The sequence below is a fragment of the Faecalicatena faecalis genome (assembly GCF_012524165.2).
Classification (GTDB): Bacteria; Bacillota; Clostridia; order Lachnospirales; family Lachnospiraceae; genus Faecalicatena_A; species Faecalicatena_A faecalis.
This window is the reverse complement of record NZ_JABACJ020000004.1, coordinates 115344-230686: the sequence shown is the minus strand read 5'-3', so window position 1 is coordinate 230686 and position 115343 is coordinate 115344. Positions and strand designations below refer to the sequence as shown.

Sequence of the window (115343 nt, the reverse complement as noted above, 5' to 3'; positions counted from 1 at the left end):
TCCGCTCTTACGGATCACTTGCGAAGGATACCTACAATATCCATATACAGAACACACTGATTTTGCTGCCTTCCGGCTATGTAGAGATTGTGATAGAGGCAGCCAATTACTCCCATTATTACAGTGGATTGATCTATCCGCCTCTTGTCGGTGAAGCGGACGCAATTACAAAGCTGGAGACCGGACGCCTGATTTTTTATGGTCTTCTTTGCTTTTTCTCCCTGGGATGTGCCATCGTCTCATTTTCTGTCTGGTTCCGCAGACGAATCGACCCTCTGTATGCGGCTTATGGACTCTTATGCTTCTTTTTTGCGGTCCATATTTCCTATCCACTGATACACTGGTCAGGAATCAATTGGGGAGAAATGCCTTATGTAATAGAGGATACTGCCTGGTTTGCCATTTTCGCCTGTATGAATGTCCTGACATACCAGTTGCCTGGACAACACAAGCATCGATACGGATATCTCCTCTGCTATGCTTTTTCCATCGGTATGGCCGCACTGCCTCTGCCGGCATTTTATATCTTGTTTCCTCTTTGTCCGAAGTTCATACCTGTATATAGCTTTCTGGCAGCTGTAGCAAAAATCATCATGAGCATCTACCTGATTCTCGTTTCTGTATCTGGTACGCTGCGCAATCCTCAACAGGTATGGCTTTTGAGCGGAAATGCGGTATTCGGTCTCGGAATCCTGATTGATTATCTCACTGCCGGGCGCTTCGAACCGCTGCGATTCGGCTGGCAGACAGAATACTGCGGCTTCATCATGGTCCTTCTATTCACAGTGTTGATTTCAGATTATAACCGCAGGATTCTGATTCAGCGGCAATATCTGATGGACCATCTGCAGGATGAGGTCAATCGTAAGACTGCCTGGCTGACATCTATGCTGGAAGAACGGAAGCAGTTTTTGTCCGCTGTGGCCCATGACCTCAAGGCGCCTGTCGCCGCAATCAATACCTATATTGATTATATCCGCATGAGCGGTATTGGGTCAGATGAAGAGCTTTTGCATTATCTGGATATCATAGACCACAAGTCTTCCCAGATTCAGAACAATGTACAGAGCCTGCAACTTTTCCATACACAGACCTCGCACAAGAGCGCACCGGAAATCTTTGACTGTGTTGAATTTTTAAAATATATTTATCAGGAAACCGTTTCTTACGCAGATGCCAATGGAATCTATTACCAGACAGAACTTCCCGAAGGTCCTGTGTACTTATTCGGACATAAGGAAAGCCTGTTTTGCGCCTTTGAGAATATGATTGTAAACGCAACAGAGCACACTCCCTATGAGGGAACCATACGGCTTGCGGCTGCCTTTATAAATGATACACTAAAGATCACACTGTCGGATAATGGGGAAGGAATTCAACCCGAAGATCTTCCGCAGATTTTCCACTATGAATTCAGCACGAAAAAAGGGGAAGGGCTCTGCGGCCTGGGGCTGTATTTCACAAAAATCAGCATTGAAGAATATGGTGGTTCTATCAATGTAGAATCCCGGCCCGGAATGGGGACTACATTCTACATCACCTTTCCAATTGCTCATATGAATACGCCGGGCTAAAAAGGCGGGTCCTTTATATCAACGATAAAGGATCCGCCTTTCCTATTGAAGCTTTTGAACCAACCTTAGAAACGGCCCTGATTTCTACTGGTCAAATCTCTTTTTCTTCCATGCGCCTGCTGCCCCTGCTCCTGATAGGAGTGTTGCTGCAAGAAGCATTCCTGCATTCGCTGCATCACCAGTCTTAGGAGTCGTATTCTTTACTTCTTCTTTCTTTATTTCTACTTTCTTTTCAGCCTCTGGCTCTAGTTTCGTCTCTGGTTTGCTCTCCGGCTTAGTGTCATCCGTAACACCTTTGTCAACAACCACAAGTTTTGTCTCTACACTTTTTGTCTCGCCGTTTTCGACATACTGGGCATAGACTGTATGAGTTCCTACGCTTAAACCATTCAGAACCTTTGGTTCCAGAGCAAACATTGTCTGTCCGGAAGGACCTGTGTAAATTCTGACCCCGTCTATAAATTTGTCATCAATTTTTACCACTCTATAATCTCTCGCATTTCCCTTCAGGTAGAACCCGAGCAGCTTATCATCTCCCAGATGCCATACCACCTGAGCGCTTTCGAATGCATGATCAGATGGTTTACTTGTGTCTATCACCTCAAAATTTGTTTTGATGCGTCCGTTCGGATAATGAGCTTCAAAGGTATGATCACCAATTTCTAAGCGTTTTAATACCTGATCACTCACCTTTACATTGAAATAGCCTCCTGCTACTGAAGCATCTGTTATATACTGTGTATACTGGTCACTGGTCAGATCCTTTCCATCGATCCGGTAACCCGTATAATCACCAACTTTACCTTTCAGTGAATAGACGAGTTCATACGATCCACCCTTGCCCCATTGCTGACCACTCCCATACAAGATCCTGTATTCTTTTGGAGCATCAGCGGTAACACATACCGGGAATGTATACTGCTCCTGCACATCACCATGTGTCATAAGAAGGACAACATCTATGTCTGTTTCTTCATATATGTCTGGTACCAGTGCTTTTGACGGCGGGGTTACCCAGGAAATGTCAACGTCTGTGACCGAAAGCTCCTCCTTAAGGATCCGCAGAACTTCGCTGTCCAGCTGGTCATTGACCGGGAAGGCATGTACATCAGTATATTGTCTGATTAACTTCTTTGCACGTTCCAGAGCTTCTTTGTCAAGGTTCCTGATCCGGGGAATCGTTAGGTTATCAGTCGCCGGATCAAGCTTCCAGGTCAAGGTTCCGTCATCGGCCTTCAGGATCAGTGTTCCTGTAATCTCTCCCTTGCTGTCTACGGTAGCAGGAGTCAGCTTAAATCCATCGGCTAGATCCCAGGAAACGGTAAGATCCGCGCCCACATCTTTGGCTATTTGTAACACATACTCTGCTGTCGTTGCATTGCTAAATCCAGCCCTCTCGAACTCCTCCCTGATTACGTCTCTTAAGGCTTCAAAGTTGGTAAATTTCCGCTGCACTCCGCCTGTTGTATTAACTCCCTCTACACCTTTCACGGCAAAGTTGACTTGAATATCACGCTTAAACGAAGAAGACTCTGGTATCTTTACTTCTACAACCCGGACTTTACTGTTCGCATCAGCAAGTCTCTGATCAATTTCATTGCCGATATTGTCTATGAACTCCTGCGATGCATCTATAAAATCCTGTGCCTGATATTCCGCTAAAAACTCATCAATCATTCTGTGTGCAGCTTTTATTTGCTCTATGAAATCTTTCGGCAGCTTTCGATAATAAGAAGTGTAATCTACCCATCCCTTATAAGAGAGTGTCACATTTATGTTACAGGATCCCTTTGCATCTTCAGTCGCATTCTTCTTCTCAAGTGTAAGCTCCACTGATATTTCAGGATTATTGATTGCATTATTAACTGCGTCCAGCAGTTCATCAGATGTTGTATTATTATCAACAGGATAATTGTTTAATGCGGCATAAGCTTCAACCACTGCAGCAGTCAGACAATCTTTATCAGCCTGATCTTCTGTTGTTAATTGTGGGAGTATACAACTGGTGTTTAGAGAAGATTCAGCTCCCTCAGTAGAAACCAGCTTTATCTCCACATTAATACTTCCTTGTGTATTGACCGTAGGTGCTACTGCGCCATACAATCTAATACTCCCGACACTAATTTGGGGATTATTGATTGCATCCTCGGCTATCTTTTTAATCTCTGCTTTCATTGCACTAGCATTTCCCGGTTTACTGACAACTGAATAGTTGGTTAATACTTCCGTGACAGCAGCTTTTGCATTTTCCAGCTGTACTTCCGGGCTCAAATCTTCATCTGAACCTGCTAATAATGCCCTGCTCTCGATTGCTTTCTTTAGCGTATCAGCCTTTTCCTCTGTCTCTGCTGCAGACTCCTGTGCCTCTGGCGGCGTAATTGTATTGCCGTCCTGTATTCCCTGAGAATCTGCATTTTCTACAGCTGCATCATTTATTTGTGCTTGTGGATCTGTCACAGTTACTTCTGTCTCTGTCACAGGTGCTTCCGGTTCTGTTGGCACTTCTGTCGCCTTTGTCTGTTCCTCCACTGGTACCGCAGGTTCGGTATTCACCTCCATCTCTGCCGGCTCAGCTACCGTCTCTGTACCCGTATCCACCGCCACAGGCTCTGTGACCTCCTCTGTCTGTGCACTGGCAGGTGCTGTCTCTGATACTTCTGCTACTGCCGCCGGATCTGTATCACTAGCACTTACGTTCATTGTAAGTGTTCCTGAACACAGCGAGGTAGCCATCATTACCGCCAGTGCCATACTGGACAGCCTTTTTCCATTCTTCATTTCCCGTTGTCTCCTTTCCCTCCCCGGCAGTGTGATGTGACTATTTTTTCTGTAAATCCTATACTTTTATGACATGCCGGGATTTTTCGTTACCTTTAGAGACATCATACAATAATTTCTTCAAATATTCTCAATTTTTACACACTGTTGTTTTTTATTGTTAACTACTGGAAATTTATAGTGAGTTTTTATGAAATTACAGAAAGCAGCTATAAAATAGGTGAGCTATATGATGAACGTTCTGCAGAGAAAGGAAAATGCCGATAAAGCCCGTAAATACGGGATATATCGACATTTACCAATTTATGTAAGGATAATCAAATTACTAAATAAGTTTTAAAATAATGATGTATTTATTTTGAAAGACCCTGCCTCCTAAAATGGAGTTCCATACAGATCATAAGGTGTAAGCTGATAAACGTAATAATTAAGCCAGTTCGTATACAGGTTATTAGCATGTGCCCTCCAGATCAGTTCCGGCCTATTATCCGGGTCGTCCTCTGGATAATAATTCACAGGCACCTGGATATCCAGTCCTTTGCCTTTATCCCTCTTATACTCTGTATCCAATGTCACACGGTCATATTCCGGGTGTCCCATCACAAAAATCTGGCGGCCTTCTTTTGCCATACAAAGGAAGACACCCGCCTCTTTAGAATCTGCTAATATGGTGATTCTGTCATCCGCTTCCAAAAGTTCCTGCGGAACCGTCGTATGTCGGCTGTGAGGTGCATAGAACACGTCATCGAATCCTCGCACGAGCGGAATCTTTCTGTTTCTCACATGATGCTTGAAAACTCCGAACATCTTATTGGGCAGTTGAACCTTGTCGATTCCATAATGATAATAAAGGCCCGCCTGCGCTCCCCAGCATAAATGCAGGGTGGATGTGACATTTGTAGTCGTCCAATCCATAATTTCCTTTAACTCTTCCCAATAATCCACCTCTTCGAACGGCATCTGCTCTACAGGTGCTCCTGTAATAATAAATCCGTCGAACTTCTGGTGTTTTACCTCCTCAAATGCCTCATAAAATTTATAAATATGACTCGTCGAGGTATTCTTTGAAACATGGCTGCCCACCCTTACAAATGTCACGTCGACCTGCAGTGGTGTATTGGACAGAGAACGCAGTATCTGCAGCTCCGTATCTTCTTTCAAAGGCATTAAGTTGAGAAGCCCAATGCTGATAGGACGGATATCCTGATGTGCAGCACGGTATTCGTCCATCACAAATATATTTTCCTGCTCTAATATCTCCTTTACTGGCAAATCATTTTGTACTCGTATTGGCATTGTCTATTCCCCTTTTCCGTTCTTAGTTTTATCCGGTTCTGTCCCTTTATTCAGATCTTCCGGTTCTTTTGACTCTTCTTTTTCTTTTGTATTTTTTGATTCTTTCTCTTTTCTCAACTCTCTTGCCTGATTCTCTTCATCTTCATGAGAATAGATGTAAGTCCCATCCGAATCGACATAGCTCTTCTCACCATAGGCCTCTGTCTCGATCGGGAGCTTCTTCTTCTCCAACCTGTGATTAATCAGCATATTCACGATATAGTAAATCACTGCAAATGTCGGCACGCCCAGTATCATTCCTAAAAATCCGAAGAGTCCGCCGCCCAAAAGAATTGCGAATACTACCCAGAACGCAGAAAGCCCTGTGGAATCACCCAAAATCTTCGGTCCAATGACATTCCCATCAAGCTGCTGGAGTACGAGGATAAATATAATAAAGTATACCCCCATCTTCGGATCAGAAAGCATAATCAGTACTGCACTCGGAATCGCCCCAATATATGGTCCGAAAAATGGGATGACATTCGTCACGCCCACGATGACACTGACCAGGAGCGTATATGGCATATTCAGAACCGACAGTCCGATAAAACACAAAACTCCGATGATTGCAGAATCTATGATCTTTCCGATAATAAAGCCGCCGAAAATCTCGTTGCTCTTAATCGTCAGATGCAGAAGCATATTGGCATGTGAAGGCTTAAAGATCGCATACACGCCCTTTTTACACTGGCTTGAGAACTTTTCTTTACTGAAAAGCACATAAATAGATATAATGATTCCAATGACCGCATTAAAAAACTCATTGACTACGCTGATGACGCCCACCGTCAGGTTCGACATCAGGACATTGATCTGCGTCAGAAGATCGCTGCGCATCCATCTCTGGATATAATCGGTCGCTTCCTTCAAGACGTTATTCAGCAACTGATTCAACGTCGTATCCTTGGTATTCATCTCCATGATCTTATCGACAAGCTGGTTCAACTGACTCGGCACTGTCAGGACCATATCTCGTATACTTCCGTACAATTCTGGTATCATCATATTAAATAAAGCCACAATGACCATGATCAGAATCGTAACGGCAGCAAAAATCCCCACGCCCCGGGAAATGGCATGGACGCGCTTCTCACTCGAAATCTTTTTCCGAAGAAGAGGCTTTAAATGCCGCTCCACAAAATCAACGATTGGATTTAGCAGATATGCGATTCCCATTCCATAGAGCACTGGCTTCAATATATGAATGATTTCCTTGAAGACCCCCGATATCGCAGGCAGTCTCAGCAGCGCAAAATAAAAGATAATGCAGGCAGCGATCACTACAAAAAAGGTCATCCCCCTGCTGAACTTCTGCCGCAGCTTTGATGGCCCGTTATTTCCAAAAGAAGGTCTGGACGCATAGTAGCCGCTTGTCTCTTCCTTCCCGCTGTTTTTTAAATTCTCTTTTTCTTTACTCATCTCGTCATTTAGTTCCTTCCTGTATGCACATACAATGATTATAGCGCCTACCATATCATCTAGTCAACCTTATGTCAAAAGCAATTTCAAGGCTGCTGGCTTTGTGTTCCTGTTCACAGCTCACTTCACCTACATGCGAAAAGACAGGAATCCGAGTTTTGCCCGGACACCTGCCTTTTCTATTTCCAAATCACTTGGATATGCCTATTTACACTTAAATGTTGCACACTCTGTGGACTCGCACTGACATGCGTTGCTGCCTTCCACACTGATCTTTCCAGCATGACATTTGCAGTCGCAGTTGTACATACACTCTACTGCCTTACAATCGACATTACTGCGGTCAGATGCGCTTCCTGTTACATCGCTGTAGCCGCTTGAGTAGGTACTGCTGTAGCTGTTACTGCTGCTATTGCTGTAGCTGCTGGAACTACTGTTAGAAGAACCGCTGCCCTTTCTCTCCTGGAAGCTGGCACAGCATGTCTCTCTTGCTGTTCTTGCCTGGTCTCCACCTACCTGGATAGCGTCAAGGTCACATAAAAACTGTTTGTTGTGCACACATGTCTGCACGGTACATTTTAATTCTGGCATGATCATACCTCCTTCTAAATAATGAAATCAGTATCATTATGCCCTGTACCGCTTTGAATTATTCCTGCTTTTTATTCCTGCGTCTTTACTTCACGAACTGTCTTTTTGGCAATCTCATCCTTGATATCACAAAGGAATGCATCCAGACTCTTCTGTCCTTCATCCCCTGCAAATCTGCTTCTGACAGAAACGAGTCCATCCTCTTCTTCTTTTGCTCCGACAACAAGCATGTACGGAATTTTCTGCATCTGTGCCTCACGGATCTTATATCCGATTTTTTCAGCACGTGTATCCAGCTCTGCACGAATTCCTGCATTGTTCAACGCATCCAGCACCTGGTTGCCATATTCCAGATATTTATCAGAAATTGGAAGTACCTTTACCTGCACTGGAGCCAGCCATGTCGGGAATGCTCCTGCAAAATGCTCGATCAGAATACCGATAAAGCGTTCGATTGAACCAAATGCAACACGGTGGATCATGATCGGTCTGTGCTTTTCTCCGTCTGCTCCTGTATATTCCAATTCAAAGCGCAGCGGAAGCTGGAAATCGAGCTGAATCGTTCCGCACTGCCAGGTTCTTCCGATAGAATCCTCCAGATGGAAGTCAATCTTCGGACCATAGAATGCTCCGTCTCCTTCATTTACTACATATGGAAGACCGAGGTCATCCAGTGCACCGCGCAGTGCATCTGTAGCCATCTCCCAATCTTCATCGCTTCCCATGCTGTCCTCTGGACGTGTAGATAATTCTACATGGTACTTAAATCCGAACAGGCTGTAAACTTCATCGATCAGCCTTGCAACGCCCTTGATTTCATCACGAATCTGCTCCGGCATCATGAAGATATGTGCATCATCCTGTGTGAAGCAGCGGACTCTCATCAGACCATGGAGCTGTCCTGATTTCTCATGGCGGTGAACAAGTCCTAATTCTCCCATACGCAGCGGCAGGTCACGGTAAGAACGCGGCTCTGACTGGTATGCCAGGATTCCACCCGGACAGTTCATCGGTTTGATGGCAAAATCTTCCTCATCGATCACCGTAGTATACATATTGTCTTTATAGTGATCCCAATGTCCTGATGTCTCCCACAGATGACGGCTCAACATGATCGGAGTCGCAATCTCTACATAACCATTCTTGCGGTGAATCTCTCTCCAATAGTCCAGAAGCGTATTCTTAAGCTCCATTCCCTTTGGAAGGAAGAATGGGAATCCCGGTCCCTCATCTCTCATCATGAACAGGCCAAGTTCCTTACCAAGCTTTCTATGGTCACGCTTCTTTGCTTCCTCTAACATTGTCAGATACTCGTCCAGCTCTGCCTTCTTTGGAAATGCAGTTCCGTAAATTCTCTGGAGCATCTTGTTCTTTTCACTTCCACGCCAGTAAGCACCTGCAAGACTTGTCAGCTTAAATGCTTTGACTGGCTTCGTAGACATCAGATGAGGTCCTGCACAAAGGTCTGTGAACTCTCCCTGAGAATAGAAACTGATGACTGCATCCTCCGGCAGATCTTCGATAAGCTCTACCTTATATGGTTCGTCTTTTTCTTTAAAATATGCGATTGCTTCTTCTCTCGGCTTTGTATACTGTTCAATCGGAAGATTCTCTTTCACGATCTTCTTCATCTCTGCCTCGATTTTTGTCAGGTCATCTGCAGTCAACGGAACTTCTCTGTCAATATCATAGTAGAAACCGTCTGCTACAGAAGGTCCGATCGCCAGCTTTGTATCTGGATACAATCTCTTGATTGCCTGTGCCATGATATGGGATGCTGTATGTCTGAATGCGCCCTTTCCTTTTTCGTCCTGGAATGTGAGGATACTCAGTTCACAGTCTTTATCTACGACTGTTCTTAAATCAACCACCTCACCGTCAATTTCTCCGGCTGTTGCCACTCTGGCCAGTCCCTCACTGATATCAGCTGCGATTTCAATTACGGATTTGCTCTCTGCATATTCTTTGCAGGAACCATCTTTTAATGTGATCTTCATTCTTTTTACCTCTCTTTTCATAAAATTTTTAATCAATACTGATGCACCACTCATCCGGCAGTGCCGAACTTATCATTTATCAAAATACACTCTTTCCCTGTCTGGATGTTCGCCAGACCAGCCTGTCTGCGGAAGTGTTTCCAGGCGATACATATCTTCCGCCGAAATCTCGAATCCGAACAGCTCCTGGTTCTGCTTCATACGTTCCATGGAGGAAGACTTCGGAAGCGGGATGACCTTTCTCTGAAGTGCATATCTTAAGCAGATCTGTGCTGTCGTCACTTTGTACTTTTCTGCCATCTCAAGCATCAGCGGCTCCTTCGAAACACGCATCCGGCCGAGAGGGCTCCATCCCTGCACCTGAATTCCTCTTTCCTGACAGTACGAAAGTACTGCTTCCTGAGAATATCCAGGGTGAAATTCAATCTGGTCGACCGCCGGGCAGACCTCACAGTTCTGTAAGATATTTTCTATATGATGAGGCAGGAAATTGCTCAGCCCAATGGCGCGCACCCGGCCTTCTTTATAAAATTCTTCCAGTGCCCTCCAGGTCTCTATATCCAGAGCCTTCCAATCCTCATAATCCGGTTCCGGCAAAGGCCAGTGAATCAGATACAGGTCCAGATAGTCAGTCCCGAGCCGCTCAAGTGTCGCCTGAAATGCTTTCTTAGTCTGCTCATATCCCATCTCCGTCTTCCAGACCTTCGAAGTAATAAAAAAATCCTCTCTTGGAATCCCGCTGTCCTTGATGGCCTCACACAGAAACGGCTCCGTACCGTAAAAGGATGCCGTATCGAAATAGCGGTAACCCGCATCAATGGCGGTACGAATCACATCGGCAGTATTCCCCTGGGCCGCCTTATAGGTTCCGAAGCCGACACAAGGAATCTGGACCCCATTGTTCAGTTCAAAACAATCCTGTACACTCTTCATTTTCCTCTCCTTTCTTGCTTTAAAATAAAGAAAGCCCCTTCCTGTAATCACTTACAGAAAGGGACGAGTTCACTAATCACTCGCGGTTCCACCCTAATTGAGCTGGCAATGCCAGAACCACTTCATTATGATTATAACGGAATCACCGGGCTGTTTTCAGCCACTCAGAGGTAGTCTTCAAATGCTTCCGTGATAGAAAAGCTTACAGCCTATGGCTCTTCCTCTCTGGAACCTTCCACATTCTACTCGTCTCGTCATCGTATTACCATATTTGTGCCAATGATAGATTTATTATAACATTACCGCGGTTTTTGTCAACCAATAAATTGCGCTCTTTCCTCTTTACCGTTTGAAAACCAGGAACTTAAGGACTCCAAAAAACTCTCGTACCAGATAATTCACCTGGAACAGAGAATTGGAGCTTGCCGGAATTCCCTGGAGATTCTGATATCCGACCTGTTTTCCGATCTTCATTGCCCTGTACAGATGAAAATCATTGGTCACCACAGCCAGAGGCTTTGACAGATCTTTTATCATTTCTGCACTAAATTTTAGATTTTCCCAGGTCGTTGTAGACGCATCCTCCAGATAAATCCGCGTTTCCTCAATTCCATGCTCCCTAAGATATCCCGCCATAGCTGCTGCTTCTGAGATGTCTTCGCCTCTGCCCTGTCCGCCGGCAACGATCACCCGTGTCTCTGGATTCTCTTCCAGATAACGAAGTGCAGCATCTAATCTCTTCTTCAAGGAGGAGGTGATTCTCGTCCCCCGGACCTGCGCCCCTAGAATGATCAGATATGCAAGATGTCTCTCTGCCTTTTTCTTCATCGCAATACAGATCTGAACCTCAACTCCAAGAAATACAGCCCAGGAACCAATCAGAATCCCGCACAACACTCTGGTAACTATGATCGGCAGGGGACAAAAACTTAAAAGGATTCCCAAAATCAGGTGTGCGCCCCCTAGCGCAGGCCAGAATAAAACAAACGTGGAATTCCATTTTTTAGAATAGAACCACATGGCCAGATAGTAGATCAGACAAAGGCTTCCCGTCAACAAAAAATATGCCCAAAGGGCACGCTGTAATGCATGCCCTGCGGGCAGGTCCGCAGAAAACGGCGGATTCGCTATCATCATGATACTGCACCAAGGGCAGTTATTATGCATTCTTACCGCAGCACTTCTTATACTTCTTGCCGCTTCCACATGGACATGGATCATTTCTTCCGATCTTCTTCTCCTTGCGGATTGTACCGGACTGCTTCTGCTCACGGTACAGACGTTTCTTTGTATCCGCATCAAAGATGCTGTCCCACTGTGGCAGTTCATAAAGCCAATCAGCCTTTGCATCTACCATATTCTTATACAGCTTTTCCTTATCAAAAGCAAGGCTTACCTCTGTAGTCTCTGTCATTGTCTCGATCGGGTTCGGTACCTTTAAGCTGTCATTGATACCATCCAGGAAACCTACCATCGTCAGCACTTCCTGACCATACTTCTTCGCAAGCTCTTCCACAGTTCCCTTCACTTCTACATCCGGTGCATCTAAAAGCTGCTCGTAAATGCTCTTCTCAATATTAAAATATGTGCCCCAGAACTGCTCTAACTGGTCTCTTGAAAGTTCCTTGTTATAGGCGGTATCACGCCACTGATCTAATAAACATTTCTCACTCATCGTATATAACTCCTTTTATCTTAATTTCGCTCGTGTCCCCATTATATAACAAAATTCCAACTTAGTAAATATGAAATTGACATGCAGACGGCCCTCCGATTCTGGAAGGCCGCTTCTTGCATTCAAGTCAGTTCTTAATATGTTTGAAATATATTGCTTTTTTAGTTATAATGTATCTATCTTTGTTATGTACCACTCAGATAGAAAGGATTTGTCATGAAAAAATCAAAACGTATTTTAGCCTTGATCGGCGCAATTCTTCTTGTATGTCTGTACGGCAGTACATTGATTTTCGCTTTTGTTGACCATTCTGCATCTTCCGGTCTGCTGAAGGCTTCCATTGCCGCAACAATTTTACTGCCAGTTCTTATGTATGCTTATACTCTTGTTTATTGGCTGTCTCAAAAGAATCATCATGATGACCCAGGGCAGGATGACTGATTCGTTATACGTACATCTGTGCAAGCTCCAGAGCGGCATTCATCTCTGCTGCTCTGAGACTTAAGAATGGATTCTTTGAGATCTCTGTCTTTCTTTTTTCCTGTCTTCTTACCAGGTATTCTTCCATCGAAATCATCTCTTGAGTTCCTTCATTGTTGTTCTGACGCATGAAAATACCTCCTTTTCTTTTTAAACCTCAGCCTTACTATTATATGAATGACAGGCCTTAAATATGCTAAATTTTTCTATAATGGAATTTCCTTTTCCTTCTCATTTAGCATAGGTTCATTGTACGTTCCAAATGTGTCAGAGTTATGGCAGAAATCTAAAGATTTTATAATCAAATATTACCAATTTCTTACGATTCTTAATGAAATTCTCGGGTACAGATCACCTTTATAAAATGTTTTTCCAGAAAATGTATTCCTAAATGATAAACCTGTGTATAGACCAAAAGAAGGATGAGCTGTGTAATATAATAGTATTGCATTTCTATTCTGCTAAATAATCTCATCGCAGGCAGTACCGTGAAGAAAATGACCGAGATTGCAGCGGCAAAGAGAAGCGGCCACAGAGAATGCATTGCCATTTCGCTGCGTATAATGCGTTCCCTTCCTTTTCTCCCCATCCCAATTGCTTCCAAGAGCCCGTTTCTACGCCGGAGGTCATCAATATCCAGACTGAATTTCAGATAAAAGATAAATAAGCTGCTCAACAGCATAATAAATATAGTTGCTGAAAAGGCAATTTCTTTAAAGAACCTTTCGCCTTCTGCCAGGGGCTTCTGTACCTGCTTTGCATAATAAGGGAGAATTGTAGCATCCCAGGCTGAATCAGAAGCATTTTTCCGCGAAAAGATTGTTAGTTTGTCTGAAATTTCCTGATACTCTTCTTTGGTTGTATGAAGTGTGACAAGCTGCGTCGGAGACGGTTCCTTGTCAAGTCTCCCCTCAACAGATTTAAGAAGATCATCAAAATGCTCATCTGAAAATACGACGATATTTTCCTGGTCACCATTATGGAACATCCCTGTCAAAATTCGTTTTTCCTGACTCTTGATCTGATAAGGCGGATACAGGGTATCACGGGTAAGAAGATCATAATAACAAATTCTGCCTGCGCGCAGATGTGGATCATATCCCAAATGCTCCATCGGAGAAACATACCAGTCCAGAAGCCGGGCCCTCTGAGAAGAATCTTGTTGAAAGACCACATTGATTTCCTTACCCTTTAAATGAAGGATGCTTTTATCCTTTGGGGCAGCTTCTGCTTTTAGCTTTTGATAGGTAGTCTCTGAAATCCCGACCTGCTGTCCCAATGGAAAGAACATTCCCCCGTTTGTCGAACGAATCAACGTGTTAAAGGAGAACGGTTCTGACAGCAGGGTATCGATTCTCACCATAGGATATGTTTCCATCCGGATATCATAATCTTTTTTCATCTCCTGGAAAAACTCTGAATCCTCCTCATGTGCCATACATACAAAATCATAAGGATAAAGTTCTTCCCCATGGGCCGAAATCAAACAAGAACTAAGACGCGGCAGATAGACTGACAATGCCAGTGTCTGGATTGTGAATAAAAGGAACAGGTATTTCGCGTTCGTCTTAAACCGATATTTCCATGGAAGTACCTGGAACATATGCTTAAAGTAACGTTCTTTCTTCTTTCTGAACCATGGAACCAGCTTTCCCCCTCCACAATATAATATAAGAAGGGCTCCAAAAAGCAGAATTGCCACTCTGGACAGTCCTTCCATCCAATGTCCATATATAAACCCACGTATTCCTGCATAAATGCAATATAGTCCGTAAAATAGGCCCAGAAACAGGTGATTCTTGGGCACTCCTTCTTTCTTGGCGGCGTTGACCGCAGAAGAGGTAATATCCACTCCTTCAAACAAATGATAATTAATCAATGTCGCAAGTCCCGTCATTAGCAAAAAGGCAATTGCTGTTACTAACGTCACCACTTGATATGCCGTTGGGACGTCCATTCTTATTCCCTGACTTTGTAGATAAAGATATTTTAAAACTGGGAACCCTAAATTTCCCAGAAGCAATCCAACAGCTAATGAGGACAAAATACATACTAGATATTCCAGGGCAATGACCAGCCACAGTGTCTTTTTGCGGATACCAAGGCCTAGAAAAATCCCATAGTTCTTCATACGCGTTTTTATGTAATTAGAAATAATCAGCACCAGCAGCATGACAGAGAGAAAAACTACTATATTAAGTACCTCACTGAAAATTTTAAAAATCCCACTGGTCATCATCAGATTTAGATCCGGGTTCATCATATAGATCAATGCAAGTGCACCAAATAAGACATAGAATAAAGCCACGGAAACCGAAGCCGCCACGATAAATAGAAGATACCCCCTTAAATTGCTTCGGAAATTAGCAAATACCACCTCGTAAAAATCTTTGGAATACCGTCCTGGGAAATGCATCCGCCGAATTTTATCTAGTTTTGCTTCTCTCTCCCTTTGTTTAAGTTCACGAGCCTGCCTGCTCATCTCTGCCCCTTCCAGAATCAGTCTTGTACCAATATAATCTGCGAGCATCAGAAAAAGAGAAGCAAAGAAGGGCACACTGATACAATACGGTGCCAAAAACACAGTCATCAGATAAAAAAGACCAATCCAATAGGCGAAATTCGTGAGCACACTCACTTTTTTCCCTTTTATAAGAAGTACTGACCTTACAATAAGCACCACTGCAAGCAGAATAGGAAGGAAAAGGAAAAAATATGCCGGAACAATACTCCTTTCCGTAGCTGCCACTGTTTCCACATTTTCGAATACCTTCGAAAAGGAAATGATTCCTCCATACTTATGGACCTTGTAGACAAAACCGAAAATTGTATATCCTGCTCCTTGAAAATGTATCCACCTGCCAAAAAGAATCAGGCACGAAATTATAAAACCAATTGCTGCACCAAAGTAATCCGCCTTTCTCTTCATACACTCCGCCTCCTGATTTTTGGATTATAACATTTATAAGTTAGTTTACACAGCAGAGAGGCCCGCTGTTCTCCTATTGTTTCGTATTTTTGTATTCTTTTGTGAAGAGAAGTAAAAACCAGATACAAGAAATAAGAAGCAAGGCAACCGGATAACGTATATCCGTATAAACAGGCAGGAAACCTCCTAAAATTAGATTCGTTATAAAATGCATATACGCAACCAACCATACATTTTCTGTTTTCATGTATACATATCCTAAGACTACTGAAAGTGCTGGAAGAAATATAAATCTCGCAAACAATATTCTCCCATCCCAAAACTTGTCTGGAAAATAAAATGGTACATGCCATATTTGCCAGAGGATTCCAACTAAAATAACGCCCCAACGCTTTCCAAATTTTTTTTAAAGTAACGGCTGCAGATATCCTCTCCACCCATACTCCTCCCCAAACGTAAGTAAACACTGGGTAGGAAAATATGCAACCGATAAACAAAGTCCCACGAAAAGCCCGTAATCGACTCCTTCTAAATTCATGATCAAAATCACCGCAATATTTATTGCAGCATAAATCAAAAGATACTTCACACCGACTTTTATATTCTTAAAGGGACTTAATTCTGGACAAAATACCCAGGAGTATACGAACGCGATAATACTTATTACGAATACGGGTATATGAAGAGAAGTATTAAACAACTGTTCACTTATAACACCTGTTGCTCTTAATACCAGCCCTAATAATGTAATTCCAAAAACAAGGATTATCATTTTATGTAACCGGCTTATTTCTTTTTTTCACTCCTCGAACACATCTTAGCCAATACAACTCCAGTCGCAGGTGTTAACATCATAAACGTTGACATTTTTTCTGAATTTTCATAAATACCAAGATAGATAAGGCTTCCACAAAATAAGGACATTCCGTATGACACAGAAAAAAATATTAAAATTTCTATTAAGTCAGATTTTTTATTTTTTACCCGCTCCATAAAGTGGTCCCCCTTTTGTTATTTTCTGATAATTCATCTGTTCACCGCGAATATTTCCAACTATTGTATTCATTATACCACTTCTCTTACATCTTGTTAGACTTATTTCCGTAAAAGAAAGAAAAGCAAAAGAGAATGGCAGAAACAAAACCTTTCTGCCATTCTCCTTCTATTCTACTTATTATAAATCTATACTATTTATTGCGGTAAATGATATCGTCTCTTCCCGGTCCATTACTGATCAGCGTGATCGGATAGCCAATCTCCTGCTCTACGAACTCGATGTACTTTCTGCAGTTCTCTGGAAGATCTTCATATTTCTTAATTCCGCGGATATCACATTTCCATCCCGGAAGTGTCTTAAGTACTGGTTTTGCTTTCTCAAGCAGATGTGTTACCGGGAAATCTGTTGTCACTTCCCCATTGATCTCGTATCCTACACATACCGGAATCTCATCCAGGTATCCCAGGACATCTAAAACGGTGAATGCCACATCTGTTGTTCCCTGCATTCTGCATCCATACTTGGAAGCAACACAGTCGAACCATCCCATACGTCTCGGGCGTCCTGTCGTTGCACCGAATTCTCCGCCGTCACCGCCGCGGCGTCTTAACTCGTCTGCCTCTTCACCGAAAATCTCACTTACAAAAGCGCCTGCTCCGACCGCACTGGAGTATGCCTTGCATACTGTGATGATCTGCTTGATCTCGTATGGCGGAATTCCTGCTCCGATCGCACCATAAGCTGCAAGTGTGGAGGAGGAAGTTACCATCGGATAAATTCCATGATCCGGGTCTTTCAGGGAACCGAGCTGTCCTTCCAGAAGGATATTCTTGCCTTCCTTCAATGCATTGTGAAGATACAGAGACACATCACATACATACGGAGCGATCATCTCTTTGTATCCGATAAGTTCCTTATATAAATCGTCAGGATCAATCAGTGGTTTGTGGTATAAATGCTCTAACAGTACATTCTTCTGCTCTGCCACGCGCACAACTTTCTCTTTCAGCAGCTCATCATCGAACAGCTCGCTTACCTGGAAACCAATTTTTGCATACTTGTCTGAATAGAAAGGTGCAATTCCTGACTTCGTAGATCCAAAAGATTTACCTGCCAGACGCTCTTCTTCATATGCATCAAAATTCTTGTGATAGGACATCACGATCTGCGCACGGTCAGATACCAGAATCTTTGGCTGCGGAACCCCCTGATCAACGATGGACTGAATCTCTTTGAATAACACTGGGACATCCAGTGCCACTCCATTGCCTATGATACTTGTTGTATGGTCATAAAACACACCAGATGGCAGTGTATGCAGCGCAAACTTCCCATAATCATTAATGATGGTATGGCCTGCATTCGCTCCCCCCTGGAAACGGACAATGATATCGGCTTCTTTACCAAGCATATCTGTAATCTTGCCTTTTCCCTCATCGCCCCAGTTAGCACCTACTACTGCTTTTACCATTTCAAACCCTCCTGCGTACATTATCGCTTAAAAACCTCTATTAGCAGTTCTTATAAACGAACTACCCTAAAAATTATACTATACTTTCTTCAATCTGTAAAACACTATTTCGATTTTTCTTTAAAACTGCATAAGGGTTCGACCCTTATGCAGTTTTATGTTACAAACGGACTTTTTCAAAGGGGTCTGCCCCTTATGCAAATCTTTCCTACATCAACGGTGCAATCAGCCGCAGCACTCTTCCGCAGATTGCCATGAACGGACTGATTTTCTTTAAATCGCTGACGCTGATACGTTGACACTGTTTCAAGGTCTTCTGGAAATCCGCCTCGATTTCCCGGACCACGGGATTGTTATAGATGAACACACCGCATTCGAAATGCAGATACAAGCTCCGGTAATCCAGGTTGATTGTCCCGACCGTTGCTGTATCGTCATCTGACACGAAAATCTTTGCATGCACAAATCCAGGAGTAAATTCGTAGATCTGTACGCCTGCCTCAATCAAATCCCTGTAGAATGTCTTGGCAACAGCGAATGCATACCACTTATCCGGGATATGCGGCATGATGATACATACCTCGATTCCACTTTTTGCGGCTCTTGTCAGGGTGTCAAGCATTTCATTGTCCAGAATCAGATAGGGAGTCATGATATGGACATATTTTTTCGCATGATTCAAGATGTGGAAATATACCTCTTCCCCCACATCTTCATTATCGTATGGACTGTCCCCATATGGAATCATAAATCCCAGCTCCCTGTGCAGCTCTGTGGACATTGGCGTCAGATAATTCTGATACTGCTCCCCATATTTTAATTCGGTCGCATTCCACATCTGCAGAAACAGCATGGTCAGGCTCTGCACGGCATCGCCTTCCAGCATAATTGCTGTATCCTTCCAGTATCCAAAGCGCACCTTTTTATTAATATATTCATCTGCCAGATTGATTCCTCCGGTAAATCCTACTTTCCCGTCCACAACACAGATTTTTCGGTGGTCCCTGTTATTCTGCGTCGTAGACAGCACCGGACGGATTGGACTGAACATCTTACATTGGATTCCATATTTACGGATGATCTTTGGGTAATTATATGGAAGCAGGGAGATACTGCACATCCCATCGTACATGAACCGAACCTCTACGCCTTCCTGTGCCTTTCGTTTCAAGACCTCAAGAATCGTATCCCACATGTACCCTTCCCCTACAATAAAATATTCCATAAAGATGAACTTTTCTGCCTTTTCCAATTGTTCCAGCAGAGCCGGAAATTTTTCTTCCCCACAAGAAAAGTAGGTGGCTTTTGTATTCCGGTATGTAGGAAAACACAGTTGGTGCTTCATATAATGTGCCAGATTCGCATTGGCCGGCTTGCTCAGGCGTAGATCATCGATGATTCCCGGTCTCTGCTCCATATATGGATATGTATCCAGTTTCAGCTTGCCAAGGCGCTTTCCAATATATTTCGTTCCGAACTCCCCTTTTACATATAGATAGAACAGACAGCCGAACACAGGAAAAATCAGAATCAACAATACCCATGTCATATTGAACGCCGGATTCCCCCTCTGATTAATAATGTAGATCACGATGATGGCCCCGACCACATTCAGTATTCCATATACATAAATAATGTAGTCTTTTAGAAACGTTGCGATTCCTACCATCATCAAAAGCTGTATCAACAGCAGGAGAAAAATCAGCGCAGTACGGCTGAACACAACGCTCAAGATTCCTTTCTTGGCTTGTTTCTTTGCTTTTTTAGCAGTTTTATTTTCCATGTTGCCTTGTCACACACTCCTTTATTCAAATCTCAATCCTAATTTACTTTCCAATATTGTAATTATCCTCAAAAAGTATTACAATAGAAAAGAATACTAGTTATTATCCCATAGAAAGGAGACTTATACATTGAAAAAGTTTTTAAAATGGTTCGTAAGTCTTGCGGCTATCGGTTCTGCAATTGGCCTTATTATAGCATATTTCTGCAAAGGCAGATGCGATGACTGTAACTGCGATGACAGCCAGGACTTTACAGAAGAAGACGATTTTGACTTAGACAGCGATTTACAGCCTGTTGGAGATAGGGGATACGTTCCGCTCAAACGCACGACGGAGGCTGCTGCCGAATCAACGGCAGAGGGTACTTCCGACCAGGAGGAAAAAGCTAACAAGGCTCCTGAACAAGAAGCAAAAGAAGAATAGATTTTGAATTTTCACAGGATTGAAACGGTATCACGTCTCAATCCTGTTTTTATTATACAGGAAAGTTCTTCGTACTTTCCTGTATAATAACCCCCCTCTGGGTAAGATGCGCACTTCGCGCAAGAGGAAGATGGCCGCAGGCGGCCGCGCTTTGGCGCAAGATTTCGGCCCGCCGAAATCTTTATTTCTTTCTCCATGCTTCATCCAGTATCTGCACCGCTTTTTCTATCTTTTCTTCATTCATATTCGCATACCCCAGCAGGATCGTGGCCCGTTCCTTCTCCTGCGGCTCAATGAAATATTCTGAAAGTCCATAGACCTTCACTCCTTTTTCTCCGGCCCGCCGGATCAGCTCCTCCTCTGTCATCCTATTTTGAAAATGAAGGAGAAGATGAACTCCTGCATTTTCCCCGGAAATTTCGCATCTGTCCAAAAGACTTTTCAAACAGCCCAGGAGAATATCGTGCCGGTTCTTATATAGGGCTCTCGTCTTGTTCAGATGACGTTCATAATACCCCTCTTTCAAAAATTTTTCAAGTATCATCTGATCCACCTTGGAAACAGTAGAACTCAGGAAACGGCTCCGCTCCTGATAGCATTTTAAAAGGGGGGGCGGAAGGACCATGTAGCTCATACGGATGGCTGGTGCAATGGACTTGGAAAAGGTTCCCATATAAATGACCTTCCCCCGACTGTCATATCCCTGCAGCGCGGGAATTGGTTTCCCCTTGTAGCGGAACTCACTGTCATAATCGTCTTCGATGATATAGCGTCCTTCCTTTTCATCCGCCCATTTCAGCAAAGACATCCGTCTTTTGATAGGCATAACAATTCCCAGCGGATACTGATGGGACGGCATCACAAATGCGATGTCTGCACCGGAATCCTCTAGTTTCCCGATTTCCATTCCTTTCGAATCCATATCTACTGTACAGACCTCATAGGAAAGACTTTTAAAAAGCCGGTATGCCTGCTTATAGGTCGGGTTCTCAAGGGCAACCTTGTGTTCCCTCCCAATTACGGTAGTCAAAAGCATGAGCAGATAATCATTCCCTGCCCCCACAATAATCTGTCCGGGCTGACAGTTCACACCTCTGGCCTGGTGAAGATAATCACAGATAGCGCACCTTAATCCATATTCCCCCTGGGGTTCTCCCAAACGGAACATCTCTGCCTTGTCATCCAGCAGGCATTCCCGGGAGAGCTTACGCCATGCATTATAAGGAAAGCTGTTCAAATCTACGCCATTGGGGGTAAAATCAAACAAATACTGCGGCTCCTTCCTGCGCGGCATATCATTCATACTGCGCGTCTCCGGCTTAAGCTGGTAGAGCTCATCAATCTGGGCCGCAAAATATCCCCTGCAAGGTTCTGCCTCCACATATCCTTCCGATAAAAGCTGCTCATATGCAAGCTCCACCGTACTGCGGCTCACCTCAAGGTATTTGCTCAATGCGCGGGTGGAAGGAAGCTTTTCGCCGCTTTGAATCCTCTTAGTCTGGATATCCTTTTTAATATAATTGTAAATTTGTTCATATAACGGGACTTCTGATTTTGGCTGAAGATTAATAGTCAACTCATTCATCCTGTCACCCCCATGTCTCTGTCATCATCTCTGCGGTCAAGCATTTTTTCAATCATCAAAGGGACAGGTCCTCTTTCATGTGAGACCTGCCCCTTTCTATTCTTTTACCCGTTCATAGACTATTTCGGCAATTTAAACGAACTCTTTAAGGAAACGATTCTATTAAATACAAGCGCATCTGGCTTGGAATCCTTCGCATCGATGCAGAAATATCCATTTCTCACGAACTGGAAGCTGTCATATGCTTTTGCATCACCGAAGCTCGGCTCTACATAGCAGTCTTTCAATATGGTCAAGGAATTCGGGTTCAGGTTCAGAGAACCATCCTCCTTGTTATATACTCCCTTCTCCTCGTCTACCAGATTCTCATACAATCTGACCTCTGCCTTCTGTGCAAACGGAGCCGGTACCCAATGGATCGTTCCTTTTACTTTTCTTCCCGTAAAGCCGCTGCCGCACTTTGTCTCTGGATCATAAGTACAGTGTACTTCGATCACTTTGCCGTTCTCATCCTTTACAAAGCTTTCACATTTTACAAAGTATGCATGCATCAAGCGGACCTCATTGCCCGGGAAGAGACGGAAATACTTCTTCGGAGGCTCCTCCATGAAGTCTTCCCTCTCAATGTAAAGCTCACGACAGAACGGAACCTTCCGAAAACCAAGCTCTTCATTTTCCAGATTGTTGGCTACATCCAGATACTCCACTTCTCCTTCTGGGTAATTATCGATCACAAGCTTGATCGGATCTAATACTGCCATCATACGAGGCTTCTTCATCTTGAGGTCCTCGCGGATGCAGTACTCCAGCATCGCATAATCCACAGAGCTCTGGCTCTTGGAAACGCCGCACATATCAATGAACATCTTGATAGATTCTGGTGTAAATCCTCTTCTTCTCAAAGCAGCGATGGAAACAAGACGCGGATCGTCCCATCCATCCACAATGCCGTCCTCGACAAGCTTCTTAATATAACGCTTTCCTGTCACAACATTGGTCAGGTACAGCTTTGCGAACTCGATCTGTCTCGGCGGATTCTCGAATTCACATTCCTTTACTACCCAGTCATACAGCGGTCTGTGATCTTCAAACTCCAATGTACAGATCGAATGGGTGATTCCCTCGATTGCATCCTCCAAAGGATGGGCAAAATCATACATCGGATAAACGCACCACTTATCTCCTGTATTATGATGGCTCATGCGGGCAACGCGGTAGATGATCGGGTCTCTCATATTGATATTCGGTGAGGCCATATCGATCTTCGCACGGAGCACCTTCTCCCCATCCTTGTACTTGCCGTCCCTCATATTCTGGAACAGCTCCAGGTTCTCCTCCACAGAACGATTCCTATAAGGACTGTTCTTTCCAGGCTCTGTCAGAGTTCCTCTGTATTCTCGAATCTCTTCCGGGGAAAGATCGCAAACATAGGCCTTCCCTTTCTTGATCAACTTCACCGCATATTCGTACATCTGATCAAAATAATCAGATGCGAAGTAAAGGTGATCCTTCCAGTCAGCCCCCAGCCACTTGATATCTTCCTTAATAGACTCTACGAACTCCACCTTTTCCTTCGTCGGGTTCGTATCATCAAAACGCATATGGAATGTTCCATCATATTCCTGTGCCAGCCCATAATTCAAAAGAATAGACTTGGCATGTCCTATATGCAGGTATCCATTCGGCTCTGGCGGGAATCTTGTACAGACGTGATCATACACGCCCTCCGCCAGATCCTTATCTATCTCCTGCTCAATAAAATTTTTAGAAATTGTATCGTTTGCCATGGTTTCCTCCTCATGTAGTAACATTCTGCCAATTATCTTACCATAAAATGTATGCCCCGACAAGGACTGGAAAACAATATTTTATTTCCTTTTTCTCAATTCTGTGATATACTGTTTTGGTTTAAAGCGGCAGTGGATTAAAAAGGGTCAGTCCCTTTTGCGCTCCGTTTTCTGAAAATTAGGGAGGTTGTTTATGAAAAGAGAAAAATTTGGTTCCCGCCTTGGTTTTATTCTGGTATCAGCGGGCTGTGCGATCGGGCTGGGAAATGTATGGAAATTCCCGTATATGACCGGGAAATTCGGCGGGGCAGCTTTTATCCTGATATACTTGGTCTTTCTGGCGATTCTGGGAATGCCGATTATCGTCTGTGAGTTCAGTGTGGGACGTGCCAGCCAGAAAAGTATCGCCACATCTTATAATGCACTGGAGCCTGAGGGCACACGCTGGCATTTTACGCGCTGGTTCGCCATCGCGGGCAATTACATATTGGTCATGTTCTACTCTATGGTCGGCGGCTGGATGCTGTACTACTGTTTTCGCATGGCAAAAGGGGACTTTACAGATGTCACTTCTAAGCAGGTCACCCAAAGCTATGACCAAATGCTGGCTTCCCCAGGAACTTTGATGATTTGGACCGTAATCGTAATTCTGATTGCATTCGGCATTTGCAGTATTGGACTGCAAAAAGGTGTGGAAAAGATCATGAAGGTAACTATGCTCTGCCTCCTTGCTATCATGGTTGTGCTGGCAGTCCGCTCTATTACTTTATCTGGTTCTGCAGAGGGGCTGCGCTTTTATCTTGTACCTGATTTTCATAAAATGGTAGAAAACGGCATCGGAAACGTCATTTTTGGTGCAATGAGTCAGGCCTTCTTCACCTTAAGTATCGGAATGGGCGGAATGGCGATTTTCGGTAGTTACCTGGATAAATCCCGTTCCCTGACTGGTGAGTCCTTGAGTATTGTAATCCTGGATACATTTGTTGCCCTGGTAGCCGGTCTGATCGTCATTCCGGCCTGCTTCGCATTTCATGTAGAGCCTGCTGCCGGACCGGGACTTGTATTTATCACCCTGCCAAATATCTTCACACAGATGACTGGCGGAAGAATCTGGGGCTCTTTGTTCTTCCTGTTCCTATTCTTCGCAGCGCTCTCTACTATCGTAGGAGTCTTCGAAAATATCGTTTCCTTCGGAATGGACTTATTTCATTTCAGCAGAAAAAAATCTGTGGGCATTAATATTCTGCTGATTGCAGTCCTCAGTATCCCTTGTATTCTGGGATTCAGCGTCTGGTCGGACTTCCAGCCGCTGGGAGCCGGGACAAATATCATGGACCTGGAGGATTTCCTGGTATCCAACAATATCCTGCCGCTCGGGTCAGTGGTATACCTGCTTTTCTGCACCCATAAAAATGGCTGGGGATGGAAAAATTTTATCCAGGAAGCCAACAGTGGGCAGGGCATGAAGTTTCCAGAAAAGGTGCGCGGTTATATGACCTATGTGCTCCCCTGGGTCGTTGTGATCATCTACCTGAAAGGTTATTATGATATGTTCAGCGGACAAAGCACGGCCATCTTCGTAATCTGGATGGTAATCGCATTTTTATTCCTCGGAATGATCCTGATGGTTTCCAGAGCGAAGCCTAAGAAATAAATGTGAGCAAAAGGGCCTGATTCCTTTACAGTCTGCCTCGTAAAACAGTCAATGCCTGTGCTATGATTGCCGCATGGTCGGCGGCAATCATCCCCTTTTTTTCGACCATGAACTTTTCTTCCCTAATCAGACCTTTCCGCAGGATATGGAGGACTTTAGCCGTAGTATCCAATTCCTTCTCTTGATTCACAAAATGCAGAAGATACCTTCTGGTAATATCTGTATCCCGGGAAATCTCCTCCACAGTCTCTATCGATATTTGACACCAAACTGCATCCGCAGCATCATCCCCTGCCTTGACCTGCACATCCCGTTCATCGACCAGCGCCATATAGGCTGTCGTTATGACCCGGGCCCTTGGGTCTCTGTCGTAATCCCCATATGCTCCGATCTGCTCAAGCGCCAGGTCCTCTACTCCTGTCTCCTCCATGAGTTCCCGTCTTGCCGTATCGTCCAGATTTTCTTTCAAATCTATGAAACCTCCCGGAAGAGCCCAAAAACCTATCGTCGGATGGTTGCTTCGTTTTACCAGCAGAATCTTTAATCCTTCCAGAGATGGTCCCAGCTCTCCCATACAGGAAAACACGACCGCGTCTGTGGTACAACTGGGGGTCTTATATCGATACGGATCGTAAGCCTCCAAAAATTCCTCCAACGTCTGTCCTGCAGCATTTCGCTCTCCTGTCCCGTAAAATGGTGTGATATCTTCTAAAAATGACGGCATATTTTACCTCCTGCGTTCCCGCTCTTGTGATTGCTGTCTCCCCGGTCCCGTGTGTCTTATCCTTATCCTTTCAGGATGCCGGGAACAAAAATTGTCCATATTATAAAATAGAGACAAGGAATTTTCCTCGTCCCTATTTTATTATTATATGAAATTAATATGCCCCTGTAAATCATTTCTGTATCATCTTACTTCGTGATCTTCACGTAAGGAGTCGCCACGATTTCCTCTGCGGATGCCACTCCCTGATAAAATTCCAGGTATGCATGATCCAGTTGGTCCTCATCTATGACATAAATGAGCGTATATTCTAATTCTTCTCCTGCCTGAAGGGGTCTTATCAGAGCAGCTTTAATCCGGTCAATCCCTTTTGTATGATATATCTTATCAAAATATACCGGAAAGCTGCTAAAATTCCCAGACTCCCACTGTAATTCATAGCTTTCATTCCCTTTGAGGAAGTAAGAAGACGGATAAGAATAATTTCCATCTTCTCTTGGTTCCAGCGTTGACAGATCTGGTGCCATACTGACTCCATAATCATCCTCTGTGCCGGCTCCTGTTTTCCCGTGATTGACCGCCTTCATCTTCACAACGATATACTTCGATGCAACATCCTTCTCCAAGACTGCATCCGCATCAGTTGATGTCCGTTTTCGATATCTGTCATGTGGTTTTAATGTACCATCCGGGTTCACCCACGGTGCCATCTCATCGGCATAATTCACATAATTTTCTGCCGGATATTCATCCAGAGACAGTGCATCCTTTACCTGGATATCCTCTACCGTATATCTGATATCCTCGTATGCTCTTGATGTTTCGACTGGATTCTTTACTTCCTGACCAATCTTAAAAATCTGATCCTTTGAGACTCCTGCCTCCACCTTCTTATCCTCGGCCTCCTGAAACATCTTATCTGCCTTTTGTTCCTCAGCAACATCTTCGTCAGATGTATATGGAACCACCGTATCCAGAACTGTCACCTTCACACCCTTAGCGACTTTAATCATTTCATCCGCGGACAAATCACTTTTACTCCATACACAGACCATGTACCCATTCTCTTCATTAAACAGATAAATATCTTTTATCGTCTTATCACTGTCCGTATAAAAATCATCACTGACGAAAACATCTGTCTTCATCCCACTGATTTCCAGACTCTTAAGATTTTTATCCTTCTCCAGATTCTGAAAAGGCAGCTCTCCTTTTCGTTCAAGATCATCCAGTTCTGCTGCATTATAAGAGTACACACTGATATCTCCTCCTGTATTCTCATTCTTCCATTTCCCGCCTTCTGGATCATTTACATTCGCAGGTACATAGCCATCTGGTATATATGTGGGCTCCACTTTAACTGCATGTGCTTCTTTTGTCCTGTCTATTTCAAACTGATAACCTACCTTGTTGTCCCCTTCGTCTACGAGATACGCATTCAAAAACTTATTCGCGGCAAACGTCACAATGGACAATCCTGTCACCATTGCCGCAACAATCGCAACCGCTGCCAGAGCTCTATGCTTTTTTGTATACTTCATGGTCACCTTTGTATCTATCCCGATTTCCCTGTAAGCCCTGGAGATTCCTTGATCCACTGCTTTTGGAATCTCGACCTCACTCTTTAGGATTCTTTCTATTTCCTTCTTTGAATACTCCTTTTTCACTTTATTACCTCCTTGAACTCACAGGCTCCAGCTTGTATATTTTCTCGAACTGCCGCCTGCCTCTGACAAGTCTCGTTTTCACGGTATTCTCCTCCAGCTCCAGAATCTGGGCGATTTCCCTGATTTTAAACCCTTCTGCATAATACAAAAGCAATATGATCCGGTATTTCTCATCTAATTCCTTCATAAGGTCCTCAAACTCGCATTCTTGATAAGCCATACACATATCCCCCTGTTCTGGAAACACTTCCTGAAGAGATTCCTTCTTCTCCATACGAAGGATATCATTACACTTATTTATCAGAATCCGAATCAGCCATGTCTTAAAGTATTTTGGCTCTTTTAACCCGTCAATCTTCTCATAACATGTAACAATCGTCTCCTGTATGGCATCTGCAATATCTTCTGGAGAGCGCAGATAACTTCTTGCCACCTTATACATATCCTGCTTTTCGATTTCCATTAACTCTAAAAAAGCTTGGTCATCCCTTTTTTGTGCCCTTTTAATCAGATATTTCAAGCGGATTCCTCCCTTCTTTATCCCTGCTGGTTCCCAAACTGGTACACATAAAAGCATCCGCCGGCGTCCTGCCATCCGTAATACCAGTCCTTATTTTCTTCCACAGCTCTGGCTGCATACCCGCCCAAAGGGCATATACTATTATCTGCCTCCCAGGTATACTAATTAGACGGGATGAAGACTCAAATTGTTTCATGTCGATTATTTTTCCTTCATATCGCTCTATTTTTGTTCTATACTATAAAGAAAAGGCAGTCTGCATGTCCTTTCTCCATGATTGAAAAAGGACTTTGCAGCCTGCCTCTTATATGTACCAACACAATAGCATTGTCCTGCACCTCCAGGACCTGTCTCTATATGTGGTCACCCCACACTCATTTTCTTTTTCTCTTTTTAATAATTCCCTTCAAAACCTATTCCTTAAGCTTCCACAGATAACTTTCTATCCCTGATACAAGCTCCAGAAACCGGCAGTTCAACTCCTCCTTTTCCACCGGATTCTCAACACAGATGTCAAAATCCGGTATTCCTATCAATGTTTGATTTGCCGCTGACCAGTCTCTCTTTAGCAAATGGTTCATCTGTTCCCAATCTTCATAGTGAACAAGACGGCATATTTCCAGATTGTTTTTCATATTTTCTATAAATCTGGAAAAATAGGGGATTTCCTCGATATGAAGCTCTTTTACAAAAACCGAAAGTTCTTCCAAAAGGTTCTTCAAAGGTTCAAGTTCTTCCTTCGTAAGGCCTCTCATAGCGCCCCTCCTCTATCTCAGCCTATACCCGTAAAACACCTTAGATTTTCTATAATTATATCATAGTCTCATAGCCGTCTCATTACTTTCCGACTTTATTTTACAATATTCGACAAATCGTAGCGTTGCCTGGATGTTTATAAACAAAGATTTTTGTCCATACTATTTTAAAAACAGGTCTGATAGAATTCATTTTTTAAAAAATAATACTTATGGAGGTTTACCTCATGAAACGCTTTTATCGGAAACATAAAAAACTATGTATCAGCTCCCTGATTGGAATCCTTTTTGTCGGTACAGTCGGGAGCCTGCTCCACTTTGTCTATGAATGGTCCTCTTACCAATTCCTTGTCGGTCTGGTCACCCCAGTCAATGAGTCCACATGGGAACACATGAAGCTGCTTTATTTTCCTATGCTGATCTATTTTCTGGCAGAATTCTGGTTCCTATACAGGTCCTATCCGCACCTTCTCAGGGCCGATCTGGCAGGTGTCCTGGCAGGTACGCTGCTGATTCCCATCCTCTTTTATACTTATACTGGAATCATCGGAAGCCATAACCTTGTGCTGGATATCCTGACATTTCTCATCAGCGCTGCTATTGGAATTCTAATCCGATGCCGCCTGCTTCTCTCCGCCGGAAGGAAAAGATACACTTTTCTATATTTCATCGGAGTGCTGATACTGGGCGTATGTTTCCTGATCTTCACCTATTATCCACCGGATATCGGCCTGTTCGCCATCCCCTAAAAGATACACCGCACTTTAAGAAGTGACTTGATTGATTCCCTGTCCCACCTTTGGCATCCATTTTCCTTTCCATCCATAGAGCAGGATCAGCACCGCCCCCACCAGCCAGGATGTAGGGTAGACCATCATCAGCAGATCCAGGCTGTGCTTGTATGCCATACTTCCCCAGATCCAGACGATCCGATAGAGACATAATGAAATCAAAAAGACGAACATTGTCTCCATGGTCTTGCCCGCACCGCGGATCGTTCCTGAAAGAATCTGCAGGATGGCAAGCATCCAATAAAATGGACAGAAGAACTTCATAATATACACACCACAGTTCACGACCTCCATGTTCTTCGTAAACACACCAATCACCTGTGGAGCAAATGCCAGCAAAAGAATTCCAGTAGATACCGTATACACGACTCCCATCGCAACGGAAGTCACCATACATTTCTTTACCCTGTCAAGCTTTCCTGCCCCAATATTCTGCCCCGTAAATGTGGTCGCCGCCATACTGATGCTCAGTACTGGAAGCAGATTAAAGCCGTCAATCTTGATATAGGCCGCAAATCCAGCCATCACAACAGCCCCAAAGCTATTGACCGTCGACTGCACGATGACATTCGAAAGTGAGATCACAATATTCTGTACACCCGTAGGCAGTCCAATTCTCAAAATCTTCCCCAACAAATTGTCATAGAACCGGATTTCCCGAATCCTGACCTTATACATCTCATCTGTCCTCGTCAGGAACAAAAGGATGAAAATACAGGAGAGAAGCTGGCTGATATCTGTTGCCAGTGCCGCACCAATAATTCCCATTTTAAACACCACTACGAACAACAGATCCAGGACAATATTCGAACATGCGGCAATCAGCAGATATACGAGTGAACGTTTGGAGTTCCCCACCGCATTCAGAATTCCCGCAGCCATATTATAGATGACCGAAAATACAATTCCGCCGAAATATACCTGCAGATAAATCGATGCCTGCGCAAAGACTTCTGACGGCGTCCCCATAGCTCGCAGAATCAGAGGAGTCAATAGTACCCCGACTACGGTCATCACAATACCTGCGGCAATAGAAAGAGCTACAGTCGTATGTACAGCTTTTCTTAAACCCTCTCTATCCTGTGCCCCAAAAAATTGAGAAATGACGACTCCCGCACCTGCAGATGCTCCAATACAGAATCCGATCAAGAGGCTGACAACCGAACTGCTCGCCCCCACGGCAGCCAGAGCCTCGCTCCCAATATAATTCCCAACAATAATAGAATCCACTGTATTATAAAGTTGTTGGAACAGATTCCCCAAAATCAATGGGATTGCAAAAAATAGCAGTTTTTTCCAGATTGTGCCTTCTGTCATGATTGTTGTCTTCTTCATAAGTAAAATCTCCCTCATTCTCAATTCATACCTGGAAATCCCCGGCAAAGTACTTTTTAGAAAGCAGACTTTTTTAGATTTCCTTATAGACTTTATTCTACCATAAGTATAAAATAAAGTCTGTAGTAAAAGGAGGTATTTACCATATGAAATTTGTAATACAAAGAGTCACACAAGCCTCTGTGACAGTGAATCAGGAGGTTATCGGAGAAATTCAGAAAGGATTTATGGTATTGATCGGGGTTTCTGACAGTGACAATGAGGAGATCGCAGATAAAATGATCCGCAAGATGACCGGCCTTCGTATCTTTGAAGATCAGGACGGGAAGACCAATCTCTCCCTGGCCGATGTAGACGGAAGTCTCCTGCTCATCTCCCAGTTCACCCTTTATGCGAACTGCAAGAAGGGCAACCGTCCAAGTTTCATTGAAGCTGGAAAGCCAGAGAAGGCCAATGCTCTGTATGAGTATATCATCAAAAAATGTAAGGATATCGTGCCGATCGTCGAGACGGGAAGCTTTGGTGCTGATATGAAGGTGAGTCTTGTCAATGACGGGCCATTCACAATTGTACTGGATTCTGAACAGCTTTAGAAATCGTATCCTGATAATATTTTAAGAGTCTTCCTGTTCGGGAGGCTCTTCTTAAATTTCTAAAAAAGAAAAAGACCTCCAGAAAGTCTAACTCTCTGAAAGTCTCTATATAAAGCTGTCGAGCGGAATCGAACCGCCGACCTCCGCCTTACCAAGGCGACGCTCTACCGGCTGAGCCACGACAGCCTGCGCGTATTTCCTACGCAACGGTATTAATATACACTAAAATCACTCTACTTGTCAATAAGATTTTTCAAATATTTTTCCAAATATCCCACATGAAGTGTTCTCCTTGTGTAAGATCACACATAAGCTCGTCCGAGACCAATTAGAAAGCCTGACGAAACCTTTCATCCTTATGATAAAAAGGGTTCCGTCAGGCTCTTACCTGATTTTTCTTCTACATTACCAGCTCTGGAAAAAGACGTTATTCCCTACGTTGACACCGCCCTTATTGGTAGCGCCTGCATAAAGGAAGAAATAACAGTCTGCCACAGCCGCAAGTCTTGCACCATTCAAGGCATCCTTTGCCACCTGCAGGGACAGATCACTTGGTCCCCTCGAAAGTACTGCATCAATGCTTCCTTTGGTAACTGGCTCAAACTGATTCGATGCATACACCACTTCTGTTATTGTGTTCGGGAAACGGGAATCATTGACCCTGTTCATAATCACTGTAGCAACAGCTAAAAGGGAATTATAATCCTGATATGCCTCGCATTCAAGAATTGCTGCTAGTAAAATCGTCTCACTTCCAGATACAGACATTGCACTCTCATGTATAACTCTTCCATCTGTATTCATTATAACAGTCCCAGACGCTTCTACCGCCTCCCGCTGCATCTGCGCTTTGAGTGCATCCAAATCTGTCGATGTCTCATCCGCCTTCTTCTCAAGCTCCTTCTGCTGCTCGCCCAGCTCCTTCTTCAAATCACTTAAGGCCTTCTTCTGTGCCTTTAGGGTCTTCTCTTTCGCCTCAATATCATTGCTGATCTCGGTCAGCTTGTCCAGCATCTCCCGGTCATAATCACTGACGTTCTGGACAAATTCCGCCTTATTGAGGAAGTCTGTCATATTCTCTGCTGAGAAAAGCAACTCTAACAAGGTGGCATCTCCGGTCTCATACATATACTTGATTCGTGCCTTCATGTCCTCATACTGCTTCTCCTCGTCCTTCTTCGCAGCACTTAAGGAATCCTCGGTACGCAGAATCTCCGCGGACATCATCTCTGTCTGCATCTCAATGGAAGCAATCTCTTCACTGATGGAAGCTAGCTCCTTATTAATCCCGTCTAATTCTGACTGCAGATTCGCTGCTTTCTCCTGTGCGGATGAAAACTCCTTTGCCTGTCCTAAAACTGGCGGACATACCAGTGCAATCAGACAGATAAGAGCAATTCCCGCATTAAGCTTTTGTTTCGAAAATCGTTTCATAAAATAGAGATTCCTTTCTGAAAAGTCGTCTGTTCAGATATTATACTACAAGATTGCCCGGGACGCAATTTCTAAAATCAAAAATCCGCGGAGGCACCCTCAAAAGGCTCGCTTTTCCGCGGATTTCCAGGAATTATAAATTTTTACAAAAGCGGATATTTGGCATCTGCTTCTTCCATTCCCTGATATAGTTAAAATTGTTTCTTTACAATGATCTTTAAGGATACGGAGTAGGAAATTACCCACAGTACTGCACAGAACGTAAGGATTGCTCCTAACAGACCTGCAAGGCCCATTGTTGTCAGGTTGCTGATCATCTCTTCCAGAGGGATTCCCAGCGATTTCAACACAAATCCAATGACAAAACCGATGACTACAATCACTCCCATCACTCCAAACATGGCCATCCGGCCCTTATCTGCCCCGAATTTTAACTGAACGGGCAATGTAAGTCCCAGAAAAACAAGTGCAAAACACAGCATGACCGGCGCAGATATCAGGAGCTCTGTCAGGTCCTCCCCTGGATTTTTAATCGTCTGATATATCACGGATATTCCAGTTGAGACTGCCCATGGAATCACGGCTACCAGAATTCCAAAAACATATTTTTCAAGTACATACTGTTTACGGGTGACCGGAAGGGTGAATAAAAACGCATTGCAATTGTCAAATTCATCGTAGCTGATGGTGCTCAGTGTAAACATAGAGAACATCAAAGTACCATAACTGATTGGAATAATAGGACTTCCCTGCATGACCATAAGCAGAATTCCTATGATAAATATAGTAATGAAAAAATTGGTCTGGCTTTTTAATAGCTTAAAATCCTTGATCAATAATCCTTTCATTTTTCTTCCCCCCTTATCATCATTGTGATGACTTCGTCAATATTTCCTTTTTCCACGGTTATTCCGCGATAATTGTCCAGATAATACTGCTTCTCATTCGTCAGGCAGCTATATCCATAATGCTCCTTTTTCCGCTTCAGGATATACCGCTTATCCAGCTTATCATACTCCTGTGCTGTTACCTTGAGTACGCCATAATCGCCGAGAAGCCGGTCGGTCTCCTCATGCATGATGATCTGTCCGTCATGGATCATATAGATATCGTCGCACAGTCCTTCCAGGTCACTGGAAATGTGGGAACTGATCAGAATAGAAGCATCTCCCTGTTCCATATATTCCCTCATCAGGTCTAACAGTTCATCTCTGGCGATCACGTCCAGACCTGCTGTCGGCTCATCCAGAATCAGAAGCTTTGCATTGTGTGACATCGCCACCAGCACCTTGAGCTTCGCCTTCATACCTGTTGAGAATTCCTTTATCTTCCTATCCATAGGAATACTAAAATGTCTGCATTTTTTCAGGAAATCGTTCTGGTCAAATGCAGAATACATACTGGTGAGAATCGGAAGAATATCCTTCACCGTCAGATATCCACTAAAGCCGGAATCTGACAGGACCACACCGATCTCTTCCTTGTCTTTTGCAGAAAGGCTCTTGATTTCTTTTCCAAATACCTCTATCTTCCCGCCATCTGTATTAATAAGGCCCAGAATCGCTTTAAATGTAGTACTCTTCCCGGCCCCATTCTGGCCGATCAACCCAGTTACACAGCCCTTATGTACTTCAAGGGAACATTTTAAGTCAAATTGTTCATAATGTTTTTCAACATTTTCTAATTTCAGTATCATCGTTAGTCCTCCAAAATGATTTGAAACAGGTCTGTAAGTTCCTGATTGCTCATACCACAGCTTCTGCCCTTCCTGATGGCCATCTCAAGGTCAGCTTCCACTTCTTTCTTCTTTTCTTCCAGCATGAATTCCTGGTTGGCACATGAAACAAAACTCCCCTTTCCGTGAACAGTTACAATAAACCCCTCCTGTTCCAGCGCGTCATATGCCTTCTTTATGGTCAGTGCACTGACCCTGAGTTCCTTTGCCAAGCTTCTGACAGACGGCAGCATCGTGTCTTCTGCCAGTTCTCCCTGCATGATCATGGTCCTGATCTGTGTCTGAATCTGTTCATAGATCGGCTGCATGGAAGAATTATTAATGATTAACTTCATGGCAATCCTCCTTTGTTCATAAACAGTATATAACAGTATATAACTGTTGTCAACTGTTATATACTGTTTATTTTATTTTTTGAAAATTAAAGCACAGAAGGTTTTCTGTTCCCCTCTGTGCATTACAACTATTCCAGAAGTTTTCCTGCTTTTCCCCGGATTCTCTGAAGCGCATTATCGATGGCCTTGGGACTCTTTCCCAAAAGCTCTGCAATGGTCCGGTAATCAGTCCCCATCAGGTGAAGATACAGGACATGATTCTCCAGAGGGCTCAAGTTCTGCTTTAATTCATCTACAAAAGCCTCTGTAAACTCCTTTCCGAAATACAGAGTCTCCGGGTTGTTCTCCTTCTCCGGCTCGATCGTATCGATCAGTGGAAGCTTCTTTTCCTCATCCGTGCCCTCTCCTTCTTCATACAATGATATATAGGAGTTGAGCGGAATATGTTTCTTCCTCTTGGAGGCTTCGATTGCCGTGTACATCTGTCTTGACACACACATCTCTGCAAAAGTGGCAAAGGAGGCCTTTTGAGAAGGGTCAAAATCGCGCACTGCTTTAATTAATCCGATCATTCCCTCCTGAATCAGGTCTTCATTCTCCCCGCCGATGAGATACATTGCCCTCGCTTTTTTACGGACCATGGTTTTATACTTTACCATGAGATAATCCATGATTTCTGACTCCCCATTCTTAAAATCCTGGATCAACTGTTCATCTGGTATTACATCGTACTTATTCATCCGCATTACCCTCTCTGTTTCCCTCTTACAAAACACAGTATTTTCGAAATGGACGGCATAGAAACAATGTCCTTGTTTCCAGCCGCCCTGCTCAATCACACCTGCTTTTATTTTATTCTATTTCATCCTCTGGCGCACGATCTCATAAGCCAGTACACCTGCTGCCACAGATGCATTCAGGGAGTCGATTTCCCCCTTCATCGGAATACTTGCCACAAAATCACACTTCTCCTTGACAAGACGACCTACACCCTCGCCTTCATTTCCAATCACAAGCCCTATGGGGCCTGTCAGATTTAAACGGTACATGGACTCTCCTCCCATATCCGCGCATACGAACCAGAGTCCTCTTTCCTTTAATTCTTCCATCGTCTTTGCCAGATTCGTCACTTTTGCTACGGGAGTATAATTCAGCGCACCCGCTGATGTCTTCGCAACCGTAGCAGTCAGTCCCACGGCTCTGCGCTTTGGAATTATCACACCATGTGCACCTGCCAGATTGGCCGTACGAATGATGGCTCCCAGGTTATGTGGATCCTCGATATTGTCCAGAAGAATCAGGAACGGGTCCTCCCCCTTTTCCTCTGCTTTTTTGAACATATCTTCAATCTCTGCATACTCATATGCCGCTGCGTAAGCAATCACGCCCTGATGCTTTCCCGTCTCTGATAGTTGGGAGAGCCTGTCCTTTCCCACAAAATTCAGGATTGTGTCGTGCTTCTTCGCCTCTCTGATAATCGTCCTGATCGGACCATCCTGACAGCCGTCAAGGACAAACACCTTATCGATCGGCTTTCCAGAACGGAAGGCTTCCAATACCGCATTCCTTCCCTCAATCACCAGAGTGTGTTCTTTATTTTCCCATTCATTTTTCTGATTTTCCTGCATCTTATTCTCCATTTTCTTAGACTTTAGTCCGATTTTTCTGTTTTTATGACTTCTTTTTTGCTCATGGCTTTTCTATCGTCCATTTTACATCAGCCTTTTAAATCTGACTTTTCCACTTTTTACTTCTGTTCAAAATATTCCTCATCGAGACTGTCCAGTCCAATCTTCACCAAGTCCATGACTCTCTGATATTCTTTCTTTAAATACAGATATCCAAGCAGCGCCTCGAAACCGGTGGCTCTCCTGTAATCTGTGATAGACTGGTTCTTAGCCGGAGAAACGGACTTCGCATTCCTGCCCCTTCGATATACGGCGTGCTCTTCCTCTGTCAGATGCTCCTGCATCTTCCGCATCATCAGTGATTGGGTCGAGGCCTGTACGAATCTACTCGTCTCTTCATGCAGCTTATGTACCTGCTTATTCCCACGGCTGATGATCATAGTCTTAATGATCAAATCATAGATGCAGTCTCCGATATACGCCAGAACAAGAGGTGAATAGCTTGCGGCATCCACCTCTTGAAGATTTAAAACTTCCTGTATATAATCATGAAACTCAAAATTTACGCTTTTTTCCATTTTACTCCTTCTCGTGTATCTTCCAGAATAATTCCTTTTGCAAGAAGTTCATCACGAATTTCATCGGCTCTCGCAAAATTTTTAGCCTTTCTTGCCGCCTGACGTTCCTCGATCAGGGCCTCGATATCTTCGGCAAGCATTTCTTCTTCCTTCTCCACGATGATTCCCAGGACATCTGTCAGCTTTAAGATCAAATCCAGCAGTCCCTGCAGATATTCTACAGAACTTTCTGCATCCGCCGTTGTATTGCAGTACTTCACAAGGTCGAAGATGGATGCAATGGCATCTGCCGTGTTAAAATCATCGTCCATGGCTCTCTCAAAAGCATCCACGAATTCCTGAGTCTTGGCAAATGCTTCTTTTTCAGCCTCTGTCATCTCTTGAGTCTTTGCTGCTCCAAGAAGGAACTTTAAGTTCTCTGCTGCGGTAACAATACGGTCGAGCCCTGTCTTTGCAGCCGCCATCAGATCCGCGCTGAAATTCAACGGTGTACGGTAGTGTGCACCTAACATGAAGAAACGCAGCACCTGCAGGTCATATTTTTCACTGATTTCTCTGACAGTGAAGAAGTTTCCAAGAGATTTGGACATCTTCTTATTATCGATGTTCAAAAACGCATTGTGCATCCAGTATTTTGCAAATTCCTTGCCGTTGGCCGCCTCGCTCTGTGCAATCTCATTCTCGTGATGAGGAAATACAAGATCCTCTCCGCCCGCGTGGATGTCGATCTGCTCGCCCAAATACTTCTTGGACATCTCAGAGCACTCGATATGCCAGCCCGGACGTCCCTCGCTCCACGGAGACTCCCATGCAGGCTCTCCTTCTTTTTTCGGCTTCCACAGCACGAAGTCCAGGGAATCTTCCTTCTCGTCCTGACCTGTCACTAACAGTGCGCGGCCCCCTGACTGCAAATCATCCAGATTCTTGTGGGAGAGCTTCCCATACTGCTCGAATCTTCTCGTGCGGAAGTATACGGTACCATTCTTCTCATATGCATATCCTTTATCGATCAGCGTCTGAATCATATCCACCATCCCGCAGATTTCTTCGGTCGCCAGTGGATTCTTCGTGGCCGGCTTTACATTCATGCCTTCCATATCCTTTTTGCACTCTGCAATGTAACGCTTGGAAATCTCCTCGGCAGTCACGCCCTCCTCGATTGCTTTCTTGATGATCTTGTCATCCACATCCGTGAAGTTGGACACATAATTTACATCATAGCCCTTATATTCAAAATATCTCCTCACCGTATCGAATACGATCATCGGCCTTGCATTTCCGATATGGATAAAGTTGTAGACGGTCGGTCCGCACACATACATCTTTACCTTACCTTCCTCCAAAGGTACAAATTCTTCTTTTTTCTTAGACATTGTATTATATATTTTCATCGTTCTTCTCCTCTTTCTTTTCGTTTTTTATCTCGCACTCTGGCTGTATCATACATCTCATATGCTTCTCCATCTCCTTGAGCTGCTTATACAGACGGAGATTAGCACTCTGCAGTTCCCGGATGTCATTTAATACCGGGTCAGGCAGGTGAATCTGATCCATATCCACACGCGGCACCTTCTGATCGCCCATCTTCACAATACGTCCAGGCACACCGACGACCGTACAATTCGGCGGAACCTCCTCCAGGACAACGGAACCGGCACCGATCTTGGAATTCTCTCCGATTTTAAAGGAACCCAGAATCTTTGCTCCCGCACTGACCATGACATTATCTCCCAGCGTCGGATGCCTTTTTCCCTGTTCCTTTCCGGTACCGCCAAGCGTCACTCCCTGATACAAGGTCACATTGTCACCGATGATCGTTGTCTCACCGATGATCACACCGCTTCCATGGTCAATAAAAAGCCCCTTCCCGATTGTCGCTCCGGGATGAATCTCGATCCCCGTCTTCCTGGCTGCCCTCTGTGAAATCCATCGGGCCAGGAAATAATGCTTTTTCAGGTAAAGCTTATGGGCCACTCTGTATCTTAGTATAACTTTAAAACTTGGGTAAAGCAAGACTTCCATATTCGATTTGATTGCAGGGTCACGTTCCCTGATGACCTGAATCTCACTCTTTATATAAGATATCATTCCCATAACATATTCCTCCATTCTTAAAGAAATAAAAAAGACCCCATCTCTACATTAGAGACGAAGTCATATCCGCGGTTCCACTCTATTAAAAGAATCTCTTCTTTCACTCAATGCATATAACGTATGCCTTACGTACCCTGCTACTTAGGATTCCCGTTTGCAGGATCAGCTCCCGGACGCACTTCACAGATTCTTCCCTTGAGACTGCTTACAGCCGGTGACAGCCCCTCTCTGAAAGTTCCAAATCAGTTACTCTTCCCGCTCAATGCCTTTACTTTCGTATAGATATAAATATATATTATTCAAACTTTCCCAATTTGTCAATAAATTTCGAAAATGGAGAGCAAAAGGATCAGCCCCCTGTTCAACAAGGAATGACCCTTTTGCTCTCCATGTTCAGAATACTAGACTATTTCATTTAAAAACACACGTTCTAATGTCTGGATTTTCTCCAGTTCCTGTCCCAGCCTATCCGGTATAATGACATCTGTTTCCCCGCGGATCTCTTCTACCGTCTTATATCCGAACAAAAGGCTTGTCAGAGCACTGATCGTGATTACTCCCTCTGAATCCTCTGTCTCCCGCACCTGAATATCACGGTCCTCCTGACCGCCTGTTAGTTCCCACACCCGACTGTTCTTCGTGATGATCGAATCCAGTACGGCGAAGGAGCACTTCAGCTCTTCCCCATCCTTTACCTTCATCGCTGATAACAGCGTCTCCAGATGAAGAATCCGTGCCATGATGACAGGCACTTTTTTCCCAGAACGATTCTGATGATCTGCGTAGATCTTAACCACTGCATCGCTTCCCAACTTTAATGCATAGACCGCTTTCTGGAATTCTTCCTCATACTCTGGAAGATAGAGTGGTTCTCTGATCTCCACTGTATTGTCCTCACAGGCATATGCAAATAACCCGACCAGATTTCCATCTTTTCTAAGCAGCTTTACTCCTCCGTTCTCGCTTTGCTGCTCGAAAATCATGGTCTGATAATACATTTCATCCCGCACAGCGAACACCTGGTATTGCTCTGCAAAATTGGCACGAAAGAACTCTGCCATGGCTGCCGAATCCCGCATGGACGCATCTGTGCATTCCACTGCCAAAGCCCCGCTTTTGCCCTGACTTTCATACTGCTCCTGAGCATAGATGAAACGAAAATCATATGGGGTATAGATTGCTTCTGCCGCAGGCATTAAAAAAGTGAACGGCTCTTTTGCGGCATACATATCCAGCATAGACTTTCTCAGCAGCTCTCCCATATATCCCCGTCTTCTATAATCTTCCTCCGTTGCTACAGCAATGATATAATTGCACGCGAACTGTTCGTCCTCAATTTGAATCAAATAAGGATTCAACTGCAGCATGGAACGGATCTGACCATCTTCCTCGATCACATAGATCTGATTATCTCTGGTTTTGATAAAATAATAGTAATCCAGAAATTCCTTACTGTCCTCTGAAAATACTTTTTCCCACAGGCCTCTTGTCAGGCCGTGCTCATTTACCTCAAGCTTCCGAAGCTGCATATCCTTATCCCTTCCCACATCTTAATTTCTACAGTACTTCCTGATTTTTCTGGCAGCCCGGACAACTACCGCACCCATCTTCATTCGGTGTCACATCATAACTGCTGTAATTTATAATTTTTTCCAACGCACAAATTGCTTGGGAAGAAATTCCTTCTCCCGTCCCCGTAAAACCAAGTCCTTCCTCTGTCGTCGCTTTCACATTGATCTGATCTGCAGAAATCCGAAGGGCCTCTGCCATATTTTCCCGCATCTGATCGATGTATGGGCGCATCTTCGGCCTCTGTGCAATGATCGTCGCATCAATATTCTCTATAATATAATGATGTTCATCCAGAAGTCCTGCCACATGCTCCAGCAGCCTGATGCTCGAGATTCCCTTATACTGCGGATCCGTATCCGGGAAATGCTTTCCGATATCCCCTAAGGCTGCCGCCCCCAACAGTGCATCCATGACCGCATGCAGCAGCACATCTGCATCAGAATGTCCCAAAAGTCCCTTCTCATATGGAATCGTCACGCCTCCCAAAATCAAATCTCTGCCCTCTACTAATTTATGAACATCATATCCCATACCAACACGCATGTCACAGTCCTCCTTCTCCTTGCTCGTCATTCATAATCGCTTGCCTTAATCATCCTCTTTTATATCATTATCTTCTACATTTTCAGACTCACTATACGCAGCCGTCTCATTCTCATCAATAAACTTAGTTTCTTCACTATCATCGGATTCGTCCTCATATGAGTCATCTTCTACGCCATCCAAATCTTCTTCTGATTCTTCATTTTTTAATGCCAATACTTTTTTGATCGCTGAGACCGCGTACAAGACCCCGATCACAATAAAGATTCCCGCCATAAACAGCACGAACACCATATTCCCCGGTCTTTCCGCCATAACTCCTGTAATGAGCTTGATTCCCAGATAGGTAAGATATAAGCCGACTACGATCCGCAGCACATACCAAGATTTTTTATTCATCGCTTCTTCCTCCGCTTTATTTTTCACTCTCTGATTCTATCATAAAATGATGTTGATTACCAGATTAGAGTGTGAAAAGAGCTCTGTGAAACCGGATCCTAGATTCCTACATGATAAAAAAAGAACTCCAGTCTAGTACTGGAGTTCCTAAGTAGCGGAAACTGGATTTGAACCAGCGACACCACGGGTATGAACCGTGTGCTCTAGCCAACTGAGCTATTCCGCCATATACAGTTTTTAGATAATTATGGGACCTATAGGGCTCGAACCTATGACCCTCTGCTTGTAAGGCAGATGCTCTCCCAGCTGAGCTAAGATCCCATATTCTTTTGCTTCCTGCAGTTGATTACTTGTCTCATCCGCAGCTCGCTTTGCTATTATACTATTAACTCTCACCAAATGTCAACATCTTTTTTAAATTTTTTTCAAAATTTTCTTTTAAGAAATGCTGCCATCCGGTTACTGTTCATTCGCAAGCTTGACACTTGCTGTCAAGCTATGCGCCAGAGCTGACAGTAGGATGAATTTCAGCCCCATGCATCGAAGATGCATTTAAAATGGGCTGAAATCGTAACTGTGCACAGGATACCTGTGAACAGTTACGCCATCCGGCAATAGCGGAAACTGGATTTGAACCAGCGACACCACGGGTATGAACCGTGTGCTCTAGCCAACTGAGCTATTCCGCCATATTTTATCTGCTCAACGCGTTCCCGCATCTTACTTTGCCATTATACTATAATCTGCCAGGAATTGTCAATATTTTTTTTATTTTTTTAATTGTTTGAACAATGATGTGTTTATCCAAACAATGCCATACTCTGCACTGTATAGTATCTGAATCCTCTACGTCCAGTAAAATCCACCTGTAAAAGCAACAGGACAGGCGCCTTACGGCGCCCCGTCCTGTCCCTTACACAAGCATTTTGATTACTCAGCTGCCTGAACGATTACACTTTTCTCTTATTTAAAATACTTCACACCTGACTCGAAGATCTTGAGATCCTGCTCACCGTAGATATTGATTGCCACGGAATCGTCTCTTCTCTCGGAATGCGCCATCTTGCCCAGCACACGTCCGTCTGGGCTTGTGATACCTTCGATTGCACGGTAGGAGCCGTTGACATTCCACTCTTCATTCATGCTAATCACGCCGTCCGGGTCGCAGTACTGTGTAGCCACCTGACCGTTTGCAAACAGCTTGTCAAGCCACTCTTCGCTGGCAACAAATCGTCCTTCCCCATGGGAAGCCGGGTTCGTGTAGACACCGCCAAGCTCTGCTCCCTGAAGCCATGGGGACTTGTTGGTCACTACTTTTGTGTAGACCATCTTGGAGATATGGCGTCCGATGGTGTTGTATGTCAATGTCGGAGAATCCTCTGTCTGTCCCACGATTTTACCGTAAGGAACGAGTCCAAGCTTGATCAGTGCCTGGAATCCGTTGCAGACTCCAAGTGCAAGACCGTCTCTTTCATTTAACAGCTTCTCAACTGCCTCTTTGATCTTCGCATTCTGGAATGCAGTTGCAAAGAACTTCGCGGAACCATCCGGCTCGTCACCTGCACTGAATCCACCTGGGAACATGATCATCTGTGCTTGTGCGATTGCTTTTTCAAACTCTTCCACTGAATCACGGATATCAGCGGCATCCAGGTTCTTGAATACCTTTGTGATGACCTTAGCACCTGCACGCTCGAAGGCTCTCTTGCTGTCGTATTCACAGTTCGTTCCCGGGAATACCGGAATAAATACGGTCGGCTGCGCAATCTTATGACTGCAGATATGGATATCCTTTGTATCATACAGCTTCTCTTCCAGCACTTCATCGCTGTCTGCGGAAGAACGGGTCGCAAATACCTTCTCCAGAGTCTCTGTCCATGCTTTCTCTGCCTCAGCCAGTGTGATGACTGTATTGCCATAGGTAAATGTCTGATCCTCTGTCACTTCACCGATTACCGTATAAGTAATTCCAAGCTCCCCTACCTTATCAGCCGGAACCTCTGCAATAATATCACCAAATGCCGGAGCGAACAGTTCCCGTGCATCCATGTTATGTTCCACCTTTACGCCCAATGCGTTACCAAATGCCATCTTGCTGACAGCCGCAATCACACCGTGACGGTCCAGAGCATAGGCAGATACGATTTTTCCGCTGTGGATATCGTCTGCGAACTTGCCGTACTGATCCATCAGCTGGCTGTATACCGGCAGGTCATACTCATCCTTCTCGATTCTCAGCCATACGATCTTATTGCCTGCTTTCTTGAATTCAGGAGTGATGATCTCATCCTCTGTTGCCATATCCACGGCAAAAGAAACCAGTGTCGGCGGTACGTCGATATCCTGGAAGGTTCCTGACATACTGTCCTTTCCGCCGATTGACGGCAGGCCGAAACCAAGCTGTGCACTATAAGCACCAAGCAGTGCAGCAAACGGTTGGCTCCATCTCTTCGGATCTTCTGTCATCCTGCGGAAATATTCCTGGAATGTGAAACGAATCTTACTGTAATCTCCGCCTGATGCCACAATCTTTGCCACAGACTCTGTCACTGCATATACAGCACCGTGATATGGACTCCAGCTTGACAGGTATGGATCGAATCCATAGCTCATCATGGAGACGCTGTCTGTCTTTCCGTTCTGTACCGGAACCTTTGCAACCATAGTCTGTGTCTCAGTCATCTGGTATTTACCGCCGTGAGGCATGAACACAGAACCTGCTCCGATGGAACCGTCGAACATCTCCACGAGTCCCTTCTGTGAGCATACGTTCAGGTCTTTCAATACATCCAGCCATTTTTCTTTCACATCGGCTACGTCTTCTTTGACGAACAGATTTCCTTCTTTTCCTGGAATCTCAACTTCTACCGTGGTCTCCTGATGAGCCCCGTTGGTATCCAAAAATGCACGGGAAATGTTCACGATTTCGTTGCCTCTCCATACGAGCACCAGTCTCGGCGACTCAGTTACTACAGCAACCTCGACCGCTTCCAGATTCTCTTCCTTGGCAAATGCGAGGAACTGAGGTACATCCTTCGGATCAACTACAACAGCCATTCTTTCCTGGGACTCTGAAATCGCGATTTCAGTTCCATCCAGGCCAGCATATTTTTTCGGAACCTTGTCCAGGTCAACTCTCAGTCCATCAGCAAGCTCACCGATTGCCACGGACACACCGCCTGCACCAAAGTCGTTACATTTCTTGATCAGCTTACTTACTTCTTCTCTTCTGAACAGACGCTGAATCTTACGCTCTGTCGGTGGGTTTCCCTTCTGTACTTCTGCGCCACAGGTCTCAATGGACTCTTCTGTATGCACCTTGGAAGAACCTGTTGCACCGCCACAGCCGTCACGTCCTGTACGTCCGCCTAATAAAATGATGATATCTCCAGGATCAGAAGTCTCTCTGATAACTGCGCGGCGCGGAGCTGCACCTAAGACAGCACCAATCTCCATACGCTTTGCCACATAATCTGGATGATAGATTTCCTTTACTGCTCCTGTTGCCAGACCGATCTGGTTACCATATGAGCTGTATCCTTTGGCTGCACCGCGAACCAGCTTCTTCTGTGGCAGCTTTCCTTTTAACGTATCCTGTACGGACACGGTCGGGTCTGCTGCTCCAGTCACACGCATTGCCTGGTATACATAGGTACGTCCTGACAGCGGATCACGAATCGCACCGCCAAGGCAGGTTGCAGCTCCACCGAACGGCTCGATCTCTGTCGGATGGTTGTGAGTCTCATTCTTGAAGTTGATGAGCCACTCCTCTTCCACACCGTCGACCTTGATCGGTACTACGATACTGCATGCATTGATTTCCTCGGACTCTTCCTGGTCTGCAAGCTTACCTTCCTTCTTTAACTTACGCATTGCCATCAGTGCCAGATCCATCAGGCAGACGAACTTATCCTCCCTGCCTGCAAAAATCTCACTGTGGTCCTTCAGATACTGATTATATGTGTTCACGATCGGCTCTTTATAATCGCCCTCTCCGAATACAACATCCTTTAATTCTGTTGAGAATGTAGTGTGGCGGCAGTGATCTGACCAGTAGGTATCCAGTACTCTGATCTCTGTCATCGTCGGATCTCTGTGCTCTTCCCCATTGTAATAATTCTGGATATGCTGGAAATCCCTGAATGTCATAGCCAAACCTAAAGAATCATACAGCTCTTTGAGTTCAACCTCCGGCATTGTCTGGAAACCGTCAAATACCTTCACATCCTCTGGCTCTTCAAAAACAGTCACCAACGTCTCCGGCTTCTCCATACCTGTCTCTCTGGAATCTACCGGGTTGATACAGTGGTTTTTAATTGCTGCGAATTCTTCCTCTGTTACTGTTCCTTCTATTACATATGTGGTTGCAGTCTTAATGACCGGCTTTTCATCCTCTTTGATGAACTGTACACACTGTTCTGCGGAATCCGCTCTCTGGTCAAACTGTCCCGGAAGATATTCTACGGAAAACACATGACTGTTCTCTTCCATCGGGAATGTCTCGTTGTATAAAACATCGACCGGAGGCTCCGCAAAAATACCATTGCATGCTTTCTGAAAGGTCTCCTCTGAAATATTCTCCACATCGTAACGAATCAGGACACGTACTCCTGTCACCGTACTGATTCCCAGGTAATGCTTGATCTCGTGACGCAGTTCCTTCGCCTGCACGGCAAACTCCGGCTTCTTCTCCACATACACACGTTTTACATTGCTCATTATAGAATCTCCTTTGCATTTTATTCTGTCGCAGCTTCCTGCGCTCTTATCTTCTGATACAAAATAATCCGCCTGCATTCCTTCCCCTTGAAGGACTGCATCGCAGTGTCTCCCGCCTTATCTATCATCCTGTTTTACTTAAGATTTGACGAACAGACTCTTAGCTTCTCTCTCATATTATCACACTTTTTCTGATAAGTACAATTAATATAGTTAAACTTATTCATTAGTATTTCTAATTTGAATTCACCTTTTTTTAGATGTACTGGTCCTGTGCCTCCAAATAATGCTCCCGATCAGTAGAATCACAAGCCCGCCAATAAAAAGAATCCCGATTCTTATGACCATATCAAAGAACAGACCTTCCGGCAGCATCCGAATCATATAATCCTCTGCTGGGTCAAAGATCCACAGATCATTAGAAAAGAAAATTTCATGGAACTTCGTGAACACCGCGTCAAAATCTCTGGAAACAAGGAATGCCAGTATAATCGATATCACACCTGCTGCCCCCACTGCAATCTGAAACGCCCTGGGAAGGATACGCTTCCAGTCGGCCTTCATCAGAAGCAGCGCTGCCAGACAGATCAAAAGCACGATCAAGGCCCCCATCCGAAGATGCAATCCGCCGATAAACAGCCCCTGTACATCTGCCATGTGAAGTTTATCCTGCTCATTAAAGAAGTCCTGTACCTTTCCCTCGACTGTTGTAAATACATCCAGATTCTCTCTGTCCCCTTTCAGATAATCCATCATCTCATGGGTCACGTACATCACATCATCCATCTTCATATCCAGTTCCGGCAGGACTTCGTACTTCTCATACTCCTTCTCATAGAAACTAAAATCCGCATACATGGCCACCTGAAAGCTGGACATCAGCAGGATAATGATTACTGCAAAAGACGCAATCACCCCCAATAACCAGTGTAACTTCTTCATTTTCACATCTCCAATCATCATTATGCATTAAGGGCCTATCCAATGCCTGCGGATTGCTCCGCACTTTTTGCCCCTGATATGTTACTGTTCACTTTGTATTATTAATTCTTATATTTTATCATAATTCGGATTGTAATTCATCTCAATTTGACTTATAATAAACGCAATACTTATTAGGAGGTCTAATAATGGATATCAATTATGAATTGTATAAGGTTTTTTACCATGTAGCATCCACCTTAAGTTTCTCTGAGGCTTCAAAGCTGCTTTTTATTTCCCAGTCTGCCGTGAGCCAGTCCATCAAGACACTGGAGCGAAAGCTCGACCAGACACTGTTCATCAGAAGCACAAAAAGAGTGCAGTTGACACCGGAGGGCGAGATTCTTCTCCGCCACATTGAACCCGCCATGCATCTGATCCAACGCGGCGAGGCACAGCTTCTCGACGCGGCCTCGACAGGTGGACAGATTCGTATCGGAGCCAGCGATACTATCTGCCGCTATTTTCTCGTTCCCTACCTGGAGAGATTCCACAAAGCGTTTCCAAGCGCCCACATTAAGGTGATCAATCAGACCTCTATCAAATGTGTGGAACTACTGGAGACAGGTCAGGTGGACCTGGTCGTTGTCAATTACCCGAATAACTACTTAAGCAACGTCTCTTCGATTAAAAAGATCAAGACCTTCCGGGATGTCTTCATTGCGAACAGCGCCTTTGAGGATCTTAGAGGACAGAAGCTGACCTATCAGCAGCTTTCCAAATATCCAATCCTGATGCTGGACCGCCATAGTACTACGAGCGAATTTCTCCACAGACTGTTCCAGCAGCACCAGCTCGATCTGGTGCCGGAGATTGAACTGACAAGCAATGACCTGCTGATCGACCTGGCCCGCATCGGCCTGGGAATCGCATTCATTCCTGATTACTGCCTTGAGAACACACAGGATGACCTGTTCATCGTGGAGACAATGGAAGAACTTCCAAAGAGAGAACTGGTCATTGCCTATAATGAACAGATTCCACTTTCCAAAGCGGCACGCGAATTTCTTGAATACTTTTAGGTCGACCGGATCCTTTTTACGATAAGCCGGATTCCTGTAATACAGGATCCACCGCGCTCATCAGTAGAGAGGGTCCGTTTTACTTTTTAAGACCCAAAATAAGATTTACAGGAAAAATCTTAAAAATGTTAGCACTCGTCTCTTGACAGTGCTAATAATAAGTGCTATATTACATATAGAACAAAGATAACAGTTTGAATTGAGGAGGTATGGATTATGTTATTATCAAACAGAAGTTTTTTAAATGATTTTTTCAAGGACCCATTCTTCGAAAGGCCTTTTGATAACGCTTCTACACAAATCATGAAGACTGACATCCATGAAAAGGATGAGAATTATCTTGTAGAGATGGAACTCCCAGGATATCAAAAGGAAGATATCAAGGCTGATTTAAAGGATGGCTATCTTACCATCACAGCTTCACACGAAGAGACACAGGAGGAGAAGGATCAAAAGGGCAACTGCATCCGCAAGGAACGTTACACAGGTTCCTGTAACCGCAGATTCTATGTCGGTGAACATCTCACACAAGAAGATATCAAGGCTTCCTTTAAAGATGGTATTCTCTACCTGTATATACCAAAAGAGGTTCCGAAGGCAATTGAAGAACAGCCAAAATATATTACAATTGAATAGTCTTCTCTGCACGATTCAGAGATAGACATAGAAAGGAAACAACAGCAGCCACTTCCGGCTGCTGTTGTTTCCTTTCTATATTTCTTTTCCTATCCAGGTCATCTTTCCAGGTCATCTTTTTTCAGGCCGTCTCTTTTCATCCAAATAAAATATCTTTCTAAGTATAATCCCTGCTTTAATGTTGACTGTCCCTAATGGATAAATCTATCTCCGATTCCTCTCGTTCTCTCCTCTTCTGCCTATACATTAGAATATAAAAAATTAATCCTGCGATTCCGGCAAGCAGTGTGCCTGCTATCCCTAACATCCTCATCCAATCTGGCAGACTGTAATGGAGAAGATTCTGAAGATTGGATGAGGTCGGCAGCATGACCAACAACACGTAAAATGTTAAAATCTTTGTTGATCTGTGATATGCCTCTTCATAATTCCTGCTTCTGTCTGTCCTCATAAACGCCGCTCCTTTCTTAAAAGAAAGGCTTTCCCGCGTATCCAAAAGAGTGGGGTCCAATGTCTCATATGTCTGATCAAGCTTTAGAAAAATCTGACACATTTCCTTTAGTTCTCCAAGTCCAGACATTTCATCTTCAATTTCTAAAATTCGTTTTGATATTGCTTCTGTCAACGATTCGCCACCAGCCTGCAGTGCCTTAATTTCCGAAACTGAAATGCCAAGCAGACGGAGCGCTTTAATCTTTTTCAGACACTTGATATCCTCCCCGCAATAATCCCGATAATTATTCTCCGAATTCCTTTGGGGAGTGATCAAACCCTGTTCTTCGTAATAGCGGATGTTAGCCTTTCGGATTCCAACTTCTTTTTCTACCTCTTTGATATTCATGGTATCCTCCTTTGCTAACATTAAAAACCATCAAGCGGCTTGAATGTCAAGATTTTACAGGGATTTTCAATCAATTTTCTCTCTCTTTATCTGCCCAGAAGCTGTCCAGATGCCCTTTCATATTTTCCAGTCTGCATGTCTGTAATCTTTCCCATTCTCTAGGGAAAATTTCTCTGTACTGCCGTCCCATAAAACGCTCATCCAGCAGCACGATCACCCCCTGGTCCTCCTCTGTTCGGATTACCCTTCCAGCCGACTGCAGTACTTTATTCATTCCGGGATACAGATATGCGTAATCAAACCCCCGCATCTCTCGGTCATCAAAATATCGTTTTAGGATTTCCCGGTCATTGCAGACCTGTGGCAGACCTGTACCTATGATAACCGCTCCAATAAGTCTGTCTGCTGTAAGGTCGATTCCTTCCGAGAAGATCCCGCCCATCACGCAGAATCCTGCCAGAGTGTTATCACGCTCCTCTTCGAACGTTTCCAAAAAGATCTCTCTAGCCTCTTCCCCCATAAACTGAGATTGTATGATACATTCAATGTCCTCTCTGCCATGTATCTCAACCTGAAAATATTCATACACCTCCTCCATAAAACGGTAAGACGGGAAGAAAATCATATAATTTCCTTTTTTCGCCTCCACCACCTGAAGGATATATTTTGCAAACTTCTCATACATGCCGGCTCCACGCATGGTATATTTCGTACTGACATCTGTTCCGAGAAGCAAAAGACGATTCTCTTTCGGAAAAGAGGATTCTGCATAGATTGCATAATCGTCCTTTTCCACACTTAACAGCTTTTTATAATAGTGAATCGGCAGGAGCGTCGCAGAAAAGAAGACTGTGCTGTTCCCTTGATCCAGATAATTCTGCAGGTTGACAGCCGGATTCACACAGAGGAGCTTTAACTTGAATCGTCCATCTCTTTCCAGCTCTGTATAGATCACATAATTTTCATCCAGAATATCATGAATATTCAAGAAATCTCTGACCTGAAAATAAAAATCCAGAACCTGCTCCCTCTTTTCCTCACTCTGTATCTCTTCCAAATATTCCTCAAGCCCGGACATGACATTCATCAGCTTTACCGCAATATGCGAGACTCCATCCAGAATCTGATAATTCTCACACTCGCGCTTTAAGGCCAGCAATTGCTTGTTACACTCGTCCAAGCGTCTGGCAAGACCGGGATCTTCTGTCTTCACCAGCCGTTTCATCTCCAGGATATCCTCTTTATATAGAGCTGCACTGTACATTTCTCGTCCCCGCTCTACCAGATTATGTGCCTCATCGATCAAAAAGAGATAGCCGCCTTTATTGCCTTCAGAGAAGAATCGTTTTAAATGGGCAGTGGGGTCAAACACATAATTGTAATCACAGATCACTGCATCCGCCCACACCGAGACATCCAATGCCATCTCAAAAGGACAGACCTGGTACTTTTCCGCCTGTCGCTCAAGAGACTCACGGCTCATATCATCAGAGTTTACGATCATATCAAAAACAGCATCATTAACTCTGTCAAAATGTCCTTTTGCATATGGACAGTTATCAGGATTGCAGATTGCCTCCTCACAAAAACAGATTTTTTCCTTTGCAGTCAAAGTAATGACCTTAAAACTCAGGTCCTGCTTTTTTAAAGTCTGAAATGCCTGTTCCGCCACTGTCCGCGTGATTGTCTTAGCTGTCAGGTAAAAAATACGTTCTCCCAATCCTTCCCCAATTGCTTTCACTGCCGGAAATACAGTCGCCATTGTCTTGCCTACCCCGGTCGGTGCCTGAATAAACAGCTTTTTCTGTCGTAATATGGTCCGATATACAGAAGTCACGAGATTTTTCTGTCCCTCTCTATATTCAAAGGGGAACTCTACACCCTTAATCGATGCATTTCGCTTTGCCTTCCATTCGATTTGGAATTTTGCCCATTTTTCATATTTTCCGACCAGATCCATAAACCAGATCTCCAGCTCTTCGAAAGAAAAGCTCTGCTTAAACTGCTTCAACTCTTCTGTTTCAAGATGACAGTATGTCATCTGTACATTGATGTTCTTAAGTTTTTCCTGCTTCCCATAAATATAGGCGTAACACTTTGCCTGGGCCAAATGTATATTAGAAGGCTCCTCAATGTGAATCAGTTCTCTTAAAACACCTTTGATCTCATCAATCGTAATCTCTGTTTCTTCCTCTATAATTCCATCTGCACGCCCCTCGACCTGCAGCACAAAATTCTCGCATGGCATCTGTATCTTCAAAGGAACTTCCGCACGATAATTAGAACCCATGCGCCGCTGTATCTTGCGATGGATTCTACTTCCCTGCTGCATGGCATCCTTGTCCATACCGCCAGATCTTCTGTTGTCTAAGTCCCCTTCCCGCAGAATAAACTCCACCAGGCTGCGGACTGAAATTTTAATTAACTCTTTCTCATCCATGCTCCCTAGTATATCATAAACCCTAAATTCGTGAAAGACCTCATTCATTATATTACTACAGTGAATTGGATATAGTTTTCTCCTCCGATTTCTTCCTGGCCTACGGTAATCTCACCGCCAGCTTTTTCGGCGATTGCTTTTGCCCGGTAGAGTCCGATGCCCCGTCTGCCTTTCTCTTTGCTCTTAGTAGAATATCCGTCCTCAAAGAAATGCCCGATTTCTTCGAAGGATACCTTTTCATGTTGATTCAGGATTTGGAAGAACAGGTGGTCATACTGGGAATCCAGGATCATCCTGACTTTACCGCCTTCTTTAGGACAGGCCTCATAGGCATTATCCACCAGCACTCCCACGATTTCAATCAGTCTATGTTCTGAAACACCCGATATAATTTCCTTACTGCGGACTTCTATTATAGTCTCAATTTCTTCTCTGGAGCTGACAATCTTACTGTATAAAAAACCTGCCAGAACCTTATCACTAATACGAAGCAGCGGAAGATACTGATTGCCGCCATCCCTGCTGATTTCCTTGACATACTCGGACTGCTGCCTGACAAGATCCTCATAATTATCTACTGTCAGATGCAGATTCAATATTGCATTGAGATGGTTGTCGAACTCATGCTGCTTGGCCCGTATCTCCTTGACCAATTCCTCCATCGGCTGTATATATAGCTGATACATCATCAGTTCCTTCTGCTGCTCTTTAATGATGTCATTGCTCATCTTCCAGTCTATTGTTCCCCAAATGATGACAATCAAAAACAGGATAAATACAATGATCATCTTTAGATCCAGCGTCCGGCTCACCTTAAGATCGATGACCAGATATATCGCAATTGCCAGCGAAAAGAAACAGAAAACACGGTACAGAACCTTTTTTATCTCTTTACTCATTCAACAGCCTCCTGACCTCTGCCTTGTAAGTGACACCGATATCGATCTTATCTGGATACCCTTCCATCTGTATCATCTGATTTACTAAATCATAATACTTGACATATTCCTGATTCACGACAAACATCCTGTGACATTGAATGAATCCATCAGCAGGCAGCTTATCGAGAAGCTGTCGGATGGTAAGATAGGGAATATCCATCTGTTCCTCTTTTAGATAAATACATACCCCACGAGGGATTGCTTTACAAAAAACAATATCCTCACACAGTATCTTATAGTTGATACCATTCTTCTTTACAATGATATATGGCTTTTCATAGGAACGGGTATGAGCAAGCACCTTTCTCACAACACTGCAGACTTCTGCCTCCTCATAGGGTTTTAAAATATACTGGTAGCAATGTATCTTCCTGTAAGCCTCTATTTCTAATGTACTGACCGATGTCAGCATAACGATCGGCGTCAGCTCGTACTTCATGACTGCCCGAATCTTTTCTGCAAACAGAATTCCGGAGGCGTCTTCTCTGTCTTCCCTGTCCAGATTCACATCCAACAGGAACAAATCATAATTTTTCCCGGAATCCAGCAGTTCTTCTGCTTCCTTTAAATCTGCTGCAGCATCTATCCTGACCTCTTCCCCCAGTTTACCGAGCATAGATACCAATGCTCCTCTGCTGACCATATCATCTTCTAATACAAGTATTCCTGCCATTGTATACTCCCTGCCTGTTGATTCAAGTTACGCCCCGGCAGATAAAAGCCGGGGCGTAACCATTCGCGTGGTATCTCCACATTCCTTACTATTTTATCTCTGCTGCATTGGCAATCTGCTCTGTTGCATCGATTCCTGCGACCTCTGTGATCGTCTTCGTCAAGCCTGCGATTCCCTGCAGTTCTGATGGGATAATGATCTTCGTTGCTCTGCCATCTGCTGCCTTAGCAAATGCCTCCAGGCTCTTGATTGTCAGTACTGCATTATCTGCTCCGGCTGCTTTGATAAATTCAATACCTTCTGCCGTTGCCTTCTGCACACTTCTGATTGCCTCTGCCTGACCTTCTGCTTCTTTAATTCTCTTCTGCTTTTCTGCCTCTGCCTTTAAGATTGCTGCCTGCTTAGATGCCTCTGCTTCCAAAATTACAGACTCCTTCTCACCTTCTGCAACAAGGATCGTGGATTTCTTTTCACCTTCTGCTCTCAGGATTGCCTCTCTTCGTTCACGCTCTGCCTTCATCTGCTTCTCCATCGCATCCTGGATTGCCTTCGGAGGCATTATATTCTTTAATTCTACACGGTTCACCTTGATTCCCCAAGGGTCTGTCGCTATATCAAGTGAAGTCCGCATCTTGGAGTTGATCGTCTCTCTGGATGTCAGTGTCTCATCCAATTCCAGATCACCGATGATGTTACGAAGTGTAGTGGCGGTCAGATTCTCAATTGCTGCAATCGGACTTTCTACACCGTATGCATACTGCTTCGGGTCCGTTATCTGGAAGAACACGACTGTATCGATCTGCATTGTTACATTATCCTTTGTGATAACAGCCTGCGGCTCAAAATCTACTACCTGTTCCTTCAAAGATACTCTTTTTGCAACTTTATCAAGGATCGGAATTTTAAAATGCAGACCTACACTCCAGGTCTCCTTATATCCGCCAAGACGTTCCAGGATATATGCGTGTGCCTGCGGCACGATCCTGACATTCGTAACTAAAATCAAAAGCACGATAACTAAAATAGCAATTCCTATCCAAAGTCCCATTCTCTATTCCTCCTCATATTTCTTAACGATTAGTTTCACTCCAGATATACTGACCACCTTTGCCAGTGATCCAGGGCTTATGACTTCTTCATCCTTTTCTGCCCTAGCCGTCCATTCCAGGCCATTGACTACGGCCGTTCCTGTCTGGGCCAGATTATCTACCATCTCCGTAATCCTCACAATTTTACCAATCACGCCCTCATAGTTCGTTTTTTCATGATGGGCGTTTATGTATTTTACCGCAAAAGGACGGGTAAAAAACAAAAGTAAAAATGAGACTACGAAAAACGCACCGACCTGCCATATCAGATTCAGACCTGCAATATTAAGAAGCAGTGCTGCCAGGGCTCCTCCGGCCAGCCAGACCGATGTCAGTCCGACCGTGATGATCTCGATGACCAGAAAAACAATCAACAGTCCAAGCCATACAAAAGCTTCTGTCTCCATACTTCTCCCTTCTCTCAGACTTCATATTTCATCCGGTTCACATTTTTCCTCCCTGATGATAGTTATATGTTAATCCAGCTATTTCTATTATACAATACTTTTTGCGTGAATGCAGTGATTTCTTGCTTTAATGAAATTCTGTCATATCCTGTCTGAAATGAATGGGCAGATGATTCCTCTGACAAGCCAGATTCTCCCTCTCTTTGATGGCAATTGCACTGCAAAAGCCCTTCCACAGATGCTCGAACTCTGACTCTGCTGTTGAGATTTTTCCCGCCGCTTCCTTATCTAATTCTTCTCCCTGTACAAGCACCCAATCCGACTTTGCCTGATGAACCAGGAACACTTTATGCGTCTTGTCATAGACCATCCAGTTTTCCAGTGGAAAACGATTCGTAAAATGATCTGCTATACAGGTCAACACCTGTCCTATTGGTGTGATTTCGGAAAGCAGTACCCCGTTCTCCAATTCGCGGAATCGGATAAATTCAGTAAAGAGGTGTGCCTCATTCGCCACCTTCCTGCTGAGTTCAAACACCTTTGCTACATAGGGATTGCTCAGATGCTCCATAATCTTACTGCTGTCACTTACTCTTCTTGCTTCTAACATCGTCTGATAGACCGCATCTGCCTTATCGGCATCATCGGCCAGAAGTGCATGATAAATATCCCAATAAGCATTATACCCAAGATGAGTCTTTATCAAACGCTCTACGGCAATTGATTTTTGTTCGGATTCCTCTGTCTCTTTATATTCGCAAAATAATTGTGGGGTCACATAACCACGCAGTGCAATTCCTGCCTCCTGATCCCTGCTTTCCTTCCACGCATCATATATCGCTGAAAAGATGCCGGTGATTGTATCATGGCCAATATAGATCTGTTTCATATCCATTTCCTCTCTCAACCTACGATTTCCTGCACCTGCGCTTCCCTGAAATTCATATCATCGAAAAGGGACAGTTGTTTGTATGTCATTCCTGTCACGGAATCTGGCAGCTTTTCTTTTGTATTCAGAAGATTCCTCATGATGTAATCTTCTTCTATCTTTGTGGGATACATCATCCTGCCATTGCAGGTCAGAAAATAGAGCGCCCGCTTCAAGACTACTCCCATTTTCTTTAAATCCTCAAACTGCAGTGTCCCCATCCGCCTTGCCTTGACAATCCGAGAAGCTGACTTATAACCGATTCCCGGAACTCTGAGCAGAGTCTGATAATCGGCCCGGTTCACCTCTACCGGGAAATACTCCAGATGCTTTAGCGCCCAGTCACACTTGGGGTCTAAAAAAATATTAAAATTCGGATTCTCCTCATCCAGCAATTCTTTTGCCTCAAAATGATAATAACGCAAAAGCCAGTCAGCCTGATATAGCCTGTGCTCTCTCAAAAGAGGAGGTCCTTCCCCTGTACAGGCCGGCAGCATGGAATCCTCATTCACTGCAATAAAGGCAGAATAAAATACTCTCTTTAATTCAAACTTCTTGTATAAAGACTCAGCCACATTCAAAATCTGATAATCCGACTCCGGGGTAGCTCCAATAATCATCTGCGTACTCTGTCCCGCGGGAACGAACCGGGGAGCATTCTTGTACACGGTAATCTCCTGCTTATTATCATGCATCTTTTGTTGGACAAGGCGCATAGGAGCCAATATATTCTTCCGGCTCTTATGTGGAGCAAGAAGCTTAAGGCTCTCTGCTGTCGGAAGCTCCAGGTTCACACTCATCCTGTCTGCCAGAAACCCGACTCTTTGAATCAATTCCTGGTCTGCACCTGGAATTGCTTTCACATGGATATATCCCTGGAAGTTGCAGTCATAACGCAGCTTATACAGCGCTGCATAAATCAACTCCATCGTATAATTAGGGCTTTTCAATACCCCGGAGCTCAGAAAAAGACCTTCTATATAATTCCTTCTGTAAAACTCCATCGTTAAGGTACAGATCTCATCTGGGGTAAAGGAAGCCCGTACCACATCATTCGAAGAACGATTGATGCAGTACTTACAATCAAAGATACACTCATTCGTAAACAGAATCTTCAGAAGTGAAATACATCTTCCATCCGATGAAAAGCTGTGGCAAATCCCCGCCTTAAAGCAATTCCCCATACCAGTTCCGTCTCCCTGCCTGTCCACACCGCTTGATGTGCACGCAACATCGTACTTAGCGGCATCACTGAGAATCTGCAGCTTCTCATACAGTGACATCTGTTCTTGAATAATCTCTGCCATCTTACTATGCTCCTTTATATCTCATGCTTTTTGCTTACATGCTTCTTTTAAGCACCGCCGAACATCAGTTCGTTTTTATCATCATAACATATCTCAAAAGCAATTTCAAGAACATTTGTTCGCATGTTATATTAAAAAAAGTCCCGGTCTATCCAAACAGATCTACCGGAACTTCTAATGTACAATATACTTTTATAAAGAGGCTTGTCTTATTCGCACTCTCTGATTCTCTTTCTCAATGGAAGGACCATCGACGGAGATACAGAAAGCTCATCCAGCCCCATCTTTAAAAATTCTTCTGTCAATTCTAAGTCAGCACCCAGCTCACCGCAGATACCGATCCATTTGCCCTCTGCATGGGCATTGTCAGCAGCCATCTTGATCATAGCGAGTACTGCCGGGTGATGCGGGTCATAGAACTCGTCCAGCTTTGAATTCTGACGGTCAATTGCAAGTGTATACTGTGTCAGGTCATTCGTTCCGACACTAAAGTAGTCCACCTCTTTTGCCAGCTCGCGGCTGATCATTACAGATGCAGGTGTCTCGATCATCACACCCAGTTCTACATCTTCCCTATACGGAATTCCTTCTGCCTTTAACTCCGCTTTGACCTCTGCGATGATTGCTTTGATCTTATGAATCTCGCCAACAGAAATAATCATCGGGAACATAATAGAAATATTACCAAACATCGCCGCACGATATAGTGCACGCAACTGTGTCTTGAAAATCTCTGTTCTTGTCAGGCAGATACGGATCGCACGGTATCCAAGTGCCGGATTATCTTCCTTATCCAGCCCGAAGTAATCTACCTGCTTGTCCGCTCCGATATCCAATGTACGGATAATTACCTTCTTGCCCGCCATATTCTCAGCGACCTGCTTATAAACGGCAAACTGCTGTTCCTCTGTCGGGAAGGTATCATTCTCAAGGTATAAAAATTCACTTCTGAACAATCCGATTCCACCGGCATCATTCTTTAATACGGCTCCTACATCGGAGACATTGCCTATATTGGCATATACATTGATCTTCTGGCCGCTCTTAGTCACATTTTCTTTTCCTTTGAGCTGCTCTAAGAGTGCTTTCTGTTCCAGATCCTTCGCACGCTTCTCCTTCATGACTGTAAGAGTCTCTTCGTCGGGATCAATATATAAAGTCCCTGTAAAACCGTCGATGACAGCCATCTTTCCATCATAATCCTGGCTCAAAGCTTCACCCAGGCCAATGACAGCCGGAATATTCATAGTCCTCGCCAGAATCGCTGTGTGAGAATTTGAGGAACCATACATCGTCGCAAATCCAAGCACCTTGCTCTTGTCCAACTGAACAGTCTCACTCGGTGCCAAATCGTCTGCTGCAATAATAGAAAGCTCATCCGTCTGCTTCACGCCCTCTCCGACACCGCAGAGGATATCCAGAACACGCTCAGAGACATCCTTGACATCTGCTGCACGTCCCTGCATATAAGCATCATCCATGGAAGCGAACATCTGGGCAAAGTTATCTGCCGTAGTCGCTACTGCGAACTCTGCATTCACTTCCTGGGTACGGATAATATTTTCGATGGATTCGATATAATCCAGATCTTCCAGCATCATCTGATGGATCTCAAAAATCATGGCATTTGCTTCGCCTACATCTTCAATTGCTTTATCATAAAGCTCCTTGAGCTGACCCACAGCCTCAGCCTTTGCATCCTGGAAACGGCTGCATTCAGCCTCAACATCATCTACATGTGTACGTTTGATTACTTTTTGATTTCTTTTGTAAAAAGAAAGTTTTCCGATAGATACTCCACCGAATACACTTTTACCTGTTAATGTGATCATAATACCATCCTTAAAATTATTAAATTATAAGTTCTCTTTGAAAAATGCTTCTAATTCGGCGATTGCTGTCTCTTCATCTTCACCGTCTGCTGTCATGACAATCTCTTCTCCTGTCTTAACGCCTAAGCCCATCACACCAAAGATTCTCTTTGCATCGGCTGTCTTCTCACCTTTTCCAATCTTAATGTCTGACTTGTATCCTGCTGCCTGCTTTACTAACAGACCTGCTGGTCTTGCGTGGATTCCTTCCGGGTCAGTGATGACATATTTAAATTCTTTCATAGTACAACTTTTCCTCCTGTTCTTAATTTTAACTTAGTCCAGTATATAACATATTCCAGACTTTTTCAATCACCTGGAAATTATTTTGTAGTCTAAAAATAATTTTATCGCCGTCTCTAAGCACTTTTTCCCAAAAACAGTGAATCATTATTATGAAAACAACGGTGTTGATAAGTATCTCTCCCCCGTATCCGGCAGCAATGCTACAATAGTCTTTCCTTTATTTTCCGGCTTCTTTGCTGTCTCAATCGCTGCGTGAAGCGCGGCTCCAGAGCTGATTCCAACCAAAATCCCTTCCTTATGTGCCAGCAGTCTGGCCGCCTCATAGGCATCCTGGTCCTTCACCTTCAATATGCTGTCATAGATCTTCGTATCCAGAACCTCAGGAACAAAACCTGCTCCGATTCCCTGCAGACCATGAGGTCCCGGCTTCCCGCCTGATAATACTGGTGACCCTTCCGGTTCTACTGCGATAATCTGTACAGATTCCTTTTTCTCCTTCAAATAAGTCCCTGTTCCTGTAATTGTTCCGCCTGTACCGACTCCTGCAATAAAAATATCCACTGCACCATCTGTATCCTCCCAAATCTCTGGTCCTGTCGTTTTAATATGAGCCTGTGGATTCGCACCGTTGACGAACTGTCCCAGGACGATTGCATGATCCAGTTCCTTCTCCAGCTCTGCCGCTTTCTCAATTGCACCATTCATCCCTTTCTTCCCTTCAGTCAGGACAATCTGCGCACCATATCCCAGCAGAAGTTTCCTTCTTTCTATGCTCATTGTCTCCGGCATTACAAAAATGGCTTTATAACCTTTTGCTGCAGCGGCGGACGCAAGTCCGATACCCGTGTTGCCGCTTGTAGGTTCGATGATCGTCGCACCTGGCTGAATCAGACCCTTGGCCTCTGCATCTTCAATCATATTCAGCGCCACACGGTCCTTCACACTCCCAGCCGGATTAAAGTACTCCAGCTTCACCAGAATGCGTGCCTCAAGATTTTGTTCCTTTTCAATATTTACCGTTTCCAAAATTGGTGTCTTTCCTACCAGTTCTGTAATACTCTTATATACGTTTCCCATATTCTTCCTCACTTTCATATTGCTTTCATTTTCCTGTTCCTTTTGTCAATCTCTAAATATAGTACATATTCGAACTATAATCGAGATTTTCCCTATACTCCTTCACCAATTGTTCCAGAGTCCGCTGTGCCAGAAACTCATTCACTCTCTGATCGACCTCATCCCAGACAAGCTCCCGTATCGCCTTCTGCACTGCATCATATTCCTGCTCTCCGGCCCTGTCTGCGATGGAAAATTCTCCCTCCAACGCCTCCAGTATCTCCTTCACGGTGATACATGCGGCATCCCGGGCCAGCATATACCCGCCGCCTGCGCCTTTCACACTGACTACAATCCCGGCTTTCCGCAGAACACCGAAGACTTGTTCCAGATAGTTCAAAGAAATATTCTGTCTGTTCGCAGTCTGTACCAGAGAGACCGGGCCTCCCTGTGAATTTGCTGCCACGTCCACCAGGGCGCGTAGACCATATCTCCCTTTTGTAGATACCTTCATATAACACCTCCGTTTTTTATTTCCTACTAAATTGATAAGTATTATATGTTTTATTTATACACTCTTTTTTATAAGATGTCAATCTGTTTTTCTAAAAAGTATTTCTCAAAAAGAAAACAGAGAAGTTTCCTCCTCTGTCTCTCCTTCTACAATTCTAATTCTTTTTCTCTGGTAAGTATATCTGAAATCATGATATTTCCTACCGCATCTGTGATTGTCTCCCACATATTCCCCCATGTCTCCCTTGTGGGACATAAATCACATGAAATACCGCAGTCGCTCTTACACGTCAGACACTGCACCGGGGCAAGCTCTCCCTCCACCGCATTTAAGACCTCTTTTACACTCAGCTCTTCCGGTGGTTTGGCCAGACAGTAGCCTCCATAGGCTCCGCGGACACTTTCCAGAATTCCATGCTGCTTCAATGCACGAACGATACGCTCTAAGTATTTTTCTGAAAGATGCCGCCTCTTTGCAATGTGATTCAGGCTTTCGAGGCTGCCCGGGCTTGAATGCAATGCCAGGTCAACGACAATCTCCAACGCATACTGCCCTTTTGTCGACATTTTCATGATATGCTGCGCTCCTTTTTTGGTTTTTCCGCTTTTGTTTGAATCTTATGACAGTCCTATTTTGTTCACACGACAATCCTGTTTCGTTTTCATAGGATTTTTCTTTTGTTTGCTCTACAGTTCCATTTTAAGCAAAAAGGAACAGAAATACAATCTTTATTCCATCTTTATTTTCAGAATTCAAATCACATGGGCATCCTCATTCGACATCTTTTGTGTATTTTTACGGAACATTTCATAAATACATTGACTTTCATTGTTAAATATGCTACTCTTACACCGTATGAATCACATCAAGTTAGAATCATACGAACACTTTATCATTTATTTTTTTATTTATGGAGGGTAACACAATGACAGGTACAGTAAAATGGTTTAACAACCAAAAAGGTTATGGATTCATCTCTGACTCTGAAGGCAATGATGTATTCGTACACTATTCAGGATTAATGATGGATGGGTTCAAATCCTTAGAAGAAGGCCAGGCTGTTGAGTTCGAAGTAACAGAAGGCGCTAAAGGACCTCAGGCAACTAACGTAGTAAAACTTTAATCAGAATTTTAATTGTACCTTTAAATATATAAATTCAGTATCAGATTTAAATATTTAAAAGCAATGCATCAAAATGAGATTAAGAACACCAAAAGGTATCTGGATATCCTCCAGGTACCTTTTATTTTTATTGTATAGGAAAGGCGGATATGTAACATCCGCCCCACCATTTCCTTTATCACATAAATTCGGTCATATCTTCCTCAGATCTTTACGTTGGATACATATGCCTCTGCTGCTTCCCAGACATCAAATCCACTTCCACGCAGAATATCGACTACTCTTGCCGGATCATCTGTCTTGAGGACCGCAGATGCGTCGTCCCCATTGGCAAATGCGTACATATATTCAATGTTGACTTCTCCTTCCACGATCTGGTGCATTGCTTTGCTCAAAGAACCTGTGGCATGCGGAACACGCAGTGCAACGACATCAGTCAGCATCGCTGTGATTCCATTCTCCTTGAGCACGGCCCTTCCCTTGTTCGGATCAGATACGATCATGCGAAGCATTCCGTAATCTGATGTATCTGCCAGGCTCAATGCGACGATATTGACATCGTTACTGGCAAGTACTGCAAGGACCTCATCCAGTCTCCCTTCACGGTTTTCGAGAAATACGGATAATTGTTGTATTGTGATTCCCATCGTGCTTACCTCCTTTACAGGTTACGTTTGTCAATGACACGTACCGCTTTTCCTTCACTTCTCTGTATTGTCTTCGGCTCTACCAGTTTGACGCGGGCAGAAACACCAAGTGCCTGTTTTAAGACTCCACTGATCTTATTCTTGAGTGCATCCAGTTTTCTGATCTCATCGGAGAACATACTTTCGTCTACCTCTACCATAACAGTCAGGACATCCAGATTATCCTCTCTGTCCACGATCATCAGATAATGAGGCGCTACTGCACCACCGATGCTAAGGAGCGCTGTCTCGACCTGAGTCGGGAATACATTGACTCCGCGGATGACCTTCATATCGTCCGTACGTCCGGTAAACTTAGAAATTCTCGGGGTCGTCCTTCCACATGCACACATGCTGTGGTCAATGCTGGTCAAATCCTTAGTGCGGTAACGCAAAAGAGGCATCGCTTCTTTTGCAAGCGTTGTAAATACAAGCTCTCCTGTCTCACCATCCGCACATGCCTCATGAGTGGCAGGATTCAAAACTTCTGGATAGAAATAGTCTACATTGATATGCAGCCCTGCATGGTGAATACAATCCTGTGCCACGCCCGGACCAGAAATCTCACATAATCCATAGATATCAAAGCAGTTGATATTCAGGATGCTCTCGATCTTCTTACGCATCTCTACCGTCCATGGTTCTGCACCGTGGATTCCGGCCTTTAATTTCAGACGGTCCACAACACCAGCTTCTTCAAGAGATTCTGCCAGATGGAGCGCATAAGACGGAGTACAGGCAAATGCTGTCGCTCCAAAATCCTCCATGCACATCATCTGACGCTTTGTGTTCCCTGCGGACATTGGGATTGCTGTAGCCCCCAGTGCTTTTGCGCCGTAATCCAGTCCCATGCCTCCAGTAAATAATCCATAACCATAGCATACATGGATGATGTCTTCCTCAGTCAGACCTGCCATAGTCAGACATCTTGCCACACACTCGCCCCAGACATCCACGTCTTTCTGTGAATAGGAAGCCAGTGTCAGCTTTCCTGTTGTACCGGATGTTCCCTGTACACGGACCACATCCTTCTTTGGAATTGCCAGAAGTCCAAATGGGTAATTGTCTCTTAAATCCTCTTTTGTCGTGAATGGAAGCTTATTGATATCCTCGATTCCTTTGATATCCCCAGGCTCCACCCCGAGGTCTTTCATCTTTTTGTGGTAGAAATCTACGTTGTTGTACACTCTGTTCACAACATCTACCAGCCGCTTACTCTGCAGAGCTGCCATCTCGTCAGCACTCATGCACTCAATCTTTGGGTCCCTGATTCTCTCTACCCAGTTTTCTAATGTCACTGCCGCCATTTTCCTGATAACTCCTTGTCTTTTTTTCTAACTTATAAAGACTACCGTCTTATAAATCCGCATCCTCTATCACTTTTACATCGGCATCTTCCAGCACCCTTGCCGCTTTTTCATAATCATCCGGACTGAACACCATGACCGGTGCCTTCTCCTGACGGATCACGAAGGAATAAATATAGCTTACATTGATTTCTCCGTCCGCAAGGATAGACAGCATACGGTTGAGATTCCCCTTCTCATCCTTTAACTCTACGCCGATCACATCATGGATTCTCACTACGAAGCCTTTGGAGGTCAAATAGTCCTTTGCCTCTGTGGGCTGATCCACGACCATCCGCAGAATCCCGAACTCCGGTGTATCAAACGATGCCACTGCACGAATATTGATATGCGCCTCTGTCAATGCGGAGGTCACCTGCATCAGACTGCCCGGTCTGTTCTCTACGAATACTGATAACTGCTTAATCATCCTCTCACCTGCCTTTACCTTATAATGCGTATCCCACATCAAATGCTTTTTTGTTGATTTCAATCGTTTTTGGCGGTACGGTCTTTTCAATTACATCATACCACTGCTCTTTCGTGAAATCCATATGCTGTGCCGCAATTCCCAGGACAATCAGGTTAAAGACTCTCGGATTGCCGAGTTTCTTGGACTCTTCTGTCGCATTCACTTTATACACTTTATATTCTGATTCCAGCTTCTCCATAATTCCTTCCGGATACTCGGCTGCCCCGATTACGACGGGCATCGGATCGATGCGCCAGTCATTCACGATCAGTGCGCCGTCTTTTTTCAGAAAATGTGCATACCGAAGGGCCTCAAGTCGCTCAAACGCAATAATGACATCTGCCTGCCCTTCTTCCACGATCGGCTCTGCCACCTGGTCTCCGTATCTGACAAAAGTCACGACGCTTCCGCCTCTCTGTGCCATGCCGTGTACCTCGGAAAGCTTGACGTCATAGCCTGCTGCAAGAGGAAGTCCACCTAAAATTCTACTGGTAAGCAGGGTTCCCTGACCGCCTACCCCTACAATCATGATATTTTTTGCTGCCATCATTATTCACCCGCCTTTACCAGTTCTATCGCATCAAATTTACATAAGGATTCGCACAGGCCGCATCCGGTACACATGGTATCGTCAATATGGATCGTGCCGTCCGCATTTCTCGTCATTGCAGGACATCCCGGCTTCATGCACATCCCGCACTTCTTACACTTGTCTTCATGTGCAATGTACAGTGGCTTTTTGGACTTATCCAGAAGAACACATGGAGACTTGGTAATGATGACAGAGACTTCGTCCCTTGCTGTCTCCTCTTTGATTACCTTTTCCAGTGTGGCTATGTCGAAGGCATTCACCTCGATGACGTTGTTCACGCCCATCGCACGGCACAGTTTCGGAATATCAATGGCATAAGTTGGATCGCCCTGAAGGGTCTTGCCTGTTGCCGCATGATCCTGGTGTCCAGTCATACCTGTTGTGGAGTTATCAAGGATCATAACGGTTCCTGTGGCATTGTTGTAGACCATGTTCATCAGGGAATTCACGCCTGTATGTAAAAATGTAGAGTCACCGATCACAGCGACCCAGTTCTTGATGTACTCTTTTCCTTTTGCTTTTTCCATTCCGTGTAAGGTGGAAATACTGGAACCCATGCACATCGTTGTATCGACTACACTAAGTGGTGCAACAGCTCCTAATGTGTAACATCCAATATCACCAGCCGCATGCATTTTTAACTTATTGAGTACATAGTAGACACTGCGGTGAGGACATCCCGGACATAAGATCGGCGGACGCTGTGGCGCCTCTGCCGGAGCCTTGATCTCCAGATCCTCTTTCAAGATGGCTTTTCTTAACATGTTAGCACTGTACTCGCCCTGTACGGTAAAGATTTCTTTTCCGATTACCTTGATTCCCCAGGATTTCACCTGCTCCTCGATGACCGGGTCTAATTCTTCCACGACATATAATGTATCCACTTTGGAAGCAAACTCTTCAATCATCTTTCTTGGAAGCGGATTGACCATGCCGAGCTTCAATACGGAGGCATTCGGGAGTGCCTCTTTGACATACTGATATGGGATTCCGCTTGTGATGACACCGATGCTGGTATCATTCATCTCTACCCTGTTGATCGATAGTGTCTCTGCTGCCTCGGCCAGTTCCAGATTCCGTTTCTCGATCTCAATATGACGCAGCTTTGCGTTGCCCGGCATCATGACATTCTTGCGAATATTCTTCTCGTAAGGCTTATCTTCTACCTCTTCACGTTCGCAGAGATCCACCAGCCCTTGCGAATGTGCCAGCCTCGTGGTCGTTCTAAAGATGAACGGTCTATCGAACTTTTCACTTAATTCAAAGGCTACCTTCACAAAATCCTTTGCCTCTGCACTATCAGACGGCTCAATCACAGGAACCTGTGCGGCTCTTGCGACCATTCTTGTATCCTGCTCGTTCTGTGAGCTGTATAGGCCCGGATCATCCGCAACCATCAGGACAAGTCCTCCGTTCACTCCCATATAGGAAACGGAATACAAAGGATCAGACGCTACATTCAGTCCGACATGCTTCATACATGCCATAGCACGAACTCCTGATAAACTGGCTCCCACTGCTACTTCCGTGGCTACCTTCTCATTCGGTGCCCACTCTTCGTAAAGGTCCTTCTTATACTGAACCAGATATTCGCTGATCTCTGTACTTGGAGTACCAGGATAAGCGGAGGAAACCTTCACCCCTGCTTCATAAGCCCCTCTGGCAATGGCTTCATTGCCCAACATAATTACTTTTTCTGACATCTTTTATAAACCATCCTTTCGTAAATCTGTCACTCTCTTCGCTTTTCCCTCGAATCGTCTCAGGGAATTTGGTGCAACCAATCTGATATGGGTCGCGAGTCCGAGCTGTGACTTAAGCGCCGACTTGATGCGCTGCTCTAGTTCGCTCAGTAATGCGTAGCTGTCCAAAAGCCTGTCATCGATCAGTTCTACGGTAATCGTCATGACATCCAGTCTGTTCTTTCTCTCTACCAGGATCTCGTAGTGAGGTCCAATCTCATCAATCTTAAACAATACCTCTTCGATCTGTCCTGGGAATACATTCACGCCTCTGATGACAAGCATATCATCTGCACGTCCTGACAGGTTCGCCATACGCACTGTTGTTCTGCCACATGCACACGGTTCATACATGAGCTTTGTCAGGTCTCCTGTGCGGTATCTGATCAATGGAAGCGCTTCTTTGCCAAGACAGGTGATGACCAATTCCCCGATCTCACCCGGAGGCAGAATCTCTTCGGTCTCAGGATCAATGATCTCCGGGATGAACCAATCCTCATTAATATGCATTCCACAAAGCTCGGTACACTCTCCCGCTACACCTGGTCCGCATAATTCGCTCATTCCATAATTCTGTGTACAGACGAATTGATCTCCCCAGGCCTTATGCATCTCATCCCGCATCGGCTCGGTCATTCCCTCTCCGCCGAAAAGGCCGATATGTAATTTCAGATCCTTGGATGGATCGATTCCCCTCTCTCTTAACACTTCCCCTAAATGAAGTGCATAAGATGGAGTGGCAACCAACAGGGTCACTCCCATGTCCTGAAGGAACATGATCTGCTTATTCGTATTGCCGGAGGACATCGGAATAACGGATGCTCCAATCTTCTCCAGCCCTCCATGCAGCCCAAGTGCACCGGTAAATGTGCCATATCCAAATGAAATCTGAGCCACATCCTCTGCGGTAGCACCTCCCATGCAGGCAATCCTTGCTACATTGTTCAGCCAGATATCCAGATCATTCTGGGTATAACCTACGACCGTCGGCTTTCCAGTCGTACCGGAGCTGGCATGGTATCTGACGATATCCTTCTTATCAACCGCAAACAGACCGTCTGGATAATGGTCCCTGAAGTCTGCTTTATATGTAAACGGCATCTTTCTCAAATCATCTAATGTCTGGATATCCTCTGGTCTGATGCCTGCCTCATCCATCTTTTTACGGTAAGGCTCAACGCGCTCATAAATGTATGACACCGTCTCTTTTAACCGTTCTAACTGGATCTTCTCGATCTCAGCCCTTGGCAGAGTCTCTTCCTTTGCCCAAATCATTCCTAAATCCTCCTTAGCCATAAAACATTCGTTTCAAATAAGTATAACACAACACTTCGCCAATTTAAAGCATTAATTTGAGAAATAGTGAACGAACTTGACTTGACTGATGGAAGGGGGACGCTGTGCCGAATGCGGGATGGTGCTGTCAGGGGTGCTCTGCATGTTGTTTCAAATATCGGACCACTTGCTTAGAATCCGTAAAAGGAAAATTGGAGAAAAGGGAGGCACTGGCATATATGACGGGAAATCCTGATGATTTCCCGTCAAGTATGCCACAGAATTCTGCCGATGAACGGCAAATTCTGACCTCTCTTTTCTCCAATTTTCTTTAACGGATTCTAGCGCGCGTTCTAAGACATTCGAAACAACATGCAGAGCACCCCTGACAGCACCATCCCGTATTTGGCACAGCTGGCCCATCCAGTCAGTAAGGTAAGTTGTTTACCGGGGGATTCTCCGGCGGGGACGGCGGATGGAGTGAGCAGGATGCAACAAGATGTCTCTGGTAGTTATATTCCGATTTAGGAAAAGTCAGGCAGTGATGGACTGACTGACTTTTCTTGGTGACAAATTTAGATACGGGGGCCGCAGAGTCACGTTATATTAATGGGTATTTTGCTGCAAGAGCAAGGGCCCGGGTTCTGGCTTTTTCGATGTTTGCCTCATCCTGGATGACCATGGCGATGATCTCGGCGATCTGGTCCATATCGGGTTCTTTCATTCCGCGGGTGGTGACTGCTGGGGTTCCGAGACGGACACCGCTTGTGACGAATGGGGAACGCGGGTCATTCGGAATGGTGTTTTTGTTACAGGTCACGTGGGCTTCGTCTAAGCGTTTTTCTAATTCTTTTCCACTGACATCGCAGCCTGTTAAGTCTACTAACATCAGGTGGTTGTCGGTTCCTCCGGATACGATCTTAATGCCACGGTCCATAAGGCCTTTACATAAGGCTTTTGCATTTTTTACGATCTGAGCCTGATATTCTTTGAATTCTGGCTGGAGGGCTTCTTTGAAGCAGACGGCTTTGGCTGCGATCACATGCATTAATGGACCGCCCTGAGTTCCCGGGAATACGGCTTTGTTGAAGTTGAACTTTTCATCCATCTCTTTACTGGAAAGAATCATGCCGCCTCTTGGACCGCGCAGGGTCTTGTGTGTCGTGGTTGTGGTAACATGTGCGTATGGGATTGGACTTGGGTGCTCTCCTGCAGCAACAAGTCCTGCAATGTGGGCCATGTCTACCATGAGATAGGCGCCGACTTCATCTGCGATCTCACGGAAACGTTTGAAATCGATAGTTCTTGCGTAGGCACTGGCTCCTGCTATGATTAATTTCGGCTGATGCTGTTTGGCAGCTTCGAGGACTTTGTCGTAATCGATGAATCCGTCATCATTGACGCCATAGGAAGCAAAATCAAAGTATTTACCAGAAATGTTGACCGGTGAACCGTGACTTAAGTGGCCGCCGTGGTCGAGATTCATACCGAGAACTTTGTCTCCCGGCTCTACCATTGCAAACATAGCTGCCAGATTAGCCTGTGCTCCTGAATGAGGCTGTACATTGGCATATTCGCAGTGAAAAAGCTCTTTTGCTCTTTCTCTGGCAAGGTTCTCTACCACATCGACACACTGGCATCCACCATAGTATCTTCTGCCCGGATAACCTTCTGCATATTTATTCGTCATTGGACTGCCCATCGCTGCCATGACTGCCTTACTTACCCAGTTCTCAGAAGCAATCAGCTCGATGTGGGAATTCTGTCTCTCCATCTCCGCCTGGATTGCATTTGCAACTTCCCTGTCTTCCTTCACAATTTCCTCGAAATCGTACATAGTCCTTACCTCCTGAAATTTAAAATACCTGTTGAAATAAATAGCTCCTGTAACGCTATTGGGACATTATAGCATAGCAGTTAATAGAAAGTCTACTTAGTTTTTTTAATGTTACTTTCAAATCTCATCAAACATAAAATATTATTAACAGACTTTTTATTCTATACACGAAAATCTGTAAATCTTTTGTCAAACTTTCGTGAAGACGACGAATCCAGAGCTGAAAACACTTCACAAACTTAAGATAGGTTTGGATATGTCTATTTTACAGCCCCATCGTGGTGTAACTTGGTTTTCCATAAACGTAACATGCTCGTTGTTGTATTGCCTCATTTCATTTTCTTACATATAATCAGGGCAGAAAGAGAGGTAAAATATATGGAAACAGCAATTTCAAAAAAAGAAAATACAGCTATGGATTATCTAGGATATGCTCTATATGCTTTTGGCGGATTAGGAATTGAAATTTTACTTATGATGTTAGAAACGAATTTATGGGGAATATCCAATAATCAATGGACAATCTCACAAAATTTGATTCACTGGACTGTTACTTGTTTGATTTGGGGAGTTCTTGCTTTTCTTTTATTAAAGCAGATTCCTAAACAACGCCCAAAAATAAAAAAGGGGAACGCAGGTGCAGCTGGTCTTATCATACTCGTATCTATTGTTTACACTACATATGTCTGGAATGGGTTGAAACCTATTATTGAGTTTACAAATAACGGATTGTTTAAATTCGTAGTTCAATATGTTTACTATGCTTGTGAAAGTATTCTTATTTTATTGATTATCGTATTCGGGCAAATGTTTTTTGAAAAAATGGTTGGTCGAAAGAGTCATCTTCCTGCAGGCAGCATTATACTTGCACTTACCTGGGGACTTATCCATATTTTGACACAAGGCATAAGCACAGGGGTTTATGCGTGCATACAAGCGTGTTTATTCGGCTTTGTCTATCTGGCTTTAAATAAGAGGATTGCAATTTCCTATGTGGCTATTGCTTTCATGTTCATGTTATAATATCTCTCAAAAGGGGGGATTTCATTGAAAATCAATGAATACATGGATACAGCAATCAAAGAAGATAGGATAGATTATTATTACAGAAGAAGAACAAATGAAGTACATGAAATTTTGGATCTTTTAAGGAAATATAATCATAAATTGATTGGGAAATCGGATCATGGAGAAATTATCTTTTCACTCAATGATGTATATTATTTTGAATCTGTCGATAAAAAAACATTTGCTTGTTTGAAAAATGAGGTCTTAAAAATCGAAGTGAGATTATCGGAACTTGAAAATGCTTATTATGAATACGGATTTATAAGAGTTAATAAATCAATGGTTCTAAATATCTATAAAATAAATTCTCTTAAAACCGAGTTGAACATGAGAGTAACTGCCCTATTGGATAACGGCGAAAAAGTACAAATCAATCGGAGTTATAAGTCAAAATTTAATTTGTTTCTTAAAACCATGAATGAAGGGGGATTTGACAATGAAATTGATAACTAAAAAGAATATCATTCCTATTATTTGTATTACTTATACTGTCCTGTCTATTTCATTAACGATATATGAAATCATTGTAAATGGAAAAATGAATCCTGCCCAGTTAAATATCTTTCTCTTTCTGATTTTAAGCATACTAGGTGTAGTTGTATTATCACAACATTATCGTTTTGAAAGTTTTTCCCCACTGACTATGATTATTATGCAATACGCCATTGCCATTGCCGTGATTCTCATTTCACTAAAGACAGCTTCCTTTTTTGTAGATATACACCCAGACGGTTATAGAGACTTGACATTATCATTTTCAATCCCTTATATCATTGGTGCAATCATCTATTATATTACTTTACGGCTAGAAGTTAACAAACAAAATAAGCTGTTAGAAAATATTAAAAAAAATAGAAAGCAATCCATATAAAAATACAAAGGGGTCCACAAATGAAAAAACAGAAAAAAGCGCTTTCCAAAAGAATCCTCCGGCTTTTCCTCTGCCTGATCGTGGCTGGAATTGCCGCCGCACTGGGAATTAATTTCTACATCCAGAAGACAACCGAAGATCAGATTCTGGATAAAGACCAGTTTCTCGCATCCTCTAAAGGAGATTCCACATCTTCCAAAAAGGACACCGCATCCACCGCCGACTGCATCCTCGTCCTGGGTGCCGGAATCCGTGAAGACGGTTCCCCGACACCTATGCTTGCTGAGCGCCTCAATGCTGCCATTGAACTCTATAAATCCCATGCTGCGCCCAAGCTCATCATGAGCGGCGACCACAGCCGCAAAGACTACGATGAAGTCCGCACCATGAAAGACTACGCCATAGAAAAGGGCGTCCCCTCCGAAGACATCTTCATGGACCACGCCGGATTCTCCACCTACGAAAGCATCTACCGTGCCAGAGACATCTTCCAGGCCCAGAACATCCTCATCGTCACCCAGAAATACCATCTCTACCGTGCCCTCTACATAGCCAACGCCCTCTCCCTTAACGCCCAGGGCGTCCCTTCAGACACCCAGAGATACTCAGGCCAGCTCTACCGTGACCTCCGTGAAATCCTCGCCCGCGACAAAGACTTCCTGACCTCCCTGTACAAACCCGCTCCCACCTTCCTGGGTGAGGCCATTCCTGTCAACGGCAACGGCAACGTAACAAATGATTGAACGCTCCATCTGAGCATACAAAAAGACGGAGCCCCCGGCGAACGGCATATGCCATCCACCAGGAACTCCGTCTTTCCATCCACAAAGCATATCTTTATCCGGAAGATATCTTCTATCCAAAATCAAACAGTGATAATTGATTGCTCTGCGGCAGATTTCCAAACAGCCCGAGGTCGGCCATCAAATCGATCGTCGTCTTGCTGACCTTGGTCCTCTGCCGGAAATCATCCAGTGACAGATACGGTCCGTCTTTTGACGCCTCTTCCACCGCTTCGGCCGCCTTGTCTCCCATTCCTTCGATACTGGAAAGCGGAGGCATCAGCTTTCCATCGATAATCTGGAACTTCGTGGCCTTTGCCGTGTAAATATCCAGTGGAAGGAATTCGTATCCCCTTGCATACATTTCCTGCACGATCTTCATGTCTTTCAGAACATCCTGCTCCTTGTTCGTCAGGGAATCCATTCTCTTCTTGTAATCCTTCATGTAATAATTCAGCTTATCTTTTCCCTGACACATGATCTCATAGGAAAACGCATTGGCACGTATTCCAAAATATGCACCATAATATGCCAGTGGATAGTTGATCTTACAGTAAGCAATTCGGTATGCCATCATGACATATGCGGCCGCATGGGCCTTCGGGAACATGTAGCTGATCTGTTTACAGGACCAGATATACCAATCCGGCACATCCTTTTCCTTCATGGCCTCTTCCCACTCCGGCTTCAGACCTTTTCCTTTTCGCACGCTTTCCATGATCGTAAATGACAGCGCACTGTCTACGCCCTGATTGATCAGATATATCATGATATCATCACGGGTACAGATACAGGTGGAAATCGTCGCCTTCCCCGATTTTACCAGCTCCTGTGCATTTCCAAGCCATACATTCGTCCCATGGGACAGACCGGAAATACGAATCAAGTCAGAAAGGGACTGGGGCTTTGCATCCTGGACCATCTGGATAACGAAATCCGTACCGAATTCCGGGATTCCAAGACACCCTAAGTTACAGCCGTCAATATCTTCCGGCTTGATTCCCAGCGCACTCGTATCGTGGAACAGGGATAATACTTTTTTATCATCCAATGGGATATTCGTCGCATTGAATGGGTTCTCTTCATTATACTCATTGTCCATGGCATCCGATGTGATGTATTCCTCCAGCGTTCGGATCATGGTAGGATCGTCGTGTCCGAGAATATCAAGCTTTAACAAGTTATGGTCAATAGAGTGATAATCAAAATGTGTCGTCGTGATATCTGTCGTCATATCATTTGCCGGATGCTGTACTGGGGTGAACTCATTGATATCGTGACCATGCGGAAGAACTACGATACCGCCTGGATGCTGTCCGGTACTTCGGCGAATCCCGGTGCAGCCTACAGAGATTCGCTCAATCTCGCATCTCCGCTTTCTCTGTTCACGCTCCTCATAATAATTCTTCACATATCCATATGCCGTCTTATCCGCCAGCGTACCGATCGTGCCGGCCTTGAAGGTATGTCCTTCCCCAAAGATTACTTCCGTGTACTTATGTGCCTTGGACTGGTAATCTCCTGAGAAGTTCAGGTCGATATCAGGCTCTTTATCCCCCTTGAACCCAAGGAAGGTCTCGAATGGGATATCAAATCCAGCCTTGATAAGTGTCTCTCCACAGTTTGGGCAGACTCTGTCCGGCATATCGAATCCACATCCTCCTGCAAAGGCTCTTACCTCCTTTGAATCGAAATCGTTGTAATGACATTTTTTACAGTAATAATGCGGGCTCAGAGGATTTACCTCCGTAATTCCTGCCATGGTCGCAACAAAGGAAGAACCTACGGAACCACGGGAACCTACCAGATAGCCATCCGCATTGGATTTCCACACCAGCTTCTGGGCGATGATATACATCACAGAGTAGCCATTGGAAATGATGGAGTTCAGCTCCTTCTCAAGACGAGAGGATACCGGCTCTGGCAGCTCCTCCCCGTAAATCTCGTGTGCCTTGTTATAACAGATATCACGCAGGTCCTGCTCGGAATTTTCAATGACCGGAGGACATTTATTCGGGTTGATCGGCGACATCTTTTCAATCATGTCACAGATCTTATTCGGATTCTCGATCACGATTTCCCGGGCCTTGGCTGATCCAAGGTACTCGAATTCGTCCAGCATCTCCTCTGTCGTGCGAAGATAAAGAGGCGCCTGATTATCCGCATCACTGAATCCCTTCCCCGCCATGATAATCCGACGGTATACCTCATCGCCCGGGTCCAGGAAATGTACATCACAGGTCGCAACGACAGGCTTCTTGAACTTTTCCCCCAGCTCCACTATCTCCCGGTTGATGTTCTGCAGGTCTTCTTTTGAATTAATATCAGAATATTTCTCACTCTCCAGCATGAACTGGTTATTCCCCAGAGGCTGTATCTCATAATAATCGTAAAAATCCGCAAGTCTTGCAATCGTCTCTGCAGATTTTCTCTCCAGGATTGCCTGATACAGCTCACCCGCCTCACAGGCACTTCCTATAATCAGTCCCTCTCTATGCTGATTGAGCACGCTCTTAGGAATCCTTGGACGCCTTGCATAATAGATCAAGTGTGAGTCTGAAATCAGCTTATAGAGATTAAAGCGGCCGATATCATTCTTCACCAGAATAATAATATGATACGTCGGCATCTTACGGATCGCATTGGGGTTCATATCCCCGAATTCATTGAGTGCTTTCAGTGTCGTGATATCCTGCTCTTTCAACATTCCTACAAATTTCACAAAAATCTCTGCTGTAGCCGCTGCATCATCCACTGCCCGATGGTGGTTCTCAAGTGAGATACCAAGTGCCTTGGCAACCACATTCAGTTTATATTTAGACAAAGTGGGCAAAAGAACACGAGCCATAGCCACTGTATCCACATAGGTAAAATGAGGCTCAATGCCCTGCCTGCGGCAGTTCTGTTCGATGAATCCAACATCGAATCCAGCATTGTGCGCGACCAAGATTCCATCCCCTGCAAATTCCAAAAACTGTGGCAGAATCGTCTCAATATCCGGGTAATCAATGACCATCTCATCCGTAATACTGGTCAACTGCGTGATTTCGAACGGGATAGGACGTTTCGGATTGACAAATGTACTGAACCGGTCAACTATCTCCCCGTTTACCACCTTCACCGCGCCAATTTCAATGATTTGATCCTTGATGGCACTGAATCCGGTAGTCTCCAAGTCAAATACAATGAAACTATCATCCAGTGTTTCCTCCTCTGCGCCGACCGCAATCTCTGTCAGATCGTCCACCACATAGCCTTCCACACCGTATAGTACCTTGAATGGATCGTCTTTATCCAGTGTCTCGATATAATGGTTGGCATCCGGGAAGGACTGTGCAACACCATGGTCCGTAATAGCAATCGCCAGATGTCCCCAGTCATGCGCCCTTTTTACAATATCCCTGACCTCGGATACACCATCCATATCACTCATCTTCGTATGACAGTGCAGCTCCACCCGCTTCTGCGGGCTTAAATCCTGTCTGGAAACGGTGAAATCACCGCTCTTTTTGATTCCTGTGACCGAACCGATCGTCAGTTCTCCGTCAAACTTATCGATCGTCGTGATTCCCTTGATCTTCACAAAGGCTCCCTTTTTCAAGTCGCCGAGCAGCTCAGGAAGCTGATCATTCCTTGTGAACATCTTGACCGTGATGGTGTCTGTAAAGTCCGTGACCGCAAACATCAGAATCGTCTTCTCATTCCGAATCTCACGTGTATCGAAGTTGATGATCTTACCGTGGATGGTGATCTCACCCATCTCGGTGACCACCTGGTCCAGAGTGATTGGCTCGTCCTCAAAGTTCTTGCCATAGATCAGACTCGGGTCATCTCCCTGTTTGAGCGGTCTGTAGAAATCTTTCTTCTTGAAATCTTTCTTAAACTCCTTCTTTACACCAGAGTCACGCTTCTTATCTCCTGTGCTCTCCTGCTTCTTCCCGGACTGACCGTCTCCCTCGTCTTTCGGTCGGTCTTCTCCTTTTTGTCTGGCACGACGCTCGAAAATAGCATTGATTTCCTGCTGAATTCTCTGTTCATCATACTCACGGGTGGTTCCTTCTTTTTCTGCCTCCCTATATGTAACACGGATATCCGCTTTGATATGGAATCTCTGGTCATAAATCTCGTGGAGCAGGTCCACAATATAGTCCCTCTTTCCCTCGGACACGATGGTATCTAAAAGCTCCAGGTTCATGATTTCTCTGCCCTCAAAGCTCATCTTAGCCTGCTCGAACATATTGGCTGCAAGTACACTGTGGAGCTTTAATTCCTGAACAATACTGTCCTTGTACTCCATCATCAGAGTGCTCACGGTATACTGCTCGGACAGGGCATACTGCTCGATGATCTTGATGCTTACTTTTGTCTTTCCAAAAAGTTGTTCCTTGATTTTTTGTTCCATCTGCCAGATATGCTTTTTCTGAATCAGATGACGGCTGAAAATGTGAACGCGCAGAAAATCACGGCCGGAATTGGTCGTGATTTTCATTACCTCTACATCCTCAAACAGAAGCTGGATATCATCCTCTACCTTCAAAGTCGGGAATACTTCAAAAAATATCTTTGCGTTTCCTATCTTTTCCAATTTAACAACTCCTGACGTAATGTTTCCAAAAGCTCTTCTTCCTTTACCTTCTTCACAATCTCACCTTTTTTGATGAGAAGGCCTTCTCCGATTCCCCCTGCGATTCCGATATCTGCCTCTTTGGCTTCCCCGGGGCCGTTTACGACACAGCCCATGACTGCCACCTTGATATCAAGCGGGATATCCGCGACCGTGTTCTCCACCTGATTAGCAAGTCCGATAAGATCGATCTTCGTCCTTCCACAGGTCGGACAGGATACGACCTCGATACCGCCCTTTCGAAGGCCGAGTGTCTTTAAGATCAACTTCGCCGTCTTGATCTCCTCCAGCGGATCTCCCGTCAACGAAACGCGGATTGTATTGCCGATGCCCTCATACAGGATGATACCAAGTCCGACCGAGGACTTCACATTCCCGGAATACACCGTTCCTGCCTCTGTAATCCCCACATGCAGCGGATACGGGCACTCCTTCGCGATCAGTTCGTGAGCCTTCACGCACATCATAACATCAGAGGATTTGATGCTGACTACCAGATTGTCATAGCCCATCTCCTCTATCATCCTGACCTTGTCCAGTGCACTCTCCACGATTCCTTCTGCAGTCACTCCGCCATATTTCTCAAGCAGAGGCTTTTCCAGAGAACCGCTGTTGACTCCTACGCGAATCGGAATCTGGTATTCCTTTGCTTTTTCCACGACCGCACGCAGCCGCTCCTCACTTCCAATATTGCCGGGATTGATCCGTATCTTGTCTGCCCCATTCTCGATTGCAGCGATAGCAAGACGATAGTCAAAGTGGATATCCGCAACAAGTGGTATATGAATCTGTTTTTTAATCTCACGAAGGGCCTGTGCAGCTTCCATAGTAGGAACTGCGCAGCGGATGATCTCACAGCCTGCGGCTTCCAGTTTCAGGATCTGAGCTACCGTGGATTTAACATCCTCCGTTTTCGTATTGGTCATAGACTGGATTGCGATCGGATGACTGCCGCCGATTACAACGTCTCCGATTCTGACTTCTCTTGTCTTCCTGCGTAAATTCTCCATAATATGCTCCTTTTCTTCGTAAAATGTATCGTCTGAGCGAATCTTATATATCCGCCTTGGTACTTTTCCAATCTCATTAAAATACAACCAGAATACAGAATAAACAGGGAGTTGTTTCCCTGTTTATCCATTACTTCTTATCAAATACCATCTGATTCCCATATTCTCTTTCAGTCAGGGTCAATTCCTTCTGCTCAATACTATAATCATAGCTTGCCTCCAGGGCGCTTACGGAAGAGTAGACCTCCTCCGCCGTCACAGCTTTGTCAGACGCTTCTGCCGCCTTCTTCACGGCCTCGTCGCTTACATTCAGGGTAAAAATCTTGGCATCCTTGTCAATACTGTACTTCATCTCCACTGGTACATCAATGCCATCCAATTCTTCGGGCCATTCTACCACAGCCGTACCGTTCCCCTTTACCGTCATAACAAGGCTGCTGTCCTGATGGTTCCATGTTCCTTCCAAAGGATTGGACGTGAACAGCTTCACTACAAAAAAGGCTGCTATGATGATGATCAGTACTGTGCTGACTGCCATGACAGTCCTCCAGATTTGATTTCTCTTTTCTTCGTTATTCTTCGCGATCATGAATGGTCTTCCCTTCTTTTTCTTCCACTTTATTATACGGATTTTCGTGTGCTGTGTCAACGGGTAACGCGCGTGCAGCGCATCGTGTCGAATTGACACACTATGACTATTTTCGTTGATTTTCGCCACATAACCTTAATAAATGGAAAAGAACTGTTAAAATATTCCAAGTATTGAGGAGGTGCTTTATGAGGTTTGCAGCTATGTTAAAAGAATTAAGGGAAGAAAAAGGCATCACACAGTCTGAATTAGCGGACCAATTGGGAATCACCCGTTCAACAGTTGCAGGTTATGAAACGAAAGGAAAACAGCCCGATTACGAAAGGCTGATTGAAATTGCAAGGTTTTTTGATGTTTCTGTAGATTACCTGCTGACCGGTTATGAATATTATCCGATTTCTATAGAAGGCAGCCCCAAACACAGCCTTAAAAGATTATTAAAAGTATATGCCAGCCTCTCCAAGGTTTCCCAGGACAGCGGCTTTGACTATCTCGAATATCTCAGCTATAAAGAACAAGGACAGGATTCTAGACCCAAAGGGTGACAGAAGCCTGTCCTTACAAAATCAAGCAAAAATCCCGCCGATTACTGTATAAGATAATATTGTCATAATAAATGCCGCGATCAGTACGCCCAGAACAATTGCCGGAAAAGCCTTTCTGAACCGGATTCCGAGGAGTGCTGCGATCAGAGAGCCTGTCCACGCACCAGTCCCCGGGAGTGGAATTCCCACAAAGGCAACCAGTCCCCAAAACTCATATTTCTCAATGTTCTTACTCTTGCTCATCGCTTTTGCTTCCAGCTTTTCTACGATTGGACGCAGTTTTTTCGTTCCCTTCATCCAGTCAAAGATCTTCGTGATCAATAATAAGATGAATGGGATCGGAATCAAATTCCCTATGATACAGATTGGGATGGCCTGCCACTTCTCAACATCCAGAATCGCCGGACCCGCCGCAATCAGACCACCTCTTAGTTCCAGAATCGGCACCATAGAAATCACAAATACGATAAATTGCTTGCTTACCTTCCCCCCCAGATTTACAATGAACCAATCAATTAAAGCTTCTTTCATAAATTATTTTCTCCTACTTTATTCATGTATCTTTTCAAAAATGCGAAAAGTGCTTCCATCTCTTCTCTCGTACCGATGGTGATACGCAGATACTGTTCAATTCTCTTGCTGCCCCAGTATCTGACATAAATATTCTCTTTTTTCAATGCTTCAAACAGCTCTTTCGCATCATAATCAGGATGTGATGCAAAGATAAAGTTCGCCTTTGCATCCGGGAAAACAAATCCCAGCTTCTTTAGCTCCCCCTTTGCCCACTCCCTCGTCTCAACGATCCTGTTGACCGTTTTCTCAAAATATGCCTTATCCTTCACGGCCTCCACTCCATAGACGAGTGACGGCTGATTCATGGTATACGAATTAAAGGAATACTTCACATCATTTAGATATTGAATCAATTCGGGCGCACCGATCGCGTATCCAATTCGCATTCCAGCCATAGATCTTGCCTTGGAAAAGGTCTGTACTACAAGAAGGTTTTTATACTTATCTAACAGCTCTAGTGCTGACCTTCCTGCAAAATCTATGTATGCCTCATCTACGATCACGATGACATCCTGGTTGTGTCTGATGATGTCCTCCACAAAATCCAGTTCCTCATAAATCGCTGTCGGTGCATTTGGATTCGGGAAGATGATCCCGCCGTTTTCCTGATAATAGTCTTCCTTCCTGATTCGGAAATCCTCGTCTAATTCCTGGCATTCATATGGAATCCTGTAAAGTTCCGCCCATACCTTGTAAAAAGAATAGGTAATGTCCGGGAATAAAATTGGCTTATCTGAATTAAAAAATGTCAAAAAGCACATCGATAATACATCATCTGATCCCACGCCCACAAAGACCTGGTCTGTGCCTACCCCATAATAATCCGCCAGTGCATCTACCAGGCTTGAGGCCCCCGGGTCTGGGTAGAGACGGAAACGGTCCACATCCATGTTTCGGACCGCCTCAACGACTCCAGGAGCAGGTGGGTATGGATTTTCATTCGTATTCAGCTTGATGACCTTATTCTGCGGCTGTTCCCCCGGAACATAAGGCTCTACCTTTCGGATATTCTCTAAAATCTTCGGATTTAATTCCATCTCTTGACTCCTGTTTTTCTCTACTTATATTCTTTTGCCAATTCCGCAAATTTAGGCAGAGAATTGACGATTGTCTCGTAAGATACACAATATGCAAGACGCACATATCCCGGACAAGCAAACGAGGTTCCCGGTACGATCAGGATATTGTACTTCTTTGCAGCAGCACAGAATTCTTTTTCATCTGCGACCGGTGATTTTACGAAAAGATAAAAAGCTCCCTCCGGTTTGATGCATTCGAATCCAAGTTCTTTCAGACCATGATACAGTGTCTCCCGGTTCCTGTTGTAGTAAGAAATATCCGTCTTTTCATTCAGGCATTTCTTTACCACCTTCTGCTGCAGGGTCGGCGCATTGACAAAGCCCAGAATCCTTGTCGCAACATTGGCAGCACCGATCAGCTTTTCGCTGTCAGCAGCCTCGTTAGGGATGACCAGATATCCGATGCGCTCTCCCGGAAGAGACAAGGATTTACTGTAGGAATAACCAACAACTGTGTTCGCATAGTATTTTGTCAGATAAGGAACCTCCACTCCGTCATAAGCCAGTTCCCTATACGGCTCGTCTGAAATCAGATAGATGTCTGTTCCAAATTCCTTCTGTTTTGCCTCCATGATGGCCGCCATTTTTTTGATCGTTTCTTCTGAATATACGACCCCGGTCGGATTGTTCGGAGTATTTACGATTACAGCCTTTGTCTTTGCAGTGATCTTCGCCTCGAATTCATCCAGCTTTGGCTGGAATGTCTCTGTATCCGGTGAAATCTCCACCAGCACGCCGTCATAATTATTCGTGTAACTTCTGTACTCCCCGAAATATGGAGCAAAAGCAATGACCTCATCTCCCGGATTCAGCAGCGATTTCAGAATGACATTCAATCCTCCTGCTGCGCCGACTGTCATGGTAATATTTTTTGCAGAGAAGTCAGTACCGAACTTTGCATTTAAGGATTCTGCGACTGCCGTTCTGACATCCTCATATCCTGCATTACTGTTGGTATATCCATGCAGCACGACCGGATCTTCCTCATTCAAAAGCTCACGAATCGCGTCCTTTACTGTCTCCGGTGCTGGAACGTTCGGATTCCCCAGGCTGAAATCGTATACATTCTCAGCGCCGTAGATTCCTGCCAAGCGGTTTCCTTCCTCGAACATTGCGCGGATTGCGGAACTATTTGCAACCATATTTTCCATTTTCTTTGAAATCATGACTTTTTCTCCCTTTCTTTTGTTCAGTTATTTCTTTGTTACAATTCCCTTCTCAACCATAAAAGCCGGACGGTAAGACATCTTTGCCTTTCTAAGGCCTTCTGCACCAGTGTCCTCTTCTCTGTTCACATACTTGTAATCCATGCATTCATGGAGAACGAACTGCTGGTTGATCATCGGGTAAGCCCCATCTATATGAGGAAATGCCTTTTCAATGTGCACGACAAAGGTGTCCTCACTGATTGGCTCCCCAATCGCAAAGGCTGCGATTTTATCGTCAATCCTTAAGACTCCCCCTGTCTGCCCCAGCTCTTTGTAGAGCCGAAGAGAATTCAGGGTAACACACATCTCCGCATTTTTCTCCGGGTCCTCATCACATCCGTTCTGGTTCCTCCATTTGAGTGCCATTTGGAAGCATTCTTCCTGATTGGCTTCTGAAAGTGATTCATAACTCCAGTTCGGATATAAGGACTTAAATTTATTGATATGGTTGCGCTTACTGTGGAGCTTCTTTCCCGGCAGTGTAGCGAGCTTCTCTGACTCATAGACGTAGTCCGCCGCATCACGGATATACTCGACCTGGAACTCCCCTGGATACCAGGCCTCCAACTGGGCAAAGTTCTCCTGTGTTACATTATAAAGTTTTAACGGATATCCGCGCTCCTGGCTATATTTTGTAAGAAACTCTAGCGCATTCTTAACACACTGAGGCTCTCCTGCCGGATATGCGAATGCAAGATCCACTTCATCGTCCTGAAAAATCAGAGCATCCTCTATCACCGCATACTTCACATGATAATGCCGGGACCAGAGATATACATTAGCAAAGGTCCTCTCACAGCTCCTGCTCGGCGCTTTTGCGAAATAGGAACTAATAATTTCCCGATCCTCCAATTCCGGCCGTTTAAATTTAATTTCGTCCATTCTTAACCTACTCTTTCTGAATGTTTACTGGTACATCTTCTTCGATCATGGTATTTCTTATGAATCATTTCCTATATAAATTTCTTTCCCAACGTGTGTTATTTTTCTATCTCAAAAAAATATACACTTTGACAGTATACCAAATTTCTGGCTGTCTGACAATGTTTACTCACTTTTTCTGAACTGCATAGCATAGAGTCCCGCATAAATTCCCTGTTTTTCCATCAGCTCTTCATGGGTTCCCTCTTCCTCGATCCCCTTCTCAGTCATGACCAGGATGCGCTGTGCATTACGAATTGTAGAAAGTCTGTGGGCGATCACAAAGGTAGTCCTGTTCTTTGCCAGATTTTCCATGGACTGTTGAACCACCTTTTCGCTTTCATTATCCAGTGCAGAGGTCGCCTCATCGAAAATCAGTATTTCTGGATTTTTTAAGAATACACGGGCGATCGACAATCGCTGCTTCTGTCCGCCTGACAGCTTTGCGCCGCGCTGACCAATATCCGTCAGATATCCATCTTGAAAACTCATAATGAACTCATGGGCATTGGCTCGTTTTGCCGCAAGAATGACCTCCTCATCCGTCGCCTCCGGCCTTCCATAACGAATGTTGTCCATAATCGTCCCTGCGAAGAGGTAGACATCCTGCTGTACAATTCCAATATGATTTCTCAATTCGTCCAGCTTAATGTGACGGATATCCGTTCCGTCCAGATAGATACCACCTTCGCTCACTTCGTAAAATCTTGGAATCAGGCTGCACAGCGTCGTCTTACCGACTCCCGATGGACCGACCAGTGCAATGTAATCTCCCGCCCCGACTTTCAGATTCAAGTCTTCCAGGACCTTATCCTCTTCGTTTTCATAATAGAAAGAGACATCTTTGAACTCAATCGCTCCTTCTACCTGGTCCAGGGAGATGGCATCTGGTTCATCTGCAATATCCGGTGCAATCGATAATACCTCCAGGAAACGTTCAAAACCAGAGTATCCATTTTGGAACTGTTCGGTAAAGGATACCAGCTTTTTCACAGGCTCAGTAAAATTATTGATATAGAGCAAAAATGTGATCAAATCCGTCACCAGAATACTCTTTGACAACATCATCCCGACACCTGAGAGCAGTACAACAACTGTAATCAGCGTACTCATTGCTCCAAGCCCAGAATTATAGATTCCCATATATTTATAATTCTGCTTTTTCGCTGCCACAAAGTTATCATTCCCGACTTTGAACTTTTTCATTTCTACTTTTTCATTCGCAAAAGATTTGACAACACGAATCCCAGAAAGGCTGTCCTCGATCTGCCCGTTGATATCTGCGATCTTCTCTCTGGTGCGTTTGAATGCCCGCTTCATCTTCCCATTATAATAGAAGGCAAATACCGCCATCACTGGAATGAAGGCAAATGCGATCAGCGCCAGCTTTACATTCACCGTAAGCAGAATGATGAAGGAACCCGCGATCTTGATGATGGAAATCACAAGATCCTCCGGTCCATGGTGCAGAAGCTCGCTGATATCAAACAAGTCACTGGTGATCCTGGACAGCAGGTGCCCCACCTTCTGATTATCATAGAAAGCAAATGTCAGCTTCTGATAGTGCCCGAAAATATCGCTGCGCATGTCAGCTTCCATCTTCGCCCCCATGATGTGCCCAAAATATGCAATATAAAAATTACAGAACACTTCCAGCAGAACAAGCCCGATCATGACTGCTCCCAGCACAATAATCGCCTGTTTTGCTTCTGCCGCATCAAAATACACGACTTCATTCGTAATGTATCTGACAAGCAGAGGCAGAACTAACGTGACCGCTGCTCCCAGAATCGCAAAAAACATGTCACTGTAAAACAACCCTTTATAGGGCTTATAATACGCAAATAACTTTTTTAACTTCTCTTTCATAATCTTTTCTCTCCTGTAAACGTTTTACGAATATCATATTACTCCTGTTCTACCATATTTGTAAACCTCCCCGGCTTGATTTCTCTTATCCATATTCATCGCTTATTGCTGTTCACTCGCACCATTCAAAAATCACGCCTTTGGCTTAATTAAACAATTCTTAATAAAATAACCAGTAAATGTTAAAAAGAATCTGTGAGAATAAAGATAGACTAAAAGGGTATTCATGGGAGGATCTTATATGACGACACTTATTACCACACTTTATCCACTTCTCTGTATTATGCTGCCCTGCTTTCTCTACATGTTCCTGTGTCTGAAAAAGCGCAGCCACTATTTGACTGCACCGCATTTTATCTGGGTCTGTATTTTTCTGTTATATCTATACATGGTCCTGGAAACGACCGGAATCGGGACGATATGGGATATCGGACATTATGACAGTATTTTAACATTTGATAAGATGAATCTGATTCCACTAACGGACATTACAGCCCTCTCTCAGATACTGAATATTTTCATGTTCATGCCGCTGGGATTCCTGCTCCCCTTTATCTGGAAGGAGATGCGCTCTCCGTTCAAGGTTCTTCTTGCAGGTGCCGGATATTCCCTTGCAATTGAAGTCTGCCAGCTGTTCAATAACCGAGTGACAGATATCGATGATCTGATCATGAATACGCTGGGTGCACTAGCCGGCTATATCGTCTGGATCGTCTTCGTATGTCTGTTCCACCCAAAGGGAGGAAAGCGGGAGGTATCCATCGCAGGACATGAAGCCTCTGTTTATCTGGTACTTAGTATACTTGGAGAATTCCTGCTGTTCAATTGGCGCTGGATGGTAAAGATGTTTTTCATGTAAATCAAAAGAGGAAACAGACCGACTTTTACAGTAAAGGTCTCTTTCCTCTTTCTTACTACTCTTCGTTCATTTTCGCTAATTTCGCCGTCTGGTCTGCCGCAATGAGGCTGTCAATAATCTCGTCTAAGTCTCCATTCATGATTGTATCCAGCTTGTGAAGTGTCAGCTTGATCCGATGGTCTGTGACTCTTCCCTGCGGGAAATTATAAGTCCTGATCTTTTCTGAACGATCGCCCGTTCCGATCTGGCTTCTTCTTGCCTCTGCCTCAGATGCCTGCTGCTTCTCCAATTCCAGTTCATACAACTTCGAACGTAAAAGCCGGAATGCCTTGTCCTTATTCTGAAGCTGTGACTTCTCAGTCTGGCTGTAGATCACGATTCCGGTCGGATAGTGAGTCAGACGTACCGCAGAGTCCGTGGTGTTGACACACTGTCCACCATTACCGGACGCACGCATAACATCGATACGGATATCTTTATCATCGATCACAACGTCGACCTCTTCCGCCTCCGGCATGATTGCGACCGTAATCGTGGAAGTATGGATTCTGCCGCCGCTCTCGGTCTCAGGCACACGCTGTACACGGTGTACCCCACTCTCATACTTCAGACGAGAATATGCTCCCTGTCCTGTAATCATGAAGACACACTCTTTGAAACCACCGATTCCATTCTCATTCAGGGAAATCATCTCGATTCTCCAACGGCGGCCCTCTGCATAATGTACATACATACGATAAACTTCGGCAGCAAACAATGCCGCCTCGTCCCCACCGGCGCCTGCACGAATCTCTACGATAACGTTCTTATCATCGTTCGGGTCTTTTGGAAGGAGCAGAATCTTTAATTCCTGCTCTAACTCTTCGACACGTGCTTTGGACTCATTGAGTTCTTCCTTCGCCAGCTCACGCATCTCTTCATCTGACTCTTCATCCAGCATAGCAAGGCTGTCCTCAATATTCTGCTTACACTGCTTATATTCTTTAAATGCCTCTACGATTGGACCCAGATCACTTTGTTCCTTCATCAGCTTGCGAAATCGTTCCGGGTCATTCGCCACGTCCGGCTCCTGCAATTCTCCCATCACTTCCTCGTAGCGGATCAGCAAATCTTCTAATCTATCAAACATTTTCCTCTATCCTTTCTCACTACCTGCGTTTCTAACGCTTTCCTTACCTATCATACACGCCAATTACAACACGGTCAAGACCTGCAAGATCCTTTTTTACCATGATATTCCTGTAACCAGCCTCCTGCATCAGTCCAAACACTGCTTCTCCCTGGTCGCAGCCGATTTCAAAAATCAACGTGCCTCCATTCACAAGATATCTTCCCGCCTCTTGTACGATCTGCCTGTAAAAATAAAGACCGTCTTCTTTGCCGTCCAGTGCGATCCATGGATCATGTGCCTTCACTTCTTCCTGAAGAGTCTCAATTACATCCGTCCTGATATAGGGCGGATTAGAAATGATCATCTCGTATGTTCCCTCAATCTGTCCGAATAGATCACTATGCTTAAATTCGGCATCTATGTGGAGTGCTTCGGCATTTGCCCGGGCGACCTTAAGGGCTTCCTTCGAAATGTCGGCTCCGATTCCTTCCAGACTGACTGCCTCCTGCCTTCCATAATGTAATACACTCAGTAGAATACAGCCGGAACCTGTGCACATATCCAAGATTCGAAAACACGGGACTGTCATGCCCTCCCGGCGGATGACTTTGACAGCCTCTTCCACTACTGTCTCTGTATCCTGCCTTGGAATCAGGACATGCTCATTCACCTGAAATGGAAGCCCCATGAATTCCTGTACTCCAGTCAGATGCTGAAGCGGGACACGCCCGGCTCTTTCTTCTATATAATATAGATACTTTTGTTCCTGATCCTCACTCAACACTCTATCCGGCATAGCATAATACATTGCGCGTCCTACACCAGTCACATGCTCCAAAAGATACCATGCATCCAGACGGGCTTCTTCTATCCCCGCATGAATCAGACGTTCTTCTCCCAACTGATATGCTTCCTGCATCGTCATAGCCTTATACCTCTGCTGCAGAGCCCGCCTGCTGTTCTGAAACACCCTGGGTGTCTCCGAAATTCTCTGCCTGATATGCCTTCCAGTCAAACACAGCCTCGACTGCACAGATCGCGACCTCGATCATGCTGTCATCCGGTTCCTTCGTTGTTAGATTCTGTACCCAAAGTCCCGGTTTACTTAAGAGATTGACCAGGAAATTCTCGCTGCTGCCTGCCAGCTTAATGATCTCATAGGATACCCCCGCTATCAGCGGAAAAAGTGCAATACGCAGTACCACCCGCATAATCTGGGAATCCGTTGTAATAAAAAAGCAGAAGATGATGCTCACGATCATGACAAAAAACAAAAAGCTTGTCCCACAGCGCTTGTGCTGCTTGGAACTCTTCCTGACATTCTCCACATTCAACTCAAGACCATGCTCAATACAATTGATACACTTATGCTCCGCACCATGGTACATGAATGTCCTCTGGATATCCTCCATCCTTGACACGAGCAGGATATACGCCAGAAAAATACCAACACGGATGATTCCCTCCAAAATCGTGATTGCAGCCCTGGAAATGATATGTTTCCTTAAAATGTTGCTCAGAAAGTATGGGAGGACCATAAATATCGCCACCGCCAATACCACAGAAAAGGCAACGGTCAGATTCATGATCATCTTGTCCCTTTTTTCCCTCTTCACAAGTTCATCGGCAGTGAGCACCTCTTTTGTCTCTTCCTCTTCTTCAAAAAAGCTTGCAGAGAACATCAGGGTCTTCATTCCCAGAACCATAGAATCTACAAAATTAAAAATCCCCCTGATAAACGGAATCTTCGTAACTGCTTTCCACGGGACTACGCTCTGATATGTCTCAACGCTTACTGTAATTTCCTTGTCAGGCTTCCTGACTGCTACGGCATAATGATCCTTATTCTTCATCATAATGCCTTCGAGTACGGCCTGACCGCCTATATTAGATGACTTCATGTCCCCTCCTGTCTTAAGCATACCTGAAAAGGGTCAGTTCCTTCCCTTGGAAGTTGCTGACCTTCGATTATATGATATGTGATTCCACGGCCAACGCCATGGTACGCTCACCTTCGAATATATCACTTCATATCCGAACGGAAGCGCTCTATCTGCGCTAATTTAACAACAGGCTGAGATTTTCACCTCAGCCTGCAATAAATCATTCTTATTTAATACCATATTTCTTATTGAACTTATCAACACGTCCACGAGCCTGGTTCGCTTTCTGCTGTCCAGTGTAGAATGGATGGCATTTGGAGCAGATTTCTACGTGGATTTCCTTGTTTGTAGATCCTGTTACAAATGTGTTTCCGCAGTTGCAAGTTACTGTTGCCTGATGGTACTCTGGATGGATTCCTTCTCTCATGATTTTCACCTCTCTATTTCAAAATATAGTTATTATAATCTCTAAACAGCTTTGTTATTGTATCATAAGATTTTTAGTTTTGCAAGTTATTTTTCAGAATAATCTGTGAAACTCTTTGAAAAATTATTTTTTCATGGTATACTGCTTCTACTTAAGTTTATTACAAAGGAGAATTTCTTATGGAAATTACAGCAACCACATTCTTCATCGTATGTCCCTTTTTGTTCCTCGCCGGACTGGTAGATGCCATCGGCGGAGGCGGCGGACTGATCTCGCTGCCGGCATATCTGATTGCGGGGCTGCCCCCTCATACGGCAGTTGCTACGAATAAGATGTCTTCCACTTGCGGGACGACCCTTGCCACTATCCGTTTCATCAAGAATGGTCTGGTCAACTTTAAGCTCGCCGTTCCCTCCGTCATCGCAGCAATTATCGGCTCTTCCATCGGGGCGCATATCTCCATGATTGTTCCCGAAAAAATCATGCTCTATGTACTGATCGGGATTCTGCCTGTGTCCGCATTCCTTGTATTGAACAAAAAACTCTTCCATGACAACGGCAGCGACACAGTCACACTGGATAAGAGGACCTATCTCACTGCTACGATCGCAGCCTTGATCATCGGGATGTATGACGGCTTCTACGGTCCTGGGACCGGGACATTTCTGATTATCGCTTTTACTGTATTTGCAAAGCTGAGCATCAAGACTTCCAACGGACAGGCCAAGGTCATCAACCTCACGACCAATATCACCTCTCTCGTGATTTTCCTGATCAACGGGCAGGTCTTAATTCCTGTGGGAATCGCTGCCGCTATATGCAACATGGCCGGTGGCTACTTAGGCGCAGGCATGGTCATGAAGAACGGGGCTAAGATCGTGAAGCCCAGCATCCTGTTGGTTCTGTTCCTGCTGCTTCTGAAAGTCCTGAATGTATATTGATACATATCACGTCCCGCTATTTTTAGTGGGACATGATATAAAATAAGCTGCTAGATGAATTTCTTCTTAATCACCATCTGTACCAGTTCTGCATTATTCTTTGTCTGTGAGAACATAGTCAAAAGGTTGTCCACAGCCTCTTCTGCTTTCAATCCATTCAATGCTTTGCGAATAATATATACCGCATCCTGCTCTTCTCTGGTGAGCAGAAGATCTTCTCTTCTCGTTCCTGATTTTGGAATATCGATGGCCGGGAACACTCTCTTTTCCTGCAGCTTTCTATCCAGAACAAGCTCCATATTTCCAGTCCCCTTGAATTCCTCGTATACAACATCATCCATCTTGCTTCCTGTCTCGACCAGCGCAGTTGCAAGGATGGTCAGGCTGCCGCCCTCTCTCATATTTCTAGCAGCACCAAAGAAACGCTTCGGCATATGCAGTGCTGCCGGATCAAGACCACCTGAGAGAGTTCTTCCTGACGGCGGTACTGTCAGGTTGTATGCACGTGCCAGTCTTGTGATACTGTCCAGAAGGATCATCACGTCTTTGCCATGCTCGACCAAACGTTTTGCACGCTCAATCACCATCTCAGATACTCTCTTGTGATGCTCTGGAAGCTCATCAAAGGTAGAATAGATGACTTCTACATTCGGTCCTGCGATTGCTTCTCTGATATCTGTAACCTCCTCAGGACGCTCATCAATCAAAAGAATCAAAAGATGCATGTTCGGCTCTCTCTTCTGTACGGAAAGCGCGACCTCTTTTAACAGCGTTGTCTTACCAGCCTTCGGTGGAGATACGATCATACCACGCTGCCCCTTACCGATTGGGGAAAGCAGGTCGACAATCCTCATTGCTGTGGTACTTCCCTGTGTCTCCAGGCGCAGACGCTGATTCGGGAAAATTGGGGTCAAGTCCTCAAAGTTGCTGCGCTTCATAGCCTCTGCCGGCTTTAAGCCGTTGATCGTAGAAACATATAAAAGAGCACTGAACTTCTCTGACTGTGTCTTGATTCTCTTATTTCCTGCGATAATATCGCCCGTTTTCAGATTAAATCTCCGGATTTGGGAAGGAGAAACGTATACGTCCTTTTCTCCGGGCAGGTAGTTCTCACAACGGATAAATCCATATCCATCCGGCAGGACTTCCAGAATTCCGTTCGCTGTCTCCCCACTGTCAAGCTGCTCGATATCAGTCGCCTCTTTTTTGTCCTTCATTTCCTCTTTGACTTCTTCTTTTGCTTCAGCCTTCGCTTCTTCCATCTTTTCTTTTTCGTCCTGAGCAAGCATTGCGTCTATGAGCTCGCTCTTCTTCATGGTGGACACACCTTTCATTTTTCTTGCCTTCGCCAGTTCTTTCAGCGTAGCAAGAGGCAGAGATTCATACTTTTCTCTTGTCATAAATACCTTTCCTTTCTTATAACGATTTATCACTGTTACTTTGTTCATGTATTCATTTTATAAAAAATGTTGCGGGAACCTTAGTCTGAAGTGACTTGTCCGAAATCAGGCATGTATTATACCTGTCTCCAATAAGATATATATCAAATCTGAACCCATTATACATCATACATATCAAAAAGAAAAGTGATTTTTTTCAAATCCAGGCAAATCCTCCGGCTTTCACGCTTGCGTTGCTTTTCTAAGAGTGATATGATAATGAACAGATATAAATAATAAGAAGAAAATCTATAAGACAGCGAGGTAACAAAATGACAAACAGTGAAAAAGCATTGCAGATGCATGAACAATGGAACGGTAAAATAGAGACTACGGCAAAATCTCATGTAAATTCCAGAGAAGACCTTGCCATCGCCTATACTCCAGGTGTTGCAGAACCATGTAAGGTCATCGCAAAAGACCCGGATGCCGCTTACAAATATACAATCAAATCAAATACAATTGCCGTCGTATCTGACGGAAGTGCAGTTCTTGGACTCGGCAATATCGGTGCTCGTGCAGCGATGCCTGTTATGGAAGGAAAAGCCGTCCTCTTCAAAGAATTCGGTGGTGTCAATGCCGTACCGATCTGCCTGGATACCCAGGATACAGAAGAGATCATCAAGACAGTGGTCAATATCGCTCCGGCCTTCGGTGGAATCAATTTGGAAGACATCTCCGCACCGCGCTGCTTCGAGATCGAAGCACGTTTAAAAGAACTCTTGGACATCCCTGTTTTCCATGATGACCAGCACGGTACTGCTATCGTTGTACTCGCCGGAATCATCAATGCATTAAAGGTCACAGGAAAGAAGATGGAAGAATGTAAAGTCGTAGTGAACGGGGCAGGCTCTGCCGGAGTAGCCATCACGAAGCTGCTTCTTACATATGGTTTCCCGAATGTGATTATGTGTGACATCAATGGTATGATCAGTAAGTCTTCACCGAACCTGAACTGGATGCAGGAGAAGATGACCGAGGTCACGAATTTAGAAGGAAAGACCGGAACACTCGCAGATGCACTCGTTGGAGCCGATATCTTTGTGGGCGTATCCGCACCAAACATTGTCACAAAAGAAATGGTCGCTTCCATGAATCAGGATGCCATCCTTTTTGCCATGGCAAACCCAGTTCCTGAAATCATGCCGGACCTTGCTAAGGAAGCCGGGGCAAAGGTAGTCGGAACAGGTCGTTCTGATTTCCCGAACCAGGTGAACAACGTCGTTGCATTCCCTGGTATTTTCAAGGGAGCATTGGAAGGAAGAGCCACACAGATTACAGAAGATATGAAACTAGCAACTGCCAAAGCGATAGCAGGACTTGTAGCCGATGAGGATCTAAGCGAGAACAACATCCTCCCGGAAGCATTCGACCCGCGTGTTGCCGAAGCAGTAAGCAAAGCGGTAAAGGAATTGATATAGATGAACCGATGGGGGGAAAAACGTTACCACTCATTAGATTATGATTTAAAACAGAACTATGGAGAAAAAGTTTATAAAATCACATTAGACGGTGGGATGACCTGCCCGAACCGGGACGGGAAAGTTGGGAGAGGCGGCTGCATTTTCTGCAGCGCCAGCGGCTCCGGTGATTTTGCAGGTTCCAGAGCACTTTCTATTACGGAACAGATTGCACGTGGAAAAAAAGAGTTGAATGGAAAACGTCCGGTTCACTCCTACATCGCATACTTTCAGGCATTTACTAACACCTATGCTCCGGTTGAAAGACTTAAAAAGCTGTACATGGAGGCAATTCAGGATGAGGAAGTCAAGATTCTTTCCATCGCCACCAGACCTGACTGTCTTGGGGATGATGTTCTTGAACTGTTAGGTGCAGTCAACCGAATCAACCCCGTATGGGTCGAGCTTGGACTACAGACAATTCATCCGGCGACCGCCGCTTTTATCCGCAGAGGTTATGAGCTTCCGGTTTTTGAAAAAGCGGTCAAAGATCTTCGGAAACTGGGCATTACCGTAATCGTCCATACCATCCTGTTCCTTCCGGGGGAGACAAAAGCGCAGATGCTAAAGACCCTTGATTATCTCAATCACATGGATATTCAAGGAATAAAGCTCCAGCTTCTGCATATCTTAAAGGGTACAGACCTTGCAGAAGAATATAAGAAGCGCCCCTTCCTGGTTCCTGATATGCAGGAATACATCGAATTTCTGGGAACGTGCATCTCTCGTCTGAATCCACAGATCACCATCCACCGTCTGACCGGGGACGGACCGAGCGATCTTTTGATTGCCCCTTTATGGACCAGTCAGAAAAGGACTGTATTAAACACACTGCACCGTTATCTGAAAGAACAGGATATCTGGCAGGGAAAGGAGTATCATGAGTGAAACATTTACACTATATAAGCTGATCGTTTTATACATGTTGGAAAGAGTCGATTTTCCGTTGACGACTTCACAGATTTCAGAGTTTATATTAGACAAAGGATACACTACCTACTTCAAGCTACAAGAGACATTGGCAGAAATGGTGGATTCCGGCCTCTTAAGGGTCGAGACCACACATAACAGGACTTTATACCATCTGACGACAGGCGGGGAAGATACGATTCAATTCTTCAAGAATAAGATTTCTCCTGCCATCCAAAAAGATATTGATGAGTTTTTTAAGGAAAAAAGGTATGACCTCAAGGAAGAGGTGGCGATCAAGTCTGACTATTACCTGAATACGAACCATGAGTATGAAGTGCAGTGCCAGATCGTAGAAAATGGTTTCAGCCTGATCGACCTGAAACTAACAGTTCCTACGGAGGTCGAGGCCGAAACCATTGCGAATAACTGGACGAGCCAGAGCCAGGAGATCTATACTTTACTCTTGACGAAGCTTCTCTAAATGTTCTTTTATTGTTTTTTCGTAACCCAGGACGCCCGGTTCATAGAACCTGGCGTCTTTTATTTCATCCGGCAGGTATTGCTGATGTACATAATGATTCGGATAATCATGCGCATACTGATATCCGGTTCCATGACCTAATTTCTGAGCGCCTTTATAATGAGCATCCTGGAGATGAGACGGAACCGTCGTCTTCTCATGCTTTACACTCTCCATCGCCGCAAAAATGGCATTTGTAGCGGAATTGCTTTTGGGTGCAGAAGCAACATAAGTAACCGCCTGTGCCAGAATAATCTGGGATTCCGGCATCCCGATCCGCTCTACTGCCTGTGCCGCAGATACTGCTACAGTCAAGGCCATCGGATCGGCATTCCCCACGTCCTCGGAGGCACAGATCATGATGCGCCTTGCAATGAATTTTACGTCTTCCCCGGCATACAGCATCTTCGCAAGGTAATAAACTGCCGCATCCGGGTCAGACCCTCTCATACTTTTGATGAAGGCCGAAATCGTATCATAATGGTTATCTCCAGTCTTATCATACCGCACGACTCTCTTTTGAATACATTCTGATGCCACATCTAATGTAATATGTATCTTTCCATCCTCGCTGCGCTGAGTCGTCAGTACTCCCAGTTCGACTGCATTCAATGCATTTCTCGCATCTCCGCCGGAAACATCAGCCAGGAATTCCAAGGCCTCCTCATCAATCTCAGCCTGAAAGCTTCCCATCCCCTTTTTATCATCATAAACGGCACGCTTAAGCAGTGTCTTTACATCCTCTTTGCTTAAAAATTTTAATTCAAATACACTGGAACGTGACAAAAGAGCTCCGTTCACCTCAAAATATGGATTCTCCGTCGTAGCACCGATCAACGTGATCGTGCCGTCCTCAACATATGGAAGCAGATAATCCTGCTGCCCCTTATTGAAGCGATGAATCTCGTCGATAAACAGAATTGTCTTCTTCTGGTACATTCCCAGAAGCTCCTTTGCCCCCTTTACGACCTCCTCCATATCCTTTTTCCCAGCAATGGTCGCATTGATCTGCTTAAACTCCGCACTCGTCGTATTCGCGATCACCTTGGCAAGAGTCGTCTTCCCAGTTCCCGGAGGTCCATAAAAAATCAGAGAACCTAGCTTATCGGCCTTGATCGCACGGTATAATAGCTTGTCCCTTCCAATAATATGCTGCTGCCCCACTACCTCGTCCAAGGTCGTCGGGCGCATCCTGGATGCAAGCGGAGACTCCTTCTCCTGCTTCGTCTCTCTCATATAATCAAATAAATCCATAGTTCTTAAACCTAGTATGATAGAATGCTTTGCTTATGCAGAAGGTGGATATCATACGTTTCCTTTCTTAAAAATAAACGGGTGTGACTGATAAACATCTTAGTCCAAAATGGAGGGAAAATCAATAGGATGTGTGTTATTCTGTTTCCTTCGCTCTTTTAAAAATAATAGATAATTAGTAGTTATCCTCATAATGGTATATGGAAACATATATAAATCTTTAGAGAAAATGTATATTTAAAAGGTTCTAAAATATCTTACTTGAAACATAGAATTAATATGGGAGAAAATATATGAAATATTGGGTTATATGTGATTATCGTGAAAACTTAAAAAATTATTCAGAAAGTGATGAGAAACTATATAATGATCACCCTGCGCGAAAAAATATTTTAGAAATAATTAGGGGAATAAATTCTCTTGGTTATGAGTGTGACTATTTTGGAGGTATTCCTGAATTGGTACATGCTGTTGATAACCATACAACTTTTGAAAATTGTATGTTTTTAAATTTTACAGATGGCATGGATCAAAGTTATAGTAGAGTACAAGCACCTGTACTTTTAGATTTGCTTAAAGTACCTTATAGTGGTTCGGATGTATTCCCATCCGTAATTATGAATAATAAATACTTTTGTAAACAAGCCTTATTAAACAATGGTATTGTGACTGCCAAGTCTTGTATTGCAAATTCCTATATTCCTTTGGATTTCAAAGATTTGTCTTCCTGGAAATTTCCTTTATTTGTAAAACCTAATTGTGAAGGATCCTCTCTAGGAATTTCCTCAAAGAGTGTTTGCCATACAATGGCAGAAACAAAGAACAGAGTTGAAGAATTGCAAAATGAATTTGGTGAAGTGATAATAGAAGAATTTATTTATGGCGTTGATATAACAAATTATTTGATTGGAAATCCTGGAAATTACTATATTAACGATGTAATAACAGCAGAGCTTTTTGACCAATCCCCCTATACTATTTATGATTCAAAAATGAAACATGATAAGTTAAGAACTCTATATTTAAATGAAGAAAAAATACCTATAAAAACATTAAAAAATATACAACAGCAATCAATTGAAATAGCCCAAATCCTTGGTGCAAGGGATATTTGCCGAATCGACTATCGATTAAACTTAGATACGCAAGAATTTAGTTTTATTGAAATCAATTCGGCTCCACGTTTTAGTAGTACCAGTGAGGCTGGTTTTATTGCATATAAACGTAATATCAAATTTAATGATATGTTACTATATTATATAAAAGCATTCAATGATAGAATTAGTCTAATTTAATCATGTGCATAAATTAGAAACCATGGATCAAACTCTATGACATTCATATATTCACAAGTTGGTGGTAATATTTTTGAATCGGCCATTTCTGGACAAAGTTTATAGAAGCGCCATTCACTAGAGCTATTTTTTACAAATGGATATGCCTTTTCAAAATAAACTTTTTCAGTTATTAAATTATCTATTCCATGGCTCGTAATAGCAAGATTCATGTATATTTTACGATTCATAATAGGATCAACGATGTTATGGTTATCCATATAGTTTTTTAAGTAATTGTAATAGTATTGTACTTCATTTTTCTGTGATAAATACAGTGAACATATCATTAAGTGGGTTTGAATGACCAAGCACCCATACGTTGTACGATTCCAAAATAATGCTTCTAATAGTATTTCGCTTGCGCGTTTATAATTCCTTTGTATCATGTAACAAACAGCTAAATTATTTGCAGCATAAGAAAACTCATGTATTTTTAGGCGTTTAATGACATTATAAGATTCTTCAAATTGAACTACTGCATCTCGAAGTCGATTTAATTTTACAAGTACAAAACCTTTAGTTGTTTTTAAAAAAGCTTTATCTAATTCATCTTCTAATTTTAACTCTGCTTCATCTAAAACATTTAAAGAACTTTCATCATCAAGAAAATTTTGACATCCTCGCATAGTATTAGCCCACACTTTGGGATGTGTATCTTTATAAGAATTTTTTATTTCTTTAAAAATGTCTTCTGACCTCTTTAACTGGGATGGTACTTCAAAGCAGAACATATGTAAGACATTAAGGGTTTGAACATATACATCACTATCTTTTGGCACTTCATTCAAAGCTTTATCCAATAATGGGATAGCGTCAGAAGTCTGTCCAATATTATTGTAACACTTTCCCAAATAAAAATAATAATAATACTTTACTTTATTAAATCGCAATACTTTAGGATCTATTAAATTAAATTGCTTTATTGATAGCTTATAATTACCTGTTTCATATGATACTAATGCAATGAATAAAATTTGAACTGGTTTAAACTTGTGCAAGTGATCCTCAAGAAAGGATAAAATCTTTTGCGCTTCATAAATTTGTTTATTATGAAATAATTTTTTCCCATAGCGAAAATTTAATTGTTCCCAACCAGAAGTGTTAGCTTCACGCGCATTTTTACATAATAACTCATTGTGATAGTTTACTCCTGGATTTTGCATAAGGAATTCATATGCATATTGTGAAAAAAGTCCTTTGAGCTGAGAATCATAAAAAATATCCAATAATTCTATATAATCTGAATCATGGCAGGTAGAAACCATGTTTCTGGCATCATAATTTAGTATTCTATCATCTACAAGATGAAGCAATATTTGTGTAAAAAGATTCTCATTATAAGCCTGAAATAAAAAACATCTCTTTGAAATATATAATGCTAAATTCATCAACTCAGAAATAGGCACGCTTTCTTTTAAGCAAAGATACGAGAATAAAATCCATTTTTGCTCAGGTTTGAAATCACTATCATCGAATCTAATGTGATCCGTTTGTAAAAGTTGAATCATTATTCGTTTATTTATTATGGCTTTTTTATATGAGTATACATTTATTGCATTTTTTTCTAATAACTTACTAATTAACGTTGCTAACCTTTTGGGACTTCCGCCACACTTATTATAAATATATATTAAATCATCTTTTGTGAAGTATTCCATTTCAAATATCGGATTCATAATTTGATAAAAATAGTCAACTTCAAGGAACTGCTTAACCTCAATATCAGTATAAGGCAAATTATGATATATTTCTTCCATCAATTCTATGCTGAGGTCCTCTGACGTTGTGATAATACAAGATTTAAAATTTTTATTATTTAAAAATTGTTTAAAAATTCTAAAAAAGAGTTTAGCTATCTCCGTGTCACAACGTGAAAAATTATCGATACAGATACAGAGACGATTTTGATCAATTATTCCTCGTATATAATCGCTAATAAGGTCTACAGAATTTATATTTTCATCAGAATAAGTAACTGCATAATAGCCTAAATCTAATATTAATGAAACCATATTGCTAACTTCTGGGAAAAGTTCGTTTGTAATATTCTTTGTTTTTTTATATGTACTATTATAAAATTGTTTGTATTTTCTTTTTACACTTGATATAAAATCAATATCACTATATTTTTGTAATTCGATAATAAACTCGGATACAATATCAATAGAACTTTTATTAAGCTTTATATCTATATAACAAAGACGATATTCATTATGCTTTTTAATAACATAATCAAAAAATTTTGTCTTTCCAAAGCCTCTATTGCCTTTTATCCATAGAGTAGTGGCTGTAGAATCAGATAAAAATTTATTTAATTTTACTCGTTCAATATCTCTGTCAACAAAATGGAAATTAAATAGTTCTGTAGTATTCATAATCTCAATACTCTTTCTTTAATAATTATCGTTTGTAATTTGGAATAATTAGTTGTTTGTATCAATTATTAACGGATAACTACTAATTATCAGGCTTTGTCTTATTTAAAAAAAGGCAACAAATCCCCCCTGTACATAACTCGAGAAAACTTATCACCACATGAAAATCTTACCATATTCTACACCATTCAGCAACCAAAACACCCTTAATTTTCCTTTTTATTTTTCCTCCTAAACCATACACCAAATTATGGTATCAAAACAAGACCGCCCATAAAGCCGGTCTTTCTCATATGATTGCTCCCTCTAATCCTAAGCAGCACTTATAATTTTCATATGATTCCTTGGATGCATACTTCGCAATATCTCTGCCTGTCGTTTTGCTGCCACGTGAATATATATCTGCGTTGTTTTGATAGAACTATGTCCAAGTATCTGTTGTACACAACTGATATCCACACCCTCCTCGATCAAGTAAGTAGCAAAGGAATGTCGGAACATGTGTGGAGTAATATTTCTGTCAATACCAGCCAGGCGTGTATACTTTCTCAACATAAGCCGAATAGACTGTTCCGTGAACCGATACCCCCGCCGGTTTACAAAGAAGAATCCGCTCTGCCTAATTGCCCCCTTATTAGCATGGTAATACTTTTTCAACAGTCTCAGGATTGAATTTTCTCCAATCTGAACATATCGCTCTTTTCCCCCTTTCCCCATGAATCTTATCGTACCAGAAACCAAATCAACACAGTCTATACTGATATTTGAAATTTCATACACCCTTGCTCCTGTCGCAAATAACATTTCAATAACGGCCAAGTCCCGAAGCCAGCATATATGTTTCTCCTCATTTTCCATAATTGGATGGGTATATATATAATTTAATAGCTGTTCGATCTCATTTCTCGGAATGATTCGTGGAAGTATAATACTCTCTTTAAATTTCATTCGTATTTTTCGAAAAGGATTTTCCTCAACAATCTCCTCTTCTTCTAGGTAATTATAAAATGCCTTCACACTTGCCAATTTACGTTTTACCGTTTTTTGCTTATACTTTTTATGTAAATCTATGATATATTCCTCCAAAATTTCTTTTTCCGGTTCACTCTGATTCAAAAAAGAAAAGTACTGTCTTAAATCTATCCTGTATGCCTTTAAGGTCTTTTCATCTAAGAGTTTCCTATATTCACAATATTCCAAATATCCCTTTACTTTTTCCTGCATATTCATGCCCTCGTCCTCCATATATTAATTTTCATTTTGTTCAGTTTATCACAAATTTGAAGGTAAAACACTTACGAATCATTCTCATCCCCCTTCGTTTTATTACGAATTTTGTTTAATTACATCCCCATTACTCAAAATTCAATTGGCAAAACACCCACTTATCCATACCGAAACAGAATACATGGGAAAATTTCAATATCTACTCTAATCAGAAGCGCACAAAAAAAGCACGCAAGCCCCTTTCTCTTTACGTGCTTTCTATAAACTTATTTTTCAAACCTATGATGAACAACTCACATCTTACTTTCTATTTCCCATTCCACTGTCCAATCACTTCATTCACAGTAGAAACCGTAACGAATACTTGTTTCTGGTTCGTGTGCAGATAGTTCAATAAAATCTTATATTCCTGCTGTGTCAGAATCGTGATTAATTCTATACGTTTCTTATTATCATAAGCTCCATAAGCCTCATAAAGAGTGACGCCACGGTTCAGCTCCTTCATGATATATTCCTGGATTTCCTGGTAATCATCAGAAAGGATGCAGACTCTTTTCCGCTTATTAAAGCCGTCGATAAAATAGTCCACAGCGATTCCGTTCGCATAAGTACCCAAGATACTGACAATAAATGTAGCAAAATCATATACCAAAAGAGAGGTTGCAGCGGTCACCATCCCCGCAGCCGTCACGGCTTTTCCGATCTCCATATGGGTGAACTTGTTAATGATCTTCGCTACGATATCAATTCCGCCGGAAGAAGCATTTACATGGAACAGAAGAGCCTGTCCCAGTGCTACGATCAAAATATAAGTGATCAGATCATACACCGGATTGCCTGTCACAGACTTGGTCACAGGAATAATCCTCTCATAGATCCATAGAAATACAGGCAGAAGCATCGATGTATAGACGGTCTTTGCACCAAACTCCTTACCAATAAATATAAAACCTATGACTAAGAGTACTACATTTAATATAAATGTAATGACAGAAAGTTGAATCCCGGTAAGCTGGGATATGACCAGACCCAGACCGGAAATACTTCCCACAACGATCTTACTTGGGACCATGAAGAAGTACACTGCTGCAGCGACCAACATCATTCCAAACGTAATAATGAAAAACTCACGGATTGCATTCTTCTTTGAGTTCATTTTTAAATTCTCCTCTTCTTGACATTTTACCTTATTCTTTTTTTACTCCTTAGTCCGTACCGCATTCTCCTGTGGTTCCCCTTCCACAGCTCAACGGTGCATCTTTTATAATTATACTACAAGACTACTTACTTTGCACTTCTATCTTTCAGTGATTTCCTCTTCATCCGCCGCAATCTCCCGAATCACTTCCCCCGCAATCAGAAGCCCTGCGACTGGCGGTACGAAAGAGATACTGCCCGGGATGCTGCGTCTCTGGCCCTTATCCTCTCCTGTCTCTCTTCCAGACGTATCGGTTGGCTTTTCTTTAGAGTAGAGCACCTTTAAATGAAAGATTCCCCTGCTTTTCAGTTCCTTCCTCATCACCTTGCACAATGGACAGACGCTTGTCTTAGAGAGGTCTGTGATTTCAAACAGCTCCGGGTGAAGCTTGTTCCCTGTCCCCATACTGCTGATGATTGGAATCTCCTCTCTTTGTGCCAGTTCCACCAAAGCCAGCTTTGCTGTGACGGTATCAATGGCATCGATGATATAATCTGGTTTTTCATCCCCCATCCTTCCCTCGAACAGTGTTTCCAGATTGTCCGGCAGGACAAACATCTCATATGTCTCGACCTGTATCTTTGGATTGATATCTTGAATCCTGGCCGCCATCACCTTCGTTTTATACTGGCCTAATGTACTATGGTAGGCAATGGACTGACGGTTGATATTGGTCAGTGAGACGGTGTCATTATCGACCAGGATCAGTTTCCCCACTCCGCTCCTGGCGAGCGCCTCGATACAGTGCGAACCGACGCCGCCCACACCAAATACCATGACCGTTGCTTTATGAAGCCGTTCCATCCCCGTTCTTCCTATTAATAATTCTGTTCTTGAATATTCATTTAGCATATCATCACCTTTCTCCTATATCAATCGTGTTTCTGTTTAGTGTTTCTGTTTCGTTTTTCTGGACACCCTGGTACATAAAAAGTTTTCACTAATCCAGCATCAATTCATCCACCGTCACAAATTCATAGCCTTCGGCAGTAAGCTGGTCAATAATCTTCAAAGCCGCCTTCACGGAGCTGTCATAACAGTCATGCAACAGAATGATATCATTTTCTTCTGCTTCCGTCACTACTTTATTTACAATTTCCTCGACATTTTCTGTCGCCCAGTCAAGCGGATCGATGCTCCACATCACAGGAAGCACATGGATTTTTTGCTCCAATTCCTTCTGCCAAAGTCCGAAGGGCGGCCTCATGAACTGCACCTCTTCCCCGGTGATACTGCTGATCAGTTCATTCGTCATCGTAATCTCCTTGTATGCTTCATCATTGCTCACCTTCGTAATTTCAACATGGTGGTATGTATGATTCCCGATCAGATGTCCTTCCTCATACATCCTCTTTACGATTTCCTTGTTCTGATCCTTTTCTATATTCTGCCCGATCAGGAAAAAAGTAGCCTTCACGCCTCTTTCTTTTAACCCGTCTAAAAGCTTTGACGTATAAACAGTGCTCGGTCCATCATCAAATGTAATCGCAATCTTTGGTTTTTCCACCATGTTTTCTGCCACATATGCGATTGCATTCGGGCTTAACACTTCCTGATTTTCTGATTCCATTGTATTCTCCGTAAAAAATGCCGGATAGATCATCCCTAACAAAAGTAAAACATAGACCAGACCCATCCCCTGCATCATTCTTTTTAAACGCAATCTGTCCACGACCTTTATTCTGCTTCCTTTATATATATGCTTTCTCTCCTCAATTTATGGATGCTTTCGCACGAATCATTTTCTCATCAAGAGTACGGACTCATGCTGGACATGATGGGCCTTTGACATATTTTTCTTACACAAAACGTAGATTTGTGTTATAATGACCTCTGTGTCACATTCAGAGGAGGAATATTTTACATGGAAAAAACGATACAAAAAGAAAATAAAATGGGCGTCATGCCCGTTCCGAAACTATTAATCACAATGTCCCTGCCGATGATTATTTCGATGCTTGTGCAGGCTCTTTATAACGTTGTAGATAGTGTCTTTGTTGCTCAGATCAATGAGGCGGCCCTGACTGCTGTTTCCCTGGCATTCCCGGTGCAGAACCTGATGATAGCCATTTCTGCTGGAACCGGTGTTGGAATCAACGCGCTATTGTCCCGCAACTTAGGCGAGAAAAAATTTGATGAAGCCAACGCTGTTGCAAGAAACGGTCTGTTCCTTGGAATGCTCAGTTATGTTGTGATGGCCCTGCTCGGTCTGTTCGGCTCCCACCTTTTCTTTACCGTTCAGACAGAAGACCCGGTGATTATCCGTTATGGTACACAGTATATGCTGATCATCACAGTTGCATCCATTGGAATCTTCATGCAGATCACATTTGAACGTCTGATGCAGTCTACAGGAAAGACCATCTACAATATGATCACACAGGGAACCGGCGCGGTAATCAATATCGTACTTGACCCGATCCTGATTTTTGGCCTTTTTGGACTTCCAAGAATGGAGGTCGCAGGTGCGGCCCTTGCCACCGTCATCGGGCAGCTTGTAGCTGTTACAATGTCATTATACTTTAACTGTAAGAAGAATACAGAGCTGAATATTAATATGAAAGGATTCCGCCCAAACAAAATCATCATTGCCAATATCTATAAAGTCGGCGTTCCTTCTATTATTATGCAGTCCATCGGTTCTATCATGGTGTTTGGTATGAATAAGATCCTCATGATCTTCTCTTCCACTGCCACAGCAGTTTTTGGTGTATATTTCAAGCTCCAGAGCTTTATCTTCATGCCGATCTTCGGTCTGAATAACGGCATGATTCCGATTGTTGCTTATAATTACGGTGCCAGAGATAAGAAAAGAATCATGAAAACGATTGATTTAAGTGTACTGATCGCTATCGGTATCATGATTATTGGTCTTGGTATCTTCCAGTTTTTCCCGGCACAGCTCTTAAAACTTTTTGATGCATCCGAACATATGCTGGAGATCGGAGTACCGGCTCTTCGTATCATCAGCCTGAGTTTTATCTTTGCTGGGTACTGTATTATCGTGGGAAGTGTCTTCCAGGCACTTGGAAATGGAGTTTATAGCCTGATTGTCTCTGTAGCAAGACAGTTATTCGTGATTCTTCCGGTCGCCTATATTTTTGCAGAATTATTCGGACTGCATATGGTGTGGTGGTCCATCCCGATTGCAGAAATAGTTTCTGTGGTGCTTTCCTCGCTGTTGTTCAAGCGAATCAAGCGTCAGAAGATCACACCATTAGAAATCGAATCAAAATCCGGTTCCTCAACTGCAAAAAGCGCAGCAGAATAAAATGGAAGCAGAATCGTGCTTTATCATCCACGATTCTGCTTCTATTTTATTTTAGCCGTCCTTTCTATTCCTTTCAGAACGAATCCCCGTTTCTTTCTGGAACTGGTCGTGATTACTATATTACGCAACTTTATTCACGCCGAAAAAAACAGCATTCACACATTAGTCATTGTATAAAATGTAAAATTGGAATAAGATAGGAGTTATAAAAGGGAATGCTAGGAGAGAGAATTTATGAATACGGAAAAAATCACAAACCGGTTTAAAAAACAGTTTAAAAACACAAAGCGGACGGCAGGGCTTTTTGAGGCTGTAATTGGTCTTATTATTTCCTGTCTGGTGCTGTTCGCCAAATGGTTCACCTATAAAGGAAGCGCTTATACCATTCTGGGATTTTATGCCACGGTCCGCCAGTATGGAGGTATCTCTGCTTTTTCACAGGCTTTTGAGACTGCCGAGGAGGTTGCCGCTACAGGAAGCAGTATTGTACCGGCCTATCTTTTTTTGCTCATGCCTCTTTTACTGACCGTAATACTTGTCATACGGTCTATTTTACTGCTGGCAAGAAAGAAGGCTGATATCCTAACGACGGTTTCCTATTGGGTCGGATTTCTCTACCTGATATCTGTGTTTTTCAATTCCTATACCGTCCGCCCGGCACTGACGATTTCTATGATACTGATGGTGGCAGATTATTTCGGAACCCGTATGATCCTCGAAGGGGATGAAATGAACCGGCAGGCACGGGAACTGAAACGAAAAGAGGAACAGGCACGGCTGGACAAGCTTCGACGTATGCGTTTCCCCGGACATTATTCCAAGGATTTCTATACGGTTATATTTGCGAATTTCAGAAGCAACCTAAAGGGGTATCTTCTGTTTATTTTTGCAGCCTCTGTTTCAGTTGCATTCCTGTATATCATGATCGGTGCGCTGTCCTTAGTTCTGTCCATTGACACTGGGCAGGATGTCATGAAGTATTCTGGAGTCATGAGTATTTTTTCAGAAGTCATCCTGATTGTTCTATTTTTATCCATTATGCTTTTGGTGCTCATCATCTCCAATTATATCAAGACGCGTATGAAAAACTATGGAATCTTTATCAGCCTGGGCATCCGAAAAAAAACCTTAGAACTCATCATCGCTCTTGAATTCCTCACCTGCATCGTTGTTTCTCTGGCTGCAGGGCTTCTGCTCGGCAATCTGGGGCTTCCAGTGATGAAGTATTTCTTCCTGCACAGTATGGGGATACAGACATCCATTTCGGCTGAATATAGGCTGATCACATTGATCACCGCAATCATATTCCTGCTCATGACAGGATTGTCCACACTGATCAATTATCATATATTTGAAAACGTGGATATCACAACGTCTTCTTTTAAGGCAGTTAAAAAGGAACCTCTTCCGTATCATCTCCTGATTCCGGGACTGCTGTACGGAATTTACTGCATACAATCCGGTATCCGCTCCTATCTCTATGGTTCCTGGATGGAGGGGATGTCAAAGCTGGCCACGATGCTGCTTGGGTTCTTATTCCTTTTGTATTGTGGAGGCAGCAAGCTATTGAAGCACTTTATGAAGAAAAAGGATCTGTATCTGAAACACCTTTTTCAGATTCTGCCCTGGAAATACCATTTTAAGACGAATGCAAAGTATCTGTTCCTTTTATTCACCATCCAGATCTTTGCACTTTCTATCTATCTGCCGCGCCTGGCTTCCTGTCTGACGGCAGATGCAGAAGGGCAGCTTTACCCTTACGATTTTGTGTGCATGGCCCATGAGGAGGATGAGACATTTTTCCAGAATCTAAAAGCAGAGAATGAGGTGGAGATGGTGTCTTACCCGATGGTTCGCATCAATACCCTGCTGGCGGCGCCTCTGACATACAGTACCATCATACATACCGGTTATGACGGCGTCGTATCACCTCAGGGACAGCACATCGGAATTTCGGAGACTACCTATCAGAAATTAAAAGCAGTCGTCGCTCCCCATGACAAGAGTACCCCGAATCTGAAGGGGAACGAAATCCATGTTGTATTTCAGCAGGATACTTCGCAGCGGGCACGCCTTCTGGACTGGTACACCTATTTCATGGAGGACTTAAGCAACGATCCCCGTCTGCACGCCGGCGTCCGGGCCGGATATGACATGGAGACCCGAGATACGATCTACCCGCCGTACCCTGTGAAAAGCCAGGAAAAGCTGAGCCTGACCGGCATGTTCCAGCAGGGTGACCAGGAGGATATTGTAGTTTTCTCAGATGAATACTTTGAAGAGCTCAGGCAGTCCGTTTTGGATCAGCTTGAGGAAGAACCGACACCGACTCAGTTGATTACACTCCAGGCAGCGAAGGGAAGCTATCAGAATGTTTCCGACAGCTTAAAGATATTCGCCGAAAAAAATGTGATGGATACGTACGCCCAGCCTTCTGTTTACCCCTATTACGAAAAGACCGAAGAGCTGACTGCCGCCGAAGGGGACCGTTTCTTCAAAGAAATCGCATTCTCTATCACAGCATGTATCTTGCTGCTCAGCAGTCTGTTCATCTTCTACTTGAAATACAGTCTGGAGATTGAGGAGATGAGACGCAGGAACCAGCTTCTTGAGGCGGTCGGTATGAACAATAAAGACAGAGTCAAGCTTCTTTGCAGTGAGATGTCCGTCCACTCCTGGTGGGCCTTCCTTGGCGCAGCAGCAGTCTCGTTGATTTTCTGTATCGCTATGCCTGTCATGAGGCACTTTAAGGCGAACGAAATCGGAATTTTCGCCTTGACTCTGCTGATCATCATCGCCGTATATACTTTATTATACGGACTGGGAATTCATTTTCTGACCCGGGGGTTCATTCGGAAGATCGAGGATATGACAATCCGCCCCGGTGAATAAAAGAAAACATTCCAGAATCTAACACAAGCAGTATAGAGACTGCCTCTAATCAGCATACAGGATATATGCGCTGATCGGAGGCAGTTTTTTGTGCGCCTGTTTGTTATTTTCATGCAGGTGTCCCCTTATACTCAGACGGGCTCATCCCCATTAGCTTCTTGAATGCTTTTGAAAAATAAAGGTTATTCTCAAATCCTACGGAATAAGCGACCGTAGAGACGGAAAGATTTGTTTCTTTCAAAAGACGACATGCCTGCTTGATGCGGAAATTACTTAGGTATTCCTTGGGAGACTGCTGCTGATAGGTCTGAAAAGAACGGTATAAATGACTGCGGCTGATTCCCACATAGGCCGCCACATCTTCGACCGTAATTGGATAAGAATAGCTGGTCGAGATATAATTCTTAGCTTTTTCTACATAGGTAAGCTGGATATCCCTGGTCGACCCCTTTTGTGAAGCATAATGCATAAATGTAGACAGCAGTGTATACAGTGCTCCTGTCATCGCCACTGATGCCTCATGGCTATTGCCCTTCACCTCATAAATACGACTGAGCTGGCTCCTTAAGATTCGTTTCGGTGGGCCGCCGTTCTTGATAAAGGGCTTCTCCGGCGTAAAATCTGTGGATCGAATGATCGTTGCCGCGTCTGTTCCCATAAAGCCTACCCAGGCATACTCCCAGGGCTTTTCTGTATCTGCATAGTATTTCACCTCGGTATCAGGATAGAGAATAAAGGTGTCTCCAGCCGATAATCTGTGAGTCTCCCCATTGACACTGTAATATCCTATCCCGGAAATAATATGGTGAATGCAATAATGGTTCCGTATACCAGGCCCCCACTGGTAGCCCGGTCCGCACTTCTGATGTCCCACATTGTAGACAGACAGGGAAGTCAAAAGACTTTCCCCGACTTTATATGAATATTTGTAAGTCCCTTCCAACTTCCAATTCTCCTTTCCCGTATTCCTATGCCCGCATAAAACAGGTATGTCAAAGCGGATTCTAATTCCGCTTCGTTACTTCCTCATAATCTCATCGCAGCGAATACAGCTTATTCGTATGCTTTTTTATTATATCTTCTCATCACTTTCTATGCAACATAATTACATATCTTTGCACGGATTTTTTATATACAATCCCCCCTCCTTCAGCTATAATGAAGACATAACAAAGAACGAATTTGTGACCAAAAGAATAGAGATGAAAGCGAGGATTTCGTATGAGAAAAAAATTATCTGCAAAATTCACAGAACTGTTTGGAAGCGCTGAGGGCGCAGGATTCTACTTTTCACCCGGACGTGTGAATCTGATCGGTGAACACACAGATTATAACGGAGGCCATGTTTTCCCTTGTGCTCTCACACTCGGCACTTACGGCATGGCTAGAAAACGTTCTGACAGAAAGATGCACTTTTATTCCATGAATCTGAACAGCTTTGGAGTCGTCGAGGCTTCCTTGGACGATCTGACTAATAAAGACGCTTTCGGCTGGGCAAACTATCCTCTTGGTGTTGTCTGGGCATTTGCTGAAAAAGGGGTAAAACTGGACAGCGGATTTGATATGGTGATCTGGGGGAATATCCCGAATGGTTCAGGACTCTCCTCTTCTGCTTCCCTGGAAGTGCTCACCGGTGTCATCCTGACAGATCTATTTGGAATCGATCAGTTCAGTATGATCGACCTGGCCTTGATCGGACAGTATTCTGAGAATCATTTCAACGGCTGCAACTGCGGTATCATGGACCAGTTCGCCGTAGCAATGGGCAAGAAAGATCATGCTATCTTCCTTGACACTGCGACCCTAAATTACGAATATGCACCAGTTGTACTGGAAGACGCAAAAATCATCATCACAAACAGCAAGGTAAAGCACAGTCTGGTAGACTCAAAGTATAATGAACGCCGTCAGGAATGTTCCGATGCACTGGCTGCCCTTCAAAAAGAACTGGATATCAATTCTCTGGGAGACCTGGATATGGACACCTTTGAGAAGTTCAAGGAAGTCATTCCAAATCCTGTACAGGTGAGACGTGCAAAACATGCAGTCGCTGAAAATCAGCGTACGATCGAGGCAGTAAAATCTTTAAAGGAAGGCAATATTGTACGTTTTGGCGAGCTGATGAACCAGTCCCACATTTCCCTGCGCGATGACTATGAGGTATCCTGTGAGGAAATCGATGTGCTAGTTGACCTGGCATGGAAGGTGCCTGGTGTGATCGGCTCCAGAATCACCGGAGGCGGTTTCGGCGGATGCACTGTCAGCATTGTAAAAAATGATGCAGTAGGCACATTCATCGATTGCATCGGAAAAGCCTATAAAGAGAAGGTCGGACACGAAGCTGAATTCTATACGGTAGACATCGGCGGCGGAGCGTCTAAACTCGACTAATTACGGTAACAGCAGCAAGTAGATCATAGATTTTAAAAGGAGGCAGTCCATATGGCAATTTTAGTATTAGGTGGAGCCGGATACATCGGTTCACACACAGTTTATGAACTCATTGATAAAGGAGCAGATGTCGTTGTTGTCGATAATCTGGAGACCGGACACATCGAGGCAGTACATCCAAAGGCACGCTTTTATAAAGGGGATATCCGCAGCCGCGGATTCATTGATTCTGTATTTGAAAACGAAGAAATCCATGCGGTCATTCATTTTGCAGCAAACTCTCTGGTAGGGGAGAGCATGGTCGATCCTCTGAAATACTATGACAATAATGTCTATGGCACAAAGGTCCTTCTGGAATCTATGATTGCGCATGATGTGAAGAAGATCGTCTTTTCTTCCACCGCTGCGACCTACGGCGAGCCAGAGAATATCCCGATTTTGGAGGATGATAAGACTTGCCCGACCAATGCCTACGGCGAGACCAAGCTTGCGATGGAAAAGATGATGAAATGGACCGATATTGCTCACGGCCTGAAATATGTGGCATTGCGTTATTTCAATGCCTGCGGTGCACATGAAAGCGGCTGTATCGGAGAGGCACACAGCCCAGAGACACATCTGATTCCGCTGATTCTCCAGGTACCGCTTGGACAGCGCGAATTCATCAGCATTTTCGGGGATGATTATGATACAAAGGACGGCACTTGCATCCGTGACTATATCCACGTGACCGATTTGGCACAGGCACATATCCTGGCCGTAAAATACCTGTTGGACGGCGGCGAAAGCAACACCTTTAACCTGGGCAACGGCGTGGGCTTTACTGTTAAAGAAGTTATCGAGACTGCAAAGAAGGCGACCGGGCTCGATATTGCCCAAAGAATCACTCCGAGACGTGCCGGAGACCCTGCAAGGCTGATTGCTTCCAGCGATAAGGCAAAAGAGGTTCTCGGTTGGAATCCGCAGCATGCAGATTTGGAGGAGATCATTTCTTCCGCATGGAAGTGGCACAGCACTCATCCTCATGGATTCAAGAAGCAGGAGGCGTAGATCATGTTAAATGAAGCAATTAAGAAACTGGTGCAATATGGGATTGATTCCGGCCTAACACCGGAAAGTGAGCGGATCTATACAACCAATCTGCTGTTGGATCTATTTCACGAGGATGAGTTTGTAGATGTGGACTGTGATTTGACACAGCTTCACCTGGAATCCATCTTAAAGGAGCTGCTGGATGAGGCTTGCAGCCGCGGTATCATTGAAGACAGCATTGTATACCGCGATCTGTTCGATACCAAGCTCATGAACTGTCTGATGCCGCGCCCATCCCAGGTACAGGCTGAATTTTGGAAGCGTTATAAAGTTTCACCAAAGGATGCCACAGATTATTACTATAAACTGAGCCAGGACAGCGATTATATCCGTAGATATCGTGTATGCAAGGATATGAAATGGACCGTGGATACAGATTACGGGACACTGGACATTACGATCAACCTGTCTAAACCGGAAAAAGATCCGAAGGCAATTGCTGCTGCCAGAAATGCAAAAGCATCCTCTTATCCAAAATGTCTTTTATGTGTGGAGAATGAGGGATATGCCGGACGTACTAACCATCCGGCCAGAGAGAATCACAGAATCATTCCGATCACCGTCAATGACAGTGCCTGGGGATTCCAGTACTCTCCATACGTTTACTACAATGAGCACTGTATCGTCTTAAATGGCGAGCACGTGCCGATGAAGATTGAAAAGAATACCTTCCGCAAGCTGTTCGATTTTGTAAAATTATTCCCGCACTATTTCCTTGGCTCCAATGCGGATCTTCCGATTGTGGGTGGCTCTATCTTAAGTCACGACCACTTCCAGGGAGGAAATTATACCTTTGCTATGGCGAAGGCTCCGATGACAGAGACCTTTACGGTGCAAGGATATGAAGATGTCACTGCTGGAATCGTAAAATGGCCGCTTTCTGTGATTCGTCTCCAGGGGAAGGATGAAAACAGGCTTATCGAACTTGCTGACTATATTCTTACCGCTTGGCGCGGCTATACGGACGAGGATGCATTTATCTATGCTAATACCGATGGACAGCCGCATAATACCATCACACCGATTGCAAGGATGCATGGCGATCTGTATGAACTCGACCTGACTCTGCGCAATAATATCACGACTGTGGAACATCCGCTTGGCGTATATCATCCGCATGCAGAACTGCACCATATCAAGAAAGAAAATATTGGTCTGATTGAAGTCATGGGGCTTGCTGTACTGCCGTCAAGATTGAAGGATGAAATGGAACTTCTAAAGACATACATACTGGAAAAGAAAGATATCCGAAGCAATGAAGCCTTAGAAAAACACGCTGACTGGGTAGATGGATTCCTGCCAGAGCATCCGGAATTGAATGCGGATAATGTGGAGGATATCTTAAAACTTGAGATTGGAAAAGTATTCTGCCAGGTACTGGAAGATGCTGGAGTGTATAAGTGTGATGAAGAAGGACGGGAAGCATTCAGACGCTTCATCTCCACCCTCTGATTCGCCAGAACCGAGCAAGGAGGATGCCCCTAAGGGCCCATGGCGTTTCAAAGGGCATCCTCCTTGCTCGGCCCTGGCTGGGCTTCATAAGAGCGGTTGGAAGGGCTCTCTTTTGTGAAGCGAATCCTAGCTTCATTATTTTCTGCTCTTTTTGCTTACGTTGTTCTTTGGCTTTTTTTCTAAGACTTTCTTCGACTTCTTTGACGGCTTCTTTTTGACGCTATATCCGAAGGTTCCGAGTTTTTTACCTAATCCCAGATATTCTCCGTGTGAATATGCCAGCAGGCCGGTTTTATTCAGCTCGAACTTGTTCTGGGCGTTCATGTATGTATCGTCGACTTGTACTGCCGTTACTTCGGCGAGGAACATATGGTGGCTGCCGAGTTCTTTGACTTCGACTACTTTGCATTCGATGCTGACCGGACACTCTTCTATGATTGGGGCATATTTTAGTGTCTCTGCTTTCTTTGGAGTCAGCCTTGCCTCTTTCCATTTGTCTACGTCTTTTCCAGAACGGACACCGCAGTAATCGGTTGCCCTTGCTAGTTTTTCTGTAGTCAGATTAATTACAAATTCTTTGGAGTCACGGATAATGTCATAGGAATACCGTTCCGGGCGGACGGATATATAGACCATCGCCGGATTGGTGCATATTGTCCCGGTCCATGCGATCGTCAGAATGTTCGTCCTGCCAGAACTGTCACCTACACTTACCATGACGGCCGGCAGAGGGTAAAGCATATTTCCTGGTTTCCATGTCTGTCTGCTCATATCTCTTCTCTTTTCTATGTGAAATTCTTATCCTACTGCTGCAATGCTGCTACCAGTGTAGGAACTAGCTGCTTCTTCCTGGATACAACACCCTTTAGTAACAAGTCTTCTGTATCTTCCCGCAGATCGTATGCGGAGATCACCTTGGATCTTGCATCCATTCCACAGCAAAGGAGTTCGGAGGATTCGGTAACAATGTTGGTCAGCATGAAGAAGATCATATCCAGCCTGTGAGACTTTCTTGCCTTTTCCATATGCGGAAGGACAGTGGACTTGATCTCCTTGAGTTCCTCCCTGCTCATTGCATTTACTTGTCCTACACCGATGACAGTCTCGTTCACTGTAAACTGTTTGAAGTCCAGGAAAATAATCTCCTCCGGGCTCTTGCCCTTCAAGTTGCTGCCCGCATTGAACATTTCCAGAGCAAGCTCTTCAATATTAATATCCGCGATCTCGGCCAGTTTCCTTGCAGACGCCTCATCCAGCGGTGTGCAGGTCGGGGAACGGAACATCAAGGTATCGGAAATGATT

General features: G+C 44.0%; 102 protein-coding genes, 4 tRNA genes, 1 pseudogene and 2 other annotated features (2 of these 109 cut by a window edge). Of the genes and pseudogenes, 25 read left to right on the top strand and 82 right to left on the bottom strand.

Annotated elements, in window-relative coordinates:
* Positions 1-1574, top strand: partial view of a sensor histidine kinase gene (locus HGO97_RS06965; RefSeq protein ID WP_216240579.1) — the 3' portion only. 397 nt of this gene lie to the left of the window's left edge; the window shows 1574 of its 1971 coding nt (coding positions 398-1971); its start codon lies off the left edge, out of view; the stop codon is at positions 1572-1574.
* An 84-nt stretch (positions 1575-1658) separates the two neighbouring features.
* Here the strand turns inward: HGO97_RS06965 and HGO97_RS06960 are convergent, their stop codons facing one another.
* From HGO97_RS06960 to HGO97_RS06925, 8 genes are all read right to left on the bottom strand, one after another.
* Entirely contained in the window at positions 1659-4352 is a 2694-nt protein-coding gene (locus HGO97_RS06960) for an LPXTG cell wall anchor domain-containing protein (protein ID WP_216240578.1), read from the bottom strand.
* 375 nt (positions 4353-4727) lie between these two features.
* Entirely contained in the window at positions 4728-5648 is a 921-nt protein-coding gene (metA, locus tag HGO97_RS06955; RefSeq protein ID WP_216240577.1) for a homoserine O-acetyltransferase MetA, read from the bottom strand.
* Between the two features lie 3 nt (positions 5649-5651).
* Positions 5652-7109: an AI-2E family transporter gene (locus tag HGO97_RS06950; RefSeq protein WP_216240576.1), complete on the bottom strand. Its 1458-nt coding sequence runs from the start codon at positions 7107-7109 to the stop codon at positions 5652-5654.
* 204 nt (positions 7110-7313) lie between these two features.
* The gene (locus HGO97_RS06945; RefSeq protein ID WP_216240575.1) at positions 7314-7700 is read right to left on the bottom strand and encodes a DUF1540 domain-containing protein; all 387 of its coding nucleotides are present in this window, start codon (positions 7698-7700) and stop codon (positions 7314-7316) included.
* Positions 7701-7771: 71 nt separating this feature from the next.
* The gene (gene thrS / locus HGO97_RS06940) at positions 7772-9697 is read right to left on the bottom strand and encodes a threonine--tRNA ligase (RefSeq protein WP_216240574.1); all 1926 of its coding nucleotides are present in this window, start codon (positions 9695-9697) and stop codon (positions 7772-7774) included.
* 72 nt (positions 9698-9769) lie between these two features.
* Positions 9770-10630, bottom strand: a complete 861-nt coding sequence (locus HGO97_RS06935; RefSeq protein WP_216240573.1) for an aldo/keto reductase — start codon at positions 10628-10630, stop codon at positions 9770-9772.
* Between the two features lie 56 nt (positions 10631-10686).
* Positions 10687-10897, bottom strand: a binding site (T-box leader).
* A gap of 75 nt (positions 10898-10972) precedes the next feature.
* Entirely contained in the window at positions 10973-11767 is a 795-nt protein-coding gene (locus HGO97_RS06930) for a YdcF family protein (protein ID WP_246597338.1), read from the bottom strand.
* Positions 11768-11789: 22 nt separating this feature from the next.
* Positions 11790-12305: an SEC-C metal-binding domain-containing protein gene (locus HGO97_RS06925; protein WP_216240572.1), complete on the bottom strand. Its 516-nt coding sequence runs from the start codon at positions 12303-12305 to the stop codon at positions 11790-11792.
* A 216-nt stretch (positions 12306-12521) separates the two neighbouring features.
* On the opposite strand from HGO97_RS06925, the gene HGO97_RS06920 reads away from it, so the two are divergent.
* The gene (locus HGO97_RS06920) at positions 12522-12746 is read left to right on the top strand and encodes a hypothetical protein (protein WP_216240571.1); all 225 of its coding nucleotides are present in this window, start codon (positions 12522-12524) and stop codon (positions 12744-12746) included.
* Positions 12747-12750: 4 nt separating this feature from the next.
* Here the strand turns inward: HGO97_RS06920 and HGO97_RS06915 are convergent, their stop codons facing one another.
* The 7 genes and pseudogenes from HGO97_RS06915 to cls all read right to left on the bottom strand — a co-directional run bounded on the left by HGO97_RS06915 (position 12751) and on the right by cls (position 19965).
* On the bottom strand, positions 12751-12915 hold the full coding sequence (locus HGO97_RS06915; RefSeq protein ID WP_216240570.1) for a hypothetical protein: 165 nt from the start codon (positions 12913-12915) through the stop codon (positions 12751-12753).
* A 198-nt stretch (positions 12916-13113) separates the two neighbouring features.
* Entirely contained in the window at positions 13114-15714 is a 2601-nt protein-coding gene (locus HGO97_RS06910) for an ABC transporter permease (RefSeq protein ID WP_216240569.1), read from the bottom strand.
* A gap of 73 nt (positions 15715-15787) precedes the next feature.
* Positions 15788-16102: pseudogene (locus tag HGO97_RS24505) on the bottom strand (CPBP family glutamic-type intramembrane protease); the annotation flags it as partial.
* An 18-nt stretch (positions 16103-16120) separates the two neighbouring features.
* Complete coding sequence (locus HGO97_RS06900; RefSeq protein ID WP_216240568.1) at positions 16121-16486, bottom strand: hypothetical protein; 366 nt, start codon at positions 16484-16486, stop codon at positions 16121-16123.
* A 14-nt stretch (positions 16487-16500) separates the two neighbouring features.
* The gene (locus HGO97_RS06895; RefSeq protein ID WP_216240567.1) at positions 16501-16707 is read right to left on the bottom strand and encodes a hypothetical protein; all 207 of its coding nucleotides are present in this window, start codon (positions 16705-16707) and stop codon (positions 16501-16503) included.
* A 194-nt stretch (positions 16708-16901) separates the two neighbouring features.
* Positions 16902-18182, bottom strand: a complete 1281-nt coding sequence (locus tag HGO97_RS06890) for an adenylosuccinate synthase (RefSeq protein WP_216240566.1) — start codon at positions 18180-18182, stop codon at positions 16902-16904.
* Positions 18183-18390: 208 nt separating this feature from the next.
* A complete protein-coding gene (gene cls, locus HGO97_RS06885; RefSeq protein WP_216240565.1) occupies positions 18391-19965 on the bottom strand; it encodes a cardiolipin synthase in 1575 nt (524 codons plus the stop codon).
* A 130-nt stretch (positions 19966-20095) separates the two neighbouring features.
* On the opposite strand from cls, the gene HGO97_RS06880 reads away from it, so the two are divergent.
* Positions 20096-20389, top strand: coding sequence for a hypothetical protein (locus HGO97_RS06880; protein WP_216240564.1), 294 nt, complete (start codon positions 20096-20098; stop codon positions 20387-20389).
* A 181-nt stretch (positions 20390-20570) separates the two neighbouring features.
* Here the strand turns inward: HGO97_RS06880 and pdxR are convergent, their stop codons facing one another.
* Complete coding sequence (gene pdxR, locus HGO97_RS06875) at positions 20571-21974, bottom strand: MocR-like pyridoxine biosynthesis transcription factor PdxR (RefSeq protein WP_216240563.1); 1404 nt, start codon at positions 21972-21974, stop codon at positions 20571-20573.
* Between the two features lie 119 nt (positions 21975-22093).
* Positions 22094-23761 carry a glutamine--tRNA ligase/YqeY domain fusion protein gene (locus HGO97_RS06870; RefSeq protein ID WP_216240562.1) on the bottom strand — a complete coding sequence of 556 codons (1668 nt, stop codon included), beginning with the start codon at positions 23759-23761 and terminating at the stop codon, positions 22094-22096.
* 193 nt (positions 23762-23954) lie between these two features.
* Here HGO97_RS06870 and HGO97_RS06865 point away from each other — a divergent pair, with 193 nt between their 5' ends.
* Positions 23955-25415 carry a sodium-dependent transporter gene (locus tag HGO97_RS06865; RefSeq protein ID WP_216240561.1) on the top strand — a complete coding sequence of 487 codons (1461 nt, stop codon included), beginning with the start codon at positions 23955-23957 and terminating at the stop codon, positions 25413-25415.
* A 25-nt stretch (positions 25416-25440) separates the two neighbouring features.
* On the opposite strand, the gene HGO97_RS06860 is transcribed toward HGO97_RS06865, so the two are convergent.
* The 4 genes from HGO97_RS06860 to HGO97_RS06845 all read right to left on the bottom strand — a co-directional run bounded on the left by HGO97_RS06860 (position 25441) and on the right by HGO97_RS06845 (position 29081).
* Positions 25441-26139, bottom strand: coding sequence for an NUDIX domain-containing protein (locus tag HGO97_RS06860; protein ID WP_216240560.1), 699 nt, complete (start codon positions 26137-26139; stop codon positions 25441-25443).
* 188 nt (positions 26140-26327) lie between these two features.
* Positions 26328-27806 carry a DUF4367 domain-containing protein gene (locus HGO97_RS06855; protein ID WP_216240559.1) on the bottom strand — a complete coding sequence of 493 codons (1479 nt, stop codon included), beginning with the start codon at positions 27804-27806 and terminating at the stop codon, positions 26328-26330.
* Between the two features lie 4 nt (positions 27807-27810).
* Positions 27811-28326: an RNA polymerase sigma factor gene (locus HGO97_RS06850; RefSeq protein ID WP_216240558.1), complete on the bottom strand. Its 516-nt coding sequence runs from the start codon at positions 28324-28326 to the stop codon at positions 27811-27813.
* Between the two features lie 413 nt (positions 28327-28739).
* Entirely contained in the window at positions 28740-29081 is a 342-nt protein-coding gene (locus HGO97_RS06845) for a hypothetical protein (RefSeq protein ID WP_216240557.1), read from the bottom strand.
* Between the two features lie 227 nt (positions 29082-29308).
* On the opposite strand from HGO97_RS06845, the gene HGO97_RS06840 reads away from it, so the two are divergent.
* Entirely contained in the window at positions 29309-29830 is a 522-nt protein-coding gene (locus tag HGO97_RS06840; protein WP_216240556.1) for a DUF6512 family protein, read from the top strand.
* 15 nt (positions 29831-29845) lie between these two features.
* Here HGO97_RS06840 and HGO97_RS06835 read toward each other — a convergent pair whose 3' ends face one another.
* A complete protein-coding gene (locus HGO97_RS06835; RefSeq protein WP_216240555.1) occupies positions 29846-31207 on the bottom strand; it encodes an MATE family efflux transporter in 1362 nt (453 codons plus the stop codon).
* Between the two features lie 146 nt (positions 31208-31353).
* On the opposite strand from HGO97_RS06835, the gene dtd reads away from it, so the two are divergent.
* Entirely contained in the window at positions 31354-31800 is a 447-nt protein-coding gene (dtd, locus tag HGO97_RS06830) for a D-aminoacyl-tRNA deacylase (RefSeq protein ID WP_216240554.1), read from the top strand.
* Between the two features lie 113 nt (positions 31801-31913).
* Here the strand turns inward: dtd and HGO97_RS06825 are convergent.
* The 18 genes from HGO97_RS06825 to HGO97_RS06740 all read right to left on the bottom strand — a co-directional run bounded on the left by HGO97_RS06825 (position 31914) and on the right by HGO97_RS06740 (position 47779).
* A tRNA-Thr gene (locus HGO97_RS06825) sits at positions 31914-31986 on the bottom strand.
* A gap of 219 nt (positions 31987-32205) precedes the next feature.
* Positions 32206-33234 (bottom strand): cell wall hydrolase, encoded by a 1029-nt coding sequence (locus HGO97_RS06820; RefSeq protein WP_216240553.1) that lies wholly within the window; start codon positions 33232-33234, stop codon positions 32206-32208.
* A gap of 191 nt (positions 33235-33425) precedes the next feature.
* Positions 33426-34082, bottom strand: coding sequence for an ABC-2 transporter permease (locus HGO97_RS06815; protein ID WP_216240552.1), 657 nt, complete (start codon positions 34080-34082; stop codon positions 33426-33428).
* Positions 34079-34927, bottom strand: coding sequence for an ATP-binding cassette domain-containing protein (locus HGO97_RS06810; RefSeq protein WP_216240602.1), 849 nt, complete (start codon positions 34925-34927; stop codon positions 34079-34081). Before HGO97_RS06810 ends, HGO97_RS06815 begins: the two co-directional genes overlap by 4 nt.
* Positions 34928-34932: 5 nt before the next feature.
* The gene (locus HGO97_RS06805) at positions 34933-35304 is read right to left on the bottom strand and encodes a GntR family transcriptional regulator (RefSeq protein WP_216240551.1); all 372 of its coding nucleotides are present in this window, start codon (positions 35302-35304) and stop codon (positions 34933-34935) included.
* A 128-nt stretch (positions 35305-35432) separates the two neighbouring features.
* Positions 35433-36044, bottom strand: a complete 612-nt coding sequence (locus HGO97_RS06800) for a sigma-70 family RNA polymerase sigma factor (RefSeq protein WP_216240550.1) — start codon at positions 36042-36044, stop codon at positions 35433-35435.
* 117 nt (positions 36045-36161) lie between these two features.
* Positions 36162-36932, bottom strand: a complete 771-nt coding sequence (gene rlmB / locus HGO97_RS06795) for a 23S rRNA (guanosine(2251)-2'-O)-methyltransferase RlmB (RefSeq protein ID WP_216240601.1) — start codon at positions 36930-36932, stop codon at positions 36162-36164.
* Between the two features lie 119 nt (positions 36933-37051).
* Complete coding sequence (locus tag HGO97_RS06790; RefSeq protein ID WP_216240549.1) at positions 37052-37510, bottom strand: Mini-ribonuclease 3; 459 nt, start codon at positions 37508-37510, stop codon at positions 37052-37054.
* Entirely contained in the window at positions 37495-38901 is a 1407-nt protein-coding gene (gene cysS / locus HGO97_RS06785; RefSeq protein ID WP_216240548.1) for a cysteine--tRNA ligase, read from the bottom strand. The genes HGO97_RS06790 and cysS overlap by 16 nt, the downstream gene beginning before the upstream one ends.
* Entirely contained in the window at positions 38888-39604 is a 717-nt protein-coding gene (epsC, locus tag HGO97_RS06780; protein ID WP_216240547.1) for a serine O-acetyltransferase EpsC, read from the bottom strand. Before epsC ends, cysS begins: the two co-directional genes overlap by 14 nt.
* 47 nt (positions 39605-39651) lie before the next feature.
* Positions 39652-39876 (bottom strand) — a binding site (T-box leader).
* A gap of 129 nt (positions 39877-40005) precedes the next feature.
* The gene (locus tag HGO97_RS06775; RefSeq protein ID WP_330654196.1) at positions 40006-41151 is read right to left on the bottom strand and encodes a GNAT family N-acetyltransferase; all 1146 of its coding nucleotides are present in this window, start codon (positions 41149-41151) and stop codon (positions 40006-40008) included.
* 10 nt (positions 41152-41161) lie between these two features.
* A complete protein-coding gene (gene ispF, locus HGO97_RS06770; protein WP_216240546.1) occupies positions 41162-41719 on the bottom strand; it encodes a 2-C-methyl-D-erythritol 2,4-cyclodiphosphate synthase in 558 nt (185 codons plus the stop codon).
* Between the two features lie 45 nt (positions 41720-41764).
* Positions 41765-42118: a hypothetical protein gene (locus HGO97_RS06765; protein WP_216240545.1), complete on the bottom strand. Its 354-nt coding sequence runs from the start codon at positions 42116-42118 to the stop codon at positions 41765-41767.
* Positions 42119-42270: 152 nt separating this feature from the next.
* A tRNA-Met gene (locus tag HGO97_RS06760) sits at positions 42271-42344 on the bottom strand.
* 22 nt (positions 42345-42366) lie between these two features.
* Positions 42367-42439 (bottom strand) — tRNA-Val (locus tag HGO97_RS06755).
* A 294-nt stretch (positions 42440-42733) separates the two neighbouring features.
* Positions 42734-42807, bottom strand: a tRNA-Met gene (locus HGO97_RS06750).
* 274 nt (positions 42808-43081) lie between these two features.
* Positions 43082-46837: a phosphoribosylformylglycinamidine synthase gene (locus HGO97_RS06745; protein ID WP_216240544.1), complete on the bottom strand. Its 3756-nt coding sequence runs from the start codon at positions 46835-46837 to the stop codon at positions 43082-43084.
* A gap of 246 nt (positions 46838-47083) precedes the next feature.
* Positions 47084-47779 carry a TIGR01906 family membrane protein gene (locus tag HGO97_RS06740; RefSeq protein ID WP_216240543.1) on the bottom strand — a complete coding sequence of 232 codons (696 nt, stop codon included), beginning with the start codon at positions 47777-47779 and terminating at the stop codon, positions 47084-47086.
* A 188-nt stretch (positions 47780-47967) separates the two neighbouring features.
* Here HGO97_RS06740 and HGO97_RS06735 point away from each other — a divergent pair, with 188 nt between their 5' ends.
* Complete coding sequence (locus HGO97_RS06735; protein WP_216240542.1) at positions 47968-48840, top strand: LysR family transcriptional regulator; 873 nt, start codon at positions 47968-47970, stop codon at positions 48838-48840.
* A gap of 216 nt (positions 48841-49056) precedes the next feature.
* On the top strand, positions 49057-49476 hold the full coding sequence (locus tag HGO97_RS06730) for an Hsp20/alpha crystallin family protein (protein WP_216240541.1): 420 nt from the start codon (positions 49057-49059) through the stop codon (positions 49474-49476).
* A gap of 175 nt (positions 49477-49651) precedes the next feature.
* Here HGO97_RS06730 and HGO97_RS06725 read toward each other — a convergent pair whose 3' ends face one another.
* The 13 genes from HGO97_RS06725 to HGO97_RS06665 all read right to left on the bottom strand — a co-directional run bounded on the left by HGO97_RS06725 (position 49652) and on the right by HGO97_RS06665 (position 62360).
* Positions 49652-50317: a MerR family transcriptional regulator gene (locus tag HGO97_RS06725; RefSeq protein ID WP_216240540.1), complete on the bottom strand. Its 666-nt coding sequence runs from the start codon at positions 50315-50317 to the stop codon at positions 49652-49654.
* A gap of 70 nt (positions 50318-50387) precedes the next feature.
* A complete protein-coding gene (locus tag HGO97_RS06720) occupies positions 50388-52757 on the bottom strand; it encodes an ATP-dependent DNA helicase (RefSeq protein WP_216240539.1) in 2370 nt (789 codons plus the stop codon).
* A 47-nt stretch (positions 52758-52804) separates the two neighbouring features.
* Entirely contained in the window at positions 52805-53656 is an 852-nt protein-coding gene (locus HGO97_RS06715; RefSeq protein WP_216240538.1) for a sensor histidine kinase, read from the bottom strand.
* On the bottom strand, positions 53649-54371 hold the full coding sequence (locus HGO97_RS06710; protein WP_216240537.1) for a LytR/AlgR family response regulator transcription factor: 723 nt from the start codon (positions 54369-54371) through the stop codon (positions 53649-53651). Before HGO97_RS06710 ends, HGO97_RS06715 begins: the two co-directional genes overlap by 8 nt.
* Positions 54372-54459: 88 nt before the next feature.
* Entirely contained in the window at positions 54460-55419 is a 960-nt protein-coding gene (locus HGO97_RS06705; RefSeq protein ID WP_216240536.1) for an SPFH domain-containing protein, read from the bottom strand.
* Positions 55420-55422: 3 nt separating this feature from the next.
* Entirely contained in the window at positions 55423-55866 is a 444-nt protein-coding gene (locus HGO97_RS06700; RefSeq protein ID WP_216240535.1) for an NfeD family protein, read from the bottom strand.
* Between the two features lie 127 nt (positions 55867-55993).
* On the bottom strand, positions 55994-56755 hold the full coding sequence (locus tag HGO97_RS06695; protein WP_216240534.1) for a TIGR03915 family putative DNA repair protein: 762 nt from the start codon (positions 56753-56755) through the stop codon (positions 55994-55996).
* Positions 56756-56769: 14 nt separating this feature from the next.
* Entirely contained in the window at positions 56770-58101 is a 1332-nt protein-coding gene (locus tag HGO97_RS06690) for a putative DNA modification/repair radical SAM protein (RefSeq protein WP_216240533.1), read from the bottom strand.
* Positions 58102-58310: 209 nt separating this feature from the next.
* Positions 58311-59933: a phosphoenolpyruvate--protein phosphotransferase gene (gene ptsP, locus HGO97_RS06685; RefSeq protein ID WP_216240532.1), complete on the bottom strand. Its 1623-nt coding sequence runs from the start codon at positions 59931-59933 to the stop codon at positions 58311-58313.
* Positions 59934-59957: 24 nt separating this feature from the next.
* Positions 59958-60215, bottom strand: coding sequence for an HPr family phosphocarrier protein (locus tag HGO97_RS06680; protein WP_168866695.1), 258 nt, complete (start codon positions 60213-60215; stop codon positions 59958-59960).
* 150 nt (positions 60216-60365) lie between these two features.
* The gene (gene cysK / locus HGO97_RS06675; protein ID WP_216240531.1) at positions 60366-61295 is read right to left on the bottom strand and encodes a cysteine synthase A; all 930 of its coding nucleotides are present in this window, start codon (positions 61293-61295) and stop codon (positions 60366-60368) included.
* Positions 61296-61347: 52 nt separating this feature from the next.
* Positions 61348-61788, bottom strand: a complete 441-nt coding sequence (locus HGO97_RS06670; RefSeq protein WP_216240530.1) for an RrF2 family transcriptional regulator — start codon at positions 61786-61788, stop codon at positions 61348-61350.
* 146 nt (positions 61789-61934) lie between these two features.
* Positions 61935-62360, bottom strand: coding sequence for an RrF2 family transcriptional regulator (locus HGO97_RS06665; protein ID WP_216240529.1), 426 nt, complete (start codon positions 62358-62360; stop codon positions 61935-61937).
* Positions 62361-62713: 353 nt separating this feature from the next.
* On the opposite strand from HGO97_RS06665, the gene HGO97_RS06660 reads away from it, so the two are divergent.
* Complete coding sequence (locus HGO97_RS06660) at positions 62714-62911, top strand: cold shock domain-containing protein (protein WP_216240528.1); 198 nt, start codon at positions 62714-62716, stop codon at positions 62909-62911.
* A gap of 203 nt (positions 62912-63114) precedes the next feature.
* Here the strand turns inward: HGO97_RS06660 and HGO97_RS06655 are convergent, their stop codons facing one another.
* From HGO97_RS06655 to glyA, 7 genes are all read right to left on the bottom strand, one after another.
* Positions 63115-63558, bottom strand: a complete 444-nt coding sequence (locus HGO97_RS06655) for an amino acid-binding protein (RefSeq protein WP_216240527.1) — start codon at positions 63556-63558, stop codon at positions 63115-63117.
* Positions 63559-63572: 14 nt separating this feature from the next.
* Positions 63573-64904 (bottom strand): phenylacetate--CoA ligase family protein, encoded by a 1332-nt coding sequence (locus HGO97_RS06650; RefSeq protein WP_216240526.1) that lies wholly within the window; start codon positions 64902-64904, stop codon positions 63573-63575.
* A gap of 49 nt (positions 64905-64953) precedes the next feature.
* Positions 64954-65373 carry an ACT domain-containing protein gene (locus tag HGO97_RS06645; protein ID WP_216240525.1) on the bottom strand — a complete coding sequence of 140 codons (420 nt, stop codon included), beginning with the start codon at positions 65371-65373 and terminating at the stop codon, positions 64954-64956.
* A gap of 19 nt (positions 65374-65392) precedes the next feature.
* Positions 65393-65962, bottom strand: coding sequence for an indolepyruvate oxidoreductase subunit beta (locus tag HGO97_RS06640; RefSeq protein WP_216240599.1), 570 nt, complete (start codon positions 65960-65962; stop codon positions 65393-65395).
* Positions 65963-65964: 2 nt separating this feature from the next.
* Positions 65965-67710: an indolepyruvate ferredoxin oxidoreductase subunit alpha gene (iorA, locus tag HGO97_RS06635; protein WP_216240524.1), complete on the bottom strand. Its 1746-nt coding sequence runs from the start codon at positions 67708-67710 to the stop codon at positions 65965-65967.
* A gap of 3 nt (positions 67711-67713) precedes the next feature.
* Positions 67714-69024, bottom strand: a complete 1311-nt coding sequence (locus tag HGO97_RS06630; RefSeq protein WP_216240523.1) for a phenylacetate--CoA ligase family protein — start codon at positions 69022-69024, stop codon at positions 67714-67716.
* A 601-nt stretch (positions 69025-69625) separates the two neighbouring features.
* Positions 69626-70861, bottom strand: coding sequence for a serine hydroxymethyltransferase (gene glyA / locus HGO97_RS06625; RefSeq protein ID WP_216240521.1), 1236 nt, complete (start codon positions 70859-70861; stop codon positions 69626-69628).
* 378 nt (positions 70862-71239) lie between these two features.
* On the opposite strand from glyA, the gene HGO97_RS06620 reads away from it, so the two are divergent.
* The 4 genes from HGO97_RS06620 to HGO97_RS06605 are packed head-to-tail and all read left to right on the top strand — an operon-like array spanning position 71240 to position 73543.
* On the top strand, positions 71240-71884 hold the full coding sequence (locus tag HGO97_RS06620) for a hypothetical protein (RefSeq protein ID WP_216240519.1): 645 nt from the start codon (positions 71240-71242) through the stop codon (positions 71882-71884).
* Between the two features lie 24 nt (positions 71885-71908).
* On the top strand, positions 71909-72382 hold the full coding sequence (locus HGO97_RS06615; protein WP_216240517.1) for a LytTR family DNA-binding domain-containing protein: 474 nt from the start codon (positions 71909-71911) through the stop codon (positions 72380-72382).
* A complete protein-coding gene (locus HGO97_RS06610; RefSeq protein ID WP_216240515.1) occupies positions 72366-72800 on the top strand; it encodes a DUF6608 family protein in 435 nt (144 codons plus the stop codon). The genes HGO97_RS06615 and HGO97_RS06610 overlap by 17 nt, the downstream gene beginning before the upstream one ends.
* A 20-nt stretch (positions 72801-72820) precedes the next feature.
* A complete protein-coding gene (locus HGO97_RS06605) occupies positions 72821-73543 on the top strand; it encodes a SanA/YdcF family protein (protein WP_216240513.1) in 723 nt (240 codons plus the stop codon).
* A 112-nt stretch (positions 73544-73655) separates the two neighbouring features.
* Here HGO97_RS06605 and HGO97_RS06600 read toward each other — a convergent pair whose 3' ends face one another.
* From HGO97_RS06600 to HGO97_RS06590, 3 genes are all read right to left on the bottom strand, one after another.
* Positions 73656-78167 (bottom strand): PolC-type DNA polymerase III, encoded by a 4512-nt coding sequence (locus HGO97_RS06600; protein ID WP_216240512.1) that lies wholly within the window; start codon positions 78165-78167, stop codon positions 73656-73658.
* Entirely contained in the window at positions 78155-79216 is a 1062-nt protein-coding gene (gene ispG / locus HGO97_RS06595) for a flavodoxin-dependent (E)-4-hydroxy-3-methylbut-2-enyl-diphosphate synthase (RefSeq protein ID WP_216240510.1), read from the bottom strand. Before ispG ends, HGO97_RS06600 begins: the two co-directional genes overlap by 13 nt.
* Positions 79217-79346: 130 nt before the next feature.
* Positions 79347-79805 carry a hypothetical protein gene (locus HGO97_RS06590; RefSeq protein ID WP_216240508.1) on the bottom strand — a complete coding sequence of 153 codons (459 nt, stop codon included), beginning with the start codon at positions 79803-79805 and terminating at the stop codon, positions 79347-79349.
* 188 nt (positions 79806-79993) lie between these two features.
* On the opposite strand from HGO97_RS06590, the gene HGO97_RS06585 reads away from it, so the two are divergent.
* Complete coding sequence (locus HGO97_RS06585) at positions 79994-80350, top strand: helix-turn-helix domain-containing protein (protein ID WP_216240506.1); 357 nt, start codon at positions 79994-79996, stop codon at positions 80348-80350.
* 21 nt (positions 80351-80371) lie between these two features.
* Here HGO97_RS06585 and HGO97_RS06580 read toward each other — a convergent pair whose 3' ends face one another.
* From HGO97_RS06580 to HGO97_RS06560, 5 genes are all read right to left on the bottom strand, one after another.
* Complete coding sequence (locus tag HGO97_RS06580) at positions 80372-80881, bottom strand: COG2426 family protein (protein ID WP_216240503.1); 510 nt, start codon at positions 80879-80881, stop codon at positions 80372-80374.
* Entirely contained in the window at positions 80878-81960 is a 1083-nt protein-coding gene (hisC, locus tag HGO97_RS06575; RefSeq protein ID WP_216240501.1) for a histidinol-phosphate transaminase, read from the bottom strand. Before hisC ends, HGO97_RS06580 begins: the two co-directional genes overlap by 4 nt.
* 20 nt (positions 81961-81980) lie before the next feature.
* Positions 81981-83168 carry a pyridoxal phosphate-dependent aminotransferase gene (locus HGO97_RS06570; protein ID WP_216240498.1) on the bottom strand — a complete coding sequence of 396 codons (1188 nt, stop codon included), beginning with the start codon at positions 83166-83168 and terminating at the stop codon, positions 81981-81983.
* 27 nt (positions 83169-83195) lie between these two features.
* Positions 83196-84092 (bottom strand): DUF2156 domain-containing protein, encoded by an 897-nt coding sequence (locus tag HGO97_RS06565; RefSeq protein WP_216240495.1) that lies wholly within the window; start codon positions 84090-84092, stop codon positions 83196-83198.
* A gap of 165 nt (positions 84093-84257) precedes the next feature.
* Positions 84258-86000, bottom strand: coding sequence for an ABC transporter ATP-binding protein (locus HGO97_RS06560; protein WP_216240494.1), 1743 nt, complete (start codon positions 85998-86000; stop codon positions 84258-84260).
* Positions 86001-86241: 241 nt separating this feature from the next.
* On the opposite strand from HGO97_RS06560, the gene HGO97_RS06555 reads away from it, so the two are divergent.
* Entirely contained in the window at positions 86242-86859 is a 618-nt protein-coding gene (locus HGO97_RS06555) for a VanZ family protein (RefSeq protein WP_216240492.1), read from the top strand.
* A gap of 55 nt (positions 86860-86914) precedes the next feature.
* On the opposite strand, the gene prfA is transcribed toward HGO97_RS06555, so the two are convergent.
* From prfA to rpmE, 4 genes are all read right to left on the bottom strand, one after another.
* Complete coding sequence (gene prfA, locus HGO97_RS06550) at positions 86915-87988, bottom strand: peptide chain release factor 1 (RefSeq protein WP_216240489.1); 1074 nt, start codon at positions 87986-87988, stop codon at positions 86915-86917.
* A 43-nt stretch (positions 87989-88031) separates the two neighbouring features.
* Complete coding sequence (gene prmC, locus HGO97_RS06545; protein ID WP_216240487.1) at positions 88032-88895, bottom strand: peptide chain release factor N(5)-glutamine methyltransferase; 864 nt, start codon at positions 88893-88895, stop codon at positions 88032-88034.
* A gap of 4 nt (positions 88896-88899) precedes the next feature.
* A complete protein-coding gene (locus HGO97_RS06540) occupies positions 88900-89871 on the bottom strand; it encodes a DUF1385 domain-containing protein (RefSeq protein WP_216240485.1) in 972 nt (323 codons plus the stop codon).
* 208 nt (positions 89872-90079) lie between these two features.
* The gene (gene rpmE, locus HGO97_RS06535) at positions 90080-90280 is read right to left on the bottom strand and encodes a 50S ribosomal protein L31 (protein WP_122643086.1); all 201 of its coding nucleotides are present in this window, start codon (positions 90278-90280) and stop codon (positions 90080-90082) included.
* A 179-nt stretch (positions 90281-90459) separates the two neighbouring features.
* Between rpmE and HGO97_RS06530 the strand changes: the two genes are divergently transcribed.
* Positions 90460-91221 (top strand): sulfite exporter TauE/SafE family protein, encoded by a 762-nt coding sequence (locus HGO97_RS06530; protein ID WP_216240482.1) that lies wholly within the window; start codon positions 90460-90462, stop codon positions 91219-91221.
* Positions 91222-91271: 50 nt separating this feature from the next.
* Here HGO97_RS06530 and rho read toward each other — a convergent pair whose 3' ends face one another.
* Positions 91272-92621, bottom strand: a complete 1350-nt coding sequence (rho, locus tag HGO97_RS06525; RefSeq protein ID WP_216240598.1) for a transcription termination factor Rho — start codon at positions 92619-92621, stop codon at positions 91272-91274.
* A 311-nt stretch (positions 92622-92932) separates the two neighbouring features.
* Here rho and HGO97_RS06520 point away from each other — a divergent pair, with 311 nt between their 5' ends.
* The 3 genes from HGO97_RS06520 to HGO97_RS06510 are packed head-to-tail and all read left to right on the top strand — an operon-like array spanning position 92933 to position 95513.
* Positions 92933-94081 (top strand): NAD(P)-dependent malic enzyme, encoded by a 1149-nt coding sequence (locus tag HGO97_RS06520; RefSeq protein WP_216240481.1) that lies wholly within the window; start codon positions 92933-92935, stop codon positions 94079-94081.
* Positions 94082-95008 carry a TIGR01212 family radical SAM protein gene (locus tag HGO97_RS06515; RefSeq protein WP_216240479.1) on the top strand — a complete coding sequence of 309 codons (927 nt, stop codon included), beginning with the start codon at positions 94082-94084 and terminating at the stop codon, positions 95006-95008.
* A complete protein-coding gene (locus HGO97_RS06510; RefSeq protein ID WP_216240476.1) occupies positions 95001-95513 on the top strand; it encodes a DUF4364 family protein in 513 nt (170 codons plus the stop codon). Before HGO97_RS06515 ends, HGO97_RS06510 begins: the two co-directional genes overlap by 8 nt.
* Here HGO97_RS06510 and HGO97_RS06505 read toward each other — a convergent pair.
* Entirely contained in the window at positions 95490-96806 is a 1317-nt protein-coding gene (locus tag HGO97_RS06505) for a replication-associated recombination protein A (RefSeq protein WP_216240474.1), read from the bottom strand. The genes HGO97_RS06510 and HGO97_RS06505 overlap by 24 nt on opposite strands.
* Positions 96807-97099: 293 nt before the next feature.
* Here HGO97_RS06505 and HGO97_RS06500 point away from each other — a divergent pair, with 293 nt between their 5' ends.
* Positions 97100-98101 carry a D-alanine--D-alanine ligase family protein gene (locus HGO97_RS06500; RefSeq protein ID WP_216240472.1) on the top strand — a complete coding sequence of 334 codons (1002 nt, stop codon included), beginning with the start codon at positions 97100-97102 and terminating at the stop codon, positions 98099-98101.
* Here HGO97_RS06500 and HGO97_RS06495 read toward each other — a convergent pair.
* From HGO97_RS06495 to HGO97_RS06475, 5 genes are all read right to left on the bottom strand, one after another.
* On the bottom strand, positions 98098-100518 hold the full coding sequence (locus HGO97_RS06495; protein ID WP_216240471.1) for an ATP-binding protein: 2421 nt from the start codon (positions 100516-100518) through the stop codon (positions 98098-98100). The two genes, HGO97_RS06500 and HGO97_RS06495, sit on opposite strands and share 4 nt — an antisense overlap.
* A gap of 312 nt (positions 100519-100830) precedes the next feature.
* Entirely contained in the window at positions 100831-101748 is a 918-nt protein-coding gene (locus HGO97_RS06490) for a tyrosine-type recombinase/integrase (protein WP_216240467.1), read from the bottom strand.
* A gap of 304 nt (positions 101749-102052) precedes the next feature.
* Positions 102053-102901 carry a YitT family protein gene (locus HGO97_RS06485; protein ID WP_216240465.1) on the bottom strand — a complete coding sequence of 283 codons (849 nt, stop codon included), beginning with the start codon at positions 102899-102901 and terminating at the stop codon, positions 102053-102055.
* A gap of 141 nt (positions 102902-103042) precedes the next feature.
* Complete coding sequence (locus HGO97_RS06480; RefSeq protein WP_216240463.1) at positions 103043-103795, bottom strand: tRNA threonylcarbamoyladenosine dehydratase; 753 nt, start codon at positions 103793-103795, stop codon at positions 103043-103045.
* 88 nt (positions 103796-103883) lie between these two features.
* Positions 103884-104615 (bottom strand): polysaccharide deacetylase family protein, encoded by a 732-nt coding sequence (locus HGO97_RS06475; RefSeq protein ID WP_287845439.1) that lies wholly within the window; start codon positions 104613-104615, stop codon positions 103884-103886.
* A 192-nt stretch (positions 104616-104807) separates the two neighbouring features.
* On the opposite strand from HGO97_RS06475, the gene HGO97_RS06470 reads away from it, so the two are divergent.
* Together HGO97_RS06470 and HGO97_RS06465 are read left to right on the top strand one after the other, a co-directional pair.
* Entirely contained in the window at positions 104808-106214 is a 1407-nt protein-coding gene (locus HGO97_RS06470) for an MATE family efflux transporter (RefSeq protein WP_216240461.1), read from the top strand.
* A gap of 234 nt (positions 106215-106448) precedes the next feature.
* A complete protein-coding gene (locus HGO97_RS06465; RefSeq protein WP_216240460.1) occupies positions 106449-109106 on the top strand; it encodes an FtsX-like permease family protein in 2658 nt (885 codons plus the stop codon).
* 109 nt (positions 109107-109215) lie between these two features.
* Here HGO97_RS06465 and HGO97_RS06460 read toward each other — a convergent pair whose 3' ends face one another.
* Positions 109216-110049 (bottom strand): AraC family transcriptional regulator, encoded by an 834-nt coding sequence (locus HGO97_RS06460; protein WP_216240457.1) that lies wholly within the window; start codon positions 110047-110049, stop codon positions 109216-109218.
* A 278-nt stretch (positions 110050-110327) separates the two neighbouring features.
* Here HGO97_RS06460 and HGO97_RS06455 point away from each other — a divergent pair, with 278 nt between their 5' ends.
* From HGO97_RS06455 to galT, 3 genes are read left to right on the top strand one after another with little or no spacing between them, the layout of a single operon-like run.
* On the top strand, positions 110328-111497 hold the full coding sequence (locus tag HGO97_RS06455) for a galactokinase (RefSeq protein ID WP_216240456.1): 1170 nt from the start codon (positions 110328-110330) through the stop codon (positions 111495-111497).
* 51 nt (positions 111498-111548) lie between these two features.
* The gene (galE, locus tag HGO97_RS06450) at positions 111549-112547 is read left to right on the top strand and encodes a UDP-glucose 4-epimerase GalE (RefSeq protein WP_216240455.1); all 999 of its coding nucleotides are present in this window, start codon (positions 111549-111551) and stop codon (positions 112545-112547) included.
* A gap of 3 nt (positions 112548-112550) precedes the next feature.
* Entirely contained in the window at positions 112551-114041 is a 1491-nt protein-coding gene (gene galT, locus HGO97_RS06445; protein ID WP_216240454.1) for a UDP-glucose--hexose-1-phosphate uridylyltransferase, read from the top strand.
* Between the two features lie 135 nt (positions 114042-114176).
* Here the strand turns inward: galT and HGO97_RS06440 are convergent, their stop codons facing one another.
* Together HGO97_RS06440 and HGO97_RS06435 are read right to left on the bottom strand one after the other, a co-directional pair.
* Complete coding sequence (locus HGO97_RS06440; protein WP_216240453.1) at positions 114177-114812, bottom strand: flavin reductase family protein; 636 nt, start codon at positions 114810-114812, stop codon at positions 114177-114179.
* 32 nt (positions 114813-114844) lie between these two features.
* Positions 114845-115343 carry the final stretch of a putative manganese-dependent inorganic diphosphatase gene (locus HGO97_RS06435; protein WP_216240452.1) on the bottom strand. 1154 nt of this gene lie beyond the right edge of the window, so 499 of the gene's 1653 nt are visible here — the last part of the coding sequence; its start codon lies beyond the right edge, outside the window; the stop codon is at positions 114845-114847.

Excerpts from the sequence above, each read along its gene's own strand:
- HGO97_RS06960 (WP_216240578.1), bottom strand. The coding sequence starts at position 4,352 with ATGAAGAATGGAAAAAGGCTGTCCAGTATGGCACTGGCGGTAATGATG.
- metA (WP_216240577.1), bottom strand. The coding sequence starts at position 5,648 with ATGCCAATACGAGTACAAAATGATTTGCCAGTAAAGGAGATATTAGAG.
- HGO97_RS06950 (WP_216240576.1), bottom strand. The coding sequence starts at position 7,109 with ATGAGTAAAGAAAAAGAGAATTTAAAAAACAGCGGGAAGGAAGAGACA.
- HGO97_RS06945 (WP_216240575.1), bottom strand. The coding sequence starts at position 7,700 with ATGCCAGAATTAAAATGTACCGTGCAGACATGTGTGCACAACAAACAG.
- thrS (WP_216240574.1), bottom strand. The coding sequence starts at position 9,697 with ATGAAGATCACATTAAAAGATGGTTCCTGCAAAGAATATGCAGAGAGC.
- HGO97_RS06935 (WP_216240573.1), bottom strand. The coding sequence starts at position 10,630 with ATGAAGAGTGTACAGGATTGTTTTGAACTGAACAATGGGGTCCAGATT.
- HGO97_RS06930 (WP_246597338.1), bottom strand. The coding sequence starts at position 11,767 with ATGATGATAGCGAATCCGCCGTTTTCTGCGGACCTGCCCGCAGGGCAT.
- HGO97_RS06925 (WP_216240572.1), bottom strand. The coding sequence starts at position 12,305 with ATGAGTGAGAAATGTTTATTAGATCAGTGGCGTGATACCGCCTATAAC.
- HGO97_RS06920 (WP_216240571.1), top strand. The coding sequence starts at position 12,522 with ATGAAAAAATCAAAACGTATTTTAGCCTTGATCGGCGCAATTCTTCTT.
- HGO97_RS06915 (WP_216240570.1), bottom strand. The coding sequence starts at position 12,915 with ATGCGTCAGAACAACAATGAAGGAACTCAAGAGATGATTTCGATGGAA.
- HGO97_RS06910 (WP_216240569.1), bottom strand. The coding sequence starts at position 15,714 with ATGAAGAGAAAGGCGGATTACTTTGGTGCAGCAATTGGTTTTATAATT.
- HGO97_RS06900 (WP_216240568.1), bottom strand. The coding sequence starts at position 16,486 with ATGATAATCCTTGTTTTTGGAATTACATTATTAGGGCTGGTATTAAGA.
- HGO97_RS06895 (WP_216240567.1), bottom strand. The coding sequence starts at position 16,707 with ATGGAGCGGGTAAAAAATAAAAAATCTGACTTAATAGAAATTTTAATA.
- HGO97_RS06890 (WP_216240566.1), bottom strand. The coding sequence starts at position 18,182 with ATGGTAAAAGCAGTAGTAGGTGCTAACTGGGGCGATGAGGGAAAAGGC.
- cls (WP_216240565.1), bottom strand. The coding sequence starts at position 19,965 with ATGGAAAATAAAACTGCTAAAAAAGCAAAGAAACAAGCCAAGAAAGGA.
- pdxR (WP_216240563.1), bottom strand. The coding sequence starts at position 21,974 with ATGAATGAGTTGACTATTAATCTTCAGCCAAAATCAGAAGTCCCGTTA.
- HGO97_RS06870 (WP_216240562.1), bottom strand. The coding sequence starts at position 23,761 with ATGGCAAACGATACAATTTCTAAAAATTTTATTGAGCAGGAGATAGAT.
- HGO97_RS06865 (WP_216240561.1), top strand. The coding sequence starts at position 23,955 with ATGAAAAGAGAAAAATTTGGTTCCCGCCTTGGTTTTATTCTGGTATCA.
- HGO97_RS06860 (WP_216240560.1), bottom strand. The coding sequence starts at position 26,139 with ATGCCGTCATTTTTAGAAGATATCACACCATTTTACGGGACAGGAGAG.
- HGO97_RS06845 (WP_216240557.1), bottom strand. The coding sequence starts at position 29,081 with ATGAGAGGCCTTACGAAGGAAGAACTTGAACCTTTGAAGAACCTTTTG.
- HGO97_RS06840 (WP_216240556.1), top strand. The coding sequence starts at position 29,309 with ATGAAACGCTTTTATCGGAAACATAAAAAACTATGTATCAGCTCCCTG.
- HGO97_RS06835 (WP_216240555.1), bottom strand. The coding sequence starts at position 31,207 with ATGAAGAAGACAACAATCATGACAGAAGGCACAATCTGGAAAAAACTG.
- dtd (WP_216240554.1), top strand. The coding sequence starts at position 31,354 with ATGAAATTTGTAATACAAAGAGTCACACAAGCCTCTGTGACAGTGAAT.
- HGO97_RS06820 (WP_216240553.1), bottom strand. The coding sequence starts at position 33,234 with ATGAAACGATTTTCGAAACAAAAGCTTAATGCGGGAATTGCTCTTATC.
- HGO97_RS06815 (WP_216240552.1), bottom strand. The coding sequence starts at position 34,082 with ATGAAAGGATTATTGATCAAGGATTTTAAGCTATTAAAAAGCCAGACC.
- HGO97_RS06805 (WP_216240551.1), bottom strand. The coding sequence starts at position 35,304 with ATGAAGTTAATCATTAATAATTCTTCCATGCAGCCGATCTATGAACAG.
- HGO97_RS06800 (WP_216240550.1), bottom strand. The coding sequence starts at position 36,044 with ATGAATAAGTACGATGTAATACCAGATGAACAGTTGATCCAGGATTTT.
- rlmB (WP_216240601.1), bottom strand. The coding sequence starts at position 36,932 with ATGCAGGAAAATCAGAAAAATGAATGGGAAAATAAAGAACACACTCTG.
- HGO97_RS06790 (WP_216240549.1), bottom strand. The coding sequence starts at position 37,510 with ATGGAAAAAAGCGTAAATTTTGAGTTTCATGATTATATACAGGAAGTT.
- cysS (WP_216240548.1), bottom strand. The coding sequence starts at position 38,901 with ATGAAAATATATAATACAATGTCTAAGAAAAAAGAAGAATTTGTACCT.
- epsC (WP_216240547.1), bottom strand. The coding sequence starts at position 39,604 with ATGGGAATGATATCTTATATAAAGAGTGAGATTCAGGTCATCAGGGAA.
- ispF (WP_216240546.1), bottom strand. The coding sequence starts at position 41,719 with ATGCGTGTTGGTATGGGATATGATGTTCATAAATTAGTAGAGGGCAGA.
- HGO97_RS06765 (WP_216240545.1), bottom strand. The coding sequence starts at position 42,118 with ATGAATAAAAAATCTTGGTATGTGCTGCGGATCGTAGTCGGCTTATAT.
- HGO97_RS06745 (WP_216240544.1), bottom strand. The coding sequence starts at position 46,837 with ATGAGCAATGTAAAACGTGTGTATGTGGAGAAGAAGCCGGAGTTTGCC.
- HGO97_RS06740 (WP_216240543.1), bottom strand. The coding sequence starts at position 47,779 with ATGAAGAAGTTACACTGGTTATTGGGGGTGATTGCGTCTTTTGCAGTA.
- HGO97_RS06735 (WP_216240542.1), top strand. The coding sequence starts at position 47,968 with ATGGATATCAATTATGAATTGTATAAGGTTTTTTACCATGTAGCATCC.
- HGO97_RS06730 (WP_216240541.1), top strand. The coding sequence starts at position 49,057 with ATGTTATTATCAAACAGAAGTTTTTTAAATGATTTTTTCAAGGACCCA.
- HGO97_RS06725 (WP_216240540.1), bottom strand. The coding sequence starts at position 50,317 with ATGAATATCAAAGAGGTAGAAAAAGAAGTTGGAATCCGAAAGGCTAAC.
- HGO97_RS06720 (WP_216240539.1), bottom strand. The coding sequence starts at position 52,757 with ATGGATGAGAAAGAGTTAATTAAAATTTCAGTCCGCAGCCTGGTGGAG.
- HGO97_RS06715 (WP_216240538.1), bottom strand. The coding sequence starts at position 53,656 with ATGAGTAAAGAGATAAAAAAGGTTCTGTACCGTGTTTTCTGTTTCTTT.
- HGO97_RS06710 (WP_216240537.1), bottom strand. The coding sequence starts at position 54,371 with ATGGCAGGAATACTTGTATTAGAAGATGATATGGTCAGCAGAGGAGCA.
- HGO97_RS06705 (WP_216240536.1), bottom strand. The coding sequence starts at position 55,419 with ATGGGACTTTGGATAGGAATTGCTATTTTAGTTATCGTGCTTTTGATT.
- HGO97_RS06700 (WP_216240535.1), bottom strand. The coding sequence starts at position 55,866 with ATGGAGACAGAAGCTTTTGTATGGCTTGGACTGTTGATTGTTTTTCTG.
- HGO97_RS06695 (WP_216240534.1), bottom strand. The coding sequence starts at position 56,755 with ATGAAACAGATCTATATTGGCCATGATACAATCACCGGCATCTTTTCA.
- HGO97_RS06690 (WP_216240533.1), bottom strand. The coding sequence starts at position 58,101 with ATGGCAGAGATTATTCAAGAACAGATGTCACTGTATGAGAAGCTGCAG.
- ptsP (WP_216240532.1), bottom strand. The coding sequence starts at position 59,933 with ATGATCACATTAACAGGTAAAAGTGTATTCGGTGGAGTATCTATCGGA.
- HGO97_RS06680 (WP_168866695.1), bottom strand. The coding sequence starts at position 60,215 with ATGAAAGAATTTAAATATGTCATCACTGACCCGGAAGGAATCCACGCA.
- cysK (WP_216240531.1), bottom strand. The coding sequence starts at position 61,295 with ATGGGAAACGTATATAAGAGTATTACAGAACTGGTAGGAAAGACACCA.
- HGO97_RS06670 (WP_216240530.1), bottom strand. The coding sequence starts at position 61,788 with ATGAAGGTATCTACAAAAGGGAGATATGGTCTACGCGCCCTGGTGGAC.
- HGO97_RS06665 (WP_216240529.1), bottom strand. The coding sequence starts at position 62,360 with ATGAAAATGTCGACAAAAGGGCAGTATGCGTTGGAGATTGTCGTTGAC.
- HGO97_RS06660 (WP_216240528.1), top strand. The coding sequence starts at position 62,714 with ATGACAGGTACAGTAAAATGGTTTAACAACCAAAAAGGTTATGGATTC.
- HGO97_RS06655 (WP_216240527.1), bottom strand. The coding sequence starts at position 63,558 with ATGGGAATCACAATACAACAATTATCCGTATTTCTCGAAAACCGTGAA.
- HGO97_RS06650 (WP_216240526.1), bottom strand. The coding sequence starts at position 64,904 with ATGGCGGCAGTGACATTAGAAAACTGGGTAGAGAGAATCAGGGACCCA.
- HGO97_RS06645 (WP_216240525.1), bottom strand. The coding sequence starts at position 65,373 with ATGATTAAGCAGTTATCAGTATTCGTAGAGAACAGACCGGGCAGTCTG.
- HGO97_RS06640 (WP_216240599.1), bottom strand. The coding sequence starts at position 65,962 with ATGGCAGCAAAAAATATCATGATTGTAGGGGTAGGCGGTCAGGGAACC.
- iorA (WP_216240524.1), bottom strand. The coding sequence starts at position 67,710 with ATGTCAGAAAAAGTAATTATGTTGGGCAATGAAGCCATTGCCAGAGGG.
- HGO97_RS06630 (WP_216240523.1), bottom strand. The coding sequence starts at position 69,024 with ATGATTTGGGCAAAGGAAGAGACTCTGCCAAGGGCTGAGATCGAGAAG.
- glyA (WP_216240521.1), bottom strand. The coding sequence starts at position 70,861 with ATGTACGATTTCGAGGAAATTGTGAAGGAAGACAGGGAAGTTGCAAAT.
- HGO97_RS06620 (WP_216240519.1), top strand. The coding sequence starts at position 71,240 with ATGGAAACAGCAATTTCAAAAAAAGAAAATACAGCTATGGATTATCTA.
- HGO97_RS06610 (WP_216240515.1), top strand. The coding sequence starts at position 72,366 with ATGAAATTGATAACTAAAAAGAATATCATTCCTATTATTTGTATTACT.
- HGO97_RS06605 (WP_216240513.1), top strand. The coding sequence starts at position 72,821 with ATGAAAAAACAGAAAAAAGCGCTTTCCAAAAGAATCCTCCGGCTTTTC.
- ispG (WP_216240510.1), bottom strand. The coding sequence starts at position 79,216 with ATGGAGAATTTACGCAGGAAGACAAGAGAAGTCAGAATCGGAGACGTT.
- HGO97_RS06590 (WP_216240508.1), bottom strand. The coding sequence starts at position 79,805 with ATGATCGCGAAGAATAACGAAGAAAAGAGAAATCAAATCTGGAGGACT.
- HGO97_RS06585 (WP_216240506.1), top strand. The coding sequence starts at position 79,994 with ATGAGGTTTGCAGCTATGTTAAAAGAATTAAGGGAAGAAAAAGGCATC.
- HGO97_RS06580 (WP_216240503.1), bottom strand. The coding sequence starts at position 80,881 with ATGAAAGAAGCTTTAATTGATTGGTTCATTGTAAATCTGGGGGGGAAG.
- hisC (WP_216240501.1), bottom strand. The coding sequence starts at position 81,960 with ATGGAATTAAATCCGAAGATTTTAGAGAATATCCGAAAGGTAGAGCCT.
- HGO97_RS06570 (WP_216240498.1), bottom strand. The coding sequence starts at position 83,168 with ATGATTTCAAAGAAAATGGAAAATATGGTTGCAAATAGTTCCGCAATC.
- HGO97_RS06565 (WP_216240495.1), bottom strand. The coding sequence starts at position 84,092 with ATGGACGAAATTAAATTTAAACGGCCGGAATTGGAGGATCGGGAAATT.
- HGO97_RS06560 (WP_216240494.1), bottom strand. The coding sequence starts at position 86,000 with ATGAAAGAGAAGTTAAAAAAGTTATTTGCGTATTATAAGCCCTATAAA.
- HGO97_RS06555 (WP_216240492.1), top strand. The coding sequence starts at position 86,242 with ATGACGACACTTATTACCACACTTTATCCACTTCTCTGTATTATGCTG.
- prfA (WP_216240489.1), bottom strand. The coding sequence starts at position 87,988 with ATGTTTGATAGATTAGAAGATTTGCTGATCCGCTACGAGGAAGTGATG.
- prmC (WP_216240487.1), bottom strand. The coding sequence starts at position 88,895 with ATGACGATGCAGGAAGCATATCAGTTGGGAGAAGAACGTCTGATTCAT.
- HGO97_RS06540 (WP_216240485.1), bottom strand. The coding sequence starts at position 89,871 with ATGAAGTCATCTAATATAGGCGGTCAGGCCGTACTCGAAGGCATTATG.
- rpmE (WP_122643086.1), bottom strand. The coding sequence starts at position 90,280 with ATGAGAGAAGGAATCCATCCAGAGTACCATCAGGCAACAGTAACTTGC.
- HGO97_RS06530 (WP_216240482.1), top strand. The coding sequence starts at position 90,460 with ATGGAAATTACAGCAACCACATTCTTCATCGTATGTCCCTTTTTGTTC.
- rho (WP_216240598.1), bottom strand. The coding sequence starts at position 92,621 with ATGACAAGAGAAAAGTATGAATCTCTGCCTCTTGCTACGCTGAAAGAA.
- HGO97_RS06520 (WP_216240481.1), top strand. The coding sequence starts at position 92,933 with ATGACAAACAGTGAAAAAGCATTGCAGATGCATGAACAATGGAACGGT.
- HGO97_RS06515 (WP_216240479.1), top strand. The coding sequence starts at position 94,082 with ATGAACCGATGGGGGGAAAAACGTTACCACTCATTAGATTATGATTTA.
- HGO97_RS06510 (WP_216240476.1), top strand. The coding sequence starts at position 95,001 with ATGAGTGAAACATTTACACTATATAAGCTGATCGTTTTATACATGTTG.
- HGO97_RS06505 (WP_216240474.1), bottom strand. The coding sequence starts at position 96,806 with ATGGATTTATTTGATTATATGAGAGAGACGAAGCAGGAGAAGGAGTCT.
- HGO97_RS06500 (WP_216240472.1), top strand. The coding sequence starts at position 97,100 with ATGAAATATTGGGTTATATGTGATTATCGTGAAAACTTAAAAAATTAT.
- HGO97_RS06495 (WP_216240471.1), bottom strand. The coding sequence starts at position 100,518 with ATGAATACTACAGAACTATTTAATTTCCATTTTGTTGACAGAGATATT.
- HGO97_RS06490 (WP_216240467.1), bottom strand. The coding sequence starts at position 101,748 with ATGAATATGCAGGAAAAAGTAAAGGGATATTTGGAATATTGTGAATAT.
- HGO97_RS06485 (WP_216240465.1), bottom strand. The coding sequence starts at position 102,901 with ATGAACTCAAAGAAGAATGCAATCCGTGAGTTTTTCATTATTACGTTT.
- HGO97_RS06480 (WP_216240463.1), bottom strand. The coding sequence starts at position 103,795 with ATGCTAAATGAATATTCAAGAACAGAATTATTAATAGGAAGAACGGGG.
- HGO97_RS06470 (WP_216240461.1), top strand. The coding sequence starts at position 104,808 with ATGGAAAAAACGATACAAAAAGAAAATAAAATGGGCGTCATGCCCGTT.
- HGO97_RS06465 (WP_216240460.1), top strand. The coding sequence starts at position 106,449 with ATGAATACGGAAAAAATCACAAACCGGTTTAAAAAACAGTTTAAAAAC.
- HGO97_RS06455 (WP_216240456.1), top strand. The coding sequence starts at position 110,328 with ATGAGAAAAAAATTATCTGCAAAATTCACAGAACTGTTTGGAAGCGCT.
- galE (WP_216240455.1), top strand. The coding sequence starts at position 111,549 with ATGGCAATTTTAGTATTAGGTGGAGCCGGATACATCGGTTCACACACA.
- galT (WP_216240454.1), top strand. The coding sequence starts at position 112,551 with ATGTTAAATGAAGCAATTAAGAAACTGGTGCAATATGGGATTGATTCC.
- HGO97_RS06440 (WP_216240453.1), bottom strand. The coding sequence starts at position 114,812 with ATGAGCAGACAGACATGGAAACCAGGAAATATGCTTTACCCTCTGCCG.